This is a genomic window from Mesorhizobium sp. B2-4-18 (genome assembly GCF_006441385.1).
GTDB lineage: Bacteria > Pseudomonadota > Alphaproteobacteria > Rhizobiales > Rhizobiaceae > Mesorhizobium > Mesorhizobium australicum.
In genome coordinates this window covers 1-110,073 of record NZ_VFUW01000016.1, presented here as the reverse complement: position 1 = coordinate 110,073, position 110,073 = coordinate 1, and the positions used below count along the sequence as shown (strand labels likewise).

Genomic DNA, 110,073 nt, shown 5'->3' with positions numbered 1-110,073 from the left:
CCAGCCAGCATCTTGAATCACAAATCCAACCGAGCGGGAATCCCTTCCGATTCTATCAAGCGATGAACCGCTCTAGGTCAGCCGATACGTAGATCACCGGTGTCTCGACAGGGAAGTTGCTCTGAGGCGTTCCCCCGTCCTTCGTCGCGGAAAGGACGATATTGGTGAAGTCCGCCGCCTGGGCCGGCATACCGAAACCGAGCGCCGCCAAGGCGGCAATGGCTAGAACTAGAGCTGATTTCAAGACTTATTTCTCCTCGGGCTTGGTTGCTGGCCCCGCAAATCGGGGCAAAGTGGGGTTGAGGACGGGTGCCCTCAGCCCAGCCATTTGTCATAGTCCGCCACCAATAGATGCAACGGCGGTGTGTCTTCCTCGATATCGGCGAAACGGCCGATCGGCTCGCGGAAGACGTTGTCCGTGCGATCGTCATTGACGGTCGACACCTCGCCGATCAGGACATCCTTGCCCTCGGCCCAGAAGGCGTGCCAGACGCCGGGCAAGAGCGTGACGCTTTGGCCCGGATCAAGCTTCAACAGTCCGCCCGCCGGTAGCCTGTGGATAGTTCCGTCGACCGGCACCGATACCTCGGCCTTGGGGTCGATGCCGCCGTCGCGGTCATGCATGAACAATTCCAGCACCAGCTTGCCGCCGCCGCGGTTGATGATGTCTTCGGCCTTGATGTTGTGGCGGTGCATCGGCGACATCTGCTCCTTGCGCGAAATCATGATCTTTTCGGCATAGAGCATGCCCATGCCTTTCTTCATGTCCTCGTAGCGGCCGTTGCGAACGGTGAACAGGAACAGGCCGAGATCGTCGAACTTGCCCTGGCCATAGTCGGTGATGTCCCAGCCGAGCCGCGAGGTGAAGATGGCCGAAGAATCGACCTGGCGCGCCTTCATCTCTTCCGGCGACCAGTAGGCGAAGGGCGGCATGATATAGCCGAACGAGCGGATGAAAGCGTCGGCTTCGCGGATGATGTCGTTGATGGCGGAGCGTTTCATGATGATGACCCTCGTGTCGATTTTTCCGACAATCGCATAGCCGAACGCCGGTGCGGTGTCGATCCACCCTGCCTGATCGAGCCCTGCCTGTTGGAGCCTTGCGCGTGCCACCCATGGCCAACAGATCGCGGCCCCCTGGCCGCGTGACATCGCGTGCTTTGAGGCTCATAACCCTTGCGAATTGCACAGGGATAGCCGATGCCGACCATCCATGACCTCGATACGCCTTCGATCCTGATCGACGTCGCACGCGCCGAAGCCAACATTGCTCGTGCACAGGCTCATGCCGACAAGAACGGACTGAAGCTCAGGCCACACATCAAGACGCACAAGCTGCCTTATTGGGCGAAGAAGCAAATGGCGGCAGGTGCCGTCGGCATCACGTGCCAGAAGATCGGCGAGGCCGAGGTAATGGCCGACGCCGGGCTGACCGATATCTTTCTTCCCTACAACATCCTGGGGCGCGCCAAGCTCGAGCGGCTGAAGGCGCTGCATGGCCGCGTGACCCTGTCGGTGACCGCCGACAGCATGGACACGCTGGAAGGGCTCGCGGCAGCTTTCACCGATGCCGGCCATCCTCTGCCCGTGCTGGTCGAATGCGATACCGGCATGGGTCGCTGCGGCGTGCAGACAGCCAATGAAGCGGTAGCGCTGGCAAGGGTGATCGACAAGGCAGGTGGCCTCACCTTCGGCGGACTGATGACCTATCCGGCCGCCGGCCGCGCGGCTGAAGCGGAAGCCTGGCTCGCCACCACCAAGCAGGCGCTGGCTGCTTCGGGGCTTGCCTGCGAGCGCATCTCGAGCGGCGGCACGCCTGATATATGGCGCTCCGCCGATGCATCCGTCGTCACGGAGTATCGCCCGGGAACCTACATCTATCTCGATCGCTACCAGGTCGCCAAAGGCGTCGGCACCTTGGACGATTGCGCGCTGACGGTGCTTGCGACCGTGGTCAGCCATCCGACAGCGACGCGCGCCATTCTCGATAGCGGCAGCAAGGCCCTGTCCAGCGATACGCTAGGGCTAAAGGATTTTGGAGAGTTGATGGGCGTCCCCGGAGCGCTGGTGACGGGGCTGAGCGAGGAGCACGGCACGGTCACGCTTTCCGGCGACGGCAGGCTGCGCATTGGCGAACGCGTGCGCGTGGTGCCAGACCACTGCTGCGTCGTCACCAACCTGTTCAACGAGGTCAATCTGATAGACGGCGAGAAGGTTCTCGAAACGCTGCCAGTGGCGGCACGCGGGCTGATGACATGAGGTTTTAGACCGGACGCTCCGCCTGCCGCGCTGCCACCCGCCGCATGGCTATCACCCGGCGGCGGCGGATTTCGGTGCGCATTGCCATCAGGTGCAGCGCGAAGAACAGCACGGTAAAGCCGACAGCCATCACCAGCAGAGGCCAGAGCAGGCTCGGGTCGATGGTCGGGCCGCCGAGCCGGAACACCGAGGCAGGCTGGTGCAGCGTGTTCCACCAGTCGACCGAGAATTTGATGATCGGGATATTGATGAAGCCGACCAGCGTGATAATGGCGGCGGCCCAGGCGGCGCGGCTGGCATCATCCAGCGCACGGGTCAGCGCGATGATGCCGAGATACATCAGGAACAGCACGAAGACAGAAGTCAGGCGGGCGTCCCAAACCCACCAGGTGCCCCACATCGGCTTGCCCCAGATCGAACCGGTGATCAGCGCCAGCGCGGTGAAGACGGCGCCTATGGGGGCGGCCGATTTCAGGGCGACATCGGCCAGAGGGTGGCGCCAGACCAGCGTGCCGAGGGCAGACACCGCCATCAGCGTGTAGCACATCATGGCGAGCCAGGCGAAAGGCACATGGATGTACATGATGCGAACGGTGATACCCTGCTGGAAATCCTCGGGCGCGGTGAAGCTCATATAGAGGCCAATCGCGAGGGTGAGCGCGGCGAGCGCCGCCAGCCACGGCACAAGCTTGTCCGCAAGCCCGACGAACCGCGTTGGATTGGCGAGATCGGTCAAGCCGCCCAAGCGTGAGGTGGTGTCACTCATACGACTTTACATAGACCGCCGGCGCCTTCAGGGCAATCGAGCGGCGGTGTCGCAGGTCCGGTCTTGCCTCCTCCCGTTCGGGAGAAGGCGGAACCGTTAATGGCTCAGGCGGCCTCGCCCTGCACCGACCGGCTGAGGCGGCGGACTTCCTCGTCGTTGAGCAGGCCGCCGGCGCGCAGCAGGCTGGCGAAGCGGCCGTTGCGCAGCGACAGTTCGGCAAAGCCACCCATCTCGACCACCCTGCCCTTGTCCATGAACACGACCAGATCGGCGTCGCGGACGGTGGTCAGGCGGTGGGCGATGATGAAAGTGGTGCGGTCGCGGCGCAATTCGTCGATCGCTTCCTTGACGCGGTCCTCGGTCTCGACGTCGAGTGCGCTGGTCGCCTCGTCGAGCACCAGGATCGGGGCATCCTTCAGCACGGCACGGGCAATGGCGATGCGCTGGCGCTCGCCGCCCGAGAGCTGGCCGCCACGTTCGCCGACCACCGTGTCGTAGCCATTGCTCTTGGCTAGGATGAAATCCTGCGCCGCGGCCGCGGTGGCGGCGGCATGGATCTCGTCGTTGGTCGCATCGGCGCGGCCGACGCGGATGTTGTCCTCGATCGAGCGGTTCAAAAGCCCGGCGTCCTGGAACACGGTGGCGATCGAATGGCGCAGCGACTTGCGGGTCACCGTGCGGGTATCGATGCCGTCGATCAGGATACGGCCACTGGACGGCGAGAAGACGCGCTGCAGCAAGTTGATGAGCGTTGTCTTGCCCGCACCCGTCGGTCCGACGATGGCGACGGTCTGGCCGGCCTGCACCTCGAAGGACACGTCGCTGACGCCCTGCCCCGAATTGGCGAACTCGAAGCTGACATCCTCGAAACGGACATGGCCGGTGACGTTGGCAAGGTCGCGCAGACCATCCGGCTCGGCGGTATCGGCGGCCGAGTCCTCGAGCTTGTAGAAATCCTCGAGCTTGGCGCGAGCTTCCGAAATCTGGTTCGCGAAAGCCGACATCTGGTCGAGCCGTGAGATCAGCAGCGTGGCGAAGCCGGTGAAGGCGATGACGTCACCGATGCGCAGCTGGCCATGAGTGACCAGGTAAGCGCCGATCAGAAGCACCACCATCATCGAGATCGTCGACGACAGCCGATTGAGCGCATTGGCGATAGCCCACCAGTCGAGCACCGGGTTCTGCGCGTCGAGCAGGTTCTTGACGTAGCCACGCAGCGCCTCGGCCTCGTAGCCGAGACGGTTGTAGCTCTGCAGCACGGCGACGTTGCTCACCGAGTCCGTCACATGCGCGAATACCTTGTGATAGTGGCGCTCGACCGCGGCTTGGCCTTCCTTGGTGCGCTTCATCACCAGGCGGCCGATGCCGACATAGAGCACGCCGAGCACGAGCAGAACCATCGACATGCGCACATCCATGCTGAGCGCCGTCGGAACCAGCAGAACGAGCGCGACAGCGGTCGACAAGTGCTGGCGCATGAATTCAAGCCAGAGGCTGAACAGAGTCTCGACGGCGCGCAGCAGCGTGTGGAGGGCATTCGAGGTGCCACGCTGATGATGCCAGGCGAGCGGCATGGTGATGACGCGCTCGAACGACTGACAGAGCACTTCGCTGCGCCGGGCGTGCGCGAACCGGTCGGCGCCGCGCGCCACCAGGACGAAAGCCATGACATTGAAGGCGCCGAGGCCGGCCCACACGGCGAGCGTGGAGAAAACCGAACCGTGCGCGGAAATCGCGTCGATGACCCGGCCGAACATGATCGGCTCGAGGATCGCGATGGCTGCAAGAGCGACGTTGGCCGAACAGATCAGCGCGACGCGCTTCTTGTCGGCAGCCAGATACCCCAGCGCTCTCCAATAGATCTGCAGAAGTGACACTTCAGCTACTCCGCCAACGTTCTATTGTGCCCAATACCAATATTGTGCACCGCACCATTTCCTGACACGTAACGGTTGATGCGTCGCAAAACAATGCCCGTCTATCTCTTCCGTTCCCATTTAGCGAACAAAAGATGACGACGATACGAAATCTGGCGTGATCACCTAACAGTTTGAGATAAAAGGTGAAATGTCAGCCTTGCGGCAAAATCATGGCAGTGGTCGAGCTGTGCCACATTTTTAATCACGGCAGGCCGGCATGACTTCGTCCGGGCGGCTGGCCAACGTCGTCGGCACCCCGCGCGCAAGTAAACAATGCACGGCATCGCGCGTCCCGGAGGACGCGCGATCTAATCACTAAATGGTTGATTTCATGCCGGTATCTTGACCACGACCTCGGTCTGGTCACCAGCTTTGGGTGCAAAGGACGTCGATTTTGTCTTCGAACCATTGACTTCGAGCGAGATCGTCTTGGCCTTTTTGTCGCGAATGACCTGGACCTTGATCTCGGCGCCCAGCATCTTGAGTGAAGCCTGGTAGCCATCCCAGTGGCTGGGCAGCTTCGGCCGGAATGTGATCTGCTTGCCGCGCCGTTCGATGCCCAGGATGCCTTCGACCGCCGCCCGGTAAAGCCAGCCCGCCGACCCGGTGTACCAGGTCCAGCCGCCGCGACCTCCCTTGTCGTCCCCGGAGTAGATATCGGCCGCCACCACGTAGGGCTCGACCCGGTAGTGCTCGGCCGAGGCCTCGTCGAACGCGTGGTTGACCGGATTCAGCATTGAGAAGCAGCGATAAGCTTCATCGGTCTGCCCCATCTCGGCCAGCGCAATGACGAACCACGTCGCCGCGTGGGTATACTGGCCGCCATTCTCGCGCACGCCAGGCGGATAGCTCTTGATGTAGCCGGGGTCCTTCTGTGTCTTCGAGAAGGGTGGCGTGAACAGTTTGACGATCTTGAGACGGTCGTCGACGAGCAGCTTCGTCGCCTGCTGCATGGCCGTGGTCGACCGCGCCGGGTCGCCCTCGCCCGACAGCACGCTCCAGGACTGGGCGATGGAGTCGATCTTGCACTCCTGCGATGTACGCGAGCCCAAAGGCGTACCGTCATCGAAACTGCCGCGCCGGTACCATTCGCCGTCCCATGCCGTGCTTTCGAGTGCCCGCTTCAGCGCGTCGGCATGCTTTGCCCAGGCCTGTGCGCGCTTGGTGTCGCCCTCGGTCTTGGCGACCGCGGCGAAGTCGCCCAGCGTCTTCAACAGGAACCAACCCAGCCACACGCTCTCGCCCTTGCCGTGTTCGCCGACACGGTTCATGCCGTCGTTCCAGTCGCCGCCAAGGATCAGCGGCAGGCCGGCTGGACTGCTGCGCTTGATGGCAAGGTCGAGCGCACGCGCGCAGTGGTCGTAGAGCGACACTGTCTTCTTCGAGATTTCCGGGGTGAAGAAGGCGTCGTGCTCGCCTTCACCCAGCGCCTGTCCATCGAGGAAAGGCAGTTGCTCCTTCAGGATGGCGGCGTCGCCGGTCACCATGAGATAGCGGGACGTGGCGTGGGCGAGCCACACCACGTCGTCGGAGATCAGGGTACGCACGCCGGCGCCGGTCCGCGGCAGCCACCAATGCTGCACGTCGCCCTCCGGGAACTGCCGCCGCGCGGCGTTGAGGATCTGGTCGCGCGCCAGCGTCGGGTCGTGCGCCAGCAAGGCGAGCGTGTCCTGCAACTGGTCGCGGAAGCCGAAGGCGCCGCTTGCCTGGTAGAAGGCCGAGCGGGCGCGGATGCGGCAGGCAAGGCTCTGATAGGGCAGCCAGTGATTGACCATGGCATCGAGTGCCTTGTCCGGCGTCTCGACCTGGATGGTGTCGAGGAAGGCGCGCCATTCGCGCTCATTGTCGGCCAGGCGCTGGTCGAAGTCCTTGCCCCGGTGCGTCTGCACCAACGCGCTCGCCTGCGCCGCGGAATCGGCATCGCCGAGCAGCCAGATAAGTGTGACGTCGGCGCCGGCCGGAATCTCGACGTCGCGAGCGATCGCCGCGCAAGGATCATCTCCGGCCTCGACGCGACCCGACAGGGCCGAACCGCTCAGCACCGCCTGTGGCAGCTCGCTGGACCCGTGCCGGCCGAGGAATTCGGCCCGGTCTGACGTCACCGAGTGGACGCCGGTGTCGGCGGCGAGGAAGGCCACCCGCTCGCTGAAATCGAGCCCGTAGGGATTTTGCGCCAGCAACGCGCCGGTGGCTCCGTCGCGGGACGGCACTATGGTTGCCGCGGTGCGCGACCGATGCCCGCCAAGCACCCATTCGGCGTAAGCATAGACGCGCAGCCGAGCCGGTACCGGGCCGGAATTCTGGATGCGCAGCCGCGTGATCTTCACCGGATCGATGGGATCGACGACATGGGTCAGGTCCATCGACAACGGTCCGCGCTTCGAGCGGAAGGTCGAGAAGCCCTGGCCATGCCAGGCCTCGTAGGTCATCGAGGGATCGCGCACCACCGCTGCGAGCGGAGAGAACGCCTTGCCGCTGGCCTGATCGTAAATATAGACGCCCTCGCCCGGCCGGTTGGACACCGGATCGTTCGACCATGGCGTCAGCTGGTAATCGCGGCTGTTGCGGCTCCAGGTGAAGGCCGCTCCCTCGGCCGAGGTGTGGAAGCCGAACGACGCGTTGGAGACGACGTTGATCCAGGGTTGCGGCGTCGTGCGCCGGCCAGCCAGGCGCACCACATAGTGCCGCCCGTCGCCGTCGAAGCCGCCGAAACCATTCCACAGGCTTAGGCCGGAGCCATCGGCGCTGACGTCGGCCACAGCCTGCGAGGCGAATGCATGCATCTGCGGTGCGAGCGCCGCGATTTCGCGCGAACCCGGCAATCCTGCCGGCTGCAGGCCATCGCGCGCCTGCAGCGCGGCCGCCTCGGCCCGTTCGATCTGGTCGAAGATGGTGCCGTTACGTGTATGCAGCACAACCCGGGCGACGGCGAGCAGCGTCTTGTAGGTGGTTTCCTCCATCAGGTCGCGGCGCACCGCGAAAATGTGCTGGCGGGGTCCGAGTTCCTTGCCGCGCAAGCGGCTGTTTTCGCACAGCGTCTCGACCGCGCGCTGCAGATCCTGGACATAGGACGAAGCCTGCTCGTTGACGACGACGAAGTCGATCATCATGCCGCGGGTGCGCATGTATTCCTGGAAGCGCAACGCCTGGGCTACGATCTCGAGATCGGCAACGTCACCGATCCTGACCAGGAAGATCGGGTAATCGCCCGAAATACTGGTCGGCCACAGGCTCGACTGCTTGCCCAACCCGGAAGCGATGGACTCGGCCGGCAGCCGCAAAAACGGGTCGGGATAGATCAGATAGCGCGCCAGTTTCTGCACATTGGCCGCGTCGGTCAGACTGAGGCCCATATGGCGGGTCTGCACCTGGCTACGCGTCCAGGCAAGCATCGCCTGCCGGGCAAAGCTCTCCTGATGGTCGAGCCGGCTTATCGCCTCCTCCAGCTCGGCACGGTTTGCCCCGACGACGGTCCAGAAGGTCAGCGATACTTTCTTGTTGGCGGGCACGCGCACCTGACGACGCAGCGAGGCGATGGGATCGAGCGTGAAGCCGGAATGGCCGCCAAGCCTGGCGCCTGGATCGAAGGCGGCGGCATCGACGATGGTGCGGCCACGGCCGATGAAGGCGCGCCTGTCGGTCTCGGCCTCGGCGTCACGCGCCGGTCCCGACGGATCGGTGACGAAATGCACCAGCGTCACATCCGGTTCGCTGGTTTCACGCTTGCGGCGCGTGGCGAAGATCGCGCCGTTGTTGGCGGCGATTTCCGTTTCCACGAACATTTTCGAGAAGGCCGGATGCGCGTTGTCGGAAGCTTCCGAACCCAGGACCAGTTCTGCAAAGGACGTCACCTCGATGTGACGGTCGGATGTGCTCTCATTGTAGAGCGTGATGCGACGGCCTTCGCCATTGCCCTCGGAGATGACGATGCACTCCACTTCGGAGCGCAGCGTGCCGACCAGCTTCACGAAGCTCGCCTTGTCATCGGAAAACAGGGCCTGCGTCTTTTCCTCGGCCGCGCGCCTGGGTTCCGAAGTCGCGGACCACCAGTCGCCAGTGGCGGCATCGCGCAGGAAGATGTAGGAGCCAAGCCGATCCTCGACCGGATCGGGCTGCCAGCGGGTGACGGAAAGATCGCCCCAGCGGCTGTAGCCGGAGCCGGTCGCGGTCACCATCACCGAATAGCGGCCATTCGACATCACATTGGTCGAACGCAGCGCCCGCGCGGGATCGAGCACGATGCGGGTGTCAGGGCTCTCGGTCTCGGTCTCGTCCTTGGAGCGCTCGTCGGCCTCGGTGCGGACGGTCGCGGTCGGAATGTCGCGTGGCGCCCTCTCCTGCAGCAGCAGTTCGGCCGATTCAATGACCGGATCGCTGTGGAAGCGATCGCGCAGGCGACCTTCGAAGATGGCGTCGGCGACGGCGGCGATCGACATGCCCGAATGGTGGGCATAGTAGTTCAGCACGACCGCGTGGTTGGTGCCTTCCGGTACGCGCTGCGGCGTGAAGTCGACCGCATCGTAATAGCCATGACGGCCAAGCGCGCCGATCTCGCGCAGCCGGGTCAGATTCTGCACCGCTTCGCGCGGGTTGAACTGCGCCGCCATGATGGTCGCGTAAGGCGCAATCACCGTGTTCTGGCCAAGGCCACGCTTCAGCCCAAGCCCCGGCACGCCGAAATTGGTGTACTGATAGGTCAGTTCCCGGTCGCGGGCGTTGTAGGCCGCTTCCGAAATGCCCCACGGCACATTCTTCTGGCGGCCATACTGCATCTGGCGCTTGATGATCAGCTTGCTCGTCTGGTTGAGGATCGAGCCTTGCGGCTCCTTCATCACCAGCGGCGGCATCAGATATTCGAACATCGAGCCGGACCACGACATCAGCGCGCCCTGGAAGCCGATCTCGACGATCGGGCGGCCAAGCCTGAACCAATGTTCGGTCGGCAGATCGCCCTTGGCGATGGCGAACAGGCTGGTCAGCCGCGCCTCGGAGGCGAGAAGGTCGTAGCAGCTTTCGTCGAGCTGATGTTCCTCGACCCGGTAGCCGATCGACAAAAGCTTGCGCTCCGGCCGCATCAGGAAGGCGAACTCCATCTCGAAGGCGAAACGACGGGTGCGCTCGCGCAAGGTGAGCAGCTTGGCACGCAGAGCCTCGACGGCGTTCTCGTCGCTGTGGGCGTCGTGGACGTGCGCCTCGCAGGTGGTTTCGAGCCTTGCCGTCCAGTCGACGATGACGTCGCTCTGCGGCGATGCGGCTTCGGTGTGAATGGCGGTGGCGAGCTTGCGGATTTCGCCGGCCAGCACCGCCAGGTTGATGGTGCGGATGGAGGCCATTTCCGGCTGTGCCTTGATCGTCTCAACCGCGCGACGCATGCCGTCGAGGCGATCGACAAGGCGTTGGCGCAACGGGCGCAACTGACGGCGGTCGTCGGGCAGTTCATCGAGGCTTTCGCTCAGGATGGTCACCGTATCGAGGATACCCTCGAAATCGCCCTGCAAGTGGACGGACGGGGCTTCCGCCCATTCGGCGCAGGCAGCCGCCACCGCCACCAGGTGGCCGGCGAGATTGCCGCTGTCGACAGCCGAGATGTAGAGCGGATAGAGCGGCTTGAGCGTCGTGGTGTCGTACCAGTTGAAGAGATGGCCACGATGGCGCGGCATACTCTCGATGGTGGTCATGGTGGCGTCGATGCGGGTGATGGCATCGGACAGGCTGATCCAGCCGAAATCGCGTGCCGAGACGACCGAGAGCAAGTAGACGCCGATGTTGGTCGGCGAGGTGCGCGGCGCCACGACTGGCGCGGGGCTCTCCTGGAAATTGTCCGGCGGCAGATTGTGATGCTCTGCCGTCACGAAGCTCTCGAAATAATGCCAGGTACGGCGCGCCACGGTGCGCAGCGTGTGGATGTCGGCTTGCGATATGCGCAGCCGATCCTCGGTTTCAGCCGAGCGGCTGATCCAGCTGGCGATCGCCGGCGAGCCGATCCAGAACAAGGCAAAGAAAAAGGCGACGAAGGCACCGGTGGAATCGGCCAGCACCGGAATGGCTAGGCCGACAAAGCCGATGATCACGGCGCCGTACATCATGCCGTAATAGGAGCCGACATCGTTGTCGCCGGCCTTGTGCGCCTGCGAGGCGGTGCGCCATTCCAGGAGGTTCTGCCGGCTGACGAACAGCCGGTAGAGCGTGCGCACGATGGCATCGCCCATCATCCAGGCGTTATGTGCCATCAGCACGATCTTCAGCGCCACCATGGCGGTGCCGAAGGCGACGTCGCGCGCCAGCGCCGAGAAATGGCCGCGCGGCGTCTGGTCGCCGCTCTTGGGCAGGATGGCGTTGACGACGTCGAAGGTCGGCGCCATGAACAGGCTCAGGATCAGCAAGGCCTGCCACTGCGCGGCCTGCGTGAAGGGCAGCAAGGTCCAGCCGGCGATCGCCGCCATCACCCAGAAGATCGGCGTCAGCGAGCGGCGCAGATTGTCGACCATCTTCCAGCGCGACAGGGCCGGAACGCCGGAGCGCGGGTTGAAGATGTACCCCAAAAGCTGCCAGTCGCCGCGCGCCCAGCGATGGTGGCGCGAGGCATCGACCGAGTAGCGGGTCGGGTAATCTTCGACCAGTTCGACGTCGGTGACCAGCGCGGCGCGCGCCAGCGCGCCTTCGAGCAGATCGTGGCTGAGAATGGTGTTTTCCTCGATGCGGCCCTGCAAGGCGGCCTCGAAGGCATCGACATGATAGAGACCCTTGCCGGTGAAGGACCCGTCGCTGAAGACGTCCTGATAGAGGTCCGAAACAGCGAAGACATAAGGATCAAGGCCGCGATTGGCCGAGAACACGCGCTGGAAGAACGAAGCTTCGTCGCCGCTGGTGAGCGAAGCGGTGATGCGCGGCTGCAGGATGGTATAGCCGGCGGTGACGACGCGCCTGGTGGCGTCGAAATGCGGACGGTTGAGCGGATGGCAAAGCTTGCCGACAAGGCTCGATACCGCATCGCGGGTGGTGCGGGTATCGGCGTCGAGCGTCATCACATGGACGACTTTTTCCGGCAGCGGCACTTCGAGCGGCAGGAAGGTGGTATCGCTGTCGCCGCGCAGCAAGAGATCGAGTTCGTGCAGTTTGCCGCGCTTGCGCTCCCAACCCATCCAGGACCCTTGAGCGGCATTGTAGAGCCGGCGGCGGTGCAGGATGTAAAAGCGCGGCGCGCCTTCGGAGGGATAGCGCGCATTGAGGCGGGCGATTTCGGCGCGAGCGAAGTCGAGGATCTCGGTATCGGCCGCATCGATCTCGATCTTGCTGTCGGGCCAATCCGAAAGCAGCGCGAAATGGATCTCGTCCGCCAGATTGGCAAGGTAATGCACTTCGATGTTGCGGATGTTTTCCTCGACATCGTCACGGGAGCCGATCAGCGACGGCACGACCACCAGGGTGCGCGCCTCGGGCGGCACGCCGTGCCTGTAGTCATAGCCGATCAGGCGTGTCGGCTTGAGGAAGAGCGAGACCACGGTGTTGAAGAAAGCGAGCGCGCCTTCGCTGGCCGGCACGGCAAACAGGGCCAGCATCAGCACGATGGACGGAACCGACAGGCCGAGATTGGAAAGGGCGTTGCCCGACAGGACGAGCAGCAGGACGGTCAGGGCGAAGACGGGCAGGACGATGCCAAGCCATCCGGTCTTGGCGAAGGTCCGCTTGACGATCTGGCTGATCGTGGGCCGATAACCGATCGTCTTTTCGAGTTCCAGCCGACGCGGGCCAACGAGATAGAAACCGACATCGGTGTGAACGGATGCAGCTTGGGCATCAACCCCCTCACCGCTCTCCGGGACGGTTTCGCTGACAGCATGGCCGGCTAGTTCGATGGCTTTTTCGGCGACACGGTACTCCGACAGGTTCGAGCGGCGTGCCAGTTCCTCGATCGCGGTGCGGTATTGATCGCGCGAGAAGAAGTCGAGCGCGGCGAAATCAGTGCGCTCGCGCAGCACGGTATCGATGCGGCTGACGCCTTCGAACCACACCGTCCAGTCGACGTCGTTGATGAGGCGCAGGCCGCGAACGATGTTGCCGGTGGTCACATTGCCGCTGGACAGCGTCTGGTGCTCGGAAATGATGATTTCCTCGGCATCCGAGCCGGTCTTTTCGAGTTCGCCTTCCAGCCACTCCAGCGCCTTGCCGGCATTCTGCGATCCGTCACGCAGGCGATAGAGCAGCTGAGTGGCGAAGGTGGTGTCCTGTGCATGCGCGCTGAAATTGGCAAGGATCGCCTGCCGGTCCGGATTGTCGTCGGTCGCCAGCACCTTGTCGGCCACGTCGTTGGCGATCTGGCGCATCTGGCGGGTGCGGTTGACCCTGACCGCCAGGCGGCGGAGGTTTTCGATGAGCACGAAGCGCAAAAGGGACGGCAGTGCCCAGAGTTCGCCGATTTTCAGCGGCTCGACCGACTGAAAACCCTGGACGATGGACTTGAACATGGTCGCCGAGACGGAACTGTCGGAATGCGCGACATAGGTCCAGGCCAGAGCCAATGCGCGCGGCACGGTGCCGCCGTCGGGCAGTTTCAGCGTTGGCAATTGCCGGTAGAAGCGGCGCGGCAGGTCGCGTTTGACCTGGAAAATGGTTTCCTCGATCAGATAGTTGTTGTCGAGCAGCCACTGCGCGGCCGGCGTGATGGTTTCGCCCCTCCCCTGCGCGGCATTGGTCGACCGGTAGACTTCGAGGATCTTCTTGGCGCTGTCACGGATGCGGGCCTGGAAGTCGAACGGGATCAAGCCGAACAGATCCGTCAGATCGCCCTTGGCCAGGCTCTCGCCGAGCAGCCGGAGCCGTTCCTCCGGCAGGAATACCGATCGTATCGGCTCTTCCGTGACGGCCGGGAAGCTCGCGCTTGTCTTCTCGATCTGGGCTGGGTTCGTCTGAATATTCATTGAAAATTCCGTAAGCGGGCACTCAGCGGCGTCACCGCCACGGCAATGGCCCTAAAACCGGTTCAAATGCAATCGGCTGCATCAACCCCTATGCCGAAAGTTTGTTTCCGCACCACGACGGAGCGTCATCTTTCGACCAACTCAAAGACGAGCGCCCCTCGCTCCCGTCGGGACCGATCGACGGAGAGGATTCGGGCTTTTTCGTGATGCCATCGTCAGTGTACGCTATATTTCGCCGGCATCGCGATCATGTTTGGAAACAGGCGGTAACCGTTGGCGGCAAACCCGTCAGGCGGCCCTGATTATGCGGACCACGAAAAGGGTCGCATCCAGGGCGGGCTCAACCCGCAAGATAGGCACATCCGGCCCGAGCAGCAGGGTGTCGAGCGGCTCGAGGCGGATAGGCGTGGCGCCGGCGAAAATGGCATGGCCTCTGTGGCAAAGGATGAGGGTGGAACAGGCCTCGGTCGAGATTTCCACAGGCGCCGAAACCGGCAGGCGTTCGACTTGATGCAACATGCGGCCGCGGCGGGTCATGACGTTGAGATCGGTAATCGGGCCGGCGATCAGCGCGGCACTCGTCGGCTGGTCGGCTGGAAAGGAAAAAGGCTGGGAAGCCGCTGTCATCCGCTCGGGCGGACGGCCGGCGACATTAAGCACGATCCCCTCGCCTTCCAGAACCGACAGGGTGCGGTCGATGCCGGTAAAGCTGGAGAACGGCCCGCTCGTCTCGACCCGGGCCATCGAGACGCGCCAGTCGAAATCGTCGAGCCCAGCGCCAGCGGGCGAGACGGCGATCTCGGTCGTCGTACCGCCGCCGTTCTTCCACGGCATGACGCGGTAGTCGGCGGCACGAAGAACGCGCATGGCTTAGCCCAAAATGCCAGGCAGGTTGAGCTGGTGCTCCTTGGCGCATTCGATCGCAATGTCATAGCCGGCATCGGCGTGGCGCATGACGCCGGTCGCCGGGTCGTTCCACAACACCCGTTCCAGGCGCCTTGCAGCATCCGGCGTGCCGTCGGCAACGATAACCATGCCGGCATGCTGCGAGAAACCCATGCCGACGCCGCCACCATGATGCAGCGACACCCAGGTGGCGCCCGAAGCTGTGTTGAGCAACGCATTGAGCAGCGGCCAATCGGACACGGCGTCCGAACCGTCCTTCATCGCTTCCGTCTCGCGGTTTGGCGAGGCGACCGAACCGGAATCGAGGTGATCGCGGCCGATGACGACGGGCGCCTTCAGTTCGCCCTTTGCCACCATCTCGTTGAAGGCAAGACCCAGCCGGTGCCGGTCGCCGAGGCCAACCCAGCAGATGCGCGCCGGCAACCCCTGAAAAGAAATCCGCTCGCGGGCCATGTCCAGCCAATTGTGCAGATGGGTGTTGCCGGGAGTGAGCTCGCGGACCTTGGCATCGGTCTTGTAGATGTCCTCCGGATCGCCGGAGAGTGCCGCCCAGCGGAACGGGCCGATGCCGCGGCAAAAGAGCGGACGGATATAGGCCGGCACGAAACCGGGGAAGGCAAAGGCGTTTTCAAACCCTTCATCCTTGGCGACCTGGCGAATATTGTTGCCATAGTCGAGCGTCGGCACGCCGGCGTTCCAGAACGCCACCATCGCCTCGACATGTTCGCGCATGGAGGCGCGAGCCGCCTTCTCGACCGCCCTGGGGTCGCTGACACGCTTTTCGCGCCACTCGGCAATCGTCCAGCCCTTCGGCAGATAGCCGTTGATGGGGTCGTGGGCAGAGGTCTGATCGGTGACCATGTCGGGGCGGATGCCGCGACGGAACATTTCGGGTACGATCTCGGCGGCGTTGCCGAGCAGGCCGACGGACTTCGCCTCGCCGGCCTTGGTCCAGCGCTCGATCATTTCCATGGCTTCGTCGAGCGTCTCGGCTCTCTCGTCGACATAGCGGGTGCGCAGGCGGAAATCGATCGAGTCGGGATTGCATTCGATCGCCAGGCAGCAGGCGCCGGCCATGACGGCGGCCAACGGCTGCGCGCCGCCCATGCCGCCGAGGCCGCCGGTCAATATCCATTTTCCCCTGAGATTGCCGCCATAATGCTGGCGGCCGGCCTCGACGAAGGTCTCGTAGGTGCCCTGCACGATGCCTTGCGTGCCGATGTAGATCCAGGAGCCGGCCGTCATCTGGCCGTACATCATCAGGCCCTTTTTATCGAGCTCGTTGAATTTCTCCCAGGTCGCCCAGTGCGGCACCAGATTGGAGTTGGCGATGAGCACGCGTGGCGCGTCCGGGTGGGTGCGAAACACGCCGACCGGCTTGCCCGACTGCACCAGCAGCGTCTCGTCCTCGCCAAGCATCTTCAGCGAAGCAACGATCTGGTCGAAATCGTTCCAGGTCCGCGCCGCCCGGCCGATGCCGCCGTAGACGACCAGTTCGTTGGGGTTTTCGGCAACGTCCGGGTCCAGGTTGTTCATCAGCATGCGCAGCGGCGCTTCGGTGGTCCAATACCTGGCATTGAGCTTGTCGCCGCGCGGGGCGCGCACTTCGCGTATGTTGTGACGGGGATTGTTCATCATTGTCCCTTTCGGACGAGGCGGCGCGTCAGTGCCCGGCCCAGTCAATGGCGGTTTGAAGAATTCGCGTCAGCGTGGCGCGGATCGGAGCGGCGAACGCGGCGTCGTAGGGCACCGGCCAATTGTCCGGCGTGCCCTTCCCCTCGGGCTCGCGCATATAGCCTCGATTGGAGAGTTCCATCTGCAGCGCGTGCACGCCCTGTAGCGGCTGGCCAAAATGGCGCGTTATCCACCCACCCTTGAAGCGTCCGTTGACGACAAAAGTCTCGCCGGTTTCGGCCATGATCTGGTTGACCATCGCCTGCAACGTCGGATCGGCGCTCTTGCCGTCATTCGTGCCGAGATTGAACACCGGCAGCGTGCCTTCGAACAGGCGTGGCAGCACCGAGCGGATCGAATGGCAGTCATAGAGGACAATCTTGCCATGCAAGGTGCGCAACCTGTCGATCTCGGCCTGCAAGGCGGCGTGATAGGGTGCAAAGAACTTCAGCCGGCGCTCGTCGATCTCCGATGGCCCCGGCTCTTCGCCGTCGCGGTAGAGCGGGTCGCCGTCAAAGGTTTCGGTCGGGCACAAGCCGGTGGTTGCCTGGCCGGGATAGAGCGAGGCGCCGGATGGATCGCGGTTGACGTCGATGACGGTGCGCGAGATCGCGGTGTGCACGACAGTGGCGCCGAGACCGGCGGCGAAATCATAGAGATTGTCGATCCACCAGTCGCAATCACGACGGCCGAGCCAAGGCGAGGCCAGCCGGTTTTCGAGGCCGGCGAGGTCGATACCTGTGTGCGGGATCGACACCAGCAGCGGCGCCGTGCCGCGTGTGACCGTGAGCCAAGGGGTGGCCGTCATCACGCCGCTCCGGCAATCGAGGGCAGTGCCACCGCGCTCGCGGCTTTCACAACCGCACCGCTGCGCACCATGGCGATCGCCTTTTCCATGTCGGGGTGGAAGTGCCGGTCGTTATCGAGATGCGGCACCTCGGCGCGGACCAGCTTGCGCACGGCTTCCAGTGCTGCGCTCGACGCCAGCGGCTGATGGAAATCACAGCCTTGCGCGGCGGCCAGCAACTCGATGCCGATCACCGCGGTTGCGTTCTCGACCATGCCGATCAGGCGGCGTGCGCCATGCGCGGCCATCGAGACGTGGTCTTCCTGGTTGGCCGAGGTCGGGATGGAATCGACGCTGGCCGGATAGGCCTTCTGCTTGTTTTCCGAGACAAGCGCGGCCGCCGTAACCTGCGGGATCATGAAGCCGGAGTTCAGACCGGGCTTGGGCGTCAGGAAAGCGGGCATGCCTGACAGCGCTGGATCGACCAGCATGGCGATGCGGCGTTCCGACAGCGAGCCGATCTCGCAGACGGCCAGCGCGATCATGTCGGCGGCGAAAGCCACCGGCTCGGCGTGGAAATTGCCGCCGGACAGAGCAGTATCGTCTTCTGCGAAGATCAGCGGGTTGTCGGTGACGCCATTGGCCTCGGTTTCGAGCGTATCGGCGGCCTTGCGCAGGACATCGAGTGCGGCGCCCATCACTTGCGGCTGGCAACGCAGGCAATAGGGATCCTGCACACGCTCGTCGCCGACCCGGTGCGACTCGCGGATGGCGCTGCCGGCCATCAAATCGCGCAGCGCGTCCGCGGTCTCGATCTGGCCACGGTGCTTTCTCAACAGATGAATGCGCGGGTCGAACGGCGCGTCGGAACCCTTTGCCGCGTCGGTCGAAAGCGCGCCGGCGACAAGCGCCGACTGGTAGAGCACCTCGGCATCGAACAAAGCGGCCAGTGCATAGGCCGTCGAAAACTGCGTGCCGTTGAGCAGCGCCAGACCTTCCTTGGCGCCCAATGTCACGGGCTCCAGCCCATGCGAGACGAACGCGACCTTGGCCGGGAAACGGCCATGCGGAGTAAAGCATTCGCCGACGCCGATCATCACCGCCGTCATATGCGACAGCGGGGCAAGGTCGCCGGAGGCGCCGACGGAACCTTGCGCCGGCACGACCGGGATGACGTCGTTGGCCAGCATCGCTTCAAGCAGCTCGATGGTCTGCGAGCGCACGCCGGAGGCGCCCTGCGCGAGGCTCGCAAGTTTCAGCGCCATCATCAGCCGGGCAACGGCAACGGGCATCGGCTCGCCCACGCCCGCGGCATGCGAAAGCACGATGTTGCGCTGCAGGGTCTCGAGATCGTCGGCGGGGATGCGCACGCTGGCCAGCTTGCCGAAACCAGTGTTGATGCCATAGACCGGCTCACCCTTGGCAACGATGCGCGCGACAGCTTCGGCACTCGCCTTGATTTTCGGACGGCAGGCATCGTCCAGTTTCGGCACGGCGCCACGGTATATAGCGCGCCAGTCGGCCAGCGTCGCATTGCCGGGCTTCAGGGTCAGTTCGGTCATTGTCCTCTCCAGATGCGAGCATGCAGCGGGTTGAAGCCCATGCGGTAGACGAGTTCGGCGGGGCGCTCGATGTCCCAGATCGCCAAATCGGCGGATTTGCCTGATACCAGCGTGCCGGTCTCGCCGAGCAGCCCCAGCGCACGCGCGGCTTCGCGGGTGACGCCAGCAAGACATTCGTCGACCGTCATGCCGAACAAGGTGGCCGCCATGTTCATGGTCAGAAGCAGCGAGGTCAGCGGCGAGGTGCCGGGATTGTTGTCGGTGGCAACAGCCATTCTGACGCCATGCTGGCGAAACAGGCCGATCGGTGGCTTCTTGGTCTCGCGGATGAAGTAGTAGGCGCCGGGCAGGATCGTCGCCACGGTCCCCGCCTTGGCCATTGCCACCGCGCCTGCCTCGTCGGTATATTCGAGATGGTCGGCCGACAACGCGCCATAGCGGGCGGCAAGTTCAGCGCCATGCAGATTGGACAGCTGGTCGGCGTGAAGTTTGACGGGCAAGCCAGCCGCCTGGGCGACATCGAAAACGCGCGCCATCTGCTCCGGCGAAAAGGCGATGCCTTCACAGAACCCATCGACGGCATCGGCCAAGCCTTCCTCGACGACGCCGGGAAGGATCGTTTTGGCAACGAGATCGATGAAGGCATCCTTGTCGCCCTTGGCTTCCGGCGGCAGCGCGTGGGCGCCAAGGAAGGTCGTGCGAACCGTCACCCGGCGTTCATTGCCCAGCTGTCGCGCGGCGCGCAGTGACTTCTTCTCGTTTTCGAGATCGAGGCCATAGCCCGACTTTACTTCCACTGTGGTTACGCCCTCGGCAATCAGCGCATCGAGGCGCGGCAGCGTCTGGGCAACCAGGTCGCCCTCGCTGGCAGCACGCAAGGATTTGACCGACGAGACGATGCCGCCGCCGGCCCTGGCGACTTCCTCATAAGTGGCGCCGGCCAGCCGCATCTCGAATTCGTTGGCGCGGTTCCCAGCGTGGATCAGATGGGTGTGACAGTCGATCAGGCCGGGCGTAATCCAGCGGCCCTCGCAATTGATGATCTCGCCTTGGGCAAAGGCCGAGGGCATCTCGGATTGCGGACCGGCATAGATAATGCGGCCGTCGCGCGCGGCGAGCGCACCATGCTCGACGATACCCAATCCGGCAGAATTTTCAGCCATGGTCGCCAGACGCGCATTGCGCCACAGGCGAAGCCCCCCTGCGTGGTTTTTGCTGCTCTCTACGGCCATCATCTTTTCCGTTTCAATCGGTGGCGATTATGTATATACATATTGAAACGCACTGCAAGTGCCATCATCACATACGAGACCGGAAAGCGGAGAGAAAAGTGACCGATATCTTTGCGGAACAGGCGCTTCTTCCTAACGGCTGGCACAACAATGTGCGGATCACTTTTGCCAATGGGCGCATTACGGCCGTGGAGCCTGAAGCCGCCGCCTTGCCCGGTGATGAACGCCATTCCATTCTGCTGCCAGGCATGCCCAACCTGCACAGCCACGCCTTCCAGCGCGGCATGGCCGGCCTTGCCGAGTTGCGAGGCCCCTCCGCCGACAGTTTCTGGAGCTGGCGCGAGGTGATGTACCGCTTCGCGCTGTCGATGACTCCCGACCAAGTCGAGGCGGTGGCGGCGCAGCTCTATGTCGAAATGCTGGAGGCCGGTTTTTCCCGCGTCGGCGAATTTCATTATCTGCACCATGATCGGGATGGACAACCCTATGCCAACCCAGCCGAGATGGCCGAGCGCATCGCTGCCGCGGCTGGCGAAACGGGTATCGGCCTGACGCTGCTGCCGGTGTTTTACGCCCACTCCTCTTTCGGCGGCGCAGCTCCGAATGAGGGCCAGCGCCGATTCATCAACGATGTGAATCAGTTCGCCCGGCTTGTGGAGAAAAGCCGTGAATCGGTTCGCGCGCTGAATCAAGCTGTCGTCGGCGTCGCGCCGCACAGTCTGCGCGCCGCGACGCCTGAAGAGCTGATCGAAGTCACCGCCATGGCGCCAAACGGACCGATCCACATCCACATCGCCGAACAGGTCAGGGAAGTCGAGGACTGCCTTGCCTGGTCCGGCGCGCGTCCGGTCGAATTTCTGCTTGGGGCTGCCGCTGTCGACCAGCGTTGGTGCCTGATTCACGCCACCCATATGACGGATGCCGAGACCATCGGCATGGCGAAGACCGGCGCCATTGCCGGCCTTTGCCCGATCACGGAGGCCAATCTCGGCGACGGCACCTTTGCCGCGCCATTGTTCAGGGAGCATGGCGGCCGCTTCGGCATCGGCTCCGATTCCAATGTGCTGATCGGCCTGCCCGACGAATTGCGCCAGCTCGAATATTCGCAGCGCCTCGCGCACCGCGCCCGCAATGTGCTTGCGGTAGCCGGCGGCTCAACAGGCCGCGCCCTGTTCGACGCAGCGCTTGACGGCGGTGGCGTCGCCCTTGGTGCCGGCGCCTCGCAAATCGCGACTGGGGCATCCGCCGATCTCGTCTCGCTCGACGTCGGTAATCCCTCGCTGGCTGGCAAGACCGGCGACGCGATCCTCGATGCCTGGATCTTTGCCAATGGCAGCAAGGTCGATTGCGTCTGGGTGCATGGCAAGAAACAGGTCAGCGCTGGCAGACACGCCAAGCGCGGGGCTATCGCCGCACGGTTTCGCAGCGTGATGACTGCGCTTTCCGAGGGTTAACGCAGATGAGCATGGCTGAACGGACGGACATAGACGACAGCGAGACCGTCTCGCTGCATCAGCGCATCCTGTCCGATATCCGCGAAAAGATCCTGTCCGGCACCTGGGCGCCCGGCCACCGTATCCCATTCGAACATGAGCTGACCGCCGAATACAAATGCTCACGCATGACGGTGAACAAGGCTCTGTCGCAGTTGGCCAAGGCAGGTCTGATTGAACGCCGCCGCCGGTCGGGCAGTTTTGTCCGCCAGCCGCAATCGCAGGCAGCGGTGCTGGAGCTTCACGACATCAGGATCGAGGTCGAGGCGCTCGGCCTGCCCTATCGCTACGAACGGCTGGAACGCCTGAGGCGGCGCAGCAACGTGGAGGACAGGGCGTTGCTCGGATTGTCCGCCGCGGGTTCGGTGCTGGCGGTCGAAGGCCTTCATTTTGCCGGCGAACGGCCATTCGCACTCGAGCAACGTCTGATCAATCTTTCGGCGGTCGCGGAAGCCGGGGACGAAGAGTTTCTGGAAATCGCGGCGGGTCCATGGCTGATCGGCCGCGTGCCGTGGAGCGAGGCCGAACATCGGATACGCGCCGTGGCCGCCGATGAGACTATCGCCGACGTGCTCGATATCGATCCTGGCGCGCCTTGCCTGGTCGTGGAGCGCCGCACCTGGAGCGCGGAGCACCCGGTTACACACGTGCGCTTCATCTATCCGGCGGAAAGCCACACGCTGGTGGCAAGGTTCACGCCGTCGCAGGGGTAAGCCGATCTCCCGCTTGGGGAAGATCGGCACCTACAGCCGCTTTACAGCGCAGCCGTAATAATAATCTCGACCAGATATTCGGGGCCGGCGAGCTTCGCCTCGCCGGTGGCGCGAGCGGGTGTGTGGCCCTGCGGCACCCATTTGTCCCATTCGGAATTCATCTCGGCGAAGGTGCCCATGTCGGCCAGCCAGATGATCGCCTGGACGATCTTGGTCTTGTCGGTGCCGGCCTTGGCCAGCAATTCGTCGATGGTCGCGAGGATGTCGCGGGTCTGCGCGGCGACGTTGCCGCCGGGCTCGCCGACCTGGCCGGCCAGATAGACGGTGTTGCCGTGTATGACGATCTGGCTCATGCGCGGGCCAACATCGATGCGACGAATGCTCATTGCGAGGTTCCTTCGTTTGAGGGTTGCGCTTGTTTAGAGTCGGCGTGGGCTTCGGGCAAGGCCGCCGGCGCCAAATCTCCTTGGACCAGCGCGGAAGAAACTCACGGCAAGTTGAGCCGCCGGGTCGCAAATCCACCGGATTGGCCTGTTGACTAATGTAATAACATCACATATCCAACGGCCGCTATCACGGCCAGGCCCGATTTCCCAACGGAATGATATGACCCAGACCTGCCTAACCTTCCGTGACCTGACGCTGGGTTACAACAGCCATCCCGCGATCCATCACCTCGATGGCACGATCCGCAAGGGTTCGCTGACGGCCGTGGTCGGGGCCAACGGCTCCGGAAAATCGACGCTGATGAAGGGTATTGTCGGCGTGCTGAAGCCAATGGCCGGCGAGGTCATCCGCGCGTCGGGCGTGCGGGCAGCTTATCTGCCGCAGCAGTCGGAACTCGATCGCTCCTTTCCCGCCCGCGTCGTCGATCTGGTCTCGCTTGGCCTGTGGCCGAAGCGCGGCATGCTTGGCCGCTACACCAGGGAAGACCGCGAAGCCGTCAGCCAGGCATTGATGGCCGTCGGCCTCGGCGGCTTCGAGAAGCGGCCGATCGACACGCTGTCGGGCGGCCAGCTGCAGCGCACGCTGTTTGCCCGCGTGCTGTTGCAGGATGCCGACCTGATCCTGCTCGACGAGCCCTTCAACGCGGTCGACGCCAAGACGGTCGGTGACCTCATTGCCCTGATCAAGCGCTGGCATGGCGAAGAGCGCACCATCATGGTGGTGGTCCATGATCTGGACCTGGTGCGCCAGAATTTTCCCGAAACACTGCTGCTTGCCCGCCAGCCGGTTGCCTGGGGCGATACCCGGGAGACGCTGAAGCCTGAGAACCTGCTGCGCGCGCGCCGCTTCCACGAAGCCTGGGAAGAGAACGCCCCCTGGTGCGAGCCTGACGAGCACGCTCATGGCCATGATCATGATCATCATGGCCATGATCACGACCATCACCATGGCGCCGGACCGAGGGCCGCCTGATGGACGCGCTCTACAGTCTCTTCATTGCTCCCTTCGCCGATTTCGGCTTCATGCAGCGGGCGCTGTTCGGCTCGCTGATGCTGTCGCTCGGCGCCTGCCCCATCGGCGTCTTCCTGATGCTGCGGCGCATGAGCCTGTCGGGTGACGCCATGGCGCATGCCATCCTGCCAGGGGCGGCCGCCGGCTTCCTGTTCTATGGCCTTGAAATCCTGCCTATGACCATTGGCGGCCTGATCGCCGGCGTCATCGTCGCGCTCGGCGCTGGCGCTGTCTCGCGCTTCACCATCCAGCGCGAGGACGCCTCGATGGCCGCCTTCTATCTGATTTCGCTCGCCATCGGCGTGCTGATGGTGTCGATCCGCGGCTCCAGCGTCGATCTCATGCATGTGCTGTTCGGCACGGTGCTGGCGCTCAACAACGAGGCATTGATGCTGATTGCCGGCATCGTCGCGGTGACGTTGGCCAGCCTGGCCATCTTCTGGCGGGCGCTGGTCGCCGAATGCCTCGACCCGCTGTTCCTGCGTTCGGTCAGCCGCATGGGCAGCCCGGTGCATTTCATCTTCCTCGGCCTCGTCGTGCTCAACCTCGTCGGCGGCTTCCAAGCGCTCGGCACGTTGCTATCCGTCGGATTGATGATGCTGCCGGCGGCAGCCGCGCGATTCTGGACCGCACGCGTCGAGCCGATGTGCGTACTGGCGGTGCTGATCGGCTTTGCCTCCTGCATTGCCGGATTGCTCTTGTCCTATCATGCGTCGTTGCCGTCCGGCCCGGCCATCATCCTGTCGGCCGGTGTCGTCTATTTCGCCTCGATCCTGTTTGGCACGCGCGGCATCCTGCGCGGTCGCATCATCCATCACCGTCACAGAACGGCCTGATCCGCCTCACCCTCTAGAAGGAACCCCGCTTATGCTGAAAACGATCCGTGCCGGCCTGACGTTGAGCGTTATAACATTAACTGCCTTTGGCGCATCATCGGCCTTCGCGGCGCCGCTGAAGGTGGTCGCCAGCTTTACGGTCATTGCCGACTTTGCCAAAAACGTCGGCGGCGACCGCGTCGCGATCACCACGATTGTCGGGCCGGATGGCGACGCCCATGTCTATGAGCCAAGCCCTGCCGACGCGGTCGCCATGGCGAAGGCCGACATCGTGCTGGTCAACGGCCTGCATTTCGAAGGTTTCCTGCAGCGGCTGGTCGATGCCAGCGCCACCAAGGCCTCGATCGTCACGCTGACCAAGGGAGTGACGCCGATCGACTTCAAGCCTGAATTCGCCGAAGCCGACGCGGCCGAAGGCGCCGGCACCGGCGGCGGCAAGACGGTCACAGACCCGCACGCCTTCCAGTCGATCGCCAATGCCAGAATCTATGTGAAGAACATCGCCGAAGCTTTCTGTGCGGCCGACAGCGACGGCTGCGTCAGCTACCAGACCAATGCCGCCGCCTACACCAAGAAGCTCGACGCGCTGGAAGGCGAAGTGAAGGCGGCGATCCAGTCGATCCCCGAAGCAAAGCGCGTCGTCATCACCTCGCATGACGCCTTCGGCTATTTCGAGCACGAATACGGCCTGACCTTCCTCGCCCCGCAAGGTATCTCGACCGATTCCGAGCCGTCGGCCGCCGATGTCGCCAAGTTGGTCGAGCAGGTCAAGCAGGACAAGGCCGCGGCCATCTTCGTCGAGAACATCACCAACACTCGCCTGATCGAGCAGATTGCCAGCGAGACCGGCATCAAGGTCGGCGGCACGCTTTACTCGGACGCGCTGTCGCAGCCCGACGGCCCCGGCTCGACCTATATCGACATGATGCACAACAACATCCGCCAGATCAAAGGCGCCATTCTCGGCAGCTGAGTTTGATCTGCGGCCAGCCGGGCCGTATCGGCCCGGTTGGATTTTCTGGCGCGCGATGTCTATTTGGCAGAGAATTCCTTCGATGCGGATTGCCGCCCCCCTCCCGGAGTGGCAAGACTGCCGTCAAAGAGATCGCGAGGATACGAGCCATGGAATACCGCCAGATCAGCGAAGACTATTCGGTCTCGGGCCAGATCCAGCCCGAGGACGTTGCCGCCATCAAGGAAGCCGGCTTCAAGAGCGTGATCTGCAACCGGCCTGATGATGAGCAGCCGGGACAGCCTTCGGCGGACACGCTCAAGGCCGCGGTCGAGGCCGCTGGCCTCGCCTTTCGCTACATTCCGGTGATCAGCGGCCAGATCACGCGAGAGAATGTCGACGACCAGGCCGAGGCACTCGACGAACTCGACGGCCCGGTGTTCGCCTATTGCCGCTCCGGCGCCCGCTGTACCAATCTGTACGGGCTGATCCAGCAGTCGAAGGGTTAAATCGGCAGCGCGCCGGTCTCCTTCAGCGTCTCCAGCACGATCGCCGTCTTCACATGCTGCACGGATTCGTGCGGCAGGAGCACGCCGTTGACGAATTCCGACAGTGATTTGAGGTCTGGCGTTACGACCTTCAGGATGTAATCCATCTCGCCGGTCAGTGCGTGAGCCTCCTGCACCTCGGGCAGCCGTGCCACCAATTCGCCGAAGCGGCGCGCATTGTCGCGATTGTGGGTGGCCAGTGTCACCGAGATGACGTTGACCAGCGAGAAACCGAGCTTGTCGCGGTCGAGCACCGCTCGATAGCCCTTGATGTAGCCGTCCTCCTCCAACCGTTGGCGGCGGCGCGAGCATTGCGAGGCAGAGAGGTTCACCCGCTCGGAGAGATCGTTGTTGGTGAGCCGCGCGTCGCCTTGCAAAAGCGCCATTATCTTGCGGTCGAACTGGTCAATGCGCGCGTCATCCATGACTTTTGCCTTCATCATGCACGGTTCGCGCATGACATCACCATTTCAAGCGTTTAAATGCAAGCACCGTGCGTGGGCTCCGCGCTATTATGGTTTCGAGCGGCTTTTCAGGCCGAGCAGCTTCCGGAGGATATCATGGGTCCTTTCCCGCACGACGCCCCGCCCGCCACGATCAGCAAAGACAACCCCGCCGGCACCGACGGTTTCGAGTTCGTCGAATTCGCGCATCCGGAGCCGCAGGAGCTGGCCGAGCTGTTCACCCGCATGGGTTATGTCGCGGTAGCCAGGCATCGCACCAAGGACATCACCGTCTGGCGCCAGGGCGACATCAACTATGTCGTCAATGCCGAGCCCGGCTCGCATGCGATGAAATTCGCCGACAAGCACGGCCCCTGTGCTGCCTCGATGGCCTGGCGGATGGTCGATGCCAAGCACGCTTTCGAGCATGCCGTCTCGAAGGGCGCCATGCCTTACGAAGGCGACGACAAGGCGCTCGACGTGCCTGCTATCGTCGGCATCGGCGGCTCGCTGCTCTATTTCATCGACAGCTATGGCAAGAAGGGCTCGGCCTACGACGCTGAATTCGAGTGGCTCGGCGAACGCGACCCCAAGCCGCAAGGCGTCGGCTTCTATTTCCTCGACCACCTGACCCACAACGTCTATCGCGGCCAGATGGACAAATGGTGGGATTTCTACCGCAATTTGTTCGGTTTCAAGCAGATCCATTTCTTCGACATCGACGGCAAGATCACGGGCCTGGTCAGCCGGGCGATCACCTCGCCCTGCGGCAAGATCCGCATTCCGCTCAACGAGTCCAAGGATGAAACCAGCCAGATCGCCGAATATCTGAAGAAGTACAATGGCGAAGGCATCCAGCACATCGCGGTGGGAACCGACGAGATCTACGCCGCCACCGACAAGCTCGCGGAGAACGGGCTGAAATTCATGCCCGGCCCGCCCGAGACCTACTATGACATGTCGTATGACCGCGTGAACGGCCATGACGAGCCGATCGAGCGGATGAAGAAGCATGGCATCCTGATCGACGGCGAAGGTGTGGTCGACGGCGGCATGACCAAGATTCTTTTGCAGATCTTTTCGAAGACCGTGATCGGGCCGATCTTCTTCGAGTTCATCCAGCGCAAGGGCGACGAAGGCTTTGGCGAGGGCAATTTCCGCGCGCTGTTCGAATCGATCGAGCAGGACCAGATCAAGCGCGGTGTGATCAAGGTTCAGGCGGCAGAGTAATTTCTCCGGCTCCGCTTGCGGCTCGACTAATTATGACCTAAATTTTGGTCATAAGAGGTCGAGCCCATGAATGTGTCCATTGCAGAAGCCAAGGCAAAACTGTCGGAACTGATCAGCCGTGCGCAAGCTGGCGAAGAGATCGTGCTTACACGTCACGGCAAGATCGCGGCTCGGCTGGTGCCACCGCTCGGCGAAAATCTCCTGCCCCGTATTGGCGCCTTAAAGGGCAAGATTTGGATAGCGGACGATTTTGACGAACTCGGTCCCGAATGGGACGAATACGTCAAATGACTGCCGGCTCCTTTCTTGCCGATACGCAAATTATCCTTTGGTCTATTAAGGACGACCCTCGACTCAGCGAGGAGCATCGGGCTGTCCTTGCATCGGACGCGACCGTTTACGCCAGCGCGGCAAGCGTTTGGGAAATCGCGATCAAGCGCTCGATCGGCAAACTCGACGTTCCGGACGACCTGCCGGCGCTACTCCCGAGAATGCAATTCCAGCCGCTGACCATCACGTTTCAGCATGCGCATGTTGTCGGCCGCCTTCCCCGCCACCATGGCGATCCGTTCGACCGGCTGCTGATCGCCCAAGCGCAGGTCGAGAATCTCACCATCCTGACAGCGGACAAGCAATTTGCTCTCTATGACGTCGCGCTGGCATGACGTTTCATAATCCCAGCCGTTCGACCTCCGCTGTTCTCAACTTAACGTCATAATCGAGCAGGAACTCGTCGAGCTGCGGCGGCGCTACGGAGGTACCCGCGAGCATGGCATGCACCTGGCCCCGATGGTGGATGTCGTGCAGGAAGACGTGCGCCAGGATATCGCCGATCTTTTCCGGGATCATGCCGTCCTCGCGCCGGTCGGTGACGACGCTGCGATCGAGATCGGCCTTCGACAGGCCATCGCAGAAGGCGATCAGCCGCCGGTCGGCCGCAAGCTGAGCCAGGTAAAGCTCCGGCGCGGCATCGAAAGGCACGAAGTCATCGTAGGCAGCCGCACCGAGGCCGCCGTCTTCGAGAAAATCGAGATAGAGATGATCGACCGCGAGGACATGGTTGAGCGTTGCCTTGATCGACGGGAAAAAGTTGGTGCGCTCGGCCTCGAATTCACCGGGCTTCAGCGCAAGCACGGCGCGATAGAGCCGGTCGTTCGACCAGAGATTGTTCTTCGCCATGCGACGCAGATAATCCAGCAGGTCCATCACTCAAACCTCATTGTGCCTACCGCTGGTATTTCTCGACCTTCTGCTCGATGGCGCCGAAGATCGAATGCCCTGATCTGTCCTTCATCTCGATGCGCACGGTGTCGCCGAAGCGCAGGAAAGGTGTCTTGGGCTCGCCTGACACAATGGTCTCGATCATGCGCAGTTCGGCGATGCAGGAATAACCGGCTCCGCCCGCAGAGACCGGCTTGCCCGGGCCGCCGTCGAGTTTGTTGGACACCGTACCAGAGCCGATGATGGTGCCTGATACCAGCGGCCTTGTGCGGGCGGCGTGAGCAATCAGCGCCGGAAAATCGAAGGTCATGTCGACACCGGCATCGGCGCGGCCGAACGGCTTGCCGTTGATGTCGGCAAGCAGCGGCAGATTGACCTTGCCGCCGTCCCAGGCATCGCCCAGCTCATCCGGCGTCACCGCGACCGGAGAGAAGGCGGAGGACGGTTTCGACTGGAAGAAGCCGAATCCCTTGGCCAGTTCCGGCCCGGTCAGCGCGCGCAGCGTGACATCGTTGACCAGCATGACCAGCCGGATTGCGGCGCGCGCCTCATCGAGACTGGCGCCCATCGGCACATCGTCGACGATGACGGCGATCTCGGCTTCCATGTCGATGCCGAAGGCCTCGTCCGCTAGACGGATCGGATCGCGCGGGGCAACGAAGGAATCCGAGCCACCCTGGTAGATCAGCGGGTCGGTCCAGAAGCTTGCCGGCATCTCAACGCCGCGCGCCTTCCGCACCAGTTCGACATGGTTCACATAGGCCGAGCCGTCGGCCCATTGATAGGCGCGCGGCAGCGGCGAATGCGCGTCATGCTCGTGAAAACGGGCCGCCGGCATCGCATTGTTCTCCAGCGATTCCGCTATGGTCGCGAGATGCGGCGAGATCCTGCGCCAGTCGTCGAGTGCGGCCTGCAGCGTCCGCGCCAGGAACGAGGCGTCCGTGTATTGCGTCAGGTCGCGCGAAACGACGACGAGTTTTCCGTCGCGTGTTCCGTCCTTCAGCGTGGCAAGCTTCATGCGGTTCCCTCTCCTGATGCGGCCTTGGCGCCGCTTAACTCCACAACAAGGCCGTCGCGAGCGATCGTCAAGTCGCCAGCCCATGTTTTCCTGACAGCGGCTATCCAGTCGACCTCGCCGATCTCGGTATCGTCGGCTGGAATGAGGTGATTGAGCACCAATCTTTTGACGCCGGCATCGCTGGCGATACGGCCTGCCTCCTCGGCAAAGCTGTGACTGGCGAGCAGATGTTCCCTGAGCCGCGCGCCATTGCCGGTTCTGGCAACCAGCCGCTCGATGCCTTCTTCCAGCATGGCTTCATGGACGAGGATAGCAGCGCCATCGGCAAAATCGGCCAGCGGCGGAAAGAAAGCAGTATCGGCCGAGAACACCACGCTGTTTCCCCCATGCTCGAAGCGCAAGGCGAAGCAATCGGTCACCGGCGGATGGTCGACGCGCAGTGCCGTCACCTTCAGTCCGCGCTCCTCGACCACATGCCCTTGGCCGAATTCGTCGATAGAGACCAACTCGCGAATATCGGGGCGGCCCTCGTCGGCGATGCGGATCTCGATGTCGAATTCCATCGCCTGACAAAAGCGCCGCCAGTAGTGGCCAAGCCCAGGCGGCCCGAACACGGTGACCGGCGTCGCCAAGCCAGCCGTCCATGCGGTGTGGATCAGCGGCCCGAGTTCCAGCACATGGTCGGAATGCAGATGCGTGATGAAGATCAGGTCGAGTGCCTTCAGGCTGACACCGGCATCGACCAGACCGCGCGTCACGCCGAGCCCGCAATCGACGACGATGGCTCGCCCGCCGATTTCGAGCAGCGTCGAGCTCGGCCACGGCCCGCCCGGCCGCAGTGCCGGACCGCCTTTCGACCCGAGCAGCACCAGCCGGTCCGGCATTGGCTTGCCGCTCAAGACCAGTCGCCCTCGGGCGTGCCATTGAACCGCTTCTTCAGGTCGGCCCAGCAATCGATGTAATTGTCCTGCCGGGTTTCGAGTTCGGCGCCGTAGCGGGTCAGCATCTGCGGAAAGCGGGTTTCGAACATGAAGGCCATGGTGTTGTCGAGCTTGACCGGTTTCAGGTCCGCGCGCGAGGCTTTTTCGAAGCCAGGCGCATCCGGGCCATGGGCCAGCATCAGATTGTGCAGGCTGATGCCGCCGGGGACAAAACCTTCCTCCTTGGCGTCGTACTGGCCATGGATCAGGCCCATGAACTCGCTCATGATGTTGCGATGGTACCAGGGCGGCCGGAACGTATCTTCCGCCACCAGCCAGCGCGGCGGGAAGATGACGAAATCGATGTTGGCGGTGCCTTCCTCGCCGCTCGGCGCCGTCAGCACGGTGAAGATCGACGGATCGGGGTGATCGAACAGCAGCGCACCGACCGGCGAAAAGGTCGCCAGATCATATTTATAGGGCGCGTAGTTGCCATGCCAGGCAACGACGTCGAGCGGCGAATGGCCGATCTCGGTGACGTGAAAATTGCCGCACCATTTCACGATCAGCCGGCACGGCGTCTCCTTCTCCTCGAACCAGGCGCAAGGCGTCTTGAAGTCGCGCGGGTTGGCCAGGCAATTGGCGCCGATCGGGCCGCGGTCAGGCAGCGTCAGCTTGGCGCCGTAATTCTCGCAGACATAGCCGCGCACTTCGGCGTCGACCAGTTCGACCTTGAAGACGAGGCCGCGCGGCAGCACGGCGATTTCACCGGGCCGAAGCTCGATGACGCCCATCTCGGTGATGAAGCGCAAGCTGCCCACCTGCGGCACGATCAGCAGCTCGCCGTCGGCGTTGAAGAAATGATCGTCGGTCATCGAGCGGTTGGCGACATAGACATGGGCAGCCATGCCGGCCTGGCCAAGCACGTCGCCGGCGGTGGTGATGGTGCGCATACCGTTAATGAAGTCGGTCGGCTCTTTCGGCATCGGCACCGGATTCCAGCGGTACTGGCCAAGCGCCAGCTCGTGGTCGCCGACATTGGGCGCGCTCTTCCACAGGGGATAACTCGCCGCCTTGAACCTGCCCGTGTGCTTGACGCTCGGCCGGATGCGATAGAGCCAGGAGCGCTCATTGGTGCCGCGCGGCGCGGTGAAGGGCGAGCCTGAAAGCTGCTCGGCATAGAGGCCGTAGGCCGGCCGCTGCGGCGAGTTGCGTCCCTGCGGCAGCGAGCCGGGCAAGGTTTCGGTTTCGAAGTCGTTGCCGAAACCCGGCATATAGGAAAAGGCCATTGCTTCCTCCCGGATTGACCAAATTGGTTTCATCTGTAACCATCGAAAATGTAACTATCAATCTTCCGTTTTTCCCGGATGCGGCAATGGACATTCTCGAACTCGAAAGCTTTCTGCCCTACCGGCTCTACCGCCTTGCAGATGCGGTCAGCCGCGAATTCTCGAAGGTCTACAAGGACCGCCATGGCCTGACCCGGCCCGAATGGCGCACGTTGTCGGGATTGGGACAGCGCGGCACGATGACCGCGACGGAACTTGGCGAGCAGTCGGCCATGCACAAGACCAAGGTCTCGCGCGCCGTGGCCGAGTTAGAACGGCGGCGCTGGCTGGTACGAACACCTGACGAGAACGACCGCCGCGTCGAGCACTTGACGCTTACCAACGCCGGGCTTGCAGCCTATCGCGAGATGGTGCCGCTGGCGCAGAATTTCGAGCGGGAACTGCTGGCGAAACTTGGCGTGGACGAACGTGCGGCGATTGTGCGTGGGGTGGCGGCGCTGGAGAAGGCGTTGGAAGAAAAGTAGCGCTGAAAGAATGGGGATAGGCTGGCGGGACAGCGCCACCTCTGTCCGGCAGGACAGAGGGGACGCCTCGCGCAGACGTTTCACCGGATAGCGCTATGCGCGCCGTTACCAGTCCATCACCACCTTGCCGGAACTGCCGCTGCGCATCGCATCGAAGCCGGCCTGGAAATCGTCGATGCCGATGCGGTGCGTGATGAGCGCCGAGACGTCGAGCGGGCCCTGCACCAGGGCGATCATCTTGTACCAGGTCTCGAACATCTCGCGGCCGTAGATGCCCTTCAAGTGCAGCATCTTGAAGATGACCTTGTTCCAGTCGATCTCGAAACCAGTCGGGGCGATGCCGAGGATGGCGATCTTGCCGCCATTGTTCATGGTGTCGATCATGTCGCGGAAGGCAGGTGCGGCGCCCGACATCTCCAACCCGACATCGAAACCTTCAGTCATGCCGAGTGCTGGCATGACGTCGCGCAGCTTCTCCTGCGAAGCGTCGACGACATGCTGGACGCCGAGTTTCTTCGCCAGCGCCAGGCGCACCGGGTTGATGTCGGTGATGACAACCTTGCGTGCGCCGACGCACTGCGCCACCAGCGCGCCCATGATGCCGATCGGTCCGGCGCCGGTGACCAGCACATCCTCGCCGACCAGATCGAAGGACAACGCCGTGTGGACCGCATTGCCCAGGGGATCGAAGATCGCGGCAATCTCGTCCGGCACGTCGTCGGGGATCGGCACCACATTGTGCTGGGGAATGGCCAGGTACTCGCCGAAGGCGCCCGGACGGTTGACGCCGACGCCGAGCGTGTTACGGCACAGATGTCCCCTGCCCGCGCGGCAGTTGCGGCAATGGCCGCAGACGATGTGTCCCTCGCCCGACACCCGCTGGCCGACCTTGTATTCGGTGACCGCGGCACCAAAGTCGGCTACCGTGCCGACGAATTCGTGGCCGGTCACCATCGGCACAGGAACCGTCTTTTGCGCCCACTGGTCCCAGTTGTAGATGTGGACATCGGTGCCGCAGATCGCGGTCTTCTTGATCTTGATCAGCACATCGTTCGGGCCGATCTCCGGCACCGGAACCTCTTCCATCCAGATGCCCGGTTCGGCCTTGGCCTTCACCAGTGCCTTCATCATGTTCGACATTCTCTTGTCCCTTGAATCTCTTGATCCGGAATCGCTTTTCGCTACCGGCCCTTCAGGAAATCACGCCCAATTCCCTGCCGACCGCTCCGAACGCTTCCACGGCCCGGTCGATGTCGGCGCTGGAGTGCGCCGCCGACATCTGGGTGCGGATGCGGGCCTGGCCCTTCGGCACCACAGGGAATGAGAATCCAATGACGTAGATACCACGCTTCAGCATGCGCGCCGCCATCTCCTGCGCCAATGTGGCATCGCCCAGCATCACCGGGATAATCGGATGGTCGGCCCCGGCCAGCGTGAAGCCAAGCTTGCCCATCTGGGACCTGAACCGCGCCGCATTGGCATATAGGCGCTCGCGCAATCCGTCGCCATTGCGGATCAGCTCGAACACCTTGATCGAGGCGCCGGCGATCGCCGGCATCAGCGTGTTGGAGAAGAGATAAGGCCGCGAGCGCTGGCGCAGCCAGTCGACCACCTGCTTCTTGCCCGAGGTGTAGCCGCCCGAAGCGCCGCCGAGCGCCTTGCCGAGCGTGCCCGTGATGATGTCAACCCTGCCCTCGACACCGCAATGCTCGGGCGAACCGCGCCCGTTTCCGCCGACGAAGCCGACCGCATGGCTGTCATCCACCATGACCATGGCGTCGTATTTTTCGGCCAGGTCGCAGACGCCTGAGAGATTGGCGATGATGCCGTCCATGGAAAACACGCCGTCGGTGGCGATCAGCCGGAAGCGGCAATCCTTGGCTTCCTTCAGGCGTGCCTCGAGATCGGCCATGTCGTTGTTGGCGTAGCGAAAGCGTTTGGCCTTTGACAGCCGGACGCCGTCGATGATCGAGGCGTGATTGAGCGCGTCGGAAATGATTGCGTCTTCCTCGCCAAGCAGCGTCTCGAACAGGCCGCCATTGGCGTCGAAGCAGGAGCCGTAGAGGATGGTGTCCTCCAAGCCGAGGAACGATGAAATCGTCGTCTCGAGCTGCTTGTGTTCTTCCTGCGTCCCGCAGATGAAGCGCACCGAGGCCATGCCGTAGCCGTAGCGGTCGAGCGCCTGCGCGGCCGCGGCGCGCAGCTCCGCGCTGTCGGCAAGGCCGAGATAGTTGTTGGCGCAGAAGTTCAGCACTTTCTCGCCGCCGACCTCGATCTCAGCCGACTGCATCGAGGAAATCACCCGCTCGGACTTGTAGAGCCCGGCGGATTTCAACCCTGCAAGCTCGCTGTCGATATGGGAGAGAAATGCTGCGGTCATGATCGGGCCCCGTTTGACGTCGGCAGACTGTCGTCCCGCCCGCACAAAAAATCCATCGTAAAAGCGACCGGATCAGGTGGCCGGGCAGCATCAGCTGGGACGTTCCGACATTGCCCAGGTGACCACCCGGAAACGCATGGGCCGACGAATGCTCAAATGCGGGGCGGCCGCGAAAGAACCCGATAACCATTTCGTGATCTTTCCGCCTCTCGTCCGCGCCGGGCGGCCGTCGATTTCCAGTCCTGTTAACGTTTGCAGTTCAATGGTGCTCGCATAAATCCGTTGGCGAGAGGACCGCCCCCGAACATGTCTCAGCAGCCGGTGCAAACCGTTTCAGGCAAGCTCATACTGCTGATCAAGGCTGGCTACTGGCTGGCGCTGCTGATCATTGCCGCCATGGTCGCGGCCTCCTTCGTCCTGCTGCAGCAGACGATGGCCACGCAGCAGCACAACAACACCTTGCTCGACATCGTCGGTACGCAGAAGACGCTGTCGCAGCGCATCGTCTTCCTGGCCAACGCAACGGGCGCCGCCTCGCGCGACAAGCAGCCGGCGCTGGTCAGCGCGCTGAAGCAGGCCACGGCGGAGTTCGAGACGAACTACGATCTGCTGCTCAAGCAGACGGGCGCGGATCCGCAATCGCCGGCCAAGCTCGATGCGAAGTCGATCCAGAGCGTGCTTTTCGCCAAGCCCTTCCATCTCGACTATTTCTCGGTTGGCCTGATCGCCAATGGCGACCGGCTGGTCTCTGCACTGGAATCGCAGCTCAATCTTGGCGACAATGGCGGCTACAAGGGCGGCGCCGAACGCGTCAATCTCGATGCCTCGGTCGCCAATGCCACGCTGTCGGGCTATGCCGCGCTCGGCCAGCGCATCAGCGCCGATGCCGACGAGCGCTCCGAAAAGCTGCTCTCCCTCCACCGCACGCTGTTCTACGCCACACTCGGCGTCATCCTGCTGGTGGCGCTGTTCATCTTCAGGCCGATGTCCAACGCGATCCTGCGCAAGACGCGTGAGTTGGTCGACGCGCGCAATTCGATGGCCTTCATCGCGGTGCATGACGGCCTGACCGGCCTGCACAACCGCACCTTCCTCACCGACCATTTCGAGACGCTGATCAAGGGCGCGCATCGCCGGCGCGAGCGCCTGGCCGTAGTCCAGCTCGACCTCGATCGCTTCAAGCAGATCAACGATACGCTGGGCCACGCCGCCGGCGACTATGTCCTGGTCGTGACGGCACAGCGCATGCGCGATTCCTGCCGCGCGTCGGATCTGTGCGCGCGGCTCGGCGGCGACGAATTCGTGATGATCCTCAACGGAGCCGGCAGCACCGAGGACATCAACATGCTGGCACGGCGCATCCTGGTGCATATCAATGAGCCGATCGTGTTCCAGGGCACCACCATTCTTCCGGGCGCCAGCGGCGGCATCGCGGTCTATCCGATCGATGCCGACAACGCGCAGGACCTGCTCGTCCATGCCGATCTGGCGCTCTACTCCGCCAAGAAAATGGGGGGCGGCAACTTCTCGTTCTTCTCGGAGGAACTGCGCCGCGAACTCGACTACCGCAAGCAGCTCGAACATGACATCAAGGTCGCCATTTCCGAAAAGGCGTTCCAGGTCTATTTCCAGCCGCAGGTCTCGCTGACCGACGGCACCATCAGCGGCATCGAAGCGCTCGTGCGCTGGAATCATCCCGAGCGCGGCATGATCTCGCCGGGCGAATTCATCCCGGTCGCCGAGAAATGCGGCTTCATGCCGGAGATCGGCCGCATCGTGATCAGCAAGGCGATCAACGAGGCCGCCGAGTGGAACCGTGCCGGGATTGCCTTCGGCCGGCTTGCGGTCAATGTCTCGGGTACCGAGTTGCGCGAGCATGATTTCGATGCGTTTTTGTTCGATACGCTGGAGAAAGCCGGACTGCCGCCGCAGAAACTGTCGCTGGAAATCGTCGAATCCGTCATTCTGGACGACGAGAAGACTGGCATCGCGGCGAAGCTGCGTCATATCAGGGCGGCCGGCGTGCATCTGGAACTCGATGATTTCGGCACCGGCTATGCTTCGCTCAGCCACGTCAATCCCAACGAGATCGACAGGCTCAAGATCGACCGTCGCTTCGTGCAAAACATCCACGAGAATGGCGACAACTCCAAGATCGTGCGCGCCATCACTGAACTTGCCCGGGGGCTGGGCATCTCCATCGTCGCCGAGGGTGCCGAAACCGAGGCCGAGCTCGACTCGCTGATGGCGATCGGCTGCGACCAGGTGCAGGGCTATTCCATCGCCTTCCCGATGCCGCATGACAAGGCGCTCGAATGGCTGACCGCCCGCATGCCGAAGAAAGCCAGGCTAACGGTATTGCAGGGAAGCCTGGCGTAACCCGGCCAGCCTTGACAAGCAGCCGCGGAAATGGCGGCCTGTCCTGATCGCGAGGGGATAGCGGCCCCATGACATTCTTTCGGCTTGCCCTGGCAGCCATGTTGATGTCGGCGTTGCCTGCCCATGGCGCGGATCGCACCATCTATCTCACCTTCGACGACGGTCCGCTGAGCGGTACAAGCAACATCCTTGACGTCTTGGAGGCCGCGCAGGTTCCGGCAACGCTGTTCATGGTCGGTATGCATGCCGAGGCCAGTGCGTCCAACAAGACGTTGGTGCGGCGCGCCAAGGCTATGCCGCTGGTGACGATCGGCAACCACAGCTACAGTCACGCCTACAATCACTACCGGCATTTTTATGGCGATACGGAAGGCGTGGTCGCAGACATGCTCAGGGCCAATGCCGTGCTGGGCCTGAAACCGGCTGTGCACGCCCGCTTGCCGGGGCGCGATGTGTTCCGGCTGCCTTCGATGTCGAAGAACGACAATTCGCTTGGGCAGGCGCAAGCCGGCCGTGAGGATCCCGACTATGAGTTCGTCGCCGCTTCCGGCTTTTATCTCTATGGCTGGGACCACGAGTGGGTGCACAAGGACAGCGGCGAGCCGGTCCAGAGCGTCGACCGTCTGGTCAGCGAGATCGATCACTTGTTCGGCTATGGCCATTTCGCCAAACCCGGCAAGTTGATCCTGCTCATGCACGACGAGATGTTTCAGGACGGTTTTGACGGCAAGACCAAATTGACCAGCCTGATCACTGCGCTGAAACTACGCCACTATGCGTTTGGAACAATCCAGAGCTATGACTGAGCCAACAGGCCGGCATTCCTAGCTCTCTACGTTTTTCCGCAACGCCGCAAGCACCTGCGCAAATTCCGCCAGACGCTCGTCGGACAGTCCTTTGCGAAGCCGCTTGTCGAAGACGAGTGCCGCTTGCCGCAACGTCTCGAACAGCGCTTCTCCCGTCTCCGTCAATTCGACCAGGTGAACCCGGCGGTTAACGGGATCGCGCCGCCGCGTCAGCAGGCCCTGCGCTTCCATCGCGTTGAGATGATGGGTCAGCGTCGCGCCCTGGATGCCGATCATGCCGGCGAGTTCGCGCTGATTGGCAAGCTCGCTCGACTTGACAGACAGCAGCGTGAGCCAGACCGGCAATGTGCCGCCTGCTTCAACCAAGGCAGCGTCGAAGGCCTGGGCGACAAGCTTGGCGGTTCGGCCGAGATTCATGCCGACCGGCGGGCGGTCAAATGGTGTCATGATCTGACAGTAGAGCAAGCAGTGGGAATGTGAAACTTGACTTCATGATTGACATCTAACCATTAGATATCTAATTTTGCCTTATTGATGGCATCGCGACAGGGTTGCGGCGCGTAGGCGGCGGGCGAATGAGAGGAATGCGATCATGCAGTATGTTTATATCGCCGTCATCGGCCTGCACGTCATGGCCGGCGTCTTCTGGGCCGGCACAACCATCGCGGTTGGCCGCGATCCGGACATCCGGGCCGAGCGGTTCTTCCGGCCGCAAATGGGCGCGGCCGGTTTGGCTTTCCTGACCGGTTTGCTGCTCTGGTATTTCTTTCATGAGGGTGCTTTTGGCTCGATGGAAAAGGTACTGGCGCTCGGCATTTTGACGGCGCTGATCGCCGCCGGCGTGCAAGGCGCGCTTGTGGGCTCCGCCAGCAGGCAGCTTGCCGGCGCCGATGCCGCGACCCAAACGGTGCTGCGCGCGAAAATGACCAGGGGCGAACGTATCGCCGGCGGGCTGCTGGTCATCACCGTGCTTTGCATGGCGACCGCCAAGATGTTTTAGAATCGCACGGCCGGTGAAAGCCGATCATGCGCGGCGCGCAACGGACCAGAGCGGCAGGTGGCTCTCCTGGCAAAGGCCGTTGCGCGCCACCTGATCGTGATCAAATCCTGATCCCGAACCTGATCCCATCATAGATGGCGGCGTGGATGTTGCGCGAGGCAACCGCGTCGCCGATGCGCAAGAGCACGAAGCCGCCATCCGCGTTGCGCTTGGGAAAAATGTCGCCGCCGTTGACCAGCCGCTCATAGTCGACCGCACCACCGTTCTTCGACAGCGGTTTCAGCGAAAGGTACAGATCGTCGAGCGGCGCCGTGCCGTGCTCGACCACCACCTGGTCGACCCTGCGCTCTCCGCGCCAGCCATCGGCGAAATCCGAAGCGAGTTCCGCGATCAGTTGATTGCCTTCGCGCCGCACCGAGCGCAGGCGGGTATTGATGGTGACGGTGACGCCCTTTTCCTGGAAGGCCCTGACATAGGGTACGTGGTTCATGCCGCCCATTTCGGGGGCGAAGAAGCGTTCCGGCGAAACCAGTTCCAGCTTCGAGCCGCTGTTGGCAATCAGTTCGGCCGCGCCCATGCCCTGATGGCCGCCATTGTCGTCGTAGAGCAGCACATTTTCGGCCGACTTGACGCTGCCGGCCATGATGTCCCAGCTCGAGGTGACGAGATTGTCGCCGGAGGCCAGCGGCGGGTTCTGCGGCAGGCCACCGGTGGCGATCACCACGACGTCGGGCGCCAGCGCCAGGACATCGTCCTGTTCCGCCCAGGTGTCATAGCGGATCTCGACGCCGAGCCGGTCGAGTTCGGCCAGCCGCCAGTCGATGATGCCGATCAATTCCTTGCGGCGCGGATTCTGGGTCGCCAGACGCACCTGGCCGCCAGCTTGTGATGATGCCTCGAGGATCGTGACTTGATGACCGCGCTCGGCTGCGACGCGCGCCGCCTCCAGCCCACCAGCGCCGGCGCCGACGACCACCACTTTCCGCTTGGGCCCTTCCGTCTTGACAATGACGTGCGGGATATCCGCCTCGCGGCCGGTCGCCGCATTGTGAACGCATAGCGCCTCGCCGCCTTCATAGATGCGGTCGAGACAATAGGTAGCGCCGACACAGGGACGTATCTCGTGCTCGCGGCCCTCCATCACCTTCTTGATGATGTGCGGATCCGCGATATGGGCGCGTGTCATGCCGACCATGTCGAGCTTGCCGGTGGCGATCGCATGGCGCGCGGTGGCGACATCGGAAATGCGCGCCGCGTGGAAGGTCGGGAATTTCGTCGCCGCCCTCACCTCGCCGGCAAAATCGAGATGCGGCGAAGACCGCATGCCGGTCACCGGAATGACCTTGGTGAGCGCCGCGTCGGTCTCGATCGAGCCCCGGATGATGTTGAGGAAATCGAGCTTGCCGGAGCCGGCCAGCCGCCTGGCGATCTCGACGCCCTCCTCCTTCGACAGGCCTTTGTCGAAATCCTCGTCGGCGACCATGCGGATGCCGACGACGAATTTCTCGCCGACCGCCGCCCGCACCGCATCGAGCACCATGTTGGTGAAGCGCAGGCGGTTGTCGAGCGAACCGCCATACTCGTCATCGCGATGATTGGTGGCAGGCGACCAGAAGCCGTCCATCAGATGGCCGTAGGATTCGAACTCGATGCCGTCGAGCCCCGCCGCCTGGCAGCGCTGGGCGGCCGACGCATAGTCGGCGACGATGCGCTCGATGTCCCAGTCCTCGATGGTCTTGGGGAAAGCGCGATGCGCCGGCTCGCGCACCGGCGAAGCCGAGAGCACCGGCAGCCAGTCGGCCTTGTTCCAACCCGTGCGGCGGCCAAGATGGGTGATCTGGATCATCACCTTGCAGTCATGCTCATGGCAGGCATCGGTGAGTTCGGCCAACCACGGCACGATGCGGTCGTCATAGACGTGCAGATTGCCGAAGGCAGCCGGGCTGTCGCGCGAAACGATCGCCGAGCCGGCGGTCATGGTCAGCGCCATGCCGCCCTTGGCCTTTTCGGCATGGTAGAGCCGGTAGCGCTCCTTCGGCATGCCGTCCTCCGAGTAAGCCGGCTCGTGGCTGGTCGACATCACCCGGTTCTTCAGCGTCAAATGCTTGAGCTGGTAGGGTTGGAGAAGCGGGTCGTTGCTGGTCATCGTCTTCCTGCCGTTTTAATTTGTGCTAATGAGCGGCAAATCCAAGGGAAACCGCATATGATCGATACCAAAAATCTCACCCAGCTCGGCACGCACGTCGAGACGCCACAGAGCCCCGAAGCCGCGGTCCTGGAAACCGTGCCGTTTTCGCGCGGCGACGGGCCGCCGGCGATCGTGCGCTTTACCTGCCCGGAATTCACCTCGCTCTGCCCGGTGACCGGACAGCCGGATTTCGCCCACATCGTCATCGACTACGCACCCGATGCCGCCCTGGTGGAATCGAAGTCGCTCAAGCTGTTCATGACCTCGTTTCGCAACCATGGCGCCTTCCATGAAGACTGCACGGTGATGATCGGACGCCGCATCGTGGCCGCGACCAAGCCGCTCTGGTTGCGCATAGGCGGCTATTGGTATCCGCGCGGCGGCATTCCGATCGATGTGTTCTGGCAGACCGGCGCTCCGCCCGAAGGCGCCTGGCTGCCGGATACCGGCGTCACCCCCTATCGCGGGCGCGGCTAGTTCGGCCATCATTCGCACTGGTACTGGCTGAGCGCCCATTCGCCGGTCACCGACAAAAGGTCCGCTATCTTCCATTCGCCATCGACCTTCTTGAACTTCCATTCGAGGCGGTGCGGGTTACCGGCGACGACGAAGGCGACGATCACCTTGGCCTGGTCGCCATTGATCGCTTCGAGCGTCTTCAGGCTCTTGTCGATCTCGGCCTTGTCGTAGTCCGCATTGTCGAGCGCCATGTTGGGGTCCAGGCACTCGCCCTGCCCGGATTTGCGCAAGGCATCGCTCTTGTCGAGCACGGCTTTCGCCGGATCGATGAAATGGCCGCGCTGAGCAGGATCGACCTCCAGGCCGACCTGATCGTAGAACGGCCGCACCACCGCGGTCGGCGACCCCGGCTGGATTGGAGCGGCAGGCTCGCTTGGCGGCGATGCGACGGGTGGGGTCGGCGGCTCCGCGGCGCCGCCAGGCGGGGTTGCCGGCGGCGTCACGCTGTCATCGGGCGCGGTCCCGGCCGGAGCTTTTGCCGGCGGCGCGCCCAACAGCCCCTGAGCGGCCGCGCCGTTCAAGTCCGCCGCCAGCAGGCACACGGCCGAGAACAAAAGAAGCGTGCGACCGGCCATCGCATCACTCCGGATCTTGGCCCGCCATGCATTCGAGCTGGCTCAGCGTCCAGTCGCTGGTCTTCGATGCAATGTCCGATATCTTCCACTTGCCGTCGACCTTCTTCAGCGACCAGTGCATTTCGCGCTGCGAATCGTCTCCTTCCGGAAAAAGACTGAAACTCGCCACCACCTGCGCCGTATCGCCCTCCACCGTCTCGGACAGCTTCAGTGTCTTGGAAAGGGCCTTCTGGTCGAAATCCTGCGCGTCGAGGCCGGGGTCGAAGTCGATACAGGCGACCTGGTCCGGATTCTTCTTGGTGGCCTGGTCGTTGAGGTCGAACAGTTTCGTCACCGGCTCGGTGAAGCGATCGCGGTATTGCGCGTCGGCCTCGAACTTGACCTGCGGGACATAGAAGAACTTCACGGCGTCGGACGCCGGGCCGGCCAATGCCGCGGCTGGTGCGGCAATCGACAGGATGGCAGCGAGCAGCAGTTTCATGGATTTCCCCGAATGTTTGACTGCGGAAGGCAATCAATACCACGCATCGTGCATATCGGCTTTTTTGCGGCTCATGAAGCCTCCTCCGGGCGGCGCGTCTGCTTGCATAGATCAAATCCAACGATCCTTAGTTTCCGAAAGTGGCGATCGGCGCGTTGAGTTGGGAGCGCTCAGGCTTGACACCGAGCCCTGGGATCTGCGGGACGCGTATATGCCCGTTCTCGATCACGATCGGGTTTGCGGGATCAGTATGCCCTTCGATGTACTCCTGCGCGATCCAGGCTCCCTCAAAACGTCTCGGCTCGACGGTAGCGGCGAGGTGGACGCATGCCGCGGCGATGACGTCTCCGCCCCAGGCATCGTCGCAGCTGTGCGGAAGAGATCGTATCGCACACAGGTCGCGGACCGTGGCCATCTTGGTCAGACCACCAAGACGGGTGACCTTCAATCCGAATCCGTCGGCGATACCTGACGAAACTGCCCGAAGCACGGCATTCAAATCCTCGGTACTCTCATCGAGATAGATCGGATGCGTAACGCGCCCTTTGAGACCAGCGACTTCCTCCATGGTGTTGCAAGGCTGTTCGAACACGAACGGGATTGCCTGGCAAAGCCGATCGATGTGCAGCGCCGCGGCAGCGGTCAGGCCGCGATTGGCGTCGACGGCTATGCGGGCCCTGAAGCCAACCGCCTCCCATACTTTGTGCACAGTGGCGACGTCTTGTTCGAGATCCCGCCCGCCGATCTTGATCTGAAGCCGTGGATATCCGGCATTGACCTTGTCGGCGGCAATACGCGCGGTCTCGTCCGGAGCACCGACGGTCGTCGAGTAGTATGACGGCACGCGATCGGTGAGCGCACCACCGAGAAGTGTTGAAACAGGGACGCCCAGCCGCTGGCCGGCGAGGTCGAGGAGAGCTATGTCCAAGGCCGCTTTGGCATAGTTGTGACCGTTCAGCCGTTCGTCCATTCGTTTGGCGAGGCGGCGCATGGACGCTGTGTCCTCGCCGACGAGTCCCGGCGCTATTTCAGCAATTGCCGCTCTCGCGCCCAGAGCATGCTGGGGTTGATAAACAGGGCCGATCGGGCAAGTCTCACCCCAGCCTGACAGTCCATCCTCGGTGGTGACTTCAACCAGCGTGCTGTCCAAATTCTGCACGGTGTCGCTGGCCATCCGGTAGGCACCGCCTTTAACGGGCAGAAGCACCTGATAGACTTTGATTGACCTGATACGCATTCAGACATTAGCCTCGTTCATGCCTTGCCTGGTATGGCGCCTTTCGCGATGGTCAAAGACCAAGCGCCACCTTGCGCCCATCATGAATGGCAAATGCCGCCTGTCTGGAGGCGGTACAATCGCCGATGGAGGTATGCGCAATTCCGCGCCTTTCGAGCTCGATGGACAGGCTGTCCTGCGCCATGCTGGTGGCGGCGAAGACCAAAGCGTCGGCCTCGACCTGCTGCCCGGTCCCGTCGAGCAGCGAAGCGATCCTGGCCACCCTGCCGTCCCAATGGACGACGGCGCTCTCGGTCACAAACCGCACTTTCAGCTTGGCGAGTGCCCGTCGCAGCGGCGCATCGACGGCCATTCGCTGAAGCTCTTTGCCGACCAGGGCGTCCGGTGTCACAAGCGTTACGTTGTGACCATCCTCGGCGAGTTTCCAGGCGGTGCCGCAGCCCTTCCAATTGCCGCCGTCGTCCAGCAAGAGAACATTTTTTCCCGGCCTCGCCTCGCGCGCCATCACCGCTTCGGCCGAGAGCACCGGACCGTCGCCCGGAATGCTCTCCCAATGCGGCAAGGCCCGCTGGAAAGCGCCGTCCGGCGGCATCGAGCCGGTCGCGACGATGACGTGATCGGCGCCCTCGCGCTCGACATCGTCGGCTTCGACATACTGCCCGTAGCGGATGTCGACCTGGAGCTGGCCGAGCTGGCGCTCATACCAGTCGATCAGGTCCAGAATCTGGGCACGGCGCGGCTGCAGTCCGGCAAGACGGAACTGTCCCCCAAGGCGGTCGGATGCCTCGGCCAGCGTGACGCGATGGCCGCGCTCGGCCGCCACGCGCGCCGCTTCGAGACCGGCCGGGCCGCCACCCACGACCAGTACGCGCTTCGGCTGGCCGGCCGGAGCAAAGCGGTCGCCGCCCCACTCCCATTCCCGCCCCGCGGAAGGATTGATGACGCAGCTGATCCAGTAGTCACGGCTGCGCCGGCCCCAGCACATCTGGTTGCAGGACAGGCAGCCGCGAATGTCCTGCGGCCGGCCGGCGGCAGCCTTTGCAGCCAGATGCGGATCGGCGATCTGCCCACGCACGATGGAAACGAGATCGGCACGGCCTTCGCTCAGCACGCTCTCGGCGTTCTCGGGCGTGCGGATATGGCTCTCGGCGGTGATCAACGCGTGACGCACGGTGGATTTGAGCACGGACGCCAGGTCGGCACCGAGCTTCTCCGGGTAAACAAAGGTCGGCATGATCTTGTAGAAATCGAAGTAGGAACCCGTTCCGCAAGTGACATAGTCCATCAAGGCATCGCGGTCGTGGAGGTCGATGATCTCGGCCAGCGCTTCGCGCTTCAGCGCCACTTCGACTTCGGGCTCATCATTGATCGCGAGACCGATGATAAAATCATCGCCGCATTCCCGGCGAATCCTGGTCATCACCTCACGGCTCATGCGGGTGCGGTTTTCGAGGCTGCCGCCCCATCGGTCGTCCCGGCGGTTCGACCAAGGTGTCCAGAACTGGTCCAGCATCGAATGGTACGCCGCCCAGACCTCGACGCCGTCGAAGCCGGCCTGGTGGCAACGGCGCGCGGCCTGGACGAAGCCGTCGATCGTTTCTTCGATCTCGGCTTCGGACATCCGATGCGAGCCGTCGGAATCGTGGTAGCTCGGCAGGCCGGAAGGCGACCAACCGGGGTGAAACGAGTTGTCCGCGTCCGCGTGCTGACCGACATGGTAGAGCTGCTGGATGGCGACGGCGCCGTTGCCGCGGATCGCCTCCGTCACCTTGCGGAAATACGGGATGACGCGGTCATCGGACGGGCTGAAATTGCCACGGGTAAGCACGGCGGCCTGATGCACGGGCATCGGCTCGACCACGATCATGCCGGCCCCGCCGATGGCGCGTTCGGCGTAGTAGCCGACATGGCGTTCGGTCGGCAGCCCGTTCTCGGCCATGTTCGCCGTATGGGCTCCAAACACGATCCTGTTGCGCAATGTTTTGCCACGCAAGGTGGCCGGCTCGAACAAACGTTTGAAGACCCGCCCGGACATGCAAATTCTCTCCCCATCGGCGGCATTGCGCCGGCGCAAGGGAGCGCCGGCGCTGTGTGGCTGAACTTCTGGCGTCAGGCGTCCAGCCAGACGTTCTGGAGGTCCATCTCGAAGGTCTGGTGGACGCCGTAGTTCTTCACCTTCTTGTTCGTGTGGCTGTAGAGCTTCTGCCAGAACGGCTGGATGATGACGCCGGAGTCCTGCAGGATCTGCTCGACATCCTTCATCACCTCCTTGCGCTTGGCGACGTCGATCAGCGAGAGCGCCTGCTTGAGCTTGGCGTCGAAATCGGGATTGGAATAGGCCGATTCGTTCCACGCCTCGCCGGTGCGATATCCCAGCGCCAGCACCTGGACACCGAGCGGGCGCATGTACCAGATGGTCATCGAATAGGGGTATTTCGTCCAGTCGTTCCAGAAGGTCGAGCCCGGCAGCACCGTGCGCTTGACCTTGATGCCGGCGTCACGCAGCTGGCCGGCGATCGCGTCGCCGGTGTTCTTCTGCCAGTCGTCCTCGATGGTGATCAGCTCGTGCTCGAAGTCGGCCTGCCCGGCGTCCGCCATCAGCTTCTTGGCGACGGCGGCGTCGCGCTCCTTCTTGGGCAGGGCATAGTATTCGGGATGGATCGGGCTGACATGGTGGTTCTCGCCGACCGTGCCGCGGCCGTTGTAGCCGAGCTGCAGCACCGCGTTGTTGTCGACCGCCATCTGCAGCGCATTGCGAACGCGCTGATCGTCGTATGGCTTGTGCGTGATGTTGGTGCGGGCAACCAGCGTGGTGGCGGTCGCGACCTCAGACTTCTGCAGCCCCATCTTGTCGAGAATGTCGATGAAGTCGGCGGGCGACTCGAAATTGAGGTCGATTTCACCGGAATCGAACGCGTTCACCGTGGCGTTGAAATCGGTGCCGTAGTCGATGAATTCGATACCGTCGAGTGGCGCCTCGCCGCCCCACCATTTGCCGTTCTCGCGGCGCTTGACCACCGCCTTCTGGCCGACGTCGTAAGAGACCAACTCAAACGCTCCCGTGCCGATCGGCTTCTTGATCGGGTCGGCGCCATCGGCGTCGAAATTGCGGTGCACGATGAGCGCCGGATAATCGGTGAAATTGGGAATGAGCGAAATATCGGGCTCGCTGAGCTTCAGCTTGACCGTGTTGTCGTCGACCTTGGTGATGGCGCCGTCCCTGGCCTTGCCGGTCTTGGCATCGATCAGCGCACCGACGCGGGCCGCCATCGAGTTGCCGGCGACGCCCTTCTCGCACCAGCGCGTCACATTGTGCACCACGTCATCGGCGCTGAAGGCATCGCCATTGTTCCAGGCGACGCCCTTGCGCACATGCAGCGTGTATTCGGTGGCGTCGTCGTTGATGTCCCAGCTTTCGAGCAGCACCGGCTCGAAGGTGAATTGCCTGGTGTAGCGCACCAGCGGCTCCAGCCAGCAACGCGAGACATTGGCCAGTTCCACCCAATCGTAAGTGCGCGGATCCTTCTGCGCTTTCACCGCCATCGAGACGTGCAGCGTCCCGCCCTTCTTCGGTTCCTCGGCCACAGCTTGCGTCGGCGCGGCGAGGCCGATCATGCCATAGGCAAATGCCGTCGACGCACCAAGCGCGCTGGCCAGCGCCAGGAACTCGCGCCGGTCCATGCGACCCGCCTTCGCTTCCGCCGCCATCGCTTCGATAGCGGGCGGCACACGGTCGCCGTTGCTTCTGAAAATCGTCATGTCATTCTCCCCTTGTTGTTCCCGTGAGGTCTTTGCCTGCTTTTTCAACTAACGCTGTCAGGCAGTTTTTCCTCGCGCCGCGCGATCAAATCCTTGAGACCGTCGGCAATGCCCTCGTCGAGTTTCGGCTCCTCATAGTCGGCAAGCATGTTGCGCGCCTTCTCGCGGCCGCGCGTGTCGTGGTCCTTCGCCCCTTCCGCCTTCCATTGTTCGTAGGAGTTGAAGTCCATGATGCTCGGCATGAAGAAAGCCTTCTCGAAATGCTCGAGCGTGTGCTGGGTGCCGAGGAAATGGCCCTGCGGCCCGACTTCGCGGATCGCTGCCATCGCTTCCTTGAAATCTTCGAAAGGCAGGCCGCCGGCATATTTGTACCAGCCGACAAGCTGTTCGCAGTCGGTGGCGAATTTCGAGTAACCGCAAGTGAGACCCGCTTCCAGCCATCCGGCCGAATGCCAGATGTAGTTGGCGCCGGCGAGGATGGCTGCATGCATCAGCATGTTCGCCTCATAGCCAGCCTGGGCATCGTTGAGCTTCGAGCCGACATGAAAGCCCGATGTGCGCCACGGCAGTTTGTATTTCCGCGCCAGCGCACCCATCAGATACATCATCTGGGCGGCCTCCGGCGTGCCGCCCATGGGAGCGCCGGTCTTCATGTCGACCGTGACCATGAACTGGCCGTAGATCTGGGGCGAACCGGGACGGATGAGCTGGGTCAGGGCCACGCCCGCGAGCGCCTCGGCATTGACCTGCGCCACCGCGCCGACGGCCGACGCCGCGGTCGAGGCGCCGCAGAGCGCGAACGGCGCCAGGATCAGCGGCTGATTGTGGCTTGCATAGACCCGCATCGCGTCGATCATGGTGGCGTCCCAGACCAGCGGCGAATTGCAGTTGGTGATCGCCACCAGCACCGGGTTTTCGCGGACGAACTCCTCGCCGAAGACGATTGCAGCCATCGCCATCGTGTCCTCGGCGCGCTCCTTGGACGTCACGATGCCCATGAACGGCTTGTCGGAATGTTTCAGCGCCGAATGGATGATGTGCAGATGCCGCTTCGGCACGGCGATTTCCATCGGCTCGCAGATGACCGAACTCGAGGAATGCAGCGCCGGCGCCATGTAGGCGAGCTTGTGGAAATTGTTGAGGTCGGCAAGCGTGCCGTAGCGCCTGTTGTTGTCGAGGTCGCGTATGTAGGGCGCGCCATACATCGGCACGAAGATCGAGTTCTTGCCGCCAACGCGGACCGTGCGCTCGGGATTGCGCGCATGGAGCGTGAATTCGGATGGGACTTTCGAGACGAGCTCCATCAGCAGCGCGCGGTCGATACGCACGCGCGTTTCCCTGACATCGGCGCCAGCCGCCTTCCAGAGCTCGACGGCTCCGTCGTCGCGGAATTCGCAGCCCACTTCTTCGAGTATCTTGAGCGACTCCTCGTGGATCAGTTCCACCGCCTCATCGGGAACGATCTCATAGACCGGGATCTGGCGCACCAGGGTCGGGAACGAGGCAATCGGCGCGCTCCTCATCGCCTTGCGCCCGAGACGGCCACCACCACGGCGATGGGTTTGCTCGGTCAATTCAGTGGCCGGTGCGTTCATGGAGCCTCCATCCCTTCGATCCCGGTCAACTTAGCGAGGTGAAATTCGACTGTGACGCTGGAAAATCCTGATCTCTTGTATAAGCTGAGCTTATGCGAAGCCTTCGCCACCTCCTGCCCTCCGCCGGCAGCCTGATCGTCTTCGAGGCGGCCGGCCGGTTGTCGAGTTTCACCGCCGCCGGGCGCGAGCTCGGCATGACGCAGGCCGCGGTTTCCTATGCCGTGCGTGGGTTGGAGGAACAGCTTGGCGCCACGCTGTTCCAGCGCCGCCACCGCCAGGTCAGCCTGACCGAGGCCGGCGAGCGCTTCCATGCCGACGTCTCGCTCGGTCTTTCCCACATCCGCAAGTCGGCGGAGGACCTGCGTCTGCAGGCGACTGGTGGCCATGTGACGCTCGCCGCCTCGACGGCCTTCGGCTCGTTCTGGATGATGCCGCGCCTGCAGCGGTTCCGCGACGAACTGCCGGGCATCGATCTGCGCATCCAGACCGGCGACCGAGATCTCGACATCATCGCCGAAGGCATTCCGCTTGCCGTGCGCGGAGGCGTGCCACGTGACTGGCCGGACTACCACTCGCTAGCGCTCTCCGACGAAGAGATCTTTCCGGTCGCGGGTCCCAGTTATCTGACGAAATTCGGCCGGCCCGAGACCGTCGAGCAACTGGCGACACACCGCCTCATTCATCTGGAAGAGCCCTATCGCGAGGCCCCGAACTGGGACGAATGGTTCCAATCGGCCGGAGCCAGTCTCCGTAATGCGGAGCGTGGCTTGCGCATCAATGACTATGCGATTGTGATCCAGGCGGTCATGGAGGGGCAAGGCATCGCGCTCGGCTGGCGCCACCTTGTCGAGCGGCTGCTGTCGACCGGGCTGCTGGTGCCGGTGACGGACCACATCATGAAGACGGGCACCGCGTTCTACGTCATCTGGCCGAAGAACCGCGAGCTCAGCGACAATGCGCGCAAGGTCAGGGATTGGCTGCTGGCGCAGGCGTAAAGTGGCCTCGCGCGCGCCCACCGAATCCGTGTAAGATCAGAGCATGCCCATCCGCCAGCTTTCCGAAACGATGATCAACCAGATCGCCGCCGGCGAAGTCATCGAGCGTCCGGCGAGCGTGGTCAAGGAACTGGTCGAGAATGCGCTCGATGCCGGGGCCAGCAAGGTAGAAGTCGTCACATCGGGCGGCGGGCTGAACCTGATCCGCGTCACCGATGACGGCTTCGGCATTCCTGAACGGGAACTGGCGCTGGCCATCGCACGCCACTGCACCTCCAAGCTCACCGAGGATATCAACGACATTCGTTCGCTCGGCTTTCGCGGTGAAGCGCTGCCATCGATCGGCTCGGTGTCAAGGCTGTCGATCCGCTCGCGCACGGCCTCTAGCGACAGCGCCGCAGAGATCGGCATCGAGGGCGGCCGCGTCCTGCCAATCAAGCCGGCGGCGGCCAATCGCGGCACCACGGTCGAGGTGCGCGACCTGTTCTTCGCCACGCCGGCACGGCTGAAATTCATGAAGGGCGAACGCGCCGAAAGCTCGGCCATCAGCGACATCGTCAAGCGCATCGCCATCGCCTTCCCCACGGTGCGTTTCACGCTGGCCGGTTCCGACCGCACGACTCTGGAACTGCCGGCTACCGATGACAGCGCGGACGGCAGCCTGCGCCGGGTCGCGCAGGTGATGGGCGCCGACTTTCCCGACAATTCCATTGCCATCGACGCGATGCGCGAAGGCGTGCACCTGACCGGCCATGTGTCGATCCCCTCCTTCACCCGCGCCAACGCATTGCAGCAATATGCCTATGTCAACGGCCGCCCGGTGCGCGACAAGCTGATCGCCGGAGCGATCCGCGGCGCCTTCGCCGACGTCCTGCCGCGCGACCGCCACGCGGTGACGGTACTGTTTCTTTCGCTCGATCCGGCCATCGTCGACGTCAACGTCCATCCGGCCAAAGCCGATGTCCGCTTCCGCGATCCGGGCCTCGTGCGCGGGCTGATCGTCGGCGCGATCCGGCAGGCATTGGCCGATGCCGGCATCCGCTCGGCCACCACCGGCGCCGCCGGCATGATGGCAGCGTTCCGGCCGGGCAGCCCGTCCTATGCGCATCCCGGCCCGGCCAATGGCCATCGCAGCTACGACGCGGCCTATCGCGCTTCAGGCGCCGCCGGCTTCGATCCCGCGCGCTCGCCGCAGCGGCCGCTCGACATGCAATTCGAAAGCCCGGGCTTTGAACGCACCGGCGCAAGACAGGGCGGATTTGGCGAAAATGAGCAAGCCGCGTTCGATGCCGGCCCGCTTGCCAGCGCCGATGCGCGCGCCGGGCAGAGCGAGGCGGCGGAGACGCTGCTCGGCGCGGTGCTGGGGGCCGCGCGCGCGCAGGTGCATGAGAACTATATCGTCGCCCAGACCAGGGATTCGCTCATCATCGTGGACCAGCACGCGGCCCATGAGCGGCTGGTTTACGAGGCGCTGAAGAACGCGCTGCACGCGCGGCCGGTGCCGTCACAGATGCTGCTTCTGCCCGAGATTATCGACCTGCCGGAGGAGGACGCCGAGCGGCTGGCCGTGCATTCCGAAACGCTCGCCCGCTTCGGCCTCGGCATCGAGCGTTTCGGACCGGGTGCGGTCGCCGTGCGCGAGACGCCGTCGATGCTCGGCGAGACCAACGTCCAGCAATTGGTCCGCGACCTTGCCGACGAGATTGCCGACAACGATACGGTCGAGACGCTCAAGGAACGGCTGGACAAGATCGCCGCCACCATGGCCTGCCATGGCTCGGTGCGCTCCGGGCGGCTGCTCAAGGCCGAGGAGATGAACGCCCTGCTGCGCCAGATGGAGGCGACGCCGGGTTCCGGCACCTGCAACCATGGCCGCCCGACCTATATCGAGCTGAAGCTGGCCGACATCGAGCGGCTGTTCGGACGGCGGTGAAACGGCTGCCCGGCGGCCAGCCCTCATTTCCTCCGCTGATATTTCCTTGTCCGTGAATTGAAGACGTAATCGACCGCGGTTCCGGCGCCACCGCCTCGAAAATTCACGGAAATGACGTCCTTGCCTCGCTCCACCCATTTCTCGACGTTCATATAGATGGTCGTCATCAGCATGCCGGCACTGCACGCATCATCATCGGCGAAGGTAATTTCCTGGACAACCTTGCGGCTGCTCTTTTTGATGATACGCATTTTTTCCATGCAAAGGCCGGCGCTGGTATTCGTGTAAATTCCCGAAAACCTGTCGGTGGCTGTCTGCGCCCAGAAGGAAATCTCGACGGTGCCGTCGATCTTCGCCTCGCCGGTGTCATCCAGGCTCGCTATTTTCTTGAGGGTGACGGGATATCTATCCGTGCCCCTGCTCCAGCTTCCGGTCACAGCGTTTCCATTGAGGTCGAGGGAGAATGGGCAGCTTGTGGTATCCACAGCGGGTCTCGGCCCCTGCACAACTATCCGATAGAATTCCTTGTCGTCTGAAATCTCGCAAAGCACGAACTTGGTGCCGGTGACCGTGCCATACAGCGCAATCGGGCTCTGCTTCGCGTCGTAGAAGTAGCTTCCATCGACCTTTGGCGCGCTGCCTAAGCTATCATATGTCTGTATGGAGAAATGGATGGGAGACGGCCCGAGGAAACCCTCGTAGTTTTCCACGTGGTACCAACCCGCGACGGCTTTCGCGTTAAGCAGCAACAAGCAAACGACCGTTGAGATAAAACGTCTTCCCATCCCGACCTCGCAGCGCCCGCGACGACCATCCGCCAAGACCGAGTGACAGTTGCCTTGCCTTGCGGCAGCCGTCAACTGGCGATGAAATCGGTGGTTCCCGACACGAGTCAGGGAAAGATCGCAAGCTTTTGAATCAGCGTTTCAAATTCACCACGATGACACCGCCGAGCGCCAGCGCGCCGCCGAGGATGCCGAGCAGCGTCGGCACCTCGCCCAGCCAGAAGAAGCCGATCAGGGCCGACATCGGCGAGACCAGATAGAGGAAGTTCGAGGCACGCGCCGCCGGCAGGCGCGACAGCGCGGTTGCCCACGCCGCATAGGCAACCAGGCTCGGCACGATGCCGAGATAGATGACGGCGCCGACGCCGGCAGTGTTGGCGACAGCGGCCTGCTGCAGAGCGGTGGGCAGGAAGGGCGCCAGGCAGAGCGCGCCGAGCACCATGTTGGACGCCGCGATCGTCAGCGGATGATGACGGGCAAACAGCGGCTTCTGGACGATGGTGTTGACGGCCGAGCAGAGGGCCGAGCCAAGTACCAGCAGCGCGCCGGCATTGAAATGAAGGCCATGCCCGTCGGCGACGGCGATGATGCCGATGCCGGCGAAGGAGATGACCGTGCCGATCCAGGCCAGGCCGGAGAAGCGCTCGCCGAGCAGCGCCATTGCCATGATGGCGGTAAAGATGGGACTGACATTGATGATGAAGCCCGCCGCTCCGGCCGAGACCGTCAGTTCGCCAAAATTGAGCATCGCCGTGTAGAGCGCGACGAAAATGGCGCCGCCAAAGGCGAAGCGCCAGAGATCGCCAATCCTGGGCAGAGCCGGACGCTTGACGGCAAGGAAGATCGCCGCCGGCACGGCGGCGATGGCAAAGCGCAGGGCGCCAAGCTCCAGCGGCTGAAAGGCGGCGAGCCCGGCCCGGATCGCCGGGAAGGCGGAGGCCCAGCCGATCACCGTCAGCGCCACGGCAATGGCGGCCGTGGTGTCCACCCGCTGTGTCGAATTCAACGTGCCTGTCGTCATGCTCATCCCAGTGCCTCGGATTCTTCAGGTCTCGGGAGCAGGAAACGCCTTTCCAGGTCAATTGACAAACGACCAAATCGAGGGTCACCTGTGAGCATGGATCACAGCTCGAACAGTATGCTGCCCTTGGAGACGTTGCGCGCTTTCGACGCGGCGGCGCGCACGGGGAGCTTCTCGGCCGCCGCCGAAAAACTCAACCTCACACATGGCGCGGTCAGCCGGCAGGTCGCCAAACTCGAAGACTGGCTTGGCCTGAAGGTTTTCGAGCGCGGCGCGCGCGGCGTGACGCTGACCAACGAAGGCAATCGCCTGCATCTCAGGACCACCGAAGCCTTCGCGCTGATCTCGGTCAATTCCGACCGGTGGGTGGAGCCGCGCGGCACCGCGGTGGTGCGCCTGGCCTCCATTCCTTCGGTGAGCGGCCTGTGGCTGATGCCGCGCATGGCGGCGCTGGAGAACGATCCCACCCGCCTGCGCATCGTGCTCGATGTCGACGACCGCCAGGCCGATCTCGCCGACGAAGGCATCGATCTGTCGGTGCGCTGCGGTCGCGGCCGCATCCCGGGCCGTGTCTCGGTGCAACTGTTCGAAGAATATCTCTTCCCGATCGCCTCGCCGGGCCTCGCACGGGAGATCGGCAGCGGCGATCCAGCCCGGCTGCTCAAATTCCCGCTGATCAACGATTCCGACGCTTCGGGCTGGCGCGCCTGGTTGGCCGCGCAGGACATGGACTACCGGCCGCGCCCGCAAGACCGTCGTTTCGAGGATTACAATCTGGTGCTCGATGCAGCGGCTCATGGCCTCGGCATCGCGCTGGCGCGGCCGCCGCTCACCGAGCACCAGATACAGTCCGGCCGCCTCGTCGCCGTTGACGATCGCACCGTGCTCAATCCCGTTTCCTACTGGCTGGATCGTCCGGTGGGCCGGCCGCGCGCGGCCGCCGCGGATCTCGCCAGGCGCATTGCCGAACAGGCCGGGCTTGCTTCGGCAAGGCTGGAAGCTTTCCTGCAGGATGAGGATTAGGCTCTGACGCATCTCGGAGAATACGTGACGGCCGCTGCTGGAAATCGCGTGATACTCGCTTAACGGAACAGCAAAAGCACGATCGTGGTGGTTGCGGCCGAGACGATGGCCGTCACGATCGATATCGTCCACAGCGACGACGGAACTGGCTCGGATCGGGGAGCATGGCCCGCTGGACGGATGGAGGCGCCGCGCGGTTGCGGCGCGTTGACATTGGCCGCGACCAGCACCGCGGCCGAAGCGACGGCCGGCGAGAATGTGGATAGGGCCGGCGGCGCCGCGAGTTTGGGGGTGCTGTCGTTGGCCGTTATCCGCGGCGGAGCGAAGCCGCGCGAAGCCTGATCGGTGTCCGTCCCTGCCCCACCCGTCGAGGCTCGTGCCAATGCATGGTGGGTGGCGGCGTCAGGTTCCATGACGGCCCGGTAGGCATCCTCGATCTCGGGGGAGGACAGGCGTTGCGAGGTTTGACCGGCCGGCCGCGGTAGCGAGCCTTGCAGCGCCTGGGCGGCGAACTGCGCCGATTGCACCATCGCGGGCGCCGCCGGCTGGACGAGCGCTTTGACCAGAGCCGCGGTCGCGGGATCGGCCCTGGGCGAAGGCACCGGCCCGGGAATGAGCGCTTCTTTCAGCAAAGACGTCATACTGGCATTGGCGATGTCCATGGCGCTTCCTGACAACCATTGTGCCATACCGCAATATTATATGAGCATTGCGCCAAGCTTGACCTTGCCCACGATTTATGGCGATTGAATCCCGATGAACTCAAGTGCCGTTGCATGATGAACCGTTTCGAAGGCCCGGGCGGCAAGGAAGCCCGCATCCGCTATCTCGATGGCGATTTCCAGGTCACCAGCCCGGGCTCGTTCGTGCGCTGCGCGGTGACGGGCGAAAACATCCCGTTGGACGAGCTGAAATACTGGAGCGTCGCCAGGCAGGAACCCTACGTGAACGCCACCGCATCGCTGCGCCGCGAAATCGAGGTGCATCCGGAGTTGCGCAAACGGAGTTAGATATTATTCCGTCGGTCAGACGCAGGTGAGGATCGGCCCCATCTGACGATCACCGTCAACGGCCAGCTCGCGCCAGCCCGCCATTTCCGGGAAGTGCCTGTTATACTCGGACAGTCGCGTATCGGACCGGCGCGAGCGACCATTCCAGCCGCGTTGGCGCCGGGCAGGTAAATCAGGTAAACTAAATCAGGCGGAACCATTGTCCGCGATTTCAGGAGACGACATGTCCGAGGAGCATGTTGAGCGTCGGCTGGCGGCGATCCTGGCTGCGGATGTGGTCGGCTATAGCCGTCTTATGGAGGTCGACGAAGAGCACACGCTCAATCTCCTTCGACAGCATCGGCGGGAGTTCTTCGATCCGACCGTCACCAAGCACGGTGGGCGCATCTTTAAGGTAATGGGTGACGGCTTCCTGATGGAGTTCGGCAGCGTAATCAATGCTGCGCGCTGCGCGGTTGAGATCCAACGCGGCATGTCCGAGCGAAATGCCGGCATCCCTGAGGACCGGCATTTCAAGTTTCGCATGGGTATCAACCTTGGCGACATCATCGTCGACGGTGATGATTTCCATGGCGACGGCGTCAACCTTGCGGTGCGGCTCCAGGGCCTCGCGATACCCGGCGGCATCGCCTGCTCGGAAGCGGTTCGCCATGCGGTCGGCAACAAGCTGGGCGTCGACTTCGCCGATCAGGGCGACAGGACCGTCAAGAACATTGCTCAGCCGGTGCACGTCTATTTCGCCAACTTGGGCCAGGGCGTCAATGTCGAGACGCATATCGCGGCCAGGAGCGTCCAGACGCTGCCGCGGTCGGACAAGCCGTCGGTGGCGATCCTACCCTTCGCCAATCTGAGCAATGATCCCGACCAGCAGTATTTCAGCGACGGCATCACCGAAGATATCATAACCGACCTCTCGAACGTTTCCGGCCTGTTCGTACTCAGCCGCAATACGGTCTTCGCCTTCAAGGGGAGGACCGACAAGATGGAACGCATCGCCAGGGAGCTTGGCGTTGGCTATATTGTCGAGGGCAGCGTCCGCAAGGCGGGAAACCGGGTCAGGATCAATGCCGAGCTGATCGAGGGCGCCACGGACGGACACGTCTGGGCTGCCCGCTACGACCGCGACCTCACCGACATTTTCGCTGTGCAGGACGAAATCGCCAAGGCGGTCGTGGCGCAGCTCAGGGTCAGGCTCCTGCCCGAGGAGAAGAGGGCTATTGAGCAGGCGCCGACGGACAATGTGGAAGCCTATACGCATTATCTTCGAGGGCGCGATTACAGCCACATCGCCACCAGAGCGAACCACCTGATGGCCAGACAAAGTTATATCAGGGCCATTGAGCTCGATCCGGGATATGCCCGCGCATATGCGGGCTTGGCGGTCAGTGACGTACGCCTTCAGTCGATGTTCGGCTCACCGATCCAAGTGGACGACATTCTCGCGACCGCGGACAAGGCCCTGGCTCTGGACCCGAATTTGGCCGAGGCGCATTCGGCCAGAGGCTTTGCCCTGTCGCTCGCCGGCCGCCGTTCCGACGTCGCGGCGGCGTTCGAACAGGCTCTCGCGCTCGATCCCAATTGCCACGAGGCCTACCGGTACTATGCCGAGTTCTGCGTAACTGGCGGCCAGTTCGAGCTCGCCGCGACATACTTCATGCGCGCGATGGAGATCAAACCGACCGACTACGGCGCACCGGTCATGCTGGTGAACGTCTTCCGCACTCTCGGCCAACAGAACGACGCCGAGCTTTATGCGCGGATCGCATTGGAGAGAGCTGAAGAGGAACTCCGTCTGCATCCGGAGAACGCCAATTGTGCCTGCCTGGGGGCTATCGTGCTGGCCTTCCTTGGTGAACGCGATAGGGCAGCGAAGTGGCTTGACCGGTCTCTGGCGATCGACCCTAGCGATATGAACACCCAATACAACGCCGCTTGTACCTATGCGTTGCTGGGGGAGTTCGAACGCTCGATTGACCTTTTGGAAGCATGGTTGCCGCAGGCTGGCGCCGAGATGAGACTCTGGTTCAAGAACGATTCCGATTTCGCCTCTGTTCGCGGTCATCCTCGCTACCAGAAGTTGCTCCAGCTCCTGCAGTAGCGATACGCATTGTTCTTGAGGCAATTTTATTGCCGATACTCATGAACCGTCCTTCGGAAGTTCTACCCGACAACAAACGCCCTCGCCAGCCCACGGATACTATGTTATGTTACTAATATAACCGAGAGGTGGGGAATGGGTACCCGGTTCAGGTTGTTCGTTCAGCCTCCGTTCGAAGACCCTACGTCAAGCCCCGAGATCATTACGGTTTCGTCCCCGCTAGGCAGCGTCGGACCTGGCCCATCCGACGATCGTATGTATGTCGTCGAGCCGGTCGACAAGACACGGCCCTATGGCGTCAACCACGGACCCTTGGGCACGCCCTTGATTTCTCTGCCGCCTTGGACGCGGGCGATCCTAGATCCGGCCGTTCCCGACGAGGACGGCAATTTTGATCACTATCGGCCCTCTACGCCCGGCTTCGAAGCAGCACACGCGTTCGGTTGCGTGCGCTTCACGCTCGACGTTTGGGAGCGTTACATCGGCCAACCGCTCATCTGGCATTTCCGCGACCACTACGACCGCCTGGAAATCTCGATCCTGCCGGGTTGGGATAACGCCCAATACGGCTACGGCTTCCTCGAGCTCGGCAGCCAATTCGTGAAAGACGGACGCGCGCTCCCCTTCAGCCTCGACTTCGATATTATCGCGCACGAGGTTGGCCATGCGTTCGTCTATAGCGTCCTCGGCATACCCGACCCGGGAGCTGAGCTCCCCGAATATCTGGGCTTTCAGGAGGCCTTTTCTGACTGCGTTTCGTTGATTGCGGCCATGCATTTTCCCTCCGTGATCGAAAATGTTCTGACGGAGACGCGTGGGAATCTCTACATCGCCAACCAACTCTCTCGCTTCTCGGAGTTCTCGCCGCACCGCCAGATACGCGAGGCCAACAATAAACTGACGATGGCCGATTTTGCGGACGGCTGGACCGACGAGCATGCGCTGTCACAACCTCTCACGGGCGCTTTCTTCGACATTCTGGTCGATGTCTTTCATGAGAGCTTGGTGGCTCGAGGGCTGATCTCTCCGGAGGCAGAAGATCTTGCCGACCTCGCCGAGATCGACCCAGCTGCGGAGCTGCCAGTCCAGGAAGTCTTTGACCGCGATTTCGCTCGCGATCCAGAAGGTTTCGTCGAAGCGCTGCTCGACGCGCGGGATATCATGGGTAGCTATCTCGCCAAGACGCTGTGGGCTCTCGCCCCGGATTTCCTGGACTACGGCAACGTGGCGAGAACGATGCTCGCGGTCGACGACAACATGACCGGAGGAGAACTATCAAGGATCATCTTCCGGGATTTCGAGCGGAGAGGGATTTTTCGCTACCGTGCCGGGCCTCGCCTGACGAAGCCAAACCGAAAGAGCCATGTTCATGAAGGTCGAATCGCTCGTCCACGAGACCAGGCACGTCTGCCGGGTATGAGCTATTTCGAGAAATATTGGATGTCCAGAAGTGGCGCCGAGCTTTGATCAGCATGCAGAAGATAGGGTGATCCATGATACTTGAAACCATTCTAAATACCTCGGCCATACACTTGTTCGGTAGAGTTCTTGAAGATTTGAAGCTTAAGAAGAGAATCGATGGGGGCCGGCCTCCAAGACCTGGCAACAACAGATTCCTGCAGAACCAGATTGACGCCTCGGGTAGCCTGTTGGCGAGGATCTATGCGTTCACCTTCGAAGCGCAGTTCTACGAGTTAGCCCGACCGACCATACTTCTCGTGCATGGGCCGGGCACCGTCGTTGATTATCCAGCCCCGGCAGACACCGACCTCAAGGTCATGAGCCGTGGCCCAAGCGACCCTGCCTATACCGGACTGTCATCGCAGATAGGCTCGTTCGCGCGCGGAATGCAGGTCTGGGTCTACGACAAGAGTGACCTGACAATGCGGCTGGAGCTCGACACCGGAACGCTCGAAGATGTCCTGTTGAGTGCAGAGCTGGACCCGCGTTCGTTTGGTCGATCGGGTGGAGCAATGGGCAGATCCGGCGGCGCGATGGGGCGATCTGGCGGCGCCATGGGCAGGTCCGGCGGTGCGATGGGACGGTCCGGTGGCGCCATGAACCGCGGCGGGCGCGGCGATTCGGACTAAGGCAGTTTCCGGGAAAAGTGAGGGCGGTTTTCCGTCCGGAATTGCGTAGAACAAGGAGATAATGTCTCCGGTTGTATTGAGAACGCCAGAGGAGGTGGACCATGGCAATAGATATAGTGAACGTCGCTACACCTGAGGGGAATACCGTAAGAGGAAAAGATCCTGTTACGGTTGGTGTGACAGTGTCCAGAGATTGGTTTGAAGTCGCTGAGGACTTCGTAATTCAGTTTATTTACGGAGAGACTCTAGAAAGCACGGATTTTTTATCATTATACGATGACTACATAATTATTGAGAATGCAACTGAAATAAATTTCAGGATTAAAGCAGAGTTTGGCGCCGTAGCCGGAGAATACTACGTTCAGATAACGAAAAATTCCTCGGATGAAACGATCGTAAGTGGCCCTGACGATGGAACTATCACTGTATCCTAAGTTGGCCACCGCCAAACAAATACTCTATGACTAACCGTAACGTTAACGTCACATCGGCGTCAGCGGCTCTGCCTTCACGCCAGCCCCTCTTTTGAAAGGGTCAGAACGAGATCATGCCACGCTTCAATCCCAAGGTGACCGCATGTGTGCGATCGCCCGCCCACAGTTTTCCCTAATATTAGAGCGGCTCAGCGTTTGATAGAATCTGACTGCTCTACTTCTTTGTTTTTACGCAATTCCGGACGGAAAACCGCTACGCACCTTCTGAAGCTTCAGTTTCTCAGCTTGCGCTGCCGCCAAGCATCGAGCGTTTCCTCGATGATGCGTTGGGGCACGTGATCAAGCTCGAACACCGTGTCGATTTCCAGCACGTCGAGACGGTCGAGAAAGTCCTGCGGGGCGCCGTGACGCAGCCGGGCGGCGTCCTTGGCGGTGGTGATCAGGCCAAGGCCTTCGGCGCGTGCCGTCGCGGCCAGTTCGGCAAGCTCGTCCTCGGCGTAGAAGTGATGGTCCGGGAAGGGCCTGGACAGGACCACTTCGCCGTCGGCGTCACGCACCGTGTCGAAGAACTTTTCGGGATGACCGATGCCGGCAAAGGCCAGGAACCGCTTTCCGGCAAGCCCGGCCGTGCTGCTCGGCTCCGTGTGGGCCTCGAAGATCGGCCGGCCGGCACGCGCGGCTCGGCGGACCACGGCGTCGGCGGCCGTGCCCTCGCCCATCTTCAGCAGCCCGCTGGTGAAAACCAGCTGGTCGACGATCTTGGCCCTGAGTGGACCGCCCGGGATGACGCGGCCATTGCCGATCCCGTAGCGGGCATCGACCACGACCAGCGCATAATCGATGTGGATGCGCGCGCTCTGGAAGCCGTCGTCCATAATCAGGAAATCGCAACCGTGTTTTTCCAGCAGCAGCCGGGCGCCAGCGGCACGGTTCGGCGTCACCGCCACCGGGGCATGTTCGGCCAGCAGCAGCGGTTCGTCGCCGACATGCCTGGCGCTGTCATGGCTGACATCGACGACATGCGGCTCGGCGAAGGAACCGCCATGGCCGCGCGACAGGAACCCGGGCTTCAGATGCATGCGCTTGGCCTGTTGGGCGAGCGCGATCGCCACCGGCGTCTTGCCGGTGCCGCCGACGGTGAAATTGCCGATACACAGAACCGGCGCCTGGATCTTCTCGCGCCGGGCCCGCCGCATGCCGCGACCGGCAACCAGCGCGTAGACAGCCGACAGCGGCGACAGCGCCAGGACCTTCCAGTCCGGCTCTTCCCACCAGAATGGCGGTGCTTCGGAGGCCATTCTAACGCCCGTTGGCGCCCTTCAGGCGCGCCTTGACCACCAGCGGCTGGATATAGGGTTCGAGCGATTTGAGCGTGCGTGCCAGTGCGCCGCGCATCTCTTCGACAGTCGCGATCCCCGCCGCCATCATCTCGTGGCGCGCCACTTCGTTGGTCAGGAGGAAATTGACGGCGCCGGCCAGCATGTCGCGGTCGCGCACCAGCTTGGCGCCGCCGCTGTCGAGCAGGCGCTGATAGGCCTCGCGAAAATTCTGCACGTTGCGCCCGGCGAGAACGGCGGTGTCGAGCATGGCCGGCTCAAGCGGATTCTGGCCGCCTTCGGAGGTCAGCGAGCGGCCGACGAAAGCGATTTCGGTCAACCGGAGATACAAGCCCATTTCGCCGATCGTATCGCCAAGCAAGATATCGGTATCGGCCCCGATACGGTCGCCCTTGCTGCGCCGCGCGACTTTAAGGCCCATGCCGGAAATCTGCGCGGCAAGGGCTTCGGCCCGATCGGGATGGCGCGGAACGACGATCGTCAAAAGGCCGTGGTGACGCCTGTGCAGCGTCGCGTGAACTTCCGCGGCGACCACTTCCTCGCCATCATGGGTCGAGATCGCCGCCCAGGTCGGCCGATCGCCGATCTGCCGCTGCAATGTGCCAAGCGCTCGCAAGTCGACCGGCGGCGGGTTGGTGTCGACCTTGAGATTGCCCGACACCGTGACCGGCCGGGCGCCGAGCGCCCGAAAACGCTCGCCGTCGACGTCGGACTGGGCAACGACATGGGCCAGATTCTCGAACAGGGCCTCGGCGATGTTGGCCCGCTTCTTCCAAGACATGAAGGAGCGATCGGAGAGCCGGCCATTGACCAGCACCTGCGGCACGTGGCGGGCACCAAGTTCGAGGATGGTCATCGGCCATATCTCGGATTCGGCGATGATCGCCAGATCGGGTTTCCAGTGATCGAGGAAGCGGCTGACCGCCGGCTTCAGATCGAGTGGCACATATTGGTGAATGATGCGGTCGCCGAGCCGCTCGTCGACGACCTGGGCCGAGGTGACCGTACCGGTCGTCAGCACGATGTTGACGCCATAGTCGAGGATGCTTTCGACAAGCGGCACGACGGCCAACGTCTCGCCGACGCTCGCGGCATGGATCCAAATCACCGGGCCCTCGGGGCGCGGCCGTCCGGCGACGCCGTAGCGCTCGCGCCGGCGATTGCGGTCTTCCTTGCCGCGCGAGGTGCGCCAGGCGACATAAGGCCCGACCAGCGGATAGGCTGCCGCGCCGGCAAAACGGTATGCCGACAACATGGTGCGGGCCCAGCGGCCGCTCACCGCGGAGCATCCACGAGGCGGTAGGCCTCGGCGGTCGCGGCATTGAGGGCGGTGGTGATTTCCTGGCGCTTGCGTTCCATTTCGGCGTCATCGGCATCCGCCGCCACGAAGATCGGCGTGCCGATGGTCACGGCGGAGCGGCCGAAGGGCAGGTTGATGGTGGTCTTGTCCCAGCTCTTTTCCAGCACTTTGCGGCGGCTGGTGGCGATGGCGACGGGCAGCAGCGGCCGGCCGGAGAGGCGAGCCAGGAGAACGATACCGAGCCCTGCATCGCGCGGGGTACCGTGGGGAATGTCTGCGATCATGGCGACGTTCTTGCCTGATGTGAGCGACTTTTTGAGGGCGATGAGCGCCTTGGCTCCGCCCTTGTCGAGATGCCTGGCATTGTCGCGCCCGCCCGAACCGCGCACCGCCTCGATGCCGAATTTCTCCAGCATCAGGGCGTTGAGCTCGGCATCGGCGCTACGCGACACCATGGCAACCAGCGGCTTGCGCTTGGGGTAATAGGCCGGCGTCAAAAGATGCTGGCCATGCCACAGAGCAATGATCCCCGGCTCGAACTCGGCATAGGCGCCGCCCGAAAAGCGCGCTGATCCGGCGACCAGGGGGCTGGTCACGCGAACCAGCCGGACGAACTGCGCGAGCAGGCTGGCAATGGCGTTCTTGACGAATCGCGACTGCGCGAGCGGTTCGCGGATCCTGCGCCAGAAGGCCTTGGTCGTGCGGCTGCGGCCCCTGCCCGTGGGCGCGGCCTCGCCGGCTGGCTCTTTCGCCAGATCATGCTCCATCGAAGTCAACCGGTGGCCTTGCTATCGGGATCCAGCAGACGGTGCAGATGAACGACGAAATAACGCATATGAGCATTGTCCACGCTGGCCTGCGCCTTGGCTTTCCACGCCGTGTGCGCGGATTGATAATCCGGATAGACGCCGACGATGTCGAGCGCATCGAGATCGCGGAACTCGGTGCCGCCAAGCTTCTTCAGTTCGCCGCCGAATACCAGATGCAAAAGCTGTTTCTTTCCGTCTTCCGCGGCCATGTCGGTCCTTCACATATCGTGAGTTTGTGACAGGTCTAGACCAAAGCCGCCGACTTTGGAACCTTCGAAAACGCTTTCAGCCATCCAGCCCGGCAATGACGTCGACCAGCACGGCCAGCAGTTCGCCGCTGCCGGCCGCGAGCGCACCGTGGCGGGTCACCTCGCCGGCATAGAGCGGTGCGTGGCCGTGCGGGTCGAGCAGCTGGCCACCTGCCTCGCGCAGGATGAGGTCGGCGGCTGCAATGTCCCAGTCATGCGCGTTCGGCTTGACGAAGGTGCCGTCGAGCGTGCCATTGGCGATCATCGCCAGGCGGTAGGCAAGCGAAGGGCTGTAGGGCGCCCGTTGCAGCCGCTTCTGCCAGCCGGCCGGCATCAGGTCGATCAACTGCTTCAGGCCGGAAATCTCGGGCTTGTCGCCTGGCTTGCGCACCGCAATGCGCTTGCCGTTGCGGAATGCGCCCTGGCCTGGCAGCGCGGAATAGGTCTCGTCCATCGCCGGGCATTCGAGCACGCCGGCGAGCGTGCGGCCATTCTCGACGACGGCGACGCTGACGCACCAGGCGCGCTGGCCTTCAAGGAAGCCGCGCGTACCGTCGATCGGGTCGACAACGAAGGTGCGGCGCGCCGAAAGCCGCGCCAGGTCGTCGTCCGTCTCTTCCGACAGCCAGCCATAATCCGGCCGTGCCGCAAGCAACGTCTGGCGCAGATACGCATCGGCGGCATGATCGGCTTCGCTGACCGGCGAGGTGCCGCCCTTCATCCAGACCTGCGGATTGTTGCCGAAGTAGCGCATGGCTATGAGACCCGCGTCGCGGGCGGCGTCGCGCAGCAGCGGCAGGTCCAGATCGGCACCGGCGGTGGTCAGCTCATGCTCCGGCAAGGGTCATGCCTTCGATCAGGAGCGTCGGGGCGGCGGTGCCGAAATTGCGATCAAGGTCATTCGCGGGCACCATGTTGAGGAACATCGTCTTCAGGTTCGAGGCGATGGTGACTTCGGCGACCGGATAGGCAAGCGCCCCATTTTCGATCCAGAAGCCCGAAGCGCCGCGGCTGTATTCGCCGGTGAGCATGTCTACGCCCTGGCCAAACACTTCGGTGACGTAGAAGCCGCTCTTGAGCGAGCCGATCAGGTCTTCCGGCGACCTTTCGCCTGGCTCGATGGCAAGATTGGTGGAAGACGGTGAGACGGAGGAGCCGCCGCGCGTGCCGCGCCCGTTGGTGACGAGGCCGAGCTCCCGGGCCGCCGATGTCGACAGGAACCAGTGATTGAGGACGCCCTTTTCGATCATCAGGAGTTTCTCGCCCTCGACGCCTTCGCCATCGAACGGGCGCGAGGCCTGGCCACGGCGCCGCAGCGGCTCGTCAGTGACGGTGATGGCGGACGCGGCCACCTGCTTGCCCATCATGTCGCGCAGGAACGAGGTTTTTCGCGCGACGGAAGCGCCGTTGATGGCCCCGGCGATATGGCCGGCAATGCCGCGCGCGACGCGCGGGTCGAACACCACGTCGACCGATCCGGTCGCCGCCTTGCGCGCGCCAAGGCGACGCACGGCCCGTTCGCCGGCCCGGCGGCCGATATCCTCGGCCGCGTCGAGATCGGCAAAATGCTGGCGCGAGGAGAATTCGTAGTCGCGTTCCATGCCGGTGCCCTCGCCGGCGATCACGCTGGCCGAGCGCGAAAAGCGCGAGGCGACATACTGGCCGAGAAAACCGTGCGAGGTGGCCAGAACCAGCCCGCCCAGCCCGGCGCTGGCATTGCTGCCGGCCGAATTGGTTACGCCGTTGACGGCGAGAGCCGCCGCCTCGGCCGCAAGGGCCGCCTCCTTCAACTGGTCCGCCGACACTTCGGTTGCATCGAACAGGTCCAGATCGCGCGTCTGTCTGGCGAGCAGCGCGGGGTCGGCAAGACCCTGGTAGGGATCCTCGGGGGACACTTTGGCCATGGCGACGGCGCGCTCGGCAAGGGCCTTCGGATCGGACACTGCGGTGGCCGATACACTGGCCACACGCTGGCCGACGAACACCCGCAGCGAAACGTCGTCGCCCTCGGACGCCTCTGTGTTTTCGACCTTGCCAAGCCGCACCGAAACACCGGTCGAGCGGCCACGCACCGCGACGGCGTCCGCGGCATCGGCGCCAGCGCGTTTGGCGGCCTCGACCAGGGCCGCGACACGGTCCGTCAATTTCGCGGCGTCGAGCTTGTCGGTCATGCACTTGATCCTGTTTTCTTCAGCCTGTCCGGAAGGCAGGTGCTGCCGCACCATCTATTGTTCCACTGCCGCTTGTGCAATGGCCGAAGGGCAATCAGGATGTTGCGACCAAATCGCCATCGAAGCGCCCGCAAAGAGCGGACGTCGCGGTTTTTGCCTATCTGGAGCCTTCGCCATGACGCCTTTCCATCTTGCCTTTCCAGTCCGTGATCTCGATGAAACCCGAACTTTCTATGGCGAGGTGCTGGGCTGTGCGATCGGCCGCTCGTCGGCGACCTGGGTCGATTTCGACCTCTACGGCCACCAGATGTCGGCGCATTTGCGGCCGCAGGCCGCGCGAGCTGCAAGCGACGGCAAGGTCGACGGCATTTTGGTGCCGATCCCGCATTTCGGCGCTGTGCTCTTGATGGACGACTGGCAGCGCCTGGCGACGCGGCTGGAAGCGCGCGACGACATAGACTGGCTGGAGCGGCCGATGGTCCGCTTCAAGGGCGAGCCCGGCGAACAAGCGACATTGTTTATCCGGGATCCCTCGGGCAATGCCTTGGAATTCAAGGGCTTTCGCTCGCTGGAGCAGGTATTCGCGCATTGAGATCAAAGGGGCGGCAGCCCGTCTTCAAGATGCCGGGACCGGAGTCCAGATCACGTCCTCGATCTTCTGCGCGCCGGTCGCCAGCATCACCAGCCGATCGAAGCCGAGCGCGATGCCGCTGGCCTGCGGCATGATGGCCAACGCGGCGAGGAAGTCCTCGTCCAGCGGGTAGCGCTCACCATAAACGCGCTCTTTCTCGTCCATCTCGATGACGAAGCGCCGGCGTTGCTCGGCCGCGTCGGTCAGTTCGCCAAAGCCGTTGGCGAGCTCGACGCCGCAGCAATAGAGCTCGAAGCGTTCGGCGACGCGCGGATCCCTCGGGCTCGGCCGCGCCAGTGCCGCCTCGGCGACCGGGTACTCGCAAAGAATGGTCGCGCGGCCGAGGCCGAGATTGGGTTCGATCTTTTCCACCATCACGCGGCTGAACAAATCGGCCCAGCTGTCGTCAGGCGCGGTGCGCAGACCGGCCTGGATCAGAGCGGCATGCAGCGCGTCCCGGTCCGTGCCGCCATCGGGCGCGACCGTGGCCAGCAGATCGATCCCGGCGTGGCGGCTGAAGGCGTCCGCCACGGTCAGCCGCTCCGGTTCGGAAAACGGATCGCAGTCGCGGCCCCTGAAAGAGAAGTGCGTGGCCCCTGCCCGTGTCGCGGCCAGCGCCAGCAGATCGGCGCAGTCGCGCATCAGGCTTTCATAGGTCTCGCCCACCCGATACCATTCGAGCATGGTGAATTCGGGATGATGCAAGGGACCGCGCTCGCGGTTGCGGTAGACGGCCCCCAGGCTGAAAATGCGCTGCTCCCCCGCCGCAAGCAGTTTCTTGCAGGCGAATTCCGGCGAGGTGTGGAGATAAAGCGGCGAGCGGGCGCCATCCGGCCCGACCGCTTCGGTGGCGAAGGCCGCCAGATGCGCCTCGTTGCCGGGCGAGACCTGCAGCGCCGCCGTCTCCACCTCAATGAAGTCGTTGCGGGCGAACCAGTCGCGCAAGGCAGCCGTCATCCCGTTGCGCAGCATCAAGCGCGGACGGCGGTCGGCATGGACATGCGGCGTCCACCAGGGCGACGCGGCGGTCATCAGCGCGCTTCGGTTCGCCGAGGGGGCTGGCGGTTCGCGCCAAGATGCGCTAGGCCCCCATCCAGCGCCGCGCAAGCCGGCAAACGCCAGTCAACTCTCGCAGGATTTAAAACCGTGGTGAAAGTCATCGCCAGTTCGCTCCGCAAAGGCAATGTCGTCGACAAGGACGGCAAGCTTTATGTGATCCTCTTCGCCGAAAACATCCACCCCGGCAAGGGCACGCCCGTGACGCAGCTCGATATGCGCCGCATCGGCGACGGGGTGAAGGTGTCGGAGCGCTACCGCACCACCGAACAGGTGGAGCGCGCCTATGTCGAGGAGCGCGAGCACACCTTCCTTTACGCCGATGGCGAAGGCTATCACTTCATGAACCCGGAAACCTACGACCAGGTGGCGGTGTCTGAAGCCGTGGTCGGCGACGCGGCGCCCTATCTGAAGGAGGGCATGCCGGTGCAGGTGTCACAGTTCAACGGCATCGCGATCGCCCTGGTGCTGCCGCAGCGTGCCACCTTCGAAGTGGTCGAGACCGAGCCGACGACCAAGGGCCAGACGGCATCGTCTTCCTACAAGCCGGCCGTGCTTTCCAATGGCGTGCGCACCACCGTGCCGCCGCACATCGCGCCTGGCACCCGCGTCGTGGTGATGACTGCGGACGGATCCTATGTGGAGCGGGCGAAGGACTGAGCGAAGCGGAGGCATTGTTGCCGCCTCGGCATTGATGCCCCGCCGACACGGCACAAAGTAGCCTCGCAGTCTCGCTGACCGCGATCACGACCTGGCTGGTGTTCTTGTCCTTTTTGCTTCGACCTTGGCGGAACGCCGTTCAATTGCGACCTCCACCTCCCGCTTCAGCCGATCCTTGATTTCAACCGTCTCGCTCATCAGGGCCTCGATCTTCAGGAAATCGAGGACGCGGTATTTCGACACCGCCGGGCGGACCAGTATGTCGGGCTGGCACTGTTTCAGCTTGTTGGCGATGATCGACTGCATCATCAATTGCGTGGCGCCGAACATCAGGTCGACGGAGGTCGGCTGCTTGCGGTCGGCCTCTTCCGGCGCGCCAACCACGTCGACGCCGATGATGATATCGGCATCCTTCTCGATCAGGTCGAAGGGCACGGGGTTGTAGATGCCGCCGTCGATCAGCAGCCTGCCGTCGCGCGTCACCGGACGGAAGACGGCAGGAATGGCGGCAGAGGCAGCAAGGGCGGAATGCAGGTCGCCATCGTCGAACACGGCGAGCTTGTGGCCGAAATAGTCGGTTGCTGTCACCTTCAGCGGGATTTTCAATCCGGCGAAGGATTCGGGAATAGCCTCGGGCAGAAACGCCTTCAGGATGCGCTCGACATTGAACTGGCTGACGCGGATGCCATTTTGCATGGCTTCCGCGATCGTGCCCGGCCGCGCCCGCCACATGCGGCTCGCCACCTCGGCACGGCGGCCGAGGATCGAGCGGGCATAGTCGTGGATATCCTTGCCGGTCATGCCCGAGGCCATGCCGGCGCCCATGATGGCGCCGATCGACGAGCCGGCTATCGCCACCGGCTTGATGCCGAGCTCGTCCAGCGCCTCGATGACATGGATATGCGCCAGACCGCGCGCGCCGCCACCGCCGAACGCTATGCCGAAAGTGGGGCTCATCCCTTGCCGGCTCCCGCCAGCGGCGGCCCGACCACCATGATGGTCGGCTCGGTCGTCAGCAGCTTCTTCGCCGCCGCCTTGACCTGATCGATCGTCACCGCGTTGATATAGCCGGCCCGGCGCTGCATGTAGTCGATGCCGAGATCGTCAATCTGCAGCTCGACAAGCGTGGCGGCGATAGAACTCGACGAATCCAGATTGCTGATCGCATAGGCGCCGATCAGATATTTCTTGGTCGCCGCCAGTTCGGCTTCGGTCGGGCCATCCTCGGCCAGGCGCTTGGCGACGTCGCGCACGATAGCGAGCGTCTCGGCCGCGCGATCGGAGCGCGTCCCAGTGGTGACGATCAGCGCATTGGCATGGTCCTGGTTGACCAGAGAGGAATTGACGCTGTAGGCGAGCCCGCGCTTTTCGCGCACCTCCTGGAACAGGCGCGAGGTGAAAGTTCCACCGCCGAGGATCTCATTCATCAGCACCGCCGGGAAGAAATCCGTCGCCTTGCGCTTCACGCCCGGCCAGGCGAGCTGCAGCGATGTCTGCGGCAGGTCGTAATTGACCTCGATATGCTGCGCCAGCTTGGGCTCGATATCGGCTACAGGAGCGAGCGCCTGGTCCCGCGGCAAGTCGCCGAACACCATGTCGAGCTTCTTCTTCAGGGTCTCGGGGTCGATGGCCCCAACCACGGCGACATGCAAGCCGCCGCGCGCGAACACCGCCTTGTGCAGGGCCTCGAGATCGGCCTGCGTGACGGCGGCGATGCTCTGCCTGGTGCCCTGGTCGGAACGCGAATAAGGGTGGTCGCCATAGACGGCGCGCGCCCACCGGTTCTGCGCCACCGTGTCGGGATCGTTCTCGTTGGCGATGATGCCGGACAGGACCTGCGCGCGGATGCGGTCGATCGGCGCCTGGTCGAAGCGCGGCTCATTGACCGCCAGACGCAACAGGTCGAAGGCTTCGTCGCGCTGTTCGGCCAGCATGCGCATGGAACCGTAGATGCCATCGCGGGTCTCGTCGAAGCTCATTTCGGCCCCGGCATCATCGAGCTTGATCTGGAAGGCTTCCGAGTCGAGCGGGCCGGCACCCTCGTCGAACAGGCCGGTCATCAGGTTGGCGAGACCTTCCTTCCCCACCGGATCCTGCGTCGAGCCGCCGCCGAAGACGAAGCGGACGGCGACCACCGGCACGGAATAGTCCTCGACCAGCCAAGCCGTGACGCCTTTCGAGGAGGTAACGGACTGGATCTCCATGGCGCGGGCGGCAAGCGCCGGCAGAACCAGGAAGAGCACGGAGAGGAAGAAGGTTGCGAGGGCGTGGAGGGCCTTCCCTTCTCGCGCGAGGGGAGAAGGGGGAGCCTGGCGGGGAGACGTCAACGCGCCGCTAAACTGGTTCGTCATCATCAATTCCCCGCCTGTTGCTGCGGCAAGAGATAGCCGGTCGTCGAGCGGCCCAATACCAGATAGCGCGCGGCAACGGCCTTGACCTCGTCGGTGGTGACCTTGCGGATGCGGTCCGGCCATTGCTGCACGTCCTGGACGTTGCCGCCGGTGGCAAGCGTCGAGCCATAGATGTTGGCCATGGAATCCTGCTTGTCGCGAGCAAAGATCATCGACCTGACATAGCGGTCCTTGGCTTTTTCGAGCTCGTCCGGGGTGACGCCGTCGCTGGCGATGCGCGCCACTTCCGCATCGACCGCGGCTTCGACGTCGGCCAGTTTGGCGTCACCGCGCGGCGCGCCGTAGACGGTGAAATTGGTGTCGTCGAGCATGGTGCCCTGGAAGTACGCACCGGCGCCGGAAGCAATGCCCTGCTTGACGACAAGGGCCTGGTAAAGCCGGCTGCGGTTGCCGCCGCCGAGGATCTCGGCCAGCAGATCGAGCGCTTCGGCCTCGCCGGGCTTCGCAGTGTGATAGGAGGGCACGACCCATTGTGTCGAGAAACTCGGCACGCTGACGCGAGCGTCGGAGAGCGTGACCGTGCGCCTGGTGTTCTGCTCCGGCTCGACCGGACGGACGCGCGGCGGCAGGTCCGGCCCGCGGGCCACCTTGCCATAGGTCTTTTCGGCCAGCGCCTTCACCGTGTCCGGTTCGACATCGCCGGTCACGATCAGCACGACGTTGTTGGGCCGGTAGTATTTGTTGTAGAACGCCACCGCGTCGGTGCGGTTCAGCTGCTCCATCTCCTGCATCCAGCCGATGACCGGGATGCGATAGGGCTGGTTCTGCCATAGCGTGGCATCGACCTCTTCGTCGAGCACGGCCTGCGGATTGTTGTCGATGCGCGAGCGGCGCTCCTCCAGGATGACATCGCGCTCGGTCTTGATGACGTCATCGGTGAGGATGAGGTTGCGCATGCGGTCGGCTTCGAAGCTCATCATGAGCTCGAGCGCCGACGGTGCCACCGTCTCGTGGAAAGCGGTGTAGTCGTAGGAGGTGAAGGCGTTGTTGGAGCCGCCAATGTCGGAGACGGCGCGGTCGAACTCGCCGGCCGCGTGGTGGGCCGTGGCTTTGAACATCAGATGCTCGAAGAAATGGGCGATGCCGGATTTGCCCGGCGGCTCGTCGGCGCTGCCGATCTTGTACCAGACCATGTGGGTGACGATCGGCGCGCGGTGATCGGGAATGACGACCACTTCCATGCCGTTGTCGAGCAGGAAGTCCGTGACCTTGAACTCGGCCGGCACTGTGCTTGGCAATACGGGGCCGTCCGCCAGGACGGGGGCGGTCATGAACAATGCCAGCGACGTCGCCAGCAGCGTGGCCCGAAGCCATTCAGTCCTTGATGTCATCGATGGCTCCGGTTTCATGCAGCGACGATAGGCAAGGCGCTGGCGACAAGCAAAGTGAATTGTTGGTCATGTTGCCGGCAAAGGCGGCGGCAAAGAGGCCACGGCTGAAAGCAGGCCTCTCAGGCAGCTTCGATGAAGCGGATCACGGTCTCGCCATAGTTGCGCTCATCAAGCACGGAAAAGCCCGGGCCTGGCTCGAAGGGAACCACCGCCGTCTCCTCGACCACACAGAGTGCGCCTGGCCGCAGCCAGCCGCCGGCCTGGGCCGACCGCAGGGCTAGCTCGCCAAGGCCCTTGCCATAGGGCGGATCGGCAAAGACCAGGCCGAACGGCGCCAGCGTGCCCGCCTCGCCAAGGCCGGTTGCGTCGCGGCGGAAGATCTTGGTGCGTCCGGTCAGGCCGAAGGCTTCGACATTGTCGCGGATCAGACCACGGCCCTCGGCCGATTCCTCGATGAAGACGCCATAGGATGCCCCGCGCGACAGGGCTTCCAGGCCAAGCGCGCCGGTGCCAGCGAACAGGTCGAGCACGCGCGCGCCGTCCAGTTGCCCGGCAAAGCGATGCGCCAGAACGTTGAAGACGGCCTCGCGGGTGCGATCGGTCGTCGGGCGGATGGCGCTGCTGCGGGGCGTCGCCAGCGGACGCCCGCGAAACTCACCGCCGACGATTCTCATCTTGTCCGGGGGCCCTTGGGGCCGCCGCGCGGCCGCTCGCCGCCACCGGCGCCTCCTGGACGCTCGCCACGCGGCTTGCCGAACGGTTTCGCGCCACCTGGCTTGCCGGCGGGCTTGCCATAAGACGGCTTGAACGAGGCCTTGCGTGCCTTGTTCTCGGCCGTCTTGGCCGCATCGGCCTCCGCCCTGCCCTTGCCGATCGGCCGGGCTCCCGGCGCCATCCAGACATTGGCCTTGCGCTGGCCGGGCGGCTCGATCGGCCGTTGCTCGCGCTCGGGTTTCTTGCCGCCGCCGCGAGGCTTGTCACCGAATCCACCGCGCGGCTTGTCGCCAAAACTTCCACGCGGCTTATCGCCAAAGCCACCGCGCTCCGGTCGCGGACCGCGATCGCCGAAGCTCTTTTCTGGTCTCTCACCCCTGTCGGGGCTCGTCGACAGTTTGCCGAGCGCCTCGTCGCGGCTGCCTTCCCGGCGTTTGCGGTTCTTGATCAGCCCGCCCTCGCCGATCGGCCGGCGCTCGCCATCTCGCGTAAACTTCGGCCGTTCGGGCTCGACCTCACGCACTTCGGTGCGCCGCACCGGCTGGTTGGAAAACGGTTTTGTTATCTCGGCCTCGAAATTGGCGCCGGATTCCTCGACCAGGCGCTCGCCGAGCTGGTCGCGCAGCACCCGGCCCTTGATCTCCAGAACATGGCCCTCGGCGAGGTCCTCGAGCTGGAACGGACCGTAGGAGATGCGGATCAGCCGCGTGACGTCGAGGCCGAGCGCGCCGAGGATGTTCTTGACCTCACGGTTCTTGCCCTCGCGCAGACCGATCGTCAGCCAGGCGTTGGAGCCCTGCTCGCGATCCAAGCTGGCTTCGATGGCGCCGTAGAAGACGCCGTCGACGGCAATGCCCTCGCGCAGGCCGGCGAGCGCGCTTTCCTCGACCTTGCCATGAACGCGCACGCGGTAGCGGCGCAACCAGCCAGTGGCCGGCAGTTCGAGTACGCGCGACAGGCCGCCATCATTGGTCAGCAGCAGCAGGCCTTCGGTGTTGATATCGAGGCGGCCGATGGTCATCAGCCGCGGCAGTTCGGCCGGCAGCACGTCGAAGACGGTCTTGCGGCCTTCCGGATCGCGGTTGGTGGTGACGACGCCGGCCGGCTTGTGGAACAGGAACAGGCGCGTGCGTTCGATCGGCGGGATTTCCATGCCATCGAGATGGATGATGTCATTGGGCATGACGTTGAACGCCGGCGAAGCCAGCACCTTGCCATTGACCTTGACGCGGCCGGCGGCGATCAACTCCTCGGCGTCGCGGCGCGAGGCGAGCCCGGCGCGTGCCAGCCGCTTGGCGATGCGCTCGCCGGCTTCTTCCGTTGCTTCGGCAGGCCGCGAGCGCGGCTTGAAGCCGCCGCCAGACGCGCCTTGCGGCCGATCACCGAAATCACGCTTGGGTCTGTCGCCGCCAAAGTCACGCTTTGGACGGTCAGCGAAATCCCGCTTCGGACGATCTCCGAAATCACGCTTGGGACGGTCGAAGCGCTTTTCACCGCCCTCCGCCGATGCAGAAACCGGACGGTCGCCACGCGGCGCGTAGGGCTTGCGTGGTCCCTCGCGCTTCTCATAGGGCTTGCGTTCGCCTTCGGCTGCCATCGGGCGGTCGCCGCGCGGCGCGTAGGGCTTGCGTGGTCCCTCACGCTTTTCATAAGGCTTGCGCTCGCCTTCGGCCGCCATCGGGCGGTCGCCACGCGGCGCATAGGGCTTGCGCGGGCCTTCGCGCTTTTCATAAGGCTTGCCTTCGGGGCGCGGTCCCTTGCTGAATGGCCTGTCGCCGCCCTTGAAGTCCCGCTTCGGCCGGTCGCCGTCGGCGGCCATCGGCCGATCGCCACGTGGCGCATAAGGTTTTTTCGCAGCAAAGGACGGCTTCCCGCCCTTGCCGGCATCGCGGCCACGTGCACCTGCCGATTTCGGGCCACTCCTGCCCGGGCCGGCTTTGCGCGGAGATTTCTTGTCGTTGTCGTCCATGTGGCCTTTGTCCGTTTGCGCTGCTACAGCGTGGCGCATCCGTTCGGCGCGCAACGAACGCTGTAGCACTTTTGATTTGGCGCATGATCATTTCCGAAAATCGAGTCCGATTTTTCGGGTTGATGCGCTCCATAACAGGATCACCGCCGGGTGGCGAGGATATAATGGGAAGACAAACCCCTTGAAGAGGCCGGATTTCATGGCCCTGGCGCTAAAAGAGGCCGAAGCGGCAGCCTTGCGTGGCGAAGTGCCGGTCGGCGCGGTCATCGCCAATGGCGGCGCGGTTATTGCCAGTGCAGGCAACCGCACGCGCGAGCTTGCGGACCCGACGGCCCATGCCGAGATGCTGGTGATCCGTGAAGCCTGCGGCAAACTCTCGAGCGAGCGGCTCACCGGCCACGATCTCTATGTCACGCTGGAGCCCTGCGCCATGTGCGCCGGGGCAATCTCCTTCGCCAGGCTGCGCCGTCTCTATTTTGGCGCGGCCGACGAAAAGGGCGGCGCCGTCGTCAACGGCGTGCGCTTCTTCGCCTCTCCGACCTGCCACCACACGCCCGACATCTATCCGGGCATGGCCGAGACCGAAGCAGGCCTGCTGCTGAAGGATTTTTTCAGGGGACGTCGAGACTGAGCCAAGGCCGCCGCAAGACCTGCGCGACTTGTTCTTACTGCAACCAGTCGAACCAGCCGCCCTTCTTGCCCTCGGCCTTTGCCTTGAGAGCGCGTTCTTTCTTGTACTCGTCTTCGCCGAGTTCGTTCTGCGGCGCGGCATCGGAGGCGACACGGTAGGCCAATGGCGGCTCGCTGAGGTATTTACGCGTGTTCGGATCGCCCTGCTTGCTCTCGGCAAGGCGGCGCTGGATCTCGGCGGCGCGGCCCTTGTCGGAATCGGCGGGTTTCCACGCCGGCGGGTGGCTGGATCCTGATTCCTCCATCGCCCTTTTCACCGAAGCCGGATCCGTCTGCACGTCATCGACGATCTCCGACTGGTAGGCCGGATCATTCTGGTGTGCGGTGGCGTCGGCGCGCAGGCGCGCGCGGCGCTGCTCGGGCGATTCGGGCCAACCGGCGTTTGCCGTCTGGATGCTTTCCTGCGGGGCAGGCAGCGCTTCCTTCTGGCCAGGTGCCGGCTTCACCAGGGTGGGACGTGGCTTGTAGTCGATCGGGTCCTTGCGCTTCGGCGCGAAGGAAACGGCGCCTGTAAGATCGCCGGCCAGCTGCTCGGCGGCGGTCTTGTCGGTGCCGTAGGTCGGAGAGCCCATGCAGCCGGACAAAGCGAGGCCCGATGCGACAAGCGGCGCCAGCAGCGCAAGGCGCGCGTTATATCTTTCGGTCATGCCAAAAAGTCCCACTCTAGACAACCTCTCGATCGCACCGGCCTTGTGTCCGGTCCCCATCGTGCAAGCACTTGCGACGGAAATCCGGCGACAATTTGTCTTCCGGAGTTTCGCGTGTTTACCTCAACCACTCGTTAAGGGCAACGCACGGGCGGGTTTGCACCCGCGCGGCGTGGCATTTGTGCACTTCTTTGGGCGACAGGCACTAGAGCCTTCCCAGCGCTTTCAGTTCGTGCAGCACCGCGGCATCCCGTGCCGAAACATCCGGAAACTCGGAATCCTGCCCGACATCGGCGGTGTAGCGCCAGGAACGCGCGCATTTGACCAGGCCGCGATCCTCCGCTTTCTCGACGACCACGGCAACGCCCTTAACATCATCGAGGGCGAAGGCGGTTCGCGGCGCCTCGCCATGGGCAATGACGAGATCGCTGGTGATGGCCATTTCAGCCATGTCGACGTCCGATATCGCCGCCTCGAGCGCCGCATCGTTGATCGTGACCACGGGGACAGCCTCCAGCGAGGAGCCGATCACCTTCTGGGCACGCGCAATCTCGAGCGCGCCGGTGACGACGCGGCGCACCTGCCTGACCTTGCGCCATTTCTCCGCCAGCGCCTCGTTCCTCCAACCCGCCCGGATTTGCGGGAACTGGTCGAGATGCACCGACATCGCATCGGGATGACGCTCGAGCCACGCCTCCTCCATGGTGAAGGGCAGCATCGGCGCCAGCCATTTCACCAGGCAATCGAAGAGATGGCGCACCACCTGGACCGAGGCCTTGCGCTTCACGCTCGACGGGCCGTCGCAGTAGAGCGCGTCCTTGCGGATATCGAAATAGAAGGCCGACAGCTCGACCACCATGAAATCGAGCAGTGCGCGCGTGATGCGCTTGAACTCGAAGGCGTCGTAGCCCTGGCGTACCACCTCGTCGAGTTCGGCCAGCCGGTGCAGCATCAGCCGCTCAAGCTCCGGCATCGTCTCCAGGGGAACGACCTCACCATCGTCATGGGCGAGCGTGCCCAGCATCCAGCGTATGGTGTTGCGCAGCTTGCGATAGGCGTCGATGTTGGTCTGCAGCACGTTCTTGCCGAGGCGCTGGTCTTCCCAATAGTCGGTCGTCACCACCCAGAGCCGCAGGATATCGGCGCCGGACTGCTTGATCACATCCTGCGGCACGACCGTGTTGCCGAGCGATTTCGACATCTTGCGCCCATCCTCGTCCATGGTGAAGCCATGGGTGACGACGGTGTCGTAAGGCGCCCTGCCCCTGGTGCCGCAACTTTCGAGCAGCGAGGAGTGGAACCAGCCGCGATGCTGGTCGGAGCCTTCGAGATAGACGTCGGCCGGCCACTTCAGGTCGGGCCGGTCTTCCAAGGTGAAGACATGTGTCGAGCCCGAATCGAACCAGACGTCGAGAATGTCCATCACCTGCTTCCATTTGGAGGCATCGTGATTGCCGAGGAAGCGCTCCTTGGCGCCGCGCGCGAACCAGGCGTCGGCGCCTTCCGCCTCGAAGGCGTCCATGATGCGGCGGTTGACGGCCTCATCCTTCAGCACATTGCCATCCTCGTCGGCGAAGACGGCGATCGGCACGCCCCAGGCGCGCTGGCGCGACAGCACCCAGTCCGGGCGCTCCTCGATCATGGCGCGAATGCGGTTCTGGCCGGCGGCCGGGACAAAGCGCGTCTCGTCGATGGCCTTCAGCGCGCGGCCCCGCAGCGTGGTGCCGTCGCCGAGGTCCTTGTCCATGTAGACGAACCATTGCGGCGTGTTGCGGAAGATGACCGGCTTCTTCGAACGCCATGAATGCGGGTAGCTGTGCTTCAGCCGGCCGCGCGCGAACAGCGCATTGCGCTTGATCAGCTCATCGATGACCGCCTGGTTGGCGTTGCCCTTCTTGCCATTGTCGTCGATCACGCGCGCGGCTCCGCCTTCGCGGTCAGGGCCGAGGCCCGGCGCGTCCTTGGTGAAGAAGCCGGCATCGTCGACGGTGAACGGGATTTCGGTGTCGATGCCACGTTGGCGCAGCGCGGGCGCGGCGTCCATCCAGGCATCAAAGTCCTCCCGGCCATGGCCGGGAGCGGTGTGCACGAAGCCGGTGCCGGCATCGTCGGTGACATGGTCGCCGGCAATCATCGCAACCGGGAATTCATAGCCGCCACCGAGGCCCTTGAAGGGATGCGAAAGCACAAGATTTCCAAGCTGTTCGGCGCTGATGCCGTGAAGACGTTTCAAGGTGACCTTGGCCTTGGCCTGGCTTTCCTCTGCCAGCGCATCGGCAAAGATCAGCTTCTCGCCTGGCTGCGGGCCAAACGCATTCTCGGCCGCCGTCACCTCGTAGAGGCCGTAGGCGACACGCGGCGAATAGCTGACGGCGCGATTGCCCGGGATGGTCCACGGCGTCGTCGTCCAGATGACGACATGAGCATCCAGCAGGTCAAGCGACCGACCGCTCAGGTCCGGATCGAGCTCCGCCGGCTGCCCGTCCACCACACTGGCGACGACGAGATTGGCCACCGGAAACTTCGCCCAGATCGTGTCTGACTCGTAGTCCTGGTACTCGATCTCGGCCTCGGCGAGCGCAGTCCGCTCGACGACGCTCCACATCACCGGCTTGGAACCACGGTAGAGCTGGCCGGACATGGCGAACTTCAACAATTCACCGGCGATGCGCGACTCGGCGTGGAAGGCCATGGTCGTATAAGGGTTCTTGAAGTCGCCGATGACACCGAGACGCTGGAACTCTCCACCCTGCACCGAGATCCAGTGCGCGGCGAATTCACGGCATTCCTGGCGGAATTCGTTGACCGGCACCTCGTCCTTGTTCTTGCCCTTGGCGCGGTATTGTTCCTCGATCTTCCATTCGATCGGCAGGCCGTGACAGTCCCAGCCGGGCACATAGTTCGAGTCATAGCCGCGCATCTGGAATGAGCGGGTGATGACGTCCTTGAGGATCTTGTTCAGCGCGTGGCCGATATGGATGTTGCCGTTGGCGTAGGGCGGGCCGTCATGCAGCACGTATTTTGTACGCCCCGCCGCGCTCTCGCGCAGCTTGCGGTAGAGGTCCATGTCCTGCCAGCGCTTGACCAGCACCGGCTCCTTCTCGGGCAGGCCGGCGCGCATCGGAAACTCCGTCTGCGGCAGATAAAGGGTCTTCGAATAGTCGATCTTCGATTGGGTTTCGTCGGTCATTGGTCTGCCATGTGCATGCCGGGCCACGTGGCTTGCGGCGTGAAACTCTATTTTACACGCATGCCGTTCCCAAAAACGGGGCCCACTCGGGGCGACATGCTTTGATGATCTGGAAAAGCGCGAGAGGCCGCGCGCAATATTCCCGGCGGCTCCTACAGCCTTCAGGCTGCTGGGAACACCGGGCTGGTAATTCGTATCGTTGGCGCGTGAAGGCGCAAAAAGCTCGTCATTGCTGGGCTTTTAGCGGAGAAGAGCGCAGGAATAAAGCGTCTCGTTCGATTCGCTTACATCTTGAAGTCGAAGCGGTAGGTGGTCGACACGCCGACCATGAACTGGTTGCGGTCGCCACGCTCCCTGACCAGGCTGGAATCGGCGGCCGGACCCTCCAGGCGCGAATATTCGCCAAACAGGCTGGCAGTCATCGGATCGGTCACCTTCCAGGTCACCGCGCCACCGAGGCCGACGGATTTCAGGCCGCCGCCGGGATTGTACTGGCTCAAGCCCGAGGCCACGGCTTCCTGCGCGTTGACACCGTAATAGGCATCGAAATAGTTCGCCGAGGCGAACGACACGCGCGGACCACCTGAAATCCTGACGGTTGGCGTCACATCGTAGAATGCATCGGCGGCGATGTCGGCGACAAAGCCGTTATGGGCTCGGATGCCATGCCGCAATTCCGCGCGCGCGCGCATCCAGTCCGTCGGATAGAATTCGAAGAAGCCGCCGACCTCGCCGCCCCAGCGGACCGGGTCGAGCCCCCTGAGTTCGTCGGCATCGCCGTCGTCGCGCGAGAACAGGAACTTGCCGGTCAGGCCGGCACGGACGCCGCCATCGTCGACAAGCGCCAGCGAAATATTGTCGTTGCGCGAGGTGAAGCGAGCAGCGGGGCCGGCCTTGCCCAGCGAAATGATGGGCTGGGCGCTCAGCATGTATTTCTTGCCGCCTTCGAAATTGGGCGCCACCAGGCCGGTCGCGCCGACCGTCAGATACCAGTCGCCGGACAGCCAGCCGAAAGCGCCATCACCGGCTTCGGCCGCGCCTGACATGGCGAGCACGACAGTAGCCACGGCTACAGAAATCTTCCCGACCTGACTCATGGTCACTCCACTAACACGATACAACTGCCCTGCGGCGACAGCTTTGACGAGGCTTTGGTAAAATTTGATTTAAGGGCGAGACATCCAGCGCGCATTGCCTGCACCATCGCGCCCGCGATCGGCTGGACGCGGGTCGGCGCCGAGGGTAACCTCCCTGCATGCTGGCGGTCCTCTATGGAGGTGGCGACATGACCTTGCACGGCGATACTCTGAAGAACGCGATCGGCCAGACGCGTGACAAATGGGGATGGTTCGTCGGTCTGGGCGTGGTGCTGCTGATCCTCGGCGGTGTAGCCTTCGGCAATCTGTTCATCGCCACGGTGGCTTCCGTCTACGTTGTCGGATGGCTGATGCTGGTGGCCGGCATCATCGAGATCATGCATGCTTTCGGGGTCAAGACCTGGGGCCGCTTCTTCTACTGGCTGCTCAGCGGACTGCTTTATGCGGTCGCAGGGTTCTTCGCTTTCGACAATCCGCTGCTCGCCTCGGCGGTGCTGACCTTCCTGCTGGCCATCGCGCTCGTCGCTTCCGGCGCGCTGCGGGCCTGGGTCGGCTACAGCCACCGTCCGGAGCGCGGCTGGGGCTGGATTGTCGCGGCGGGCGTCATCAGCGTGCTCGCGGGCCTGATCATCGCCATGGGCTGGCCGGTCAACAGCCTGTGGGTGCTCGGACTGTTCCTGGCGATCGACCTGATCTTCCAGGGCTGGACCTTCATCGCCGTCGGTCTTGCGTTGAAGAAATAGGAACTCGTTTCCCCTTTCGGGATCATGCTTCAGAACGCCACCGCGGCGTCCAGGCCGGAGAGCGGTTTGACGCCGCCAAGCAGCGCGCGGGCCTCGACTTCATCGCGCTTCATCTGCACGACCAGTGCGTCGAGCCCGTCGAACTTGATCTCGCTGCGCAGGAAGCCGAAGAACGACACCTCGCAAGTCTCGCCATAGAGATCGCCGGAAAAATCGAAGACGAAGGTTTCCAGGAGCGGCGCGCCATTGTCGTCGACGGTCGGGCGGCGGCCAAAGCTGGCGACGCCGTCGTGCAGCGTACCGTCCGCGCGACGGAAGCGGACGGCGTAGATCCCTTCCTTGAGCGTGGCTTCCGCCGGAAGCCTCATATTGGCTGTGGGAAAGCCGAGCGTTCGCCCGAGCTGCTGGCCGCCGACAACCTCGCTTTCCACCGTAAAGCGATAGCCAAGCAGACCGGCGGCCTCGGCCACCTCGCCCTTGCAAAGCAAGGCACGGATGCGGCTCGACGAAACCACCTCGGCGCCTTCGTCGCGAAAGGCGTCGACGAGGGTAACACCGAAGCCGTGGCGCTCGCCGGCAGCCATCAGATAAGCCGGCCCGCCCTGGCGGTCCTTGCCGAAATGGAAATCGAAACCGGTCACGGCATGGGTAATGCCCAGCGCCCTCTCCAGCACATCGGTGACGAAGGCTTCCGCCGACAGCGAGGCGAAGTCGCGCGTGAAGGGCTGCTCGACGAGCGCGGCAAAGCCCAGCAGCGACAGGAGGCGCGCCTTCATCTGCGGCGGCGTCAGCACGAAAAGCGGCAGATCAGGCCTGAAAACCGTTCGCGGGTGCGGTTCAAAGGTCAGCACCAGGGCCGGTACGCCACGCCGCACGGCCTCCGCCAATGCCCGTTCGAGCACGGATTGATGGCCGCGGTGGACGCCATCGAAATTGCCGATCGCGACCACGCCCCCCCGCAGATCGGCGGGCAGCGGCGCGGTTGTCGTAAGATGCTGGAACGCGACCATTGCCACCTACTGCAGTCTTGCGATCACGGCCACCGGACGATAGCCGTGCCGCTCCAGGAAGAGCCCGAGCTTTGCCGGATCCGGCCGGGATGGATCGCCATAGTCGCGGGCATGAATGCCGCCAGAGACATAGAGGACGTCGAAACCATTGTCGGCAGCGCCCTTGACGTCGGTCATCATGCCGTCGCCGATTGCAAGTATTCGCGAACGCTCAACCGACCGGCCGAGGATCTCGGCCACCTCCTTCATCGCGACCTCGTAAATCGGCGCGTAGGGTTTTCCGGCGATCAGCGTGCGACCGCCTAGCTGCGCGTAGTCGCGCGCGAGCGCGCCGGCGCACCAGATGATCCGTTCGCCGCGTTCCACCATGATATCGGGATTGGCGCAGATGAACGGCAGGTTCCTGGCGCGCAACCGGCGCAGCAGTTCCGTATAGTCGTCAGGTTTTTCGACCTCGTCGTCGAACAGTCCGGTGCAGACCACACCGGTGGCCTCGAACTCCTCGACGAGTTCGACATCGAGGCCGTCATAAAGGGTCAGATCGCGGTCGGCGCCGATGTGGAAGACCTTGCGCGGGCCCTCCGCGATCAGATCACGGGTCACGTCGCCCGAGGTCACCACACGGTCATAGGCTGATGGCGGAACGCCGATCACGCTCATCTGCGCCACGACATCGGCGCTGCGGCGCGGCGAATTGGTGATCAGAACGACAGGAGTGCCGTCCGCCCTTGCCGCTGCCAGCGCAGCCGCGGCAGCCGGAAAATGCCATTCGCCATTGTGCACCACCCCCCAGACATCGCAAAGAATTGCCGAATAGGCTTTCGAGACGTCTTCGAGCGAGCCGACGATTTCAGGCGAATCCGCCATGCCGTTTCCTTCAGTATGATCGTTGCGGTTACAGCGGCCGACGGTTCCCCGCGGCCGGTTCGAATTATCCGAACCGGCCCATGCTGTCACCAGCTTTCGCCTTGATCGGCGCGAATTGCGGCGCAAGCCGCGGCCTTGATTGGTTAGCGGTTGGTGAAGCGCCGACCAAGCAATAGAGCGGTTTCCCAAACCCGTCCTTCAGCGTTTTGTGGAAAGTTGGCGCCGGCCGAGAATCCGTCGGCGGGGGCCGCTGCAAGCATGTTTGAAATCTGGCGTCAGTTCCGCCGCGACAGGCGCGGCAACTATGCTCTCATGACGGCTGTGGCGATGGTGCCGCTGATGGGCGGCCTGGCGATCGCGGTCGATTTCACGGAAATGAACCGTGAAAAGCAGATGGTGATGAACGCGCTCGACGCCGCCAACTTCGCCACGGCCCGCCGGCTGACGGAAGGCGCCACCGACGATCAGCTGAGAGCCTACGCGCTCGACTTTTTCAACGCCAATTTGAACGACATCGATCCCGCCAGCGCGACGCTCAACGTCACCTTGCCGAGCAACACCAGTGGCGGCGGCCTGCTGACCATGACCGCCCAACTTAATTACAAACCCTATTTCTACCCCGCCTTCGCCCAGTTCGTCGGCAAATCGGCGACCGATGCCAACCAGAGGCTCAGCTTCAACGTCACCTCGCAAGTCCGGCTGAAGAACACGCTGGAGGTTGCCTTGGTGCTCGACAATTCCGGATCGATGGTCACGCCCGGCACCGGCTCAGGACAAATGCGCATCGATCTGCTCAAAACAGCGGCCAAGCAACTGGTCGACACGCTTGCCCAGCAGGCCGCGATGATCAAGCAGGTCGACAGGCCGGTGCAATTCGGCCTCGTGCCCTTTGCCGCCTCCGTCAATGTCGGCCCCGGCAACGGCAACGCCTCGTGGATGGACACCGAGGGTCTGTCGCCGGTATCGAACGAGAATTTCGACTGGTCGACGCTGAACGGGGCCAACAAATACGCCCAGCAGACCAACGGCATCTGGTACAAGCGCGGCACCGGCTGGGGAACAGAGGAAGGCCAGATGCTGACCCGGTTTTCGCTTTATCGCGACATGAAGGTCGTCACCAACCACGAGCGTATCGTCAATAGCAAGCGCGTGGTCTGCGACGCATACAATTCGAACAACACCTGCAAAAGCAGCCACAACGAATATGACTATGTCGATTCCTACGGTCCGTTCGCCAGTTGGCAAGGCTGCGTCGAGGCACGGCCCTACCCTTACAATATCAACGACGCCACGCCGTCCGGTGGCTCGGCCAACACCGGCATCGGCGTCGGCGATCCGGCAACGATGTTCGTGCCGATGTTCGCGCCCGACGAACCCGGCAATCACTGGAAACTCACCCAGGACCCCGACGAGGCCGCACCGGTAACTTATGGAGCCATCAACAGCTGGTGGAACGACGATCCATCGAGCAGCAGCGGCCAATCGCGGCTGCGCAACATGGCCAAATATTTCCAGCCGCGGCCGATCGATGCGCCGGCGCTGCCTGCCGGCAACGGGCCGAATTACAGCTGCACCACCAACCCGATCACGCCGCTGACCGATGTCAGCGTCGCCGACGGGCTCACCTCGATCAAGTCGGCGATCGACCTGATGCAGCCGAATGGCGGCACCAATGTTCCCGAGGGCATGGCCTGGGGCTGGCGGGTGGTCTCGAGCGGAGAGCCGTTCACGCAAGGGCGCCCGGAAACCGAAAGAGGCAACGACAAGGTGGTGATCGTGCTGACCGACGGCGCCAACACCTATTATACGCCATCCTCGCTGGGCTATTCCGACCCCGCCAATTCGAAATCGACCTACGCCTCCTTCGGCTACCTCAACCCCGGCTACAACGGCACCTCGGTCGGCCGCCTGTTCATGGGCACATCGAGCGCCATCGGTCAGTTCGACTATTCGAACGGCAACTACACCAATGCCCTCAACGAGCAGATGGCCACGCTCTGCAACAACGCCAAGGCAGCCAACATCATGGTGATGACGGTGGCGCTCGACCTATCGACGACCAAGGCCAGCGACAAGCTGGCGATCGATGCGCTGAAATCCTGCTCGTCGAATTCACGCTTCCGCAAGGATGCGACGGATCCGAGCAAACCGGCGAAGCTGTTCTGGAATGCGACCGGCGCCAGCCTGGCAAACGATTTCAAGGAAATCGGCAACGAGCTGTCGAACCTGCGCGTCGTCGGCTAACCCGAGTTCCTTCCCCTGGCGCAACGCCCGGCGCCGTCAAGCCCTTGCGGGCGCCTGCCGTGGCAGGCACAGATTGGCCGTTCGCATGGTCTCTCATCCATCGCGGCAGGCTGGGGAACGAACAATGCCCGATACCGCCAACCATCTCGCCTTCGCGCTGGTCTGCCTCGGCATGGTGCTGACGCCGGGTCCGAACATGATCTATCTGATCTCGCGCTCACTGTCGCAAGGGCCCAAGGCCGGACTGATCTCGCTTGGCGGCGTTGCTGTCGGATTCCTGTTCTACGTGCTGTCGGCCGCGTTCGGCATCACGGCGCTGCTGATCGCGGTGCCCTATGCCTATGATGTGCTGCGCTTTGCCGGCGTACTCTACCTCTTGTGGCTGGCCTGGCAGGCCGTAAAACCGGGCGGACGCTCGCCATTCCAGGTGCGCGACCTGCCGAAGGACCGGCCGCGCAAGCTGTTCGCCATGGGATTGATGACCAATCTGCTCAATCCCAAGGTGGCCGTTCTCTATCTGTCGCTGCTGCCGCAGTTCATCAGCCCCGGCAAGGGCCATGTCCTGTCGCAGCTTCTGGTGCTGGGCGCGACGCAGATATCGATCAGCCTCAGCGTCAACGCCGTCATCGCGCTGACGGCCGGCTCGATCGCTACCTTCCTCGCCGGACGCCCGCTGTGGCTGGTCATCCAGCGCTGGATGATGGGAACCGTGCTGACGGCGCTGGCGCTGAAGATGGCGACTGACGCGCAGCGCTGAAGCGTCACATCGGCCGGCGCGGCGGCCGGATCTGGGCCGGCTCGACCACCTTGCGGTAGAGATGCCAGGTCGCGTGGCCGAGGATCGGCATGACGACGGCGAGACCGGCAAACAGCGGGATCGAGCCGATCACCAGCAGCACCGCGACGATGAGGCCCCATAGCGCCATCTGCAGCGGATTTGCCATGACCGCGCGCGCCGAGGTCTCTATCGCCGAAACGGCGCCGACATCCCGATCGAGCAGAAGCGGAAAAGCAACGACCGTGGTCGCCAGCACGACCACCGCGAAGACCAGGCCGGCCGCGTTGCCGAGAAGGATCAGCCTCCAGCCCTTGCTGGTCGTCAGCACATCGCGCAGGAAGGCCCCGGCCGAAGCCGGCGGCTCGCCGCCGAAAAGGCTGGTGTAGATCGACTGCGCCGTGAACAGCCACAACAGGAACAGCGCGAACAGCATGATGCCGATAACCGCTATCGAGGGCAGCGCCGATGAATGGCGAACATCGAGCGCATGCCGCCAGTTGGTGTTCATGCCGAGCTCGCGCCGGCGGCTGATCTCATAGAGTCCGGTCGCGGCGAACGGCCCGACCAGGGCAAAGCCCGACATCAAGGGATAGACGAGCTGGATGGCGTTGGAGCCGGACGTCCACTGCGTCAGGATCAGGCCGGCGACCGGATAGATCAGGCACAGGAACACGTAATGCGAGGGCTTGGCCCAGAAGTCCTCGGCGCCAAGCCTGAGCGCGTCCCAGAGGTCCGCCGTGGAAATGCGGCGGACCGCTGGTTGCACATGCATCCCGTACGCGTCCGCCATGACATGAAAGCCGGCCATAACCTTCCTCCGTTTTTCTCGGGGGGCGGTCACCGCCTAGGGTGGCTGCCCGTAGCTGCCACTTCAAGAACGCTCGCATGATAGCCGATCTTCCCGGGATTGTCGCCGCGTCTCATAAGGTTTGCTGAGCGGTCATCGTCTGGCGAACCACTGAGTTCATTTTAGAATCCATGCATTTTAGCTATTGCTTAAATTACTCGTAGAGACCCAGAGCGTATCACCTGAGCTTTACAAACGTTGGCGAGGGGCGATGTTCACATTGAAGGGCTTCTGGTCTTGCGAACGCGGCAATTTCGCCATGGCGACCGCCGTAGCCTTGCTGCCGATAATGGCTGTCGTCGCCGGCACCCTCGACCTGACGGGCACGAGCGATGACGCCGCGCAACTGCAGAACTCGCTGGACGCGGCTGGCCTTGCCGTCGGCACCAAATACCTGCCCAGCATGAGCGCGAGCGATGTCCAGGGGCTTGGGCTGACATTCTTCGCAGCCAATTTGAGCATTGCCGACCGGCAGGAATATTCAGACAGCGTTTCCGCCTTTTCGGCCACCGCCAGCGGCGATCCGAGCGCCTATTACATCTCGCTGTCGTCCGGCATCAACCGTCCGAGCTTCATCAACGGCGCTGCCCCCTGGCCAGCTCACCGGTCGGCAACGGTCAAGATGCACCCGGGCGCGCAGGCCTGCGTGCTGGCGCTCGATCCGCATGCGTCGGCGGCGGTGAGCCTGCAAGGCTCGACCGATGTCGCCATGAGCAACTGCGTGATCGCGGCAAACTCGGACGCGTCCGATGCCGTCAGCAGGGGCGGTTCCGCGCAGGTCTCGGCGGGCTGCGTATCGGCCGTCGGCGGCACTTCCGGGCTTTCTCCGCCCGCTGCCAATCTCACCTGCGGCACGCCGCTCGAACATCAATATGCGTCCTTCGATCCCCTGGCCGACATCGTCCCTCCCCCCTACACACTTTGCCTGCCGGTGCCGAACGGCAAAACCTACACGCTGTCGCCCGGCACCTATTGCGACAAGACATTGTCAGGAAACATCACGCTCAACCCGGGCGTCTACATCTTGCGCGGCGTCACCCTGAAGCCGGGCGGGAACGGAAACCTGAGCGGCCAGGGCGTAACCATATTCCTCACGGAAGGGGCACAGATCATTATAAACGCCAATGAAAAGGTGAACCTTTCCCCGCCCACCAGCGGGCCTTACGCCGGCATCACCATCTTCCAGAGCCGCGGGAACATTTCGGCCCTGACCCTGAATGGCGGCGCAAATTCCGTGATCAGCGGATTCGTCTATGCGCCTGACGCGGCCGTTTCGTTTGCCGGCAATTCGGACATGAGTGGTCAGGGGGACTGCCTGAGGCTCGTTGGCTTGACCGTGCAGATGACAGGCAACTCTTCCATCAAGACCGACTGCACGGCGGTGTTCGGAAATCGAGAGATGTACTCCAGCCGCCTCATCACGCTTGTGAACTAGGGGCCGCTTCGATCGAGATTTTTCACCGCCTGCCCGGCAAAAGCCATGATCGGGACCGAGTCAGGCACGCATGACCACTTCGAAAATCGATTGCGACCAGATCGCGAACTTGAACAGGCGCAGTTGGCTCAAGGCGGCTGGGCTCAAGGCGGCTGGCCTGGCGGCCTTGCTTGGGCTTGCCGCCTGCAGCACCGTCTCGCTGCCGACAGGGCAAGGCGCCGGGGTTTCCTCCTCGGCAACCGGCACGCTGGCAAGCCTACGTGCGACGGCCGGGCGCGGCCCGCTGACCCCGGACGCGCAGTTGGAGCAAGCAGCATTGCAGCAGGCCGGCTACATGGCGCAGCGTGAAAACATGAGCCACACCACCGGCTGGGGCAAGGATTTCGCCTCGCGCATGAGGGACAATGGCGTACACGGTGCCGCGGCCGAGAACATCGCGGCCGGCCGCTTCGACCAACAGAAGCTGTTCGATATCTGGATGCATTCGCAGGGACACCGGCGCAACATACTCGATCCGGACTTCAACCGCTTCGGACTTGCCTATGTCCGTGACGGCCGCGACCCCAACCTGCGCTACTGGTCGCTGGTGCTCGGCAGGTAGCAAAGACATCGCCGGCAGCGGACATCCGCTGACGAGCAGCCGCTACATCAGTCCATATGAGCGGCGGGCGCACCGCCGCCGGCCGGCGCCGTTTTCGGCTTGCGCAGCAGGAAGACGAACGGGATAGCGGCCAGCGTCATGATCATCAGGATTTTGAAGTCGTTGACGTAGGAAATCATCATCGCCTGCAGATTGACCATGCGGTCGACCTGCGACAGTGCCGTCGGGTCGCCGCCGGCGGCTGCCGGCGAGACCGCCCAGAGATTGGGATTGAACGGGTTGATGAAGGTTGAAAGCTCGGCATGGTTGATCTGCGTGTTGCGCACCAGCAGCACGGTCACGACCGACACGCCGATCGACGAGCCAAGATTTCGCACCAGGCTGAACAGCGAGGTTGCATCGGTGCGGTAGCGGGCGTCGAGCGTGGCGAAGGCAACCGTCGACAGCGGCACGAACACCATGCCCATGCCGAGGCCCTGGATCACGCCGGAGCTGAGGATCAGCCAGTTGTCCATTTGCGGGGTGAAGCTTGCCATGGTGTAGAGCGACTGCGCGGTCAGGAGGAAACCGATGACGACGAGAATCCTGGCATCGACCTTGCCCATGATGCGCCCGACGACGAGCATCGAAATCATGGTGCCGACACCGCGCGGCCCGATGACGATGCCGATGGTGACCGTCGGATAGCCGAAGATGGTCGACAGCATCGGCGGCAGCAGCGACATCGAGGCCAGGATCAGCACGCCCATGACGAAGATGAACGCCAGCCCGGTGACGAAATTGCGATCGAGGAAAATCTTCGGATCGATAAACGGATGTTCCGATGTCATCGTGTGGATGATGAACACCCAGAAGCCGGTGAGCGAAAGACCGAGCTCGATCCATATCTCGACCGAGGAAAACCAGTCGACCTCGCCACCGCGATCGAGCATCAGCTGCAGGGCGCCGACGCCGAGCGATATCATGGCAAAGCCGAAGAAATCGAAGCTGCGCACCCGCCGGGCGACCGCCGGCAGATAGGCCGCCATGCCAAGAAAGGCGACGATGCCGACCGGCAGGTTGATGAAGAACACCCAGCGCCAGTTGAAATTCTCGGTCAGCCAGCCGCCGAGCGTGGGGCCGAGGATCGGTCCCAGCATGATGCCGGCGCCCCATATGGCCATCGCCTGACCATGGCGCTCCTTGGGGTTGATGTCGAGCAGGAAGGTCTGCGACAGCGGCACGATCGCGGCGCCGAACACACCTTGCATCAGCCGGAAAAGCACGATGGTTTCCAGGCTCCACGCCAGGCCGCACAACATCGAGAAGATGGTGAAGCCGACCACCGCCGTCAGGAACAGTTCCTTGCGGCCGAAACGGTCGGCGAGCCAGCCGGTGACAGGCGTCATGATGGCGGCGGCGACGATGTAGGAGGTCAGCACCCAGTTGATGTTGTCGGGCGAGGCGCCGAGATCGCCGGTCATGGTCGGCAGCGCGACGTTGGCGATGGTGGTGTCGAGCGCCTGCATGACCGTCGCCAGCATGAGCGCAACCGTGATCAGGCCACGATGCGGCACTTCTTTGAATGGTTCGGACGTGCTCATGGCGCAGAACTTCCAGAAGGTAACAGAAACGTGTACAACGGGTTTCCGGGCGGCAAAGCCTTCCGTCGAGAGACCTTCGTCGCGGTGGGACGCGATTATCGATGTGGGGGTTACATCGACTGAAAGTCTCTGATGAGCGGATGCCTGCCGCCCGGAAACCTGAGGACCGACAGGTCCGTGTCGAAGATTTCAGATTTTGGACGGCTGCCACGCGGCTCGGCCCAAACGCTGATCCTTCCCACCCCTCCCGTCAGACCAATCCTTCAACTCGCTTTCACCCGCCTGGTCTCCGCGGGCTTCTGCCGAGACTACTTCGCGGGCTCGCCGGCCGTAGCGTGACCGAAGATCGACGGCCAGCCACGCGCGACGCCCGTATCGACGGTAACAGAGGCGCTCATGCCGGTGCGCAGCGCCATCTTGGCGTCGGGGTCGGCCAGTTCCAGGCGCACCGGGATGCGCTGGGTGACCTTGACCCAGTTGCCGGTGGCGTTCTGGGCGGGCAGCAGCGAGAAGTCCGCGCCGGTGCCGGCACCGATAGCCCTGACCGTCGCCTCGAAGGTCCTGCCCGGATAGGTATCGACCACGATCTCCGCCTTCTGGCCCGGCTTCATGTTGGTCAGTTGGGTTTCCTTGAAATTGGCGTCGACCCAGGTGTCGCCGGTCTCGACCAGCGCAAACAACGGCGTGCCGGAGCCGACATACTGGCCGACCTTGAAGGACGCGGCTTGATAGACGACCCCATCGGCAGGCGCCTTCACGGTGGTCTGCTCCAGATCATAGGCAGCCTTGTCGCGCGCCGCGAGCGCCGACATCACCGTCGGATGCTTGTCGGTTTCGATGTCGGGGTTGCCGCCGAGTGCCGCCTTGGCGCTGATGATGCCTTGCTCGGCAACAGCCAGTTGCTGCCTGGCTTTGTCGAGATCGTTCTTGGCCTGATCCAGCGATGACTTGGCGTTGATGCCCTTCTGGGCAAGATCGGCGGCGCGATCGAATTGAGACTGCGCATAGTCGACCTCGCTGGCAGCGGACTTCTGCTGCGACTGCGCCTGGCTATAGGCCGCGCGCAACTGCTCGACATTGAGACGCGCGGTAGCGACCGCGGCGTCCGCCTGGGCGAGCGCGATCCGGTAGGGCTCGGGGTCGATGGCGAACAGGAGATCGCCCTGCTTGACCGTCTGGTTGTCCGATATGGCGACCTGGACGATACGACCGGCCGTGTCAGAGGCGATCGACACCTTGGCCTGCTGCAGATTGGCGTTTTCCGTTTCCTGGTAGCGGCCGCCCGTCACCCAGACATAGCCGCCGCCGATGATCAATGCCGCCGGCAAGGCGAACATCAAGAAGAAGCGGCCGATGCGGCGCTTCTTCTTCGGCGCCGGCGCGGGTTGCACGGGAGGAGCGACCGCGACCGGGGTTGATGCCGGCTGGACCGGCGCTTCCATCTCCACCTTGGGAGCGTTTTCTTCTACCTTGGCTACCGCGTTCATGCTGCCGCACCTTCCGCACTCTTGATCTTTTCAAGCGACGAAGCTTCGCTGTCCGTCAGATTTTGCACGATTACATCCAGCGCCCGGATCAGGATGCGCCGGTCTTCCGGCGAAACGCCGCTGAGCGATTCCTCATAGACCTCGCCAGCAAGGCTCTTGACGTCCGCATAGGCCGCATTCGCCTTCTCGGTCGGGAAGATCATGCGCACGCGCCGGTCGGTCGCGTCGGAGCGGCGTTCGATCCAGCCGCCCTCCTCCATCCGGTCGACCAGGCGTGAAACGCTGATCGGCTCGATTTCGAGCAGTTCGGCGAGCCGCGCCTGTGCAACGCCCGCCTCCTTGGCAACGCGGACCAGAAGCCGCCATTGCGCCGAAGACAGGCCGAGCCCGCTGGCGCGCGCCTCGAAGCGCTTGCGCATCAGGCGTTGCACGTCGTGGATCAAAAATCCCAATCTATCGATGCCATCTGAAACCATGAGCGATACATATAATAAGCGTGCTTACTATTCAAGATGCCACTTTGCTATGAAAGCCGGCAAATGCGGATGGCGGACACAGGCGTGTGGTCAGTCACTGTCGCGCGCGACCAGTTCCAGCGGCCAGACCTCCCTGATGGTCTGCGGCCCCGTGGGCCCGGCGAAAGCCGGCAGCGAGGCGAGCAGGATTTCGCCGAGCCGCCGTCCCATCGGCTCCAATGCCGGGCGGAAAGCGGTCAGCGCCGGGGAGAAATAGCGGCAGAGCGGCGTATCGACGATGACCATCACCGCGATGCCCTGACCGGGCATGATCCCCATCTCGGCAAGCGCCTTGCAGCCGCCGAGCGCCATCGCGTCATTGTTGAAGATGATCGCTGTCGGCGGATCCTTCGAGCGCATGACTTGCGGCGTCACCGCGTAGCCGCCGGCTTCGTTGATGAAGCCGTCGGCGATCAGTTCGGGATCGATGTGGATGCCGTGCCGCCGCAGCGCCTTGCGATAGCCGTCAAGAAACAGATAGCCGAAGTTGAGGTCGAGTGACGGCCGGATGGCGGCGATGCGGCGGTGGCCGCGTGCAACCAGGCGGTCGACTGCGTCGGCGCCCGCCTTCTCGAAATCGAGGTCGAGCGAGGGATAGGTCTCGTCACCGGACTGGCTTCGGCCGAGCGTCGCAAAGGGAAAGCCGGCCCTGCTGAGATAGTCGATGCGATCGTCCTCACGCCGGGTCCAGGCCAGCAACACGGCATCGGCGCGGCGTGTCTCGACGACCCGTCGCAGGCGCTCCTGCTGATAGTCGGCGGGCGCGCCCATGACGATGATCAGGTCGAGCCCGTGCTCGGCCAGTGCCGCTTGCAGCCCGCTCAGGAACGGAATGAAAAACGGCTCGCCATATTGCTGATCACCCGGGTGGGGCTGCAGCATGAACGCGACGGCATGCGTGGTGCCCCGGCGCAGGTTCCTGCCCGACTGGTTGGGTGAATAGTTGAGTAGGCGCGCCGCATCGAGCACGCGCTGCCGCGTCTCGGCATTGACATCGGCGCGCCCATTGAGCGCCCGCGACACCGTGCCGATCGAAATATTCAAATGACGCGCAAGATCGTGAATGCTGGATGCCAAGACCAATCCCCTTCCGTTCCCGCTAACATTAGCGGACCTTGCGGCCAAGGCCACTCAGACGAACGACCACAAATCCGGTTGACATTCTACGCCTTCGGGTGTGTCATCGTAAACGTTTACGGAAGAACCGTGAATGCCAACCGGGAGGGGTTGGCGGAGGAGCGCCGGATGCTGCATGTCGTCCTGGTCGGGTGCGGAGCCATGAGCAAAACATGGCTCGAGGCCGCCCGTCAGTCCCCTGAAATCAGGATTGCCGGTCTCGTCGACCTCGACGCCGACAGGGCACGCGAGCGAGCCCGCGAATACGACGTTGCCGGGGCCGCGATCGGCACCGATCTCGACGTCATTCTGGATCAGACCAAAGCCGATGCGGTATTCGATGTGGTCGTTCCGGCCGCCCGCCGCGAGGTGGCCAATTCGGCCTTTGCCCATCACTGTCACCTGCTGACGGAAAAGCCCCTCGCCGACAGTCCGGCCAACGCCCGCGCCATCGTCGACGCCGCGCGGCGCGCCGGCCGCGTCCACGCCGTCGTTCAGAACCGCCGCTATGTCGCCAATGTCCGGCGCATCCGCCGCTTTCTGGATTCAGGCGCCATCGGCGCGCCGACCAGCATCCACGCGGATTTTTTCGTGGCGCCGCACTTTGGCGGTTTCCGCGAAGAGATGCGTCACGTGCTGTTGCTCGACATGGCGATTCACACCTTCGATGCCGCTCGCTACATGGTCAATGGCGAACCGGCCGATGTCTATTGCCAGGAATGGGAGCCGGCCAATTCCTGGTATCGGCAAGGGTCGTCGGCAAGCGCCACTTTCGGGCTCGGCCGAAACAGGATGTTCACCTATCGGGGCAGCTGGTGCGCCGACGGCTTTCGCACCAGTTGGGAGGGCAGCTGGCGTATCGTCGGTGAGCGCGGCAGCCTGATCTGGGACGGCCATGACGAGGTGAAGGCGGAAGTCGTGCTGCCGGAGCGCGAAGGCCTGATCGACAAGGTCGGGCCGGTGACAGTGCCTCCCCTCGATCCGTCCGACCGTATCGGCGGGCATCTCGGCGTCATTGCCGACTTCGTGCAAGCCGTGGAAACCGGCACCGAGCCGGAGACACGGGGCTCGGACAACATCAAGAGCCTGGCCATGGTCTTCGCGGCGATCCAGAGCGCCGAGACCGGTCGTCGCGTGAACATCGCATCGCAGGAAGGATGACCATGCCGAACCCGCTTCTCGACATCAGGATCGGCACCATGGTGCGGGCCAATCTCGAAGACCCGGCCGCCTATGTCAGGCAAATCCTGCCGCTCGGCTTCGAGAGCATCCAGCCCTTTTTCTGGCAGACGCTCGGCGGCAAGGATCTGCCGCGGCTCGCCGGAGAGATTGAAGAGGCGATCGGCGATGCCGACGTCACCGTCAGTTCGATCGGCGTGTTCGGCAATCCGCTCGAGAGCGGCGACACCGACCGCGGCGTGCTCGAGGCCTGGAAAACGGTGATCGACAACGCCCATCTGTTCGGCACCAGGCTGGTCAGCGGTTTTACCGGCCGCATCCGCGGGAAACCGCTGACCGACAGCCTGCCGCGCTATCGCGAAGTCTGGGGCGAACTGGCCAGACGCGCCGCCGACAAGGGCGTGCGCATCGCCTTCGAGAATTGCGCCATGGACGGCAATTGGGCCGGCGGAGACTGGAACATCGCCCACAATCCGGATGCCTGGGAGCTGATGTTCAACGAATTGCCCAACGACAATCTCGGTCTCGAATGGGAGCCCTGCCACCAACTCGTCTACCTGATCGATCCGATGCCGCAGATCCGCAAATGGGCGCATCGCATCTTTCATGTCCACGGCAAGGACGCCACGGTGCGCTGGGACGTCATCCGCGAGAACGGCGTGTTCGGCCGCCTGCCCTTCGTGCAGATGCGCACGCCCGGCTTCGGCGACAGCGACTGGTCCCGGGTGATCAGTGAACTGAGGCTGGCCGGGTACAAGGGCGCCATCGACATCGAAGGCTGGCACGACCCGGTCTATCGCGGCGACCTCGAGATCACGGGGCAGGCACGCGCCCTGGAGTATCTCAAACTATGCCGGGGAGGTGCGAGCTACCTGCCAAATCCGGCGTGAGGATCGGTCGGCGGGAGGAGCCGGCCGCAAGTGGCATTGCCAAAGCAATCGTTCAAAGGCCCCTCGGCTGACGAGGAAAACAATGGGAGGAACGTGCATGAGCATCGCGATCAGGACGACACTTCTGCGCACGGCCGTCGTGGCGGCGGCCACGGCGCTTACCGCCACAATCTTGACCTTGCCGGCGCAGGCGCTCGACGCCCAATGGTGCAAGGACGTCCACATCCGCTTCTTCGTCGGCGGCGCCGAGGGCGACGCCTTCGGCACCATCGTCTACAATGGCGCCAAGCAGGCGGCGGCAGATCTCGGACCCAAGGTCGACTACATCTTCTCCCAGTGGGACGCGGAGAAGATGGTGCAGCAATTGCGCGAAGCGGTCGCGGTCAAGCCCCAGGGCATCGCCATGATGGGCCATCCAGGCGACGCCGCGATCATGCCGCTCGCCGACGAGGCCCATAAGGAGGGCATCAAGATGATGTACCAGAACGTCCCGGTGCCGAAGGTGACGGCGGCGTTCGGTGGCGGCTATATCGGCGCGCAGCAGGAACAGCAGGGCCGCGCACTTGGCGCCGAAGCGTTCAAGCTCGGTAAGCTGAAGGCCGGCGACAAGGCGATCATGATCGGCCCGTTCGAGAACGAGAGCCGCGGCGCACGCGAGCGCGGCACGGTGGCGGCCTTGAAGGAGGCGGGCGTCGAAGTCATCCAGCTGTCGTCGCCGCCGAGCGGCGAATGGGCTTCCGACCCCAATCTGGCGATACCGGTGCTTACGGCAGCGCTGCTCAACAATCCTGATGTCAAGGCCGTCGGCTATCCCGGCGGACAGATGCTCGGCAATGTCGCCACCTACATGCAGGCAGCTGGCAGAAAGCCTGGCGACATCTTCAACTTCGGCTTCGATACCAGCCCGCAGATCGTCGAGGGCTTCAAGGGGGGCTGGGTGCAACTGACGGCCGACCAGCAGCCATTCCTGCAGGGCTATCTGCCGATCCTCAGCCTGTGCCAGCAGGTGGTGCTGGGTCTGGCGCCGATGAACGTCGACACCGGCGCCGGTTTCGTCACGCCCGAAAATTACGAGATCGTCGCAGAACTCGCCAAGCAGGCGCTGCGCTGACCTCCCAAGCCGCCGGCCGGGATCAGGCCCCGGCCGGCGGGGCCGCTGGCGAGAAAGCTGGCGCCAGACAATCAAGCGAGGATGCTATGGCCGAACGTCTCATAGAACTGTGCGATATCGCTAAGTCCTACGGCCATGTCTACGCACTTGGCGGGGTCAATCTCAGCGTCGATCGCGGCGAGGTGGTCGGCCTCATCGGCGACAACGGCGCCGGCAAGTCGACGCTGATCAAGATCCTCTCCGGTGTGGTCAAGCCGACCAGCGGCGAGATCCTCATCCGCGGCAAGCCGGTGACCGGATGGAATGCGGCACGTTCGCGCGAGGCCGGCATCGAAACGGTGTTCCAGGACCGGGCACTGGCCGTGCAGCAGTCGATCGTCCGCAACATCTTCATGGGCCGCGAACTCACCGGCCCTTTCGGCTGGCTGAAGGTCGGCAAGGAAATCGAGGAAGCGAGCCGGCTGATGCGCGAGATCGGCTTCACCTCGAAAGTGTTCACGCCGCATTCGATCGTCGGCCAGCTTTCGGGCGGTGAACGCCAGGGCGTGGCGATCGCGCGCGCCATCTACAAGCAGGCGGAACTGATCGTCCTCGACGAGCCGACGACGGCGCTGTCTCTGACCGAGACCGCCAAGGTCTTCCATTTCGTGCGCCAGGTGCGGGCGAGCGGCCGCTCGATCCTGTTCATCGGCCATAACATCCATCATGTCTTCGACATCGCCGATCGCTTCGTGGTGCTGGATCGCGGCAAGGTCGCGCTCACCGCCGACCGCAGCGAGGTCAAGTCGGCCGAAGACCTCATCAACTTCATGGAAGACGTCGCGCATCCGGACGGGTTGGCCGGGCTGCACGACACCGGCGACGCGGAGCAGAGAGCACGATGAGCAAGACCATGGAGCCCGATCTGCACGAGCCGTCGGCCGGCATTTCCCGCCAAGGCAGTTCCCAGAACGAGTGGAAGCACCCGTCCGATCACTGGATGCGCGGCTTCATCCTTGACAACCGCGCTTCGCTTGGGACGCTCGGCGTGTTCGTCGTCATGATGGCGGTCTTCATGATCGCCAACCCGACGGTCTTCACAACTTGGTATCTCTACAGCGCCGTGCTCACTACGCTTCCCGTGGCGTTGTTCGTGGTCGTGCCGTTGGTCTTCGTCGTCACCTGCGGCGAGATCGACCTGTCGTTTCCCGCGACGATGGGTTTTGCCTCCTGGGTCTTCGCGCTGGTGGTGCAGGCGGGCTACGACCCGTTCCTCGGCATTGCGGCGGCGCTGGTCACCGGCACGCTGCTCGGCTTCCTCGTCGGGTCGCTGGTGGTCTATGGCGGGCTGTCGTCGCTGATCGCCACGCTCGGCATGAATTTCCTGCTGCGCGGCCTGATCCAGATCATCAATGAGGGCAGATCGACTTCGCTGACCAGCCTTGCCGACAGCTGGGCCTACAGGATCTTCTCCAGCCAGGTCCTGGGCGTTCCGGTGCAGATCTTCTGGGCCATCGCCTTCGTCGTCCTTTCGGCGATGCTCTACAACCGCCACCGCTTCGGCGCGCAGGTGAAGGTGGTCGGTGATAACCCCGACAGTGCCCAGCAGATGGGCATCGACGTCAAGCGCGTGCGGGTGAAAGTGTTCGTCTTCGTCGGCATCGGGGCCGCGATCGCCGGCACGTTCTCGGTGATGATCAACTTCACCTGGTGGCCAACCGCCGGCGACGGTTATCTCTTGCCGGTGCTGGCCTCGGTGTTCGTCGGCGGCACGCCGACCTGGGGTGGCATCGGCACCGTGGCCGGCGGCGCGATCGGCGCCGTCACCGTGTCGTTTATCCAAACCGGCGTCGTGGCGGCTGGGCTCAGCGGCTTCTACGTCCAGTTCTTCAACGGGCTGATCATCATCCTTTCGCTGCTTGGCCACAAATGGAACCAGGCGCGCTACCGCTGAACCAGCGGCAGTTCAACGGCGATTTGCCGGTCATCCGAGCCAACGATAGACGACGGGCCGCGCGGACGACACCGCGCGGGCCCGATCGCCTATTTGCGCGATGCGCAATTTCGATCAAGCTGGCCGGGCAACGAGGCGCCAGAGTGAGGACGCCACATGCGAGGAACACATGAACCCGACCGAGAAGGCGCTATGGTTTGTCGAAAGCCACCTGCCGGAGGCTGTTACGCTCGACGACGTGGCCCAAAGCAGCGGCGTATCGCGCTTTCATGTGACGCGCGCCTTCGGCGCCGCCACCGGCCGCTCCGTCATGGGTTACATGCGCTCGCGCCGGCTGACCGAGGCGGCGCGCAGGCTGGCCGGCGGGGCGCCCGACATCCTGTGCGTCGCGCTCGACGCCGGCTACAACTCGCATGAGGCATTCACCCGGGCCTTCCGCGACCAGTTCGGCACCACGCCGGAACTGGTGCGCGCGCAAGGTTCGACTGAGACCCTCGACCTCGTGGAGCCCATCCTGATGGACAATTCGCTTTTGACCACACTTGAACCACCGCGCTTCGAGACCAGCCGGCCATTCCTCATCGCCGGACTGGGCGAGCGCTACAGTTGTGAGTCCAGCGCCGGCATTCCAATGCAATGGCAGCGCTTCGCTCCCCATATCGGCCACATCCCCGGGCAAGTGGCCGGCGTTTTCTACGGCGTCTGCCTCAATGGCGACGATGCCGGCAATTTCGATTATGTCGTCGGCGTCGAGGTGCGCGACTTCGCCGATCTGCCGAAGGAGTTCCAACGGGTGCGGGTGCCAGCGCAGAGATACGCCGTTTTCACGCATCGCGAACACATCTCGACCATCCGGCGAACGATCAATACGATCTGGAACAGCTGGCTGCCGGCATCCGGCCATGAGGTTGCCGATGCGCCGGAATTCGAGCGCTACGGGCCTGAATTCGACGCCCACACCGGCAATGGCGGGCTGGAGATCTGGGTGCCGGTCAAGGCATGACGCGCCGCTACAGCTCCAGTTCCCAGTTCTGGCCGACCAGATCCTTGCCGAAGGAATGGTGAGGCTCTTCCTCGATCAGCCTGAAACCGGCCGCCTGGTAGATGTGCCGGGCGGCGGTCAGAATATCGTTGGTCCATAGGATCAGCGTCCTGTACCCCCTGGCGCGGGCAAAGCCGATGCATTCGTCGACCAGGCGCTTGCCGATGCCGAGCCCCCGTGCCGAAGGTTCGACATAGAGCAGCCTGAGCTTGGCCACCTGATCCGACTTGCGCACGACGAAGACCGAGCCGACGACCTCGCCTTCGCGCTCGGCGATCCAGCCGCGCTCCCATTTCGGATCGTAGGATTTTACGAACGCCGCGAGGATTTCGGCGACCAGCGCCTCATAGGTTTCGTCCCAGCCATATTCCTGCGCGTAGAGCATGCCTTGCCGGCGGATGATCCAGCCAATGTCGCCGACCTGCGGCGGCCGCAGCAGATAAGGGATTTTGGGCTCGGCATCGTCATCCAGCAGACGCTGCACCGTGCGCATGGACTTGACCAGACGCTCCTGTTCCGACGCAGGCAGACGATCGAGCAGCGCCGCGACCTGGTCGTGCGAACCTTTGTTCAGCGGCGCGAAGGCGTTCCTGCCCGCCGGCGTCAGCGCGATCGACGATTGCCGAGCATCCGAAGCCAGCGTTGCCCTGGAGATGAGGTGAAGGCGCTCGAACTTCTTCAGCAAACGGCTGACATAGCCGGCGTCGAGGCTGAGATCGCGCCCGAGATCGGTCGCGGTCAGTCCGTCACGATGCGCCAGTTCGTAGAGCACGCGTGCCTCGGTCAGCGAGAAGGCGCTCTTCAGCAGCCCTTCATCGAGCAGTCCGATCTGACGGGTGTAGAAGCGGTTGAACGCCCGCACCGCATCGATCAGGCCCTTGTTGGGCGCAGCCTTGTCTGGCTGATGGTGGATTGTCATGCGAGTCATCTCCTGCTGGCACAGGATCGATCATTTACTTGACGGAGTCAACCATTAGGGAAGGCGCCCGAGATGCTTACATCATCGGCAACACCGGCCAGCGGTCGACGATCCTGCCACCGGAAAGCACCGCGATCGATCCGAACTGCTGCAGCACGGCCTCGCTCTGCGTCGGCCGCAGGAACGCATAGTCACCGGGACTGACGACGGCCTGGGCGGGCAGACCCATGAATTGCTGGTTGGAAGACAAGCCAAGCAGGCCGTTTGTCGTCATGCAGTCGGGAAACACCGGTTCGGCCATCCACTTGCCGGCATAGAGATAGCAGCCCTTGCGCGGAAACCGGCCCAGCGCCTGCAGCAAACGCGAGACCGCCGGCGGGCCAGGCAGCATCGGCTCGACCACTTTCAGGATTGGCGTTGCGATGAAGGCCGCCGGCTGGAAGCCATCAAGGCCGGGCGTGTCGAAATCGACGGGCAGCACGAAGGCCGAGCCCATCGAAACTTCATTGGCAATGCCGCCATGATGAAGCAGCGCGGTCTTGCTGCCGCCAATGTTCAGGATATGGCGCTGGTCGGCGCCGAGGCGCGCGACGAAAGCGGCGGCCTGTTCGGAGGCTTGCGCCAACGCCTTGGCCGGTCCACCAAACAGGCCGGGTATGTGCGGCGCATGCGCTTCATAGGCCATGACGCCTTCGCAGCGCAGCCCTTTGTGGGTGGGCAGCGCATTCAACGCCCGCGACAGGGCCGCCGGTTCGGCAAAGCCGCCGCGATGCAGTCCGACATCGATTTCGAAAGCGATGCGCAATTCGGCGCCGAGTTCGTCGGCGAGCGCGCCATATTCCGCCAGCCTCTCCTGGGTGTCGATCAGCCAGCAGACGCGCGACCAGACTGCATCGCCTCTGGAAAGCACCGCCCTTGCCGCACCAACCGGCATCGGTTTGCCATACAGCAGATCCGCATCCGGAAACGCCCTCAGCACCGCCTCGGTGATCGGCGGATGGAAGGTCATGAGGCGGTGGGTTCCAAGCGCCTTGCCGATATGGGAGAGCAGCGGCAGGCAAGCGAGCGACTTGTCGACCAAACGGACGGCAAGACTGGGGTCAAGCCGCTTCTTCACCAGGGCAATGTTGCCATCCAGCCGATCGACGTCGAGCAGCAGGCAGGGTTGGAAAATGTCCGCCTCTCTCAGCGCATCCGAAAGCGTGGCGAAATACGCCTTCATGGCTGGATGCCGAAAGAACTGGGTTCGATGCCGAACAGGTCGGCCATATAGGGTGAGACGAAGCGGTTTTGCGGATCGATGTCGCGGCGCACCGCCATCGCATCGTCCCAGCGCGGATAGAGCTTTTTCAGGTCGGCCGCTTTCAGGCTGTGCATCTTGCCCCAGTGCGGCCTGCCGCCATATCCGCGGAAGATCGGCTCGGCCGCGCGCATGAACGGCAACGGATCGTTCGCTGCGTCATGGTGGATGGCGATGGAACAGGTGAGCCTTTTGTGGAAAGGCGAGAGCCAGAATTCGTCCGATGCCACCGACCGCACTTCCATCGGAAAATAAACTTCCGGAAAATGCTTCTCGGTCAGTTCGATGATCTCGGCCAGCGCCTTCGGCCCCTCCTCGAACGGAAGGTGATATTCCATTTCGTTGAACCTGGTCTGCCGGTCGCTGGCATAGACGTTGAGCCAGTCCTGCACGTAATCCTCGGCCGGCACCTTGGCGACCGCGCCCAGGATCAGCCTGCGGCGCAGCCACGGCAGCCAGGCAAGCCCGGTGCGCAGGCGGCGCAGCGTGCGCAGGGAGCCCTCGTCATCGTCGGTCGGGCGCGGGGTGGTCGCCTCGGTGCTGAAGTCGCTGGCGATGAACTGCGCGTAGCCTGAAAATGGGATGTAGTAGAATTCGGCCGACCGGTGCTCGCTCATCATCGTTTCGAAATCGCGCAGCATGTCGGCTATCGGCAGCACCCATTTGCGGCGCCGCAGCCGGTAGGTCGCGATGTTGTTCAACGTCACTTCGCTGAGCACACCGAAGGCGCCAAGCGCAACGCCGATCGCATGGATCGTTTCCTGATCCCCTTCCCGCTTGAAGTCGCGGACCTTGCCAAGCCCGTCGACGATCTGCACCGTTTCCAGCTGTGTGTGATACGCGCCCAGCGTAGGCCCCGAGCCATGGGTGGCCGTGCCCAGCGCGCCGCCAATCGCCTGGCGGTCGATGTCGCCCATATTGGGCAGGCCCTGGCCGATGCCTTGCAGCATGTGCATGAGCGGACCAAGCCGCGTCCCTGCCCGCACACGCGCCTGATGTTTTTTCGCGTCATGCGCGACCAGCCCTTCCAGCTTCTCCAGCGACAGGATGGTGCCTTGGGATTTCACCAATGGCGTGAAGGAGTGACCGGCGCCGACGACGCGGACCGGGCCGGGGGCGGTGCGAATGAGATCGCCGAGTTCGCCGGCATCGGCCGGACTGGCAAGCAGCCGCGGCTCGGCGGTGACAAAGCCGGACCAGTTGCTCCAGCTGTTCGACATGGGGCTCACGCAATCGCGCGGCGACGCCGCGCCGCCAGGACAAACAGGCCGAGCAACGCCACGCTGGCGACAGCACTTGCGGCGGCGAACTCGGGAACCGGGCGAAACTCCTTGCCGTCGATGAGCAGCGACGCCGCGACCGGTCCGATCGCCAGGCCGAAAAGCTGGGCGGCCGGCACCAGCAGCACGGCGGTGCGGGTCTCGTCGGCGGTGATCGCCAGCCGGATCTGGTAGGGCACGATGAACAGCAGGATAAAACCCATGACCAGGGCCACGACCCAGAACATCGTGAGGCCGGGCCCGCTGGCAAGCACGAGCGAGGCGACAAGCGCGACGAGGCCGATCCCCGTGATGGCAAGCCGATAGTCGATGCGCGCCTCGAACACGGTCGCCGTCATCGCGCCCAGCACCTGCGCCGCGAGGCTGGCCGAGACGATCAGCCCGACGGTGCGGCCATCGATGCCGAATTGGGCGCCAAGCGGCTCCAGAAAGGCCCATACGGCGCCGAAGAACATGAAGTAGCAGAAGACCGACAACAGCGCGGTGATCGAGGGAACCGTCAGCACATTGGCGAGGTTTTCGTCCTTCGGCAGATCGGCATAATCGGCAGGGACAGCAAAGGCGACCACCAGCGACGCGACGCAGACGACGGCAAGAACGAGGAAGCCGCCAGCCGACCCGGCGGCTGGAATGACATAGAGCGCCAGCACCAGGGCAAGAGCGCATTGCGCCAGGGTCTGCATGGTGACGAAATAGCCACCGATGCGTTCGGCGCGCCGCGAACGGGCAATCAGTTCGGTGGCGACCGCGACAAGGCCGCCTTCGGCAAGGCCGGCCAGCGCGCGGGCCACCATCAGCGTGTTGGCGCCGGCGGCATAGGCGGTCCACACATTGGCCAGCGCCAAGAGCAGCAGGAGGACGGCACTTTTCCGGCGCATGTTGTGGGCGGAAAGCAGCATCGCGACGATTGCAGAACCAATGGCGATGGCGATCATCTCGGCGGTGGCGACCAACGCCAGTTCGTCGCCGCTGACATGGCCCTCGGTATAGAGGGCGCCGAGCAGGACGGGCTGCAGACCGAGAATGAGCAGGCCGACCGACCCGATCCACAGGGCCGAGGCGAGCTGCCCGCCGCTGGGATTGCCGACCAGCCAGTCGCCTTCGCCCTGAAGAGCAGCGCTTGTCGAAGCCAAAGGCGCCTCCCAACGTCCTTGCCGCACGGCAAAAAAGCTGACAGTCTGTCAGCATTCCAGAAACTGATACTTGATCATATTTCTTGTCAACCGGAATTTGGGAACTCGTGCGAAAGATCGGTGCATGACGCAAGCAAGTCGAACGATCACCGAGCCCAGGCGCAGGCCCAAGCAGGAGCGCAGCCGCGAGCGCATCGACGCCATCCTGTCGACCACCATGCGGCTGATCGGCGAGAAGGGCATCGACGCCGTCACCATGAAGGAGGTCGGCATGCTGGCGGGCGGGCCGATCGCCACCGTCTACCACTACTTCCCCAACAAGTCGGCGATCCTGGCGATGCTCTATGAGCGGTTCTCGGAGGTCAGCCGTGCCAGGTTGGCGGCGATCGTCGCCGATGTCCGCGAAGCCAAGGACGTCATCGTCGCGTCCGATCGGCTGCTTGACGACTACCTCAGCCGGGTCGCCGGCGATCCGGCCATCCAGGATCTGCAGAACGCCATCCAGGCCGACAAGGCGCTGAAGAATCTCGACATCGCCGAAACCCGGCATCAGGCCAAGATGTTCTGCGACCACGTCATCGCCTTGCTCGAGCCGGAAAAGCACGAGCAGTTCGAACGCATGGTTCTGCTGATCTTCCAGCTCGCCGGCGGCGTTGTGCGCCTGGCGCTTGCGCAGGGCGAAGTGGAAAGCCGCCGGACCATCGAGGATTACCGATCGATCATCCACACCCAGTTGCGGCTGTTTCTTTAGCGACCGGCAACCGGGGACCTATCTCGCCCGGCGGATGAGGCCTTCGAAACCATCGGCCAGGTCGGAAGCGCCGGCCGCGAACATCTTCACCAGGTTCTGCGGGCGGCCGGGCGTCTTGTTGGCATCGAGGAGAACAGCCCTGCCCTCATGCATGACGAAATCGAATTTCCCATAGTCGAAGCCGAGTTCACGCCGCCGTTCGCGCAGTTCGTCGGGAACAGCGGCGGGCTCGCGCCGGATCGTTTCCGATGCCTTGACCAGGCTGTTTGGCGAGACGTAGCGGGTGCAGCGCTCGCGCTCTCCGCAAAACACCCAGAAGCGCACCGCAAAGCCGTCAGGTTCTTTTTCCGGGATGAACTTTTCCACGACCAGATCATCACGATCGAGGACGCCATCGGGAACGTCGTCCCGGGATTGGTAGACCTCGTAGGACGGCATGGCTGGCACGTGCGCAAAGGGTGCCGGTTGGCCGGCACGCCTCGACCGCCGATTGAGCCGTGTCTCCGGAATGCCCTGGTTGTTGAGATTGCTTTTGACGATGACCGGGCCCAGCCAGCCGTCGCCCTCGGCCAGAAGCGCTCCGCTTACCCGCCGTTTCGATATGTCGGCGGCCCCGACATTGAGGCATAAGGGAAAACTCCGCGCATATTCGAGATAATCTGCCGGTGTCGTTGTCGCATCGACGTGCAGAACCGCGACATCGGCGCTGGATTGTCCGGAGAGGCCAGGCTGAATCCGGACCGAATGGCCCCGCCTCTTCAGGTCCTCCAGAATATCGAAAAGCATGTAACGGCTATTCCGGCGCAGCAGAAGGCCGCGGCGACCCAGGAACCGGTCATGTTCATGCGTTATGACAATGATGCGCGCCACCAGCTAACCCCTTGGCTTCCATCCCCACTTCCATTAAGCGGCTCTAATCAATCAATGCCAGACTTTCCTGGGCTCCAACGGGTCTGCATGACGAATCATTGGGACAGTTATCATCGGCACTGGAAGCTCCTGGACGCCCCGCTCCGGCCGACGCCGGAAACCGTCGGCATATTCGAGCGCGAACTCGATCTCGGAAATGCCGATGTCCTTCTGCTTGGGGTGACACCTGAACTGGCGGTTCTAGGCAGATCGATGTTGGCGATCGATCAATCGGCTGCCATGATTTCCGGCGTATGGGCCGGCGACAACACCTCGCGAAGGGCGATGGCCGGCAACTGGCTTGACCTCCCGGTCGAGCGGGAATGTTTCGACGCGGTCATCGGCGACGGCTGCCTGTCGGCGGTCGATACCAAGGCCGCGCGCGGTTCGCTGTTCGGTGAAATCGCAAGGGTGCTAAAGCCTGGCCGGCGTGCGGCGATCCGCGTGTTTGCTCGGCCGGAAACCGCGGATGACCTGCGCGGCATCGAAGCTCTGGTCCTGGCCGGCGGAATCGAGAATTTCCACGCGCTCAAATGGCGGATAGCCATGGCGTGCACGACCGGCGACTGCGACAGCAGCGTCGATGTGCAAGCAATCCGTGCGGCATTCGACAAGCTGTTTCCGAATCGGGAGGCCCTTGCCGCATGCACCGGATGGAGTATGGCATCCATCAACACGATCGACGTCTATGCGGGCTCCGAAACGAAGTACAGCTTCGCGACGCTGGCCATGCTGGAGGATGAGGCGCGCGGTTGGTTCGACCAGGTGCGCGTCGTGCCAAGCGGCAGTTATCCCCTGGCGGAACGTTGTCCGCTCCTGGTACTCGGTTCGGCCAAGCTTCGATAAGTCATCGCCATCCTACCAAGAGGCGCTCCGCGCGCCTTGACTCTGGCAGGTCGGCGGCCTATTTCAGCGCCACGTTAGCACTCGCCTTTGGTGAGTGCTAACTATGTGTCCGGCGCCGCCGGACGGAGGAACTGTTTCTCACCGTTCTCATCGAGGAAGAAAAAATGGCAAAGTCGAAGTTCCGCCCGCTTCATGACCGCGTGGTCGTTCGCCGGGTCGAATCCGAATCCAAGACCGCCGGCGGGATCATCATCCCGGATACGGCGAAGGAAAAGCCGCAGGAAGGCGAGATCATCGCCGTCGGCTCCGGCGCTCGTGACGAAGCTGGCAAGCTGGTCCCGCTGGACGTCAAGGCCGGCGACCGCATCCTGTTCGGCAAGTGGTCGGGCACCGAAGTCAAGCTCAATGGCGAAGACCTTCTGATCATGAAGGAATCCGACATCATGGGCATCATCGGCTGATTATCGGCCTCACCCTCAACTTGAATTTTTCGGGCTCTATCCGAGCCCCTGCCAGGAGCTAAAACATGGCTGCCAAAGACGTAAAATTCTCTCGCGATGCCCGTGAGCGCATGCTGCGCGGCGTCAACATCCTCGCCGACGCGGTGAAGGTCACGCTCGGTCCCAAGGGCCGCAACGTCGTCATCGACAAGTCGTTCGGCGCCCCGCGCATCACCAAGGACGGCGTCACCGTCGCCAAGGAAATCGAGCTTGAAGATAAGTTCGAGAACATGGGCGCGCAGATGGTCCGCGAAGTTGCTTCGAAGACCAACGACATCGCCGGCGACGGCACCACGACCGCGACCGTTTTGGCGCAGTCGATCGTCCAGGAAGGCCACAAGTCGGTTGCGGCCGGCATGAACCCGATGGACCTGAAGCGCGGCATCGATCTGGCCGTCACCGAAGTGGTCGCTGCTCTCGGCAAGGCCGCCAAGAAGATCAAGACCTCCGAGGAAGTTGCCCAGGTCGGCACGATCTCGGCCAATGGCGACGAGTCGGTCGGCAAGATGATCGCGGAAGCGATGCAGAAGGTCGGCAACGAAGGCGTCATCACGGTTGAGGAAGCCAAGACCGCCGAGACCGAACTCGAAGTCGTCGAAGGCATGCAGTTCGACCGCGGCTATCTCTCGCCCTACTTCGTGACCAACGCCGACAAGATGGTTGCCGAGCTGGAGGACGTCTACATCCTCCTGCACGAGAAGAAGCTCTCCAACCTGCAGGCGATGCTGCCGGTCCTCGAAGCCGTCGTGCAGACCTCGAAGCCGCTGCTCATCATCTCGGAAGACGTCGAAGGCGAGGCGCTCGCCACGCTGGTCGTCAACAAGCTGCGTGGTGGCCTGAAGATCGCCGCCGTCAAGGCGCCGGGCTTCGGTGATCGCCGCAAGGCCATGCTGGAAGACATCGCCATCCTGACCGGTGGCCAGGTCATTTCGGAAGACCTCGGCATCAAGCTCGAGAATGTCGGCCTCAACATGCTCGGCCGCGCCAAGAAGGTGTCGATCTCCAAGGAGAACACCACGATCGTCGACGGCGCCGGCAAGAAAGCCGAGATCCAGGGCCGCGTCGCCCAGATCAAGCAGCAGATCGAGGAGACCACCTCGGACTACGACAAGGAGAAGCTGCAGGAACGTCTGGCGAAGCTCGCCGGCGGCGTTGCGGTGATCCGCGTCGGCGGTGCGACGGAAGTCGAAGTCAAGGAAAAGAAGGACCGCGTCGATGACGCCCTCAACGCGACCCGCGCGGCCGTGGAAGAAGGCATCGTTGCTGGCGGTGGCGTTGCCCTGCTGCGCGCTTCGGCCAACATCAAGGTGACCGGCGTCAACGCCGACCAGGCCGCCGGCATCAACATCGTGCGTCGTGCGCTGCAGGCTCCGGCCCGCCAGATCGCGGCCAACGCTGGTGCGGAAGCCTCGATCGTTGCCGGCAAGATCCTTGAAAACAAGGGCGCGACCTTCGGCTACAACGCCCAGACCGGCGAATATGGCGACATGATCGTCATGGGTATCGTCGATCCGGTCAAGGTCGTGCGCACGGCCCTCCAGGACGCGGCCTCGGTCGCCGGTCTGCTCGTCACCACCGAAGCCATGATCGCCGAAGCTCCGAAGAAGGATTCGGCTGGCGGCGGCATGCCTGGCGGCATGGGCGGCGGCGGCATGGGCGGCATGGGCGGCATGGACTTCTAAGAAGTCCATAAAGCACGCCCATGATCCAAGTTGCTCAAGCCCGCAAGCGGGCTTGAGTGGCGGCATGGACTTCTAAGAAGTCCATAAAGCACGCCCATGATCCAAGTTGCTCAAGCCCGCAAGCGGGCTTGAGTG

General features: G+C 63.4%; 97 protein-coding genes. 41 read left to right on the top strand and 56 right to left on the bottom strand.

Features of this window, described 5'->3' with window-relative positions; all coding sequences use genetic code 11:
- Positions 1-55: 55 nt before the first annotated feature.
- Positions 56-244 (bottom strand): hypothetical protein, encoded by a 189-nt coding sequence (locus FJ527_RS27840; RefSeq protein ID WP_140824565.1) that lies wholly within the window; start codon positions 242-244, stop codon positions 56-58.
- Between the two features lie 71 nt (positions 245-315).
- The gene (locus FJ527_RS27835) at positions 316-1,002 is read right to left on the bottom strand and encodes a D-lyxose/D-mannose family sugar isomerase (RefSeq protein ID WP_015318300.1); all 687 of its coding nucleotides are present in this window, start codon (positions 1,000-1,002) and stop codon (positions 316-318) included.
- Between the two features lie 198 nt (positions 1,003-1,200).
- Here FJ527_RS27835 and FJ527_RS27830 point away from each other — a divergent pair, with 198 nt between their 5' ends.
- Positions 1,201-2,259, top strand: a complete 1,059-nt coding sequence (locus tag FJ527_RS27830; RefSeq protein WP_140824564.1) for a D-TA family PLP-dependent enzyme — start codon at positions 1,201-1,203, stop codon at positions 2,257-2,259.
- A gap of 4 nt (positions 2,260-2,263) precedes the next feature.
- On the opposite strand, the gene FJ527_RS27825 is transcribed toward FJ527_RS27830, so the two are convergent.
- The 8 genes from FJ527_RS27825 to hutI all read right to left on the bottom strand — a co-directional run bounded on the left by FJ527_RS27825 (position 2,264) and on the right by hutI (position 20,023).
- Positions 2,264-3,025 (bottom strand): heme ABC transporter permease, encoded by a 762-nt coding sequence (locus FJ527_RS27825; protein WP_140824563.1) that lies wholly within the window; start codon positions 3,023-3,025, stop codon positions 2,264-2,266.
- Between the two features lie 104 nt (positions 3,026-3,129).
- Positions 3,130-4,902, bottom strand: coding sequence for a glucan ABC transporter ATP-binding protein/ permease (locus tag FJ527_RS27820; RefSeq protein ID WP_015318303.1), 1,773 nt, complete (start codon positions 4,900-4,902; stop codon positions 3,130-3,132).
- 371 nt (positions 4,903-5,273) lie between these two features.
- Positions 5,274-13,862 (bottom strand): glucoamylase family protein, encoded by an 8,589-nt coding sequence (locus FJ527_RS27815; RefSeq protein WP_140824562.1) that lies wholly within the window; start codon positions 13,860-13,862, stop codon positions 5,274-5,276.
- A 288-nt stretch (positions 13,863-14,150) separates the two neighbouring features.
- Positions 14,151-14,729: a HutD family protein gene (locus FJ527_RS27810; protein WP_140824561.1), complete on the bottom strand. Its 579-nt coding sequence runs from the start codon at positions 14,727-14,729 to the stop codon at positions 14,151-14,153.
- Between the two features lie 3 nt (positions 14,730-14,732).
- Entirely contained in the window at positions 14,733-16,403 is a 1,671-nt protein-coding gene (hutU, locus tag FJ527_RS27805; protein ID WP_140720852.1) for a urocanate hydratase, read from the bottom strand.
- Positions 16,404-16,431: 28 nt separating this feature from the next.
- Positions 16,432-17,250, bottom strand: a complete 819-nt coding sequence (gene hutG, locus FJ527_RS27800; protein ID WP_140824560.1) for an N-formylglutamate deformylase — start codon at positions 17,248-17,250, stop codon at positions 16,432-16,434.
- Positions 17,250-18,791 (bottom strand): histidine ammonia-lyase, encoded by a 1,542-nt coding sequence (gene hutH / locus FJ527_RS27795; protein WP_140824559.1) that lies wholly within the window; start codon positions 18,789-18,791, stop codon positions 17,250-17,252. Before hutH ends, hutG begins: the two co-directional genes overlap by 1 nt.
- Positions 18,788-20,023 carry an imidazolonepropionase gene (gene hutI / locus FJ527_RS27790; protein ID WP_140824558.1) on the bottom strand — a complete coding sequence of 412 codons (1,236 nt, stop codon included), beginning with the start codon at positions 20,021-20,023 and terminating at the stop codon, positions 18,788-18,790. Before hutI ends, hutH begins: the two co-directional genes overlap by 4 nt.
- 98 nt (positions 20,024-20,121) lie before the next feature.
- Between hutI and FJ527_RS27785 the strand changes: the two genes are divergently transcribed.
- Together FJ527_RS27785 and hutC are read left to right on the top strand one after the other, a co-directional pair.
- Positions 20,122-21,477: a formimidoylglutamate deiminase gene (locus FJ527_RS27785; protein WP_140661906.1), complete on the top strand. Its 1,356-nt coding sequence runs from the start codon at positions 20,122-20,124 to the stop codon at positions 21,475-21,477.
- Between the two features lie 11 nt (positions 21,478-21,488).
- Entirely contained in the window at positions 21,489-22,229 is a 741-nt protein-coding gene (gene hutC, locus FJ527_RS27780; RefSeq protein WP_085986622.1) for a histidine utilization repressor, read from the top strand.
- Between the two features lie 41 nt (positions 22,230-22,270).
- On the opposite strand, the gene FJ527_RS27775 is transcribed toward hutC, so the two are convergent.
- Positions 22,271-22,615, bottom strand: a complete 345-nt coding sequence (locus FJ527_RS27775; RefSeq protein WP_023773346.1) for a RidA family protein — start codon at positions 22,613-22,615, stop codon at positions 22,271-22,273.
- Positions 22,616-22,835: 220 nt separating this feature from the next.
- Here FJ527_RS27775 and aztA point away from each other — a divergent pair, with 220 nt between their 5' ends.
- The 4 genes from aztA (at position 22,836) to FJ527_RS27755 (ending at position 25,984) form a co-directional block, all read left to right on the top strand.
- Positions 22,836-23,648, top strand: coding sequence for a zinc ABC transporter ATP-binding protein AztA (aztA, locus tag FJ527_RS27770; RefSeq protein WP_015318313.1), 813 nt, complete (start codon positions 22,836-22,838; stop codon positions 23,646-23,648).
- Positions 23,648-24,523 carry a zinc ABC transporter permease AztB gene (gene aztB / locus FJ527_RS27765; protein ID WP_015318314.1) on the top strand — a complete coding sequence of 292 codons (876 nt, stop codon included), beginning with the start codon at positions 23,648-23,650 and terminating at the stop codon, positions 24,521-24,523. The genes aztA and aztB overlap by 1 nt, the downstream gene beginning before the upstream one ends.
- Positions 24,524-24,554: 31 nt before the next feature.
- The gene (gene aztC / locus FJ527_RS27760) at positions 24,555-25,496 is read left to right on the top strand and encodes a zinc ABC transporter substrate-binding protein AztC (RefSeq protein ID WP_140717685.1); all 942 of its coding nucleotides are present in this window, start codon (positions 24,555-24,557) and stop codon (positions 25,494-25,496) included.
- Positions 25,497-25,645: 149 nt separating this feature from the next.
- Positions 25,646-25,984: a TIGR01244 family sulfur transferase gene (locus tag FJ527_RS27755; RefSeq protein ID WP_015318316.1), complete on the top strand. Its 339-nt coding sequence runs from the start codon at positions 25,646-25,648 to the stop codon at positions 25,982-25,984.
- Here the strand turns inward: FJ527_RS27755 and FJ527_RS27750 are convergent.
- On the bottom strand, positions 25,981-26,448 hold the full coding sequence (locus FJ527_RS27750) for an Lrp/AsnC family transcriptional regulator (protein WP_041163864.1): 468 nt from the start codon (positions 26,446-26,448) through the stop codon (positions 25,981-25,983). The two genes, FJ527_RS27755 and FJ527_RS27750, sit on opposite strands and share 4 nt — an antisense overlap.
- 135 nt (positions 26,449-26,583) lie before the next feature.
- Here FJ527_RS27750 and hppD point away from each other — a divergent pair, with 135 nt between their 5' ends.
- The 3 genes from hppD to FJ527_RS27735 all read left to right on the top strand — a co-directional run bounded on the left by hppD (position 26,584) and on the right by FJ527_RS27735 (position 28,361).
- Complete coding sequence (gene hppD / locus FJ527_RS27745) at positions 26,584-27,696, top strand: 4-hydroxyphenylpyruvate dioxygenase (RefSeq protein ID WP_140824557.1); 1,113 nt, start codon at positions 26,584-26,586, stop codon at positions 27,694-27,696.
- A gap of 66 nt (positions 27,697-27,762) precedes the next feature.
- The gene (locus tag FJ527_RS27740) at positions 27,763-27,987 is read left to right on the top strand and encodes a type II toxin-antitoxin system prevent-host-death family antitoxin (protein WP_015318319.1); all 225 of its coding nucleotides are present in this window, start codon (positions 27,763-27,765) and stop codon (positions 27,985-27,987) included.
- Entirely contained in the window at positions 27,984-28,361 is a 378-nt protein-coding gene (locus tag FJ527_RS27735) for a type II toxin-antitoxin system VapC family toxin (RefSeq protein ID WP_015318320.1), read from the top strand. Before FJ527_RS27740 ends, FJ527_RS27735 begins: the two co-directional genes overlap by 4 nt.
- Before the next feature lie 4 nt (positions 28,362-28,365).
- Here FJ527_RS27735 and FJ527_RS27730 read toward each other — a convergent pair whose 3' ends face one another.
- Genes FJ527_RS27730 through hmgA form a run of 4 tightly spaced genes read right to left on the bottom strand, consistent with a single transcriptional unit; the run spans position 28,366 to position 32,144 of the window.
- Positions 28,366-28,902, bottom strand: a complete 537-nt coding sequence (locus FJ527_RS27730) for a DinB family protein (RefSeq protein ID WP_140824568.1) — start codon at positions 28,900-28,902, stop codon at positions 28,366-28,368.
- Positions 28,903-28,921: 19 nt separating this feature from the next.
- Entirely contained in the window at positions 28,922-29,935 is a 1,014-nt protein-coding gene (locus FJ527_RS27725) for a fumarylacetoacetate hydrolase family protein (protein ID WP_140824556.1), read from the bottom strand.
- Positions 29,932-30,819, bottom strand: coding sequence for an MBL fold metallo-hydrolase (locus FJ527_RS27720; RefSeq protein WP_181166519.1), 888 nt, complete (start codon positions 30,817-30,819; stop codon positions 29,932-29,934). The genes FJ527_RS27725 and FJ527_RS27720 overlap by 4 nt, the downstream gene beginning before the upstream one ends.
- 11 nt (positions 30,820-30,830) lie before the next feature.
- Positions 30,831-32,144, bottom strand: coding sequence for a homogentisate 1,2-dioxygenase (hmgA, locus tag FJ527_RS27715; RefSeq protein ID WP_140824554.1), 1,314 nt, complete (start codon positions 32,142-32,144; stop codon positions 30,831-30,833).
- 86 nt (positions 32,145-32,230) lie between these two features.
- On the opposite strand from hmgA, the gene FJ527_RS27710 reads away from it, so the two are divergent.
- Positions 32,231-32,668, top strand: coding sequence for a MarR family transcriptional regulator (locus FJ527_RS27710; protein WP_140824553.1), 438 nt, complete (start codon positions 32,231-32,233; stop codon positions 32,666-32,668).
- A 105-nt stretch (positions 32,669-32,773) separates the two neighbouring features.
- Here the strand turns inward: FJ527_RS27710 and tdh are convergent, their stop codons facing one another.
- Together tdh and FJ527_RS27700 are read right to left on the bottom strand one after the other, a co-directional pair.
- The gene (tdh, locus tag FJ527_RS27705) at positions 32,774-33,808 is read right to left on the bottom strand and encodes an L-threonine 3-dehydrogenase (protein ID WP_015318326.1); all 1,035 of its coding nucleotides are present in this window, start codon (positions 33,806-33,808) and stop codon (positions 32,774-32,776) included.
- Between the two features lie 52 nt (positions 33,809-33,860).
- Entirely contained in the window at positions 33,861-35,048 is a 1,188-nt protein-coding gene (locus FJ527_RS27700; RefSeq protein WP_140824552.1) for a glycine C-acetyltransferase, read from the bottom strand.
- Between the two features lie 306 nt (positions 35,049-35,354).
- On the opposite strand from FJ527_RS27700, the gene FJ527_RS27695 reads away from it, so the two are divergent.
- Together FJ527_RS27695 and FJ527_RS27690 are read left to right on the top strand one after the other, a co-directional pair.
- A complete protein-coding gene (locus FJ527_RS27695) occupies positions 35,355-37,427 on the top strand; it encodes an EAL domain-containing protein (protein ID WP_015318328.1) in 2,073 nt (690 codons plus the stop codon).
- A gap of 68 nt (positions 37,428-37,495) precedes the next feature.
- Positions 37,496-38,233, top strand: a complete 738-nt coding sequence (locus tag FJ527_RS27690) for a polysaccharide deacetylase family protein (protein ID WP_140824551.1) — start codon at positions 37,496-37,498, stop codon at positions 38,231-38,233.
- Positions 38,234-38,251: 18 nt separating this feature from the next.
- Here FJ527_RS27690 and FJ527_RS27685 read toward each other — a convergent pair whose 3' ends face one another.
- On the bottom strand, positions 38,252-38,680 hold the full coding sequence (locus FJ527_RS27685; protein ID WP_015318329.1) for a MarR family transcriptional regulator: 429 nt from the start codon (positions 38,678-38,680) through the stop codon (positions 38,252-38,254).
- A 145-nt stretch (positions 38,681-38,825) separates the two neighbouring features.
- Between FJ527_RS27685 and FJ527_RS27680 the strand changes: the two genes are divergently transcribed.
- Positions 38,826-39,233 carry a hypothetical protein gene (locus FJ527_RS27680; protein ID WP_140824550.1) on the top strand — a complete coding sequence of 136 codons (408 nt, stop codon included), beginning with the start codon at positions 38,826-38,828 and terminating at the stop codon, positions 39,231-39,233.
- Positions 39,234-39,333: 100 nt separating this feature from the next.
- Here FJ527_RS27680 and FJ527_RS27675 read toward each other — a convergent pair whose 3' ends face one another.
- Positions 39,334-41,379, bottom strand: coding sequence for an NADH:flavin oxidoreductase (locus tag FJ527_RS27675; RefSeq protein ID WP_140824549.1), 2,046 nt, complete (start codon positions 41,377-41,379; stop codon positions 39,334-39,336).
- A 57-nt stretch (positions 41,380-41,436) separates the two neighbouring features.
- Between FJ527_RS27675 and queF the strand changes: the two genes are divergently transcribed.
- Complete coding sequence (gene queF, locus FJ527_RS27670; RefSeq protein WP_015318332.1) at positions 41,437-41,898, top strand: preQ(1) synthase; 462 nt, start codon at positions 41,437-41,439, stop codon at positions 41,896-41,898.
- An 8-nt stretch (positions 41,899-41,906) separates the two neighbouring features.
- Here queF and FJ527_RS27665 read toward each other — a convergent pair whose 3' ends face one another.
- From FJ527_RS27665 to FJ527_RS27640, 6 genes are all read right to left on the bottom strand, one after another.
- The gene (locus tag FJ527_RS27665; protein ID WP_140617116.1) at positions 41,907-42,515 is read right to left on the bottom strand and encodes a hypothetical protein; all 609 of its coding nucleotides are present in this window, start codon (positions 42,513-42,515) and stop codon (positions 41,907-41,909) included.
- Between the two features lie 4 nt (positions 42,516-42,519).
- Complete coding sequence (locus FJ527_RS27660; protein ID WP_015318334.1) at positions 42,520-42,996, bottom strand: DUF3828 domain-containing protein; 477 nt, start codon at positions 42,994-42,996, stop codon at positions 42,520-42,522.
- A gap of 127 nt (positions 42,997-43,123) precedes the next feature.
- Positions 43,124-44,233, bottom strand: a complete 1,110-nt coding sequence (locus tag FJ527_RS27655; protein WP_140824548.1) for a mandelate racemase/muconate lactonizing enzyme family protein — start codon at positions 44,231-44,233, stop codon at positions 43,124-43,126.
- Positions 44,234-44,285: 52 nt separating this feature from the next.
- Positions 44,286-46,268 carry an FAD-dependent oxidoreductase gene (locus tag FJ527_RS27650; RefSeq protein ID WP_140824547.1) on the bottom strand — a complete coding sequence of 661 codons (1,983 nt, stop codon included), beginning with the start codon at positions 46,266-46,268 and terminating at the stop codon, positions 44,286-44,288.
- Between the two features lie 74 nt (positions 46,269-46,342).
- Positions 46,343-47,992: an ABC transporter substrate-binding protein gene (locus tag FJ527_RS27645; RefSeq protein ID WP_140824546.1), complete on the bottom strand. Its 1,650-nt coding sequence runs from the start codon at positions 47,990-47,992 to the stop codon at positions 46,343-46,345.
- Positions 47,993-48,036: 44 nt separating this feature from the next.
- Entirely contained in the window at positions 48,037-49,587 is a 1,551-nt protein-coding gene (locus tag FJ527_RS27640) for a trimethylamine methyltransferase family protein (protein ID WP_140824545.1), read from the bottom strand.
- 92 nt (positions 49,588-49,679) lie between these two features.
- On the opposite strand from FJ527_RS27640, the gene FJ527_RS27635 reads away from it, so the two are divergent.
- Together FJ527_RS27635 and mutL are read left to right on the top strand one after the other, a co-directional pair.
- Positions 49,680-50,582: a LysR substrate-binding domain-containing protein gene (locus tag FJ527_RS27635; RefSeq protein WP_015318339.1), complete on the top strand. Its 903-nt coding sequence runs from the start codon at positions 49,680-49,682 to the stop codon at positions 50,580-50,582.
- A gap of 43 nt (positions 50,583-50,625) precedes the next feature.
- On the top strand, positions 50,626-52,515 hold the full coding sequence (gene mutL / locus FJ527_RS27630) for a DNA mismatch repair endonuclease MutL (RefSeq protein ID WP_140717663.1): 1,890 nt from the start codon (positions 50,626-50,628) through the stop codon (positions 52,513-52,515).
- A 23-nt stretch (positions 52,516-52,538) separates the two neighbouring features.
- On the opposite strand, the gene FJ527_RS27625 is transcribed toward mutL, so the two are convergent.
- Positions 52,539-53,300 (bottom strand): hypothetical protein, encoded by a 762-nt coding sequence (locus tag FJ527_RS27625; RefSeq protein ID WP_140824544.1) that lies wholly within the window; start codon positions 53,298-53,300, stop codon positions 52,539-52,541.
- Between the two features lie 133 nt (positions 53,301-53,433).
- Positions 53,434-54,327 carry a DMT family transporter gene (locus FJ527_RS27620; protein WP_140824543.1) on the bottom strand — a complete coding sequence of 298 codons (894 nt, stop codon included), beginning with the start codon at positions 54,325-54,327 and terminating at the stop codon, positions 53,434-53,436.
- 90 nt (positions 54,328-54,417) lie between these two features.
- Between FJ527_RS27620 and FJ527_RS27615 the strand changes: the two genes are divergently transcribed.
- Positions 54,418-55,344: a LysR substrate-binding domain-containing protein gene (locus FJ527_RS27615; RefSeq protein ID WP_140824542.1), complete on the top strand. Its 927-nt coding sequence runs from the start codon at positions 54,418-54,420 to the stop codon at positions 55,342-55,344.
- Between the two features lie 59 nt (positions 55,345-55,403).
- Here the strand turns inward: FJ527_RS27615 and FJ527_RS27610 are convergent, their stop codons facing one another.
- A complete protein-coding gene (locus FJ527_RS27610) occupies positions 55,404-56,006 on the bottom strand; it encodes a hypothetical protein (protein ID WP_140617124.1) in 603 nt (200 codons plus the stop codon).
- A 114-nt stretch (positions 56,007-56,120) separates the two neighbouring features.
- Here FJ527_RS27610 and FJ527_RS27605 point away from each other — a divergent pair, with 114 nt between their 5' ends.
- From FJ527_RS27605 to FJ527_RS27585, 5 genes are all read left to right on the top strand, one after another.
- Positions 56,121-56,354: a DUF2093 domain-containing protein gene (locus FJ527_RS27605; RefSeq protein WP_010915490.1), complete on the top strand. Its 234-nt coding sequence runs from the start codon at positions 56,121-56,123 to the stop codon at positions 56,352-56,354.
- A 223-nt stretch (positions 56,355-56,577) separates the two neighbouring features.
- A complete protein-coding gene (locus FJ527_RS27600) occupies positions 56,578-58,452 on the top strand; it encodes an adenylate/guanylate cyclase domain-containing protein (RefSeq protein ID WP_140824541.1) in 1,875 nt (624 codons plus the stop codon).
- A 135-nt stretch (positions 58,453-58,587) separates the two neighbouring features.
- On the top strand, positions 58,588-59,919 hold the full coding sequence (locus tag FJ527_RS27595; RefSeq protein ID WP_140824540.1) for a hypothetical protein: 1,332 nt from the start codon (positions 58,588-58,590) through the stop codon (positions 59,917-59,919).
- A gap of 26 nt (positions 59,920-59,945) precedes the next feature.
- The gene (locus FJ527_RS27590; protein WP_140824539.1) at positions 59,946-60,542 is read left to right on the top strand and encodes a hypothetical protein; all 597 of its coding nucleotides are present in this window, start codon (positions 59,946-59,948) and stop codon (positions 60,540-60,542) included.
- 101 nt (positions 60,543-60,643) lie between these two features.
- On the top strand, positions 60,644-60,976 hold the full coding sequence (locus tag FJ527_RS27585) for a hypothetical protein (RefSeq protein WP_140824538.1): 333 nt from the start codon (positions 60,644-60,646) through the stop codon (positions 60,974-60,976).
- Between the two features lie 272 nt (positions 60,977-61,248).
- On the opposite strand, the gene lpxK is transcribed toward FJ527_RS27585, so the two are convergent.
- From lpxK to FJ527_RS27555, 6 genes are all read right to left on the bottom strand, one after another.
- Positions 61,249-62,274 (bottom strand): tetraacyldisaccharide 4'-kinase, encoded by a 1,026-nt coding sequence (gene lpxK / locus FJ527_RS27580; RefSeq protein WP_140824537.1) that lies wholly within the window; start codon positions 62,272-62,274, stop codon positions 61,249-61,251.
- Position 62,275: 1 nt separating this feature from the next.
- Positions 62,276-63,592, bottom strand: a complete 1,317-nt coding sequence (gene waaA / locus FJ527_RS27575) for a lipid IV(A) 3-deoxy-D-manno-octulosonic acid transferase (protein WP_015318346.1) — start codon at positions 63,590-63,592, stop codon at positions 62,276-62,278.
- Positions 63,589-64,380 (bottom strand): lysophospholipid acyltransferase family protein, encoded by a 792-nt coding sequence (locus FJ527_RS27570; RefSeq protein ID WP_140824536.1) that lies wholly within the window; start codon positions 64,378-64,380, stop codon positions 63,589-63,591. Before FJ527_RS27570 ends, waaA begins: the two co-directional genes overlap by 4 nt.
- Positions 64,381-64,385: 5 nt before the next feature.
- Positions 64,386-64,631: a DUF4170 domain-containing protein gene (locus FJ527_RS27565; protein WP_140661886.1), complete on the bottom strand. Its 246-nt coding sequence runs from the start codon at positions 64,629-64,631 to the stop codon at positions 64,386-64,388.
- Between the two features lie 76 nt (positions 64,632-64,707).
- Positions 64,708-65,511, bottom strand: coding sequence for a 3'(2'),5'-bisphosphate nucleotidase CysQ (locus tag FJ527_RS27560; RefSeq protein WP_140824535.1), 804 nt, complete (start codon positions 65,509-65,511; stop codon positions 64,708-64,710).
- On the bottom strand, positions 65,498-66,841 hold the full coding sequence (locus FJ527_RS27555; protein ID WP_140824534.1) for a TldD/PmbA family protein: 1,344 nt from the start codon (positions 66,839-66,841) through the stop codon (positions 65,498-65,500). The genes FJ527_RS27560 and FJ527_RS27555 overlap by 14 nt, the downstream gene beginning before the upstream one ends.
- A 175-nt stretch (positions 66,842-67,016) precedes the next feature.
- Between FJ527_RS27555 and FJ527_RS27550 the strand changes: the two genes are divergently transcribed.
- The gene (locus tag FJ527_RS27550; protein WP_015318351.1) at positions 67,017-67,433 is read left to right on the top strand and encodes a VOC family protein; all 417 of its coding nucleotides are present in this window, start codon (positions 67,017-67,019) and stop codon (positions 67,431-67,433) included.
- Between the two features lie 24 nt (positions 67,434-67,457).
- Here the strand turns inward: FJ527_RS27550 and epmA are convergent, their stop codons facing one another.
- The gene (gene epmA, locus FJ527_RS27545) at positions 67,458-68,504 is read right to left on the bottom strand and encodes an EF-P lysine aminoacylase EpmA (protein WP_140824533.1); all 1,047 of its coding nucleotides are present in this window, start codon (positions 68,502-68,504) and stop codon (positions 67,458-67,460) included.
- Between the two features lie 114 nt (positions 68,505-68,618).
- Here epmA and efp point away from each other — a divergent pair, with 114 nt between their 5' ends.
- Complete coding sequence (efp, locus tag FJ527_RS27540; protein WP_015318353.1) at positions 68,619-69,188, top strand: elongation factor P; 570 nt, start codon at positions 68,619-68,621, stop codon at positions 69,186-69,188.
- Between the two features lie 84 nt (positions 69,189-69,272).
- On the opposite strand, the gene FJ527_RS27535 is transcribed toward efp, so the two are convergent.
- The 5 genes from FJ527_RS27535 to FJ527_RS27515 form a co-directional block, all read right to left on the bottom strand.
- A complete protein-coding gene (locus tag FJ527_RS27535; protein WP_140617132.1) occupies positions 69,273-70,145 on the bottom strand; it encodes a patatin-like phospholipase family protein in 873 nt (290 codons plus the stop codon).
- Positions 70,142-71,539, bottom strand: a complete 1,398-nt coding sequence (locus tag FJ527_RS27530) for a pitrilysin family protein (RefSeq protein WP_181166518.1) — start codon at positions 71,537-71,539, stop codon at positions 70,142-70,144. Before FJ527_RS27530 ends, FJ527_RS27535 begins: the two co-directional genes overlap by 4 nt.
- Positions 71,540-71,541: 2 nt before the next feature.
- Positions 71,542-72,930 carry a pitrilysin family protein gene (locus tag FJ527_RS27525; protein WP_140720927.1) on the bottom strand — a complete coding sequence of 463 codons (1,389 nt, stop codon included), beginning with the start codon at positions 72,928-72,930 and terminating at the stop codon, positions 71,542-71,544.
- 119 nt (positions 72,931-73,049) lie between these two features.
- Positions 73,050-73,604 carry a 16S rRNA (guanine(966)-N(2))-methyltransferase RsmD gene (gene rsmD, locus FJ527_RS27520; RefSeq protein WP_015318357.1) on the bottom strand — a complete coding sequence of 185 codons (555 nt, stop codon included), beginning with the start codon at positions 73,602-73,604 and terminating at the stop codon, positions 73,050-73,052.
- The gene (locus FJ527_RS27515; protein ID WP_140824531.1) at positions 73,601-75,613 is read right to left on the bottom strand and encodes a pseudouridine synthase; all 2,013 of its coding nucleotides are present in this window, start codon (positions 75,611-75,613) and stop codon (positions 73,601-73,603) included. Before FJ527_RS27515 ends, rsmD begins: the two co-directional genes overlap by 4 nt.
- A gap of 181 nt (positions 75,614-75,794) precedes the next feature.
- On the opposite strand from FJ527_RS27515, the gene FJ527_RS27510 reads away from it, so the two are divergent.
- Positions 75,795-76,244 carry a nucleoside deaminase gene (locus FJ527_RS27510; protein ID WP_041163474.1) on the top strand — a complete coding sequence of 150 codons (450 nt, stop codon included), beginning with the start codon at positions 75,795-75,797 and terminating at the stop codon, positions 76,242-76,244.
- A gap of 34 nt (positions 76,245-76,278) precedes the next feature.
- Here FJ527_RS27510 and FJ527_RS27505 read toward each other — a convergent pair whose 3' ends face one another.
- From FJ527_RS27505 to FJ527_RS27495, 3 genes are all read right to left on the bottom strand, one after another.
- The gene (locus FJ527_RS27505; protein WP_015318360.1) at positions 76,279-76,950 is read right to left on the bottom strand and encodes a hypothetical protein; all 672 of its coding nucleotides are present in this window, start codon (positions 76,948-76,950) and stop codon (positions 76,279-76,281) included.
- A 205-nt stretch (positions 76,951-77,155) separates the two neighbouring features.
- Positions 77,156-80,140 carry an isoleucine--tRNA ligase gene (ileS, locus tag FJ527_RS27500; protein WP_140824530.1) on the bottom strand — a complete coding sequence of 995 codons (2,985 nt, stop codon included), beginning with the start codon at positions 80,138-80,140 and terminating at the stop codon, positions 77,156-77,158.
- Positions 80,141-80,424: 284 nt separating this feature from the next.
- Positions 80,425-81,237, bottom strand: coding sequence for a MipA/OmpV family protein (locus FJ527_RS27495; RefSeq protein WP_140720936.1), 813 nt, complete (start codon positions 81,235-81,237; stop codon positions 80,425-80,427).
- Positions 81,238-81,425: 188 nt separating this feature from the next.
- Here FJ527_RS27495 and FJ527_RS27490 point away from each other — a divergent pair, with 188 nt between their 5' ends.
- Complete coding sequence (locus FJ527_RS27490; protein WP_140717635.1) at positions 81,426-81,980, top strand: HdeD family acid-resistance protein; 555 nt, start codon at positions 81,426-81,428, stop codon at positions 81,978-81,980.
- 29 nt (positions 81,981-82,009) lie between these two features.
- On the opposite strand, the gene FJ527_RS27485 is transcribed toward FJ527_RS27490, so the two are convergent.
- Positions 82,010-82,990, bottom strand: coding sequence for a bifunctional riboflavin kinase/FAD synthetase (locus tag FJ527_RS27485; RefSeq protein ID WP_140824567.1), 981 nt, complete (start codon positions 82,988-82,990; stop codon positions 82,010-82,012).
- A 6-nt stretch (positions 82,991-82,996) separates the two neighbouring features.
- Positions 82,997-83,857, bottom strand: a complete 861-nt coding sequence (locus FJ527_RS27480; RefSeq protein WP_140720939.1) for a TIGR01459 family HAD-type hydrolase — start codon at positions 83,855-83,857, stop codon at positions 82,997-82,999.
- Positions 83,858-84,115: 258 nt separating this feature from the next.
- Between FJ527_RS27480 and FJ527_RS27475 the strand changes: the two genes are divergently transcribed.
- Together FJ527_RS27475 and FJ527_RS27470 are read left to right on the top strand one after the other, a co-directional pair.
- Positions 84,116-86,101, top strand: a complete 1,986-nt coding sequence (locus tag FJ527_RS27475; protein WP_181166517.1) for a TadE/TadG family type IV pilus assembly protein — start codon at positions 84,116-84,118, stop codon at positions 86,099-86,101.
- 124 nt (positions 86,102-86,225) lie between these two features.
- On the top strand, positions 86,226-86,858 hold the full coding sequence (locus tag FJ527_RS27470) for a LysE family translocator (RefSeq protein WP_015318367.1): 633 nt from the start codon (positions 86,226-86,228) through the stop codon (positions 86,856-86,858).
- A gap of 4 nt (positions 86,859-86,862) precedes the next feature.
- Here the strand turns inward: FJ527_RS27470 and FJ527_RS27465 are convergent, their stop codons facing one another.
- The gene (locus FJ527_RS27465) at positions 86,863-87,687 is read right to left on the bottom strand and encodes a DUF2189 domain-containing protein (protein WP_140824529.1); all 825 of its coding nucleotides are present in this window, start codon (positions 87,685-87,687) and stop codon (positions 86,863-86,865) included.
- A 250-nt stretch (positions 87,688-87,937) separates the two neighbouring features.
- Between FJ527_RS27465 and FJ527_RS27460 the strand changes: the two genes are divergently transcribed.
- Entirely contained in the window at positions 87,938-89,161 is a 1,224-nt protein-coding gene (locus tag FJ527_RS27460) for a pilus assembly protein TadG-related protein (protein ID WP_140824528.1), read from the top strand.
- Positions 89,162-89,231: 70 nt separating this feature from the next.
- Positions 89,232-89,762 carry a CAP domain-containing protein gene (locus FJ527_RS27455; RefSeq protein WP_181166516.1) on the top strand — a complete coding sequence of 177 codons (531 nt, stop codon included), beginning with the start codon at positions 89,232-89,234 and terminating at the stop codon, positions 89,760-89,762.
- A gap of 47 nt (positions 89,763-89,809) precedes the next feature.
- On the opposite strand, the gene FJ527_RS27450 is transcribed toward FJ527_RS27455, so the two are convergent.
- From FJ527_RS27450 to FJ527_RS27435, 4 genes are all read right to left on the bottom strand, one after another.
- Positions 89,810-91,345, bottom strand: coding sequence for a DHA2 family efflux MFS transporter permease subunit (locus FJ527_RS27450; protein WP_140717629.1), 1,536 nt, complete (start codon positions 91,343-91,345; stop codon positions 89,810-89,812).
- 308 nt (positions 91,346-91,653) lie between these two features.
- The gene (locus FJ527_RS27445) at positions 91,654-92,832 is read right to left on the bottom strand and encodes an HlyD family secretion protein (RefSeq protein ID WP_140824527.1); all 1,179 of its coding nucleotides are present in this window, start codon (positions 92,830-92,832) and stop codon (positions 91,654-91,656) included.
- Positions 92,829-93,308 carry a MarR family transcriptional regulator gene (locus tag FJ527_RS27440; protein WP_015318373.1) on the bottom strand — a complete coding sequence of 160 codons (480 nt, stop codon included), beginning with the start codon at positions 93,306-93,308 and terminating at the stop codon, positions 92,829-92,831. Before FJ527_RS27440 ends, FJ527_RS27445 begins: the two co-directional genes overlap by 4 nt.
- Positions 93,309-93,398: 90 nt before the next feature.
- The gene (locus FJ527_RS27435) at positions 93,399-94,424 is read right to left on the bottom strand and encodes a LacI family DNA-binding transcriptional regulator (RefSeq protein ID WP_140661873.1); all 1,026 of its coding nucleotides are present in this window, start codon (positions 94,422-94,424) and stop codon (positions 93,399-93,401) included.
- Positions 94,425-94,592: 168 nt separating this feature from the next.
- On the opposite strand from FJ527_RS27435, the gene FJ527_RS27430 reads away from it, so the two are divergent.
- The 6 genes from FJ527_RS27430 (at position 94,593) to FJ527_RS27405 (ending at position 100,579) form a co-directional block, all read left to right on the top strand.
- Positions 94,593-95,624, top strand: coding sequence for a Gfo/Idh/MocA family oxidoreductase (locus FJ527_RS27430; RefSeq protein WP_140617143.1), 1,032 nt, complete (start codon positions 94,593-94,595; stop codon positions 95,622-95,624).
- A gap of 2 nt (positions 95,625-95,626) precedes the next feature.
- Positions 95,627-96,532 (top strand): sugar phosphate isomerase/epimerase, encoded by a 906-nt coding sequence (locus tag FJ527_RS27425; RefSeq protein ID WP_210241272.1) that lies wholly within the window; start codon positions 95,627-95,629, stop codon positions 96,530-96,532.
- A gap of 97 nt (positions 96,533-96,629) precedes the next feature.
- On the top strand, positions 96,630-97,643 hold the full coding sequence (locus FJ527_RS27420; protein ID WP_015318377.1) for a substrate-binding domain-containing protein: 1,014 nt from the start codon (positions 96,630-96,632) through the stop codon (positions 97,641-97,643).
- An 86-nt stretch (positions 97,644-97,729) separates the two neighbouring features.
- Positions 97,730-98,527, top strand: coding sequence for an ATP-binding cassette domain-containing protein (locus FJ527_RS27415; protein WP_140824525.1), 798 nt, complete (start codon positions 97,730-97,732; stop codon positions 98,525-98,527).
- Positions 98,524-99,576: an ABC transporter permease gene (locus FJ527_RS27410; protein WP_015318379.1), complete on the top strand. Its 1,053-nt coding sequence runs from the start codon at positions 98,524-98,526 to the stop codon at positions 99,574-99,576. The genes FJ527_RS27415 and FJ527_RS27410 overlap by 4 nt, the downstream gene beginning before the upstream one ends.
- 169 nt (positions 99,577-99,745) lie before the next feature.
- Positions 99,746-100,579, top strand: a complete 834-nt coding sequence (locus FJ527_RS27405; protein ID WP_140661868.1) for an AraC family transcriptional regulator — start codon at positions 99,746-99,748, stop codon at positions 100,577-100,579.
- Positions 100,580-100,586: 7 nt separating this feature from the next.
- Here FJ527_RS27405 and FJ527_RS27400 read toward each other — a convergent pair whose 3' ends face one another.
- From FJ527_RS27400 to FJ527_RS27385, 4 genes are all read right to left on the bottom strand, one after another.
- Entirely contained in the window at positions 100,587-101,537 is a 951-nt protein-coding gene (locus FJ527_RS27400; protein ID WP_140824524.1) for a helix-turn-helix domain-containing GNAT family N-acetyltransferase, read from the bottom strand.
- A gap of 76 nt (positions 101,538-101,613) precedes the next feature.
- A complete protein-coding gene (locus tag FJ527_RS27395) occupies positions 101,614-102,759 on the bottom strand; it encodes a DSD1 family PLP-dependent enzyme (RefSeq protein ID WP_140824523.1) in 1,146 nt (381 codons plus the stop codon).
- On the bottom strand, positions 102,756-104,057 hold the full coding sequence (locus FJ527_RS27390; protein WP_140824522.1) for a D-arabinono-1,4-lactone oxidase: 1,302 nt from the start codon (positions 104,055-104,057) through the stop codon (positions 102,756-102,758). The genes FJ527_RS27395 and FJ527_RS27390 overlap by 4 nt, the downstream gene beginning before the upstream one ends.
- Positions 104,058-104,062: 5 nt before the next feature.
- Positions 104,063-105,250 carry an MFS transporter gene (locus FJ527_RS27385; protein WP_140824521.1) on the bottom strand — a complete coding sequence of 396 codons (1,188 nt, stop codon included), beginning with the start codon at positions 105,248-105,250 and terminating at the stop codon, positions 104,063-104,065.
- 124 nt (positions 105,251-105,374) lie between these two features.
- Here FJ527_RS27385 and FJ527_RS27380 point away from each other — a divergent pair, with 124 nt between their 5' ends.
- Positions 105,375-106,001, top strand: a complete 627-nt coding sequence (locus FJ527_RS27380; protein WP_140617152.1) for a TetR family transcriptional regulator — start codon at positions 105,375-105,377, stop codon at positions 105,999-106,001.
- Between the two features lie 18 nt (positions 106,002-106,019).
- Here FJ527_RS27380 and FJ527_RS27375 read toward each other — a convergent pair whose 3' ends face one another.
- Entirely contained in the window at positions 106,020-106,787 is a 768-nt protein-coding gene (locus tag FJ527_RS27375) for a hypothetical protein (RefSeq protein ID WP_246677827.1), read from the bottom strand.
- Positions 106,788-106,838: 51 nt separating this feature from the next.
- Between FJ527_RS27375 and FJ527_RS27370 the strand changes: the two genes are divergently transcribed.
- The 3 genes from FJ527_RS27370 (at position 106,839) to groL (ending at position 109,938) form a co-directional block, all read left to right on the top strand.
- Positions 106,839-107,756 carry a class I SAM-dependent methyltransferase gene (locus FJ527_RS27370; protein ID WP_246677826.1) on the top strand — a complete coding sequence of 306 codons (918 nt, stop codon included), beginning with the start codon at positions 106,839-106,841 and terminating at the stop codon, positions 107,754-107,756.
- Positions 107,757-107,920: 164 nt separating this feature from the next.
- Positions 107,921-108,217 (top strand): co-chaperone GroES, encoded by a 297-nt coding sequence (gene groES, locus FJ527_RS27365; RefSeq protein WP_006203049.1) that lies wholly within the window; start codon positions 107,921-107,923, stop codon positions 108,215-108,217.
- A gap of 65 nt (positions 108,218-108,282) precedes the next feature.
- The gene (gene groL / locus FJ527_RS27360) at positions 108,283-109,938 is read left to right on the top strand and encodes a chaperonin GroEL (RefSeq protein WP_015318388.1); all 1,656 of its coding nucleotides are present in this window, start codon (positions 108,283-108,285) and stop codon (positions 109,936-109,938) included.
- Positions 109,939-110,073: the final 135 nt, after the last annotated feature.

Excerpts from the sequence above, each read along its gene's own strand:
- FJ527_RS27415 (WP_140824525.1), top strand. The coding sequence starts at position 97,730 with ATGGCCGAACGTCTCATAGAACTGTGCGATATCGCTAAGTCCTACGGC.
- FJ527_RS27735 (WP_015318320.1), top strand. The coding sequence starts at position 27,984 with ATGACTGCCGGCTCCTTTCTTGCCGATACGCAAATTATCCTTTGGTCT.
- FJ527_RS27720 (WP_181166519.1), bottom strand. The coding sequence starts at position 30,819 with ATGCCGGACCGGCTGGTGCTGCTCGGGTCGAAAGGCGGTCCGGCACTG.
- FJ527_RS27665 (WP_140617116.1), bottom strand. The coding sequence starts at position 42,515 with ATGGCCGGTCGCACGCTTCTTTTGTTCTCGGCCGTGTGCCTGCTGGCG.
- FJ527_RS27465 (WP_140824529.1), bottom strand. The coding sequence starts at position 87,687 with ATGGCCGGCTTTCATGTCATGGCGGACGCGTACGGGATGCATGTGCAA.
- FJ527_RS27645 (WP_140824546.1), bottom strand. The coding sequence starts at position 47,992 with ATGACGATTTTCAGAAGCAACGGCGACCGTGTGCCGCCCGCTATCGAA.
- FJ527_RS27615 (WP_140824542.1), top strand. The coding sequence starts at position 54,418 with ATGGATCACAGCTCGAACAGTATGCTGCCCTTGGAGACGTTGCGCGCT.
- rsmD (WP_015318357.1), bottom strand. The coding sequence starts at position 73,604 with ATGAGAATCGTCGGCGGTGAGTTTCGCGGGCGTCCGCTGGCGACGCCC.
- queF (WP_015318332.1), top strand. The coding sequence starts at position 41,437 with ATGATCGATACCAAAAATCTCACCCAGCTCGGCACGCACGTCGAGACG.
- FJ527_RS27495 (WP_140720936.1), bottom strand. The coding sequence starts at position 81,237 with ATGAGTCAGGTCGGGAAGATTTCTGTAGCCGTGGCTACTGTCGTGCTC.
- FJ527_RS27555 (WP_140824534.1), bottom strand. The coding sequence starts at position 66,841 with ATGACCGACAAGCTCGACGCCGCGAAATTGACGGACCGTGTCGCGGCC.
- FJ527_RS27535 (WP_140617132.1), bottom strand. The coding sequence starts at position 70,145 with ATGAGCCCCACTTTCGGCATAGCGTTCGGCGGTGGCGGCGCGCGCGGT.
- FJ527_RS27505 (WP_015318360.1), bottom strand. The coding sequence starts at position 76,950 with ATGACCGAAAGATATAACGCGCGCCTTGCGCTGCTGGCGCCGCTTGTC.
- FJ527_RS27755 (WP_015318316.1), top strand. The coding sequence starts at position 25,646 with ATGGAATACCGCCAGATCAGCGAAGACTATTCGGTCTCGGGCCAGATC.
- FJ527_RS27730 (WP_140824568.1), bottom strand. The coding sequence starts at position 28,902 with ATGGACCTGCTGGATTATCTGCGTCGCATGGCGAAGAACAATCTCTGG.
- FJ527_RS27610 (WP_140617124.1), bottom strand. The coding sequence starts at position 56,006 with ATGGACATCGCCAATGCCAGTATGACGTCTTTGCTGAAAGAAGCGCTC.
- FJ527_RS27565 (WP_140661886.1), bottom strand. The coding sequence starts at position 64,631 with ATGGCCGCGGAAGACGGAAAGAAACAGCTTTTGCATCTGGTATTCGGC.
- FJ527_RS27695 (WP_015318328.1), top strand. The coding sequence starts at position 35,355 with ATGTCTCAGCAGCCGGTGCAAACCGTTTCAGGCAAGCTCATACTGCTG.
- FJ527_RS27640 (WP_140824545.1), bottom strand. The coding sequence starts at position 49,587 with ATGAACGCACCGGCCACTGAATTGACCGAGCAAACCCATCGCCGTGGT.
- groL (WP_015318388.1), top strand. The coding sequence starts at position 108,283 with ATGGCTGCCAAAGACGTAAAATTCTCTCGCGATGCCCGTGAGCGCATG.
- groES (WP_006203049.1), top strand. The coding sequence starts at position 107,921 with ATGGCAAAGTCGAAGTTCCGCCCGCTTCATGACCGCGTGGTCGTTCGC.
- FJ527_RS27655 (WP_140824548.1), bottom strand. The coding sequence starts at position 44,233 with ATGCGTATCAGGTCAATCAAAGTCTATCAGGTGCTTCTGCCCGTTAAA.
- FJ527_RS27830 (WP_140824564.1), top strand. The coding sequence starts at position 1,201 with ATGCCGACCATCCATGACCTCGATACGCCTTCGATCCTGATCGACGTC.
- FJ527_RS27445 (WP_140824527.1), bottom strand. The coding sequence starts at position 92,832 with ATGAACGCGGTAGCCAAGGTAGAAGAAAACGCTCCCAAGGTGGAGATG.
- hutG (WP_140824560.1), bottom strand. The coding sequence starts at position 17,250 with ATGACGGCCACCCCTTGGCTCACGGTCACACGCGGCACGGCGCCGCTG.
- FJ527_RS27710 (WP_140824553.1), top strand. The coding sequence starts at position 32,231 with ATGGACATTCTCGAACTCGAAAGCTTTCTGCCCTACCGGCTCTACCGC.
- hmgA (WP_140824554.1), bottom strand. The coding sequence starts at position 32,144 with ATGGCCTTTTCCTATATGCCGGGTTTCGGCAACGACTTCGAAACCGAA.
- FJ527_RS27685 (WP_015318329.1), bottom strand. The coding sequence starts at position 38,680 with ATGACACCATTTGACCGCCCGCCGGTCGGCATGAATCTCGGCCGAACC.
- FJ527_RS27480 (WP_140720939.1), bottom strand. The coding sequence starts at position 83,857 with ATGGCGGATTCGCCTGAAATCGTCGGCTCGCTCGAAGACGTCTCGAAA.
- FJ527_RS27450 (WP_140717629.1), bottom strand. The coding sequence starts at position 91,345 with ATGAGCACGTCCGAACCATTCAAAGAAGTGCCGCATCGTGGCCTGATC.
- aztB (WP_015318314.1), top strand. The coding sequence starts at position 23,648 with ATGGACGCGCTCTACAGTCTCTTCATTGCTCCCTTCGCCGATTTCGGC.
- FJ527_RS27595 (WP_140824540.1), top strand. The coding sequence starts at position 58,588 with ATGGGTACCCGGTTCAGGTTGTTCGTTCAGCCTCCGTTCGAAGACCCT.
- FJ527_RS27740 (WP_015318319.1), top strand. The coding sequence starts at position 27,763 with ATGAATGTGTCCATTGCAGAAGCCAAGGCAAAACTGTCGGAACTGATC.
- hutC (WP_085986622.1), top strand. The coding sequence starts at position 21,489 with ATGGCTGAACGGACGGACATAGACGACAGCGAGACCGTCTCGCTGCAT.
- FJ527_RS27635 (WP_015318339.1), top strand. The coding sequence starts at position 49,680 with ATGCGAAGCCTTCGCCACCTCCTGCCCTCCGCCGGCAGCCTGATCGTC.
- FJ527_RS27395 (WP_140824523.1), bottom strand. The coding sequence starts at position 102,759 with ATGAAGGCGTATTTCGCCACGCTTTCGGATGCGCTGAGAGAGGCGGAC.
- FJ527_RS27750 (WP_041163864.1), bottom strand. The coding sequence starts at position 26,448 with ATGGATGACGCGCGCATTGACCAGTTCGACCGCAAGATAATGGCGCTT.
- FJ527_RS27815 (WP_140824562.1), bottom strand. The coding sequence starts at position 13,862 with ATGAATATTCAGACGAACCCAGCCCAGATCGAGAAGACAAGCGCGAGC.
- hppD (WP_140824557.1), top strand. The coding sequence starts at position 26,584 with ATGGGTCCTTTCCCGCACGACGCCCCGCCCGCCACGATCAGCAAAGAC.
- FJ527_RS27470 (WP_015318367.1), top strand. The coding sequence starts at position 86,226 with ATGCCCGATACCGCCAACCATCTCGCCTTCGCGCTGGTCTGCCTCGGC.
- aztA (WP_015318313.1), top strand. The coding sequence starts at position 22,836 with ATGACCCAGACCTGCCTAACCTTCCGTGACCTGACGCTGGGTTACAAC.
- FJ527_RS27810 (WP_140824561.1), bottom strand. The coding sequence starts at position 14,729 with ATGCGCGTTCTTCGTGCCGCCGACTACCGCGTCATGCCGTGGAAGAAC.
- epmA (WP_140824533.1), bottom strand. The coding sequence starts at position 68,504 with ATGACCGCCGCGTCGCCCTGGTGGACGCCGCATGTCCATGCCGACCGC.
- FJ527_RS27375 (WP_246677827.1), bottom strand. The coding sequence starts at position 106,787 with ATGCTTTTCGATATTCTGGAGGACCTGAAGAGGCGGGGCCATTCGGTC.
- FJ527_RS27515 (WP_140824531.1), bottom strand. The coding sequence starts at position 75,613 with ATGGACGACAACGACAAGAAATCTCCGCGCAAAGCCGGCCCGGGCAGG.
- FJ527_RS27485 (WP_140824567.1), bottom strand. The coding sequence starts at position 82,990 with ATGGTCGCGTTCCAGCATCTTACGACAACCGCGCCGCTGCCCGCCGAT.
- FJ527_RS27550 (WP_015318351.1), top strand. The coding sequence starts at position 67,017 with ATGACGCCTTTCCATCTTGCCTTTCCAGTCCGTGATCTCGATGAAACC.
- ileS (WP_140824530.1), bottom strand. The coding sequence starts at position 80,140 with ATGACCGACGAAACCCAATCGAAGATCGACTATTCGAAGACCCTTTAT.
- FJ527_RS27390 (WP_140824522.1), bottom strand. The coding sequence starts at position 104,057 with ATGTCGAACAGCTGGAGCAACTGGTCCGGCTTTGTCACCGCCGAGCCG.
- FJ527_RS27675 (WP_140824549.1), bottom strand. The coding sequence starts at position 41,379 with ATGACCAGCAACGACCCGCTTCTCCAACCCTACCAGCTCAAGCATTTG.
- lpxK (WP_140824537.1), bottom strand. The coding sequence starts at position 62,274 with ATGGCCTCCGAAGCACCGCCATTCTGGTGGGAAGAGCCGGACTGGAAG.
- hutU (WP_140720852.1), bottom strand. The coding sequence starts at position 16,403 with ATGAACAATCCCCGTCACAACATACGCGAAGTGCGCGCCCCGCGCGGC.
- FJ527_RS27525 (WP_140720927.1), bottom strand. The coding sequence starts at position 72,930 with ATGACATCAAGGACTGAATGGCTTCGGGCCACGCTGCTGGCGACGTCG.
- FJ527_RS27430 (WP_140617143.1), top strand. The coding sequence starts at position 94,593 with ATGCTGCATGTCGTCCTGGTCGGGTGCGGAGCCATGAGCAAAACATGG.
- FJ527_RS27690 (WP_140824551.1), top strand. The coding sequence starts at position 37,496 with ATGACATTCTTTCGGCTTGCCCTGGCAGCCATGTTGATGTCGGCGTTG.
- FJ527_RS27455 (WP_181166516.1), top strand. The coding sequence starts at position 89,232 with ATGACCACTTCGAAAATCGATTGCGACCAGATCGCGAACTTGAACAGG.
- FJ527_RS27490 (WP_140717635.1), top strand. The coding sequence starts at position 81,426 with ATGACCTTGCACGGCGATACTCTGAAGAACGCGATCGGCCAGACGCGT.
- hutH (WP_140824559.1), bottom strand. The coding sequence starts at position 18,791 with ATGACCGAACTGACCCTGAAGCCCGGCAATGCGACGCTGGCCGACTGG.
- FJ527_RS27835 (WP_015318300.1), bottom strand. The coding sequence starts at position 1,002 with ATGAAACGCTCCGCCATCAACGACATCATCCGCGAAGCCGACGCTTTC.
- FJ527_RS27680 (WP_140824550.1), top strand. The coding sequence starts at position 38,826 with ATGCAGTATGTTTATATCGCCGTCATCGGCCTGCACGTCATGGCCGGC.
- FJ527_RS27625 (WP_140824544.1), bottom strand. The coding sequence starts at position 53,300 with ATGGGAAGACGTTTTATCTCAACGGTCGTTTGCTTGTTGCTGCTTAAC.
- FJ527_RS27405 (WP_140661868.1), top strand. The coding sequence starts at position 99,746 with ATGAACCCGACCGAGAAGGCGCTATGGTTTGTCGAAAGCCACCTGCCG.
- hutI (WP_140824558.1), bottom strand. The coding sequence starts at position 20,023 with ATGGCCGTAGAGAGCAGCAAAAACCACGCAGGGGGGCTTCGCCTGTGG.
- FJ527_RS27410 (WP_015318379.1), top strand. The coding sequence starts at position 98,524 with ATGAGCAAGACCATGGAGCCCGATCTGCACGAGCCGTCGGCCGGCATT.
- FJ527_RS27590 (WP_140824539.1), top strand. The coding sequence starts at position 59,946 with ATGATACTTGAAACCATTCTAAATACCTCGGCCATACACTTGTTCGGT.
- FJ527_RS27420 (WP_015318377.1), top strand. The coding sequence starts at position 96,630 with ATGAGCATCGCGATCAGGACGACACTTCTGCGCACGGCCGTCGTGGCG.
- tdh (WP_015318326.1), bottom strand. The coding sequence starts at position 33,808 with ATGTCGAACATGATGAAGGCACTGGTGAAGGCCAAGGCCGAACCGGGC.
- FJ527_RS27605 (WP_010915490.1), top strand. The coding sequence starts at position 56,121 with ATGATGAACCGTTTCGAAGGCCCGGGCGGCAAGGAAGCCCGCATCCGC.
- mutL (WP_140717663.1), top strand. The coding sequence starts at position 50,626 with ATGCCCATCCGCCAGCTTTCCGAAACGATGATCAACCAGATCGCCGCC.
- FJ527_RS27700 (WP_140824552.1), bottom strand. The coding sequence starts at position 35,048 with ATGACCGCAGCATTTCTCTCCCATATCGACAGCGAGCTTGCAGGGTTG.
- FJ527_RS27530 (WP_181166518.1), bottom strand. The coding sequence starts at position 71,539 with ATGACGAACCAGTTTAGCGGCGCGTTGACGTCTCCCCGCCAGGCTCCC.
- FJ527_RS27400 (WP_140824524.1), bottom strand. The coding sequence starts at position 101,537 with ATGACAATCCACCATCAGCCAGACAAGGCTGCGCCCAACAAGGGCCTG.
- FJ527_RS27425 (WP_210241272.1), top strand. The coding sequence starts at position 95,627 with ATGCCGAACCCGCTTCTCGACATCAGGATCGGCACCATGGTGCGGGCC.
- FJ527_RS27825 (WP_140824563.1), bottom strand. The coding sequence starts at position 3,025 with ATGAGTGACACCACCTCACGCTTGGGCGGCTTGACCGATCTCGCCAAT.
- FJ527_RS27475 (WP_181166517.1), top strand. The coding sequence starts at position 84,116 with ATGTTTGAAATCTGGCGTCAGTTCCGCCGCGACAGGCGCGGCAACTAT.
- FJ527_RS27585 (WP_140824538.1), top strand. The coding sequence starts at position 60,644 with ATGGCAATAGATATAGTGAACGTCGCTACACCTGAGGGGAATACCGTA.
- aztC (WP_140717685.1), top strand. The coding sequence starts at position 24,555 with ATGCTGAAAACGATCCGTGCCGGCCTGACGTTGAGCGTTATAACATTA.
- FJ527_RS27775 (WP_023773346.1), bottom strand. The coding sequence starts at position 22,615 with ATGAGCATTCGTCGCATCGATGTTGGCCCGCGCATGAGCCAGATCGTC.
- FJ527_RS27440 (WP_015318373.1), bottom strand. The coding sequence starts at position 93,308 with ATGGTTTCAGATGGCATCGATAGATTGGGATTTTTGATCCACGACGTG.
- FJ527_RS27650 (WP_140824547.1), bottom strand. The coding sequence starts at position 46,268 with ATGTCCGGGCGGGTCTTCAAACGTTTGTTCGAGCCGGCCACCTTGCGT.
- FJ527_RS27380 (WP_140617152.1), top strand. The coding sequence starts at position 105,375 with ATGACGCAAGCAAGTCGAACGATCACCGAGCCCAGGCGCAGGCCCAAG.
- FJ527_RS27660 (WP_015318334.1), bottom strand. The coding sequence starts at position 42,996 with ATGAAACTGCTGCTCGCTGCCATCCTGTCGATTGCCGCACCAGCCGCG.
- FJ527_RS27370 (WP_246677826.1), top strand. The coding sequence starts at position 106,839 with ATGTTCATGCGTTATGACAATGATGCGCGCCACCAGCTAACCCCTTGG.
- FJ527_RS27460 (WP_140824528.1), top strand. The coding sequence starts at position 87,938 with ATGTTCACATTGAAGGGCTTCTGGTCTTGCGAACGCGGCAATTTCGCC.
- FJ527_RS27600 (WP_140824541.1), top strand. The coding sequence starts at position 56,578 with ATGTCCGAGGAGCATGTTGAGCGTCGGCTGGCGGCGATCCTGGCTGCG.
- FJ527_RS27725 (WP_140824556.1), bottom strand. The coding sequence starts at position 29,935 with ATGAAGCTTGCCACGCTGAAGGACGGAACACGCGACGGAAAACTCGTC.
- FJ527_RS27570 (WP_140824536.1), bottom strand. The coding sequence starts at position 64,380 with ATGGAGCATGATCTGGCGAAAGAGCCAGCCGGCGAGGCCGCGCCCACG.
- FJ527_RS27620 (WP_140824543.1), bottom strand. The coding sequence starts at position 54,327 with ATGAGCATGACGACAGGCACGTTGAATTCGACACAGCGGGTGGACACC.